Annotated in this window: 79 protein-coding genes, 1 other RNA gene and 1 pseudogene (1 of these 81 only partly in view); 44 read left to right on the plus strand and 37 right to left on the minus strand. The window is 55.6% G+C overall.

The window, feature by feature from the left end:
* A protein-coding gene (carB, locus tag AO242_RS06480) for a carbamoyl-phosphate synthase large subunit (protein ID WP_099268118.1) crosses the window boundary here: on the minus strand, positions 1–1,270 show its beginning. 1,952 nt of this gene lie to the left of the window's left edge; only the first 1,270 of its 3,222 coding nucleotides appear in the window; the start codon lies at positions 1,268–1,270; its stop codon lies beyond the left edge, outside the window.
* Between carB and AO242_RS29370 the strand changes: the two genes are divergently transcribed.
* Positions 1,251–1,406: a hypothetical protein gene (locus AO242_RS29370; RefSeq protein WP_176560580.1), complete on the plus strand. Its 156-nt coding sequence runs from the start codon at positions 1,251–1,253 to the stop codon at positions 1,404–1,406. The two genes, carB and AO242_RS29370, sit on opposite strands and share 20 nt — an antisense overlap.
* On the opposite strand, the gene carA is transcribed toward AO242_RS29370, so the two are convergent.
* The 5 genes from carA to grpE form a co-directional block, all read right to left on the minus strand.
* Complete coding sequence (carA, locus tag AO242_RS06485) at positions 1,403–2,539, minus strand: glutamine-hydrolyzing carbamoyl-phosphate synthase small subunit (RefSeq protein WP_099268119.1); 1,137 nt, start codon at positions 2,537–2,539, stop codon at positions 1,403–1,405. The genes AO242_RS29370 and carA overlap by 4 nt on opposite strands.
* Before the next feature lie 279 nt (positions 2,540–2,818).
* The gene (dapB, locus tag AO242_RS06490) at positions 2,819–3,622 is read right to left on the minus strand and encodes a 4-hydroxy-tetrahydrodipicolinate reductase (RefSeq protein ID WP_027900312.1); all 804 of its coding nucleotides are present in this window, start codon (positions 3,620–3,622) and stop codon (positions 2,819–2,821) included.
* Between the two features lie 12 nt (positions 3,623–3,634).
* Positions 3,635–4,774 (minus strand): molecular chaperone DnaJ, encoded by a 1,140-nt coding sequence (dnaJ, locus tag AO242_RS06495; RefSeq protein WP_027900311.1) that lies wholly within the window; start codon positions 4,772–4,774, stop codon positions 3,635–3,637.
* A gap of 324 nt (positions 4,775–5,098) precedes the next feature.
* Positions 5,099–7,018: a molecular chaperone DnaK gene (dnaK, locus tag AO242_RS06500; RefSeq protein WP_099268120.1), complete on the minus strand. Its 1,920-nt coding sequence runs from the start codon at positions 7,016–7,018 to the stop codon at positions 5,099–5,101.
* Between the two features lie 103 nt (positions 7,019–7,121).
* A complete protein-coding gene (gene grpE / locus AO242_RS06505) occupies positions 7,122–7,685 on the minus strand; it encodes a nucleotide exchange factor GrpE (protein WP_027900309.1) in 564 nt (187 codons plus the stop codon).
* Between the two features lie 273 nt (positions 7,686–7,958).
* On the opposite strand from grpE, the gene recN reads away from it, so the two are divergent.
* Positions 7,959–9,632: a DNA repair protein RecN gene (gene recN / locus AO242_RS06510; RefSeq protein WP_099268121.1), complete on the plus strand. Its 1,674-nt coding sequence runs from the start codon at positions 7,959–7,961 to the stop codon at positions 9,630–9,632.
* A 197-nt stretch (positions 9,633–9,829) separates the two neighbouring features.
* Here recN and fur read toward each other — a convergent pair whose 3' ends face one another.
* Positions 9,830–10,237, minus strand: a complete 408-nt coding sequence (gene fur, locus AO242_RS06515) for a ferric iron uptake transcriptional regulator (RefSeq protein WP_002555142.1) — start codon at positions 10,235–10,237, stop codon at positions 9,830–9,832.
* Between the two features lie 98 nt (positions 10,238–10,335).
* On the opposite strand from fur, the gene AO242_RS06520 reads away from it, so the two are divergent.
* Positions 10,336–10,845 (plus strand): outer membrane protein assembly factor BamE, encoded by a 510-nt coding sequence (locus AO242_RS06520; protein WP_095098333.1) that lies wholly within the window; start codon positions 10,336–10,338, stop codon positions 10,843–10,845.
* A gap of 73 nt (positions 10,846–10,918) precedes the next feature.
* Here the strand turns inward: AO242_RS06520 and AO242_RS06525 are convergent, their stop codons facing one another.
* Together AO242_RS06525 and AO242_RS06530 are read right to left on the minus strand one after the other, a co-directional pair.
* Complete coding sequence (locus tag AO242_RS06525) at positions 10,919–11,230, minus strand: RnfH family protein (protein WP_099268122.1); 312 nt, start codon at positions 11,228–11,230, stop codon at positions 10,919–10,921.
* Positions 11,223–11,657, minus strand: coding sequence for a type II toxin-antitoxin system RatA family toxin (locus AO242_RS06530; protein ID WP_027901441.1), 435 nt, complete (start codon positions 11,655–11,657; stop codon positions 11,223–11,225). Before AO242_RS06530 ends, AO242_RS06525 begins: the two co-directional genes overlap by 8 nt.
* 328 nt (positions 11,658–11,985) lie before the next feature.
* Between AO242_RS06530 and smpB the strand changes: the two genes are divergently transcribed.
* Positions 11,986–12,468 carry an SsrA-binding protein SmpB gene (smpB, locus tag AO242_RS06535; RefSeq protein WP_027901440.1) on the plus strand — a complete coding sequence of 161 codons (483 nt, stop codon included), beginning with the start codon at positions 11,986–11,988 and terminating at the stop codon, positions 12,466–12,468.
* Positions 12,469–12,604: 136 nt separating this feature from the next.
* Here smpB and AO242_RS06540 read toward each other — a convergent pair whose 3' ends face one another.
* A complete protein-coding gene (locus AO242_RS06540; protein ID WP_027901439.1) occupies positions 12,605–13,372 on the minus strand; it encodes a GntR family transcriptional regulator in 768 nt (255 codons plus the stop codon).
* A gap of 407 nt (positions 13,373–13,779) precedes the next feature.
* Here AO242_RS06540 and AO242_RS06545 point away from each other — a divergent pair, with 407 nt between their 5' ends.
* The 6 genes from AO242_RS06545 to AO242_RS06570 all read left to right on the plus strand — a co-directional run bounded on the left by AO242_RS06545 (position 13,780) and on the right by AO242_RS06570 (position 22,020).
* Positions 13,780–15,471: a lactate permease LctP family transporter gene (locus AO242_RS06545; protein ID WP_099268123.1), complete on the plus strand. Its 1,692-nt coding sequence runs from the start codon at positions 13,780–13,782 to the stop codon at positions 15,469–15,471.
* A 63-nt stretch (positions 15,472–15,534) separates the two neighbouring features.
* On the plus strand, positions 15,535–16,680 hold the full coding sequence (lldD, locus tag AO242_RS06550; protein ID WP_027901437.1) for an FMN-dependent L-lactate dehydrogenase LldD: 1,146 nt from the start codon (positions 15,535–15,537) through the stop codon (positions 16,678–16,680).
* 90 nt (positions 16,681–16,770) lie between these two features.
* A complete protein-coding gene (locus AO242_RS06555) occupies positions 16,771–19,581 on the plus strand; it encodes an FAD-binding and (Fe-S)-binding domain-containing protein (RefSeq protein ID WP_099268124.1) in 2,811 nt (936 codons plus the stop codon).
* Positions 19,582–19,795: 214 nt separating this feature from the next.
* Positions 19,796–20,080, plus strand: coding sequence for a hypothetical protein (locus tag AO242_RS06560; RefSeq protein ID WP_099268125.1), 285 nt, complete (start codon positions 19,796–19,798; stop codon positions 20,078–20,080).
* Between the two features lie 109 nt (positions 20,081–20,189).
* Positions 20,190–20,578: a transfer-messenger RNA gene (ssrA, locus tag AO242_RS06565) on the plus strand.
* Positions 20,579–20,763: 185 nt separating this feature from the next.
* Positions 20,764–22,020, plus strand: a complete 1,257-nt coding sequence (locus AO242_RS06570) for an integrase domain-containing protein (protein ID WP_099268126.1) — start codon at positions 20,764–20,766, stop codon at positions 22,018–22,020.
* 166 nt (positions 22,021–22,186) lie between these two features.
* Here the strand turns inward: AO242_RS06570 and AO242_RS29630 are convergent, their stop codons facing one another.
* Genes AO242_RS29630 through AO242_RS06590 form a run of 4 tightly spaced genes read right to left on the minus strand, consistent with a single transcriptional unit; the run spans position 22,187 to position 25,163 of the window.
* The gene (locus AO242_RS29630) at positions 22,187–22,456 is read right to left on the minus strand and encodes a hypothetical protein (RefSeq protein ID WP_099268127.1); all 270 of its coding nucleotides are present in this window, start codon (positions 22,454–22,456) and stop codon (positions 22,187–22,189) included.
* On the minus strand, positions 22,453–23,433 hold the full coding sequence (locus AO242_RS06580) for an integrase domain-containing protein (protein ID WP_099268128.1): 981 nt from the start codon (positions 23,431–23,433) through the stop codon (positions 22,453–22,455). Before AO242_RS06580 ends, AO242_RS29630 begins: the two co-directional genes overlap by 4 nt.
* Positions 23,417–23,770 (minus strand): hypothetical protein, encoded by a 354-nt coding sequence (locus tag AO242_RS06585; RefSeq protein WP_099268129.1) that lies wholly within the window; start codon positions 23,768–23,770, stop codon positions 23,417–23,419. Before AO242_RS06585 ends, AO242_RS06580 begins: the two co-directional genes overlap by 17 nt.
* Positions 23,763–25,163: a YfjI family protein gene (locus AO242_RS06590; RefSeq protein WP_099268130.1), complete on the minus strand. Its 1,401-nt coding sequence runs from the start codon at positions 25,161–25,163 to the stop codon at positions 23,763–23,765. The genes AO242_RS06585 and AO242_RS06590 overlap by 8 nt, the downstream gene beginning before the upstream one ends.
* Before the next feature lie 1,184 nt (positions 25,164–26,347).
* Here AO242_RS06590 and AO242_RS06595 point away from each other — a divergent pair.
* The 3 genes from AO242_RS06595 to AO242_RS06605 all read left to right on the plus strand — a co-directional run bounded on the left by AO242_RS06595 (position 26,348) and on the right by AO242_RS06605 (position 31,067).
* The gene (locus AO242_RS06595; RefSeq protein ID WP_099268131.1) at positions 26,348–27,202 is read left to right on the plus strand and encodes a deaminase; all 855 of its coding nucleotides are present in this window, start codon (positions 26,348–26,350) and stop codon (positions 27,200–27,202) included.
* A 512-nt stretch (positions 27,203–27,714) separates the two neighbouring features.
* Positions 27,715–28,908 (plus strand): hypothetical protein, encoded by a 1,194-nt coding sequence (locus tag AO242_RS06600; protein WP_099268132.1) that lies wholly within the window; start codon positions 27,715–27,717, stop codon positions 28,906–28,908.
* The gene (locus tag AO242_RS06605) at positions 28,905–31,067 is read left to right on the plus strand and encodes a hypothetical protein (RefSeq protein ID WP_099268133.1); all 2,163 of its coding nucleotides are present in this window, start codon (positions 28,905–28,907) and stop codon (positions 31,065–31,067) included. Before AO242_RS06600 ends, AO242_RS06605 begins: the two co-directional genes overlap by 4 nt.
* Positions 31,068–31,327: 260 nt before the next feature.
* On the opposite strand, the gene AO242_RS06610 is transcribed toward AO242_RS06605, so the two are convergent.
* The 5 genes from AO242_RS06610 to tnpB form a co-directional block, all read right to left on the minus strand.
* Entirely contained in the window at positions 31,328–31,999 is a 672-nt protein-coding gene (locus AO242_RS06610) for a uracil-DNA glycosylase (protein ID WP_034154402.1), read from the minus strand.
* A 509-nt stretch (positions 32,000–32,508) separates the two neighbouring features.
* A complete protein-coding gene (locus AO242_RS06620) occupies positions 32,509–33,120 on the minus strand; it encodes a hypothetical protein (RefSeq protein WP_099268135.1) in 612 nt (203 codons plus the stop codon).
* Positions 33,117–33,566, minus strand: coding sequence for a hypothetical protein (locus AO242_RS06625; protein ID WP_141562190.1), 450 nt, complete (start codon positions 33,564–33,566; stop codon positions 33,117–33,119). The genes AO242_RS06620 and AO242_RS06625 overlap by 4 nt, the downstream gene beginning before the upstream one ends.
* Positions 33,567–33,716: 150 nt before the next feature.
* The gene (locus AO242_RS06630; protein ID WP_099268137.1) at positions 33,717–34,973 is read right to left on the minus strand and encodes a nucleoside triphosphate pyrophosphohydrolase family protein; all 1,257 of its coding nucleotides are present in this window, start codon (positions 34,971–34,973) and stop codon (positions 33,717–33,719) included.
* Between the two features lie 439 nt (positions 34,974–35,412).
* Entirely contained in the window at positions 35,413–35,577 is a 165-nt protein-coding gene (tnpB, locus tag AO242_RS06635) for an IS66 family insertion sequence element accessory protein TnpB (protein ID WP_257153388.1), read from the minus strand.
* A 311-nt stretch (positions 35,578–35,888) separates the two neighbouring features.
* Here tnpB and AO242_RS06640 point away from each other — a divergent pair, with 311 nt between their 5' ends.
* Together AO242_RS06640 and AO242_RS06645 are read left to right on the plus strand one after the other, a co-directional pair.
* On the plus strand, positions 35,889–37,628 hold the full coding sequence (locus AO242_RS06640; protein ID WP_176560581.1) for a dsDNA nuclease domain-containing protein: 1,740 nt from the start codon (positions 35,889–35,891) through the stop codon (positions 37,626–37,628).
* Positions 37,629–38,733: 1,105 nt separating this feature from the next.
* A complete protein-coding gene (locus AO242_RS06645) occupies positions 38,734–39,060 on the plus strand; it encodes a hypothetical protein (RefSeq protein WP_099268139.1) in 327 nt (108 codons plus the stop codon).
* 283 nt (positions 39,061–39,343) lie between these two features.
* Here the strand turns inward: AO242_RS06645 and AO242_RS06650 are convergent, their stop codons facing one another.
* Both AO242_RS06650 and AO242_RS06655 read right to left on the minus strand, forming a co-directional pair.
* Complete coding sequence (locus AO242_RS06650; protein ID WP_099268140.1) at positions 39,344–40,420, minus strand: SEL1-like repeat protein; 1,077 nt, start codon at positions 40,418–40,420, stop codon at positions 39,344–39,346.
* 52 nt (positions 40,421–40,472) lie between these two features.
* Positions 40,473–41,453 (minus strand): AraC family transcriptional regulator, encoded by a 981-nt coding sequence (locus tag AO242_RS06655; protein ID WP_099268141.1) that lies wholly within the window; start codon positions 41,451–41,453, stop codon positions 40,473–40,475.
* Between the two features lie 188 nt (positions 41,454–41,641).
* On the opposite strand from AO242_RS06655, the gene AO242_RS06660 reads away from it, so the two are divergent.
* Positions 41,642–42,826, plus strand: coding sequence for an aldo/keto reductase (locus AO242_RS06660; RefSeq protein ID WP_099268142.1), 1,185 nt, complete (start codon positions 41,642–41,644; stop codon positions 42,824–42,826).
* Positions 42,827–43,020: 194 nt separating this feature from the next.
* Here AO242_RS06660 and AO242_RS06665 read toward each other — a convergent pair.
* Positions 43,021–43,596, minus strand: a pseudogene (locus tag AO242_RS06665) (helix-turn-helix domain-containing protein); the annotation flags it as partial.
* On the opposite strand from AO242_RS06665, the gene AO242_RS06670 reads away from it, so the two are divergent.
* A complete protein-coding gene (locus AO242_RS06670) occupies positions 43,488–44,276 on the plus strand; it encodes an SDR family NAD(P)-dependent oxidoreductase (RefSeq protein ID WP_373562198.1) in 789 nt (262 codons plus the stop codon). The pseudogene AO242_RS06665 and the gene AO242_RS06670 overlap by 109 nt on opposite strands.
* 36 nt (positions 44,277–44,312) lie before the next feature.
* On the opposite strand, the gene AO242_RS06675 is transcribed toward AO242_RS06670, so the two are convergent.
* Positions 44,313–44,873 carry a bleomycin resistance protein gene (locus AO242_RS06675; RefSeq protein ID WP_218927827.1) on the minus strand — a complete coding sequence of 187 codons (561 nt, stop codon included), beginning with the start codon at positions 44,871–44,873 and terminating at the stop codon, positions 44,313–44,315.
* A 279-nt stretch (positions 44,874–45,152) separates the two neighbouring features.
* Here AO242_RS06675 and AO242_RS06680 point away from each other — a divergent pair, with 279 nt between their 5' ends.
* The 4 genes from AO242_RS06680 (at position 45,153) to AO242_RS06695 (ending at position 47,107) form a co-directional block, all read left to right on the plus strand.
* A complete protein-coding gene (locus tag AO242_RS06680) occupies positions 45,153–45,449 on the plus strand; it encodes a hypothetical protein (RefSeq protein WP_099268143.1) in 297 nt (98 codons plus the stop codon).
* A gap of 116 nt (positions 45,450–45,565) precedes the next feature.
* Positions 45,566–46,066: a nuclear transport factor 2 family protein gene (locus AO242_RS06685; protein ID WP_099268144.1), complete on the plus strand. Its 501-nt coding sequence runs from the start codon at positions 45,566–45,568 to the stop codon at positions 46,064–46,066.
* Between the two features lie 268 nt (positions 46,067–46,334).
* Positions 46,335–46,706, plus strand: coding sequence for a helix-turn-helix domain-containing protein (locus AO242_RS06690; protein ID WP_027901419.1), 372 nt, complete (start codon positions 46,335–46,337; stop codon positions 46,704–46,706).
* 152 nt (positions 46,707–46,858) lie between these two features.
* A complete protein-coding gene (locus AO242_RS06695) occupies positions 46,859–47,107 on the plus strand; it encodes a hypothetical protein (RefSeq protein ID WP_027901418.1) in 249 nt (82 codons plus the stop codon).
* Positions 47,108–47,449: 342 nt separating this feature from the next.
* On the opposite strand, the gene AO242_RS06700 is transcribed toward AO242_RS06695, so the two are convergent.
* The 3 genes from AO242_RS06700 to AO242_RS06710 all read right to left on the minus strand — a co-directional run bounded on the left by AO242_RS06700 (position 47,450) and on the right by AO242_RS06710 (position 48,626).
* Positions 47,450–47,998 carry a hypothetical protein gene (locus tag AO242_RS06700; RefSeq protein ID WP_099268145.1) on the minus strand — a complete coding sequence of 183 codons (549 nt, stop codon included), beginning with the start codon at positions 47,996–47,998 and terminating at the stop codon, positions 47,450–47,452.
* Between the two features lie 82 nt (positions 47,999–48,080).
* Complete coding sequence (locus AO242_RS06705) at positions 48,081–48,263, minus strand: DUF1289 domain-containing protein (RefSeq protein WP_099268146.1); 183 nt, start codon at positions 48,261–48,263, stop codon at positions 48,081–48,083.
* Positions 48,264–48,266: 3 nt separating this feature from the next.
* The gene (locus tag AO242_RS06710) at positions 48,267–48,626 is read right to left on the minus strand and encodes a hypothetical protein (RefSeq protein WP_027901416.1); all 360 of its coding nucleotides are present in this window, start codon (positions 48,624–48,626) and stop codon (positions 48,267–48,269) included.
* A 373-nt stretch (positions 48,627–48,999) separates the two neighbouring features.
* Between AO242_RS06710 and AO242_RS06715 the strand changes: the two genes are divergently transcribed.
* The 8 genes from AO242_RS06715 to hglS all read left to right on the plus strand — a co-directional run bounded on the left by AO242_RS06715 (position 49,000) and on the right by hglS (position 57,523).
* Positions 49,000–49,251 carry a DUF6124 family protein gene (locus tag AO242_RS06715; RefSeq protein ID WP_099268147.1) on the plus strand — a complete coding sequence of 84 codons (252 nt, stop codon included), beginning with the start codon at positions 49,000–49,002 and terminating at the stop codon, positions 49,249–49,251.
* Positions 49,252–49,414: 163 nt separating this feature from the next.
* Positions 49,415–50,167: an outer membrane beta-barrel protein gene (locus AO242_RS06720; RefSeq protein ID WP_027901415.1), complete on the plus strand. Its 753-nt coding sequence runs from the start codon at positions 49,415–49,417 to the stop codon at positions 50,165–50,167.
* Between the two features lie 256 nt (positions 50,168–50,423).
* On the plus strand, positions 50,424–50,987 hold the full coding sequence (locus AO242_RS06725) for a hypothetical protein (protein WP_141562191.1): 564 nt from the start codon (positions 50,424–50,426) through the stop codon (positions 50,985–50,987).
* A gap of 492 nt (positions 50,988–51,479) precedes the next feature.
* Positions 51,480–53,102 (plus strand): methyl-accepting chemotaxis protein, encoded by a 1,623-nt coding sequence (locus AO242_RS06730; protein ID WP_099268149.1) that lies wholly within the window; start codon positions 51,480–51,482, stop codon positions 53,100–53,102.
* 71 nt (positions 53,103–53,173) lie between these two features.
* Positions 53,174–53,983 (plus strand): AraC family transcriptional regulator, encoded by an 810-nt coding sequence (locus tag AO242_RS06735; RefSeq protein ID WP_099268150.1) that lies wholly within the window; start codon positions 53,174–53,176, stop codon positions 53,981–53,983.
* Between the two features lie 90 nt (positions 53,984–54,073).
* A complete protein-coding gene (locus AO242_RS06740) occupies positions 54,074–54,460 on the plus strand; it encodes a cupin domain-containing protein (protein ID WP_027901412.1) in 387 nt (128 codons plus the stop codon).
* 232 nt (positions 54,461–54,692) lie between these two features.
* Positions 54,693–55,943, plus strand: coding sequence for a 2-aminoadipate transaminase (locus tag AO242_RS06745; RefSeq protein ID WP_099268151.1), 1,251 nt, complete (start codon positions 54,693–54,695; stop codon positions 55,941–55,943).
* Positions 55,944–56,122: 179 nt separating this feature from the next.
* Positions 56,123–57,523, plus strand: a complete 1,401-nt coding sequence (gene hglS / locus AO242_RS06750; RefSeq protein ID WP_099268152.1) for a 2-oxoadipate dioxygenase/decarboxylase HglS — start codon at positions 56,123–56,125, stop codon at positions 57,521–57,523.
* 274 nt (positions 57,524–57,797) lie between these two features.
* Here the strand turns inward: hglS and AO242_RS06755 are convergent, their stop codons facing one another.
* Together AO242_RS06755 and amaA are read right to left on the minus strand one after the other, a co-directional pair.
* Positions 57,798–58,004 carry a DUF6434 domain-containing protein gene (locus tag AO242_RS06755; RefSeq protein WP_099268153.1) on the minus strand — a complete coding sequence of 69 codons (207 nt, stop codon included), beginning with the start codon at positions 58,002–58,004 and terminating at the stop codon, positions 57,798–57,800.
* Positions 58,005–58,138: 134 nt separating this feature from the next.
* Positions 58,139–59,425 carry an L-pipecolate oxidase gene (gene amaA, locus AO242_RS06760; RefSeq protein ID WP_099268173.1) on the minus strand — a complete coding sequence of 429 codons (1,287 nt, stop codon included), beginning with the start codon at positions 59,423–59,425 and terminating at the stop codon, positions 58,139–58,141.
* A gap of 426 nt (positions 59,426–59,851) precedes the next feature.
* Between amaA and AO242_RS06765 the strand changes: the two genes are divergently transcribed.
* Positions 59,852–60,049, plus strand: coding sequence for a hypothetical protein (locus tag AO242_RS06765; RefSeq protein WP_027898088.1), 198 nt, complete (start codon positions 59,852–59,854; stop codon positions 60,047–60,049).
* A gap of 279 nt (positions 60,050–60,328) precedes the next feature.
* Here the strand turns inward: AO242_RS06765 and AO242_RS06770 are convergent, their stop codons facing one another.
* Complete coding sequence (locus AO242_RS06770) at positions 60,329–60,523, minus strand: hypothetical protein (RefSeq protein ID WP_099268154.1); 195 nt, start codon at positions 60,521–60,523, stop codon at positions 60,329–60,331.
* Between the two features lie 157 nt (positions 60,524–60,680).
* Between AO242_RS06770 and AO242_RS06775 the strand changes: the two genes are divergently transcribed.
* The 3 genes from AO242_RS06775 to AO242_RS06785 all read left to right on the plus strand — a co-directional run bounded on the left by AO242_RS06775 (position 60,681) and on the right by AO242_RS06785 (position 63,057).
* Complete coding sequence (locus AO242_RS06775; protein WP_027901121.1) at positions 60,681–61,061, plus strand: low affinity iron permease family protein; 381 nt, start codon at positions 60,681–60,683, stop codon at positions 61,059–61,061.
* A 117-nt stretch (positions 61,062–61,178) separates the two neighbouring features.
* Entirely contained in the window at positions 61,179–62,303 is a 1,125-nt protein-coding gene (locus tag AO242_RS06780; RefSeq protein ID WP_099268155.1) for a DUF3182 family protein, read from the plus strand.
* Positions 62,287–63,057, plus strand: a complete 771-nt coding sequence (locus AO242_RS06785) for an alpha/beta hydrolase family protein (RefSeq protein ID WP_099268156.1) — start codon at positions 62,287–62,289, stop codon at positions 63,055–63,057. Before AO242_RS06780 ends, AO242_RS06785 begins: the two co-directional genes overlap by 17 nt.
* A gap of 96 nt (positions 63,058–63,153) precedes the next feature.
* On the opposite strand, the gene AO242_RS06790 is transcribed toward AO242_RS06785, so the two are convergent.
* The 8 genes from AO242_RS06790 to AO242_RS06825 all read right to left on the minus strand — a co-directional run bounded on the left by AO242_RS06790 (position 63,154) and on the right by AO242_RS06825 (position 73,863).
* Positions 63,154–64,344 (minus strand): zinc-dependent alcohol dehydrogenase, encoded by a 1,191-nt coding sequence (locus AO242_RS06790; protein ID WP_099268157.1) that lies wholly within the window; start codon positions 64,342–64,344, stop codon positions 63,154–63,156.
* Positions 64,345–64,936: 592 nt separating this feature from the next.
* On the minus strand, positions 64,937–66,490 hold the full coding sequence (gene garD, locus AO242_RS06795; RefSeq protein ID WP_027901124.1) for a galactarate dehydratase: 1,554 nt from the start codon (positions 66,488–66,490) through the stop codon (positions 64,937–64,939).
* A 10-nt stretch (positions 66,491–66,500) separates the two neighbouring features.
* On the minus strand, positions 66,501–67,874 hold the full coding sequence (locus tag AO242_RS06800) for an MFS transporter (protein ID WP_099268158.1): 1,374 nt from the start codon (positions 67,872–67,874) through the stop codon (positions 66,501–66,503).
* A gap of 229 nt (positions 67,875–68,103) precedes the next feature.
* On the minus strand, positions 68,104–69,015 hold the full coding sequence (kdgD, locus tag AO242_RS06805) for a 5-dehydro-4-deoxyglucarate dehydratase (protein WP_027901126.1): 912 nt from the start codon (positions 69,013–69,015) through the stop codon (positions 68,104–68,106).
* A gap of 363 nt (positions 69,016–69,378) precedes the next feature.
* Positions 69,379–70,128, minus strand: coding sequence for a FadR/GntR family transcriptional regulator (locus AO242_RS06810; RefSeq protein WP_027901127.1), 750 nt, complete (start codon positions 70,126–70,128; stop codon positions 69,379–69,381).
* Between the two features lie 94 nt (positions 70,129–70,222).
* Entirely contained in the window at positions 70,223–71,959 is a 1,737-nt protein-coding gene (locus AO242_RS06815) for an ABC transporter ATP-binding protein/permease (RefSeq protein ID WP_099268159.1), read from the minus strand.
* Between the two features lie 87 nt (positions 71,960–72,046).
* Positions 72,047–72,607 carry a response regulator transcription factor gene (locus AO242_RS06820; protein ID WP_027901129.1) on the minus strand — a complete coding sequence of 187 codons (561 nt, stop codon included), beginning with the start codon at positions 72,605–72,607 and terminating at the stop codon, positions 72,047–72,049.
* Positions 72,604–73,863 carry an ATP-binding protein gene (locus AO242_RS06825; RefSeq protein WP_099268160.1) on the minus strand — a complete coding sequence of 420 codons (1,260 nt, stop codon included), beginning with the start codon at positions 73,861–73,863 and terminating at the stop codon, positions 72,604–72,606. Before AO242_RS06825 ends, AO242_RS06820 begins: the two co-directional genes overlap by 4 nt.
* A 251-nt stretch (positions 73,864–74,114) precedes the next feature.
* On the opposite strand from AO242_RS06825, the gene AO242_RS06830 reads away from it, so the two are divergent.
* From AO242_RS06830 to AO242_RS06880, 11 genes are all read left to right on the plus strand, one after another.
* On the plus strand, positions 74,115–74,828 hold the full coding sequence (locus tag AO242_RS06830; protein WP_099268161.1) for an SIMPL domain-containing protein: 714 nt from the start codon (positions 74,115–74,117) through the stop codon (positions 74,826–74,828).
* 216 nt (positions 74,829–75,044) lie between these two features.
* Positions 75,045–77,258, plus strand: coding sequence for an HET-C-related protein (locus tag AO242_RS06835; protein WP_099268162.1), 2,214 nt, complete (start codon positions 75,045–75,047; stop codon positions 77,256–77,258).
* Positions 77,259–77,390: 132 nt separating this feature from the next.
* Complete coding sequence (locus AO242_RS06840; protein WP_099268163.1) at positions 77,391–78,992, plus strand: ABC transporter substrate-binding protein; 1,602 nt, start codon at positions 77,391–77,393, stop codon at positions 78,990–78,992.
* Between the two features lie 282 nt (positions 78,993–79,274).
* Complete coding sequence (locus AO242_RS06845) at positions 79,275–80,903, plus strand: ABC transporter substrate-binding protein (RefSeq protein ID WP_099268164.1); 1,629 nt, start codon at positions 79,275–79,277, stop codon at positions 80,901–80,903.
* A gap of 387 nt (positions 80,904–81,290) precedes the next feature.
* The gene (locus tag AO242_RS06850) at positions 81,291–82,889 is read left to right on the plus strand and encodes an ABC transporter substrate-binding protein (protein WP_099268165.1); all 1,599 of its coding nucleotides are present in this window, start codon (positions 81,291–81,293) and stop codon (positions 82,887–82,889) included.
* A gap of 174 nt (positions 82,890–83,063) precedes the next feature.
* Positions 83,064–84,443 (plus strand): OprD family porin, encoded by a 1,380-nt coding sequence (locus AO242_RS06855; protein WP_099268166.1) that lies wholly within the window; start codon positions 83,064–83,066, stop codon positions 84,441–84,443.
* Positions 84,444–84,525: 82 nt separating this feature from the next.
* Complete coding sequence (locus AO242_RS06860) at positions 84,526–86,121, plus strand: ABC transporter substrate-binding protein (protein WP_099268167.1); 1,596 nt, start codon at positions 84,526–84,528, stop codon at positions 86,119–86,121.
* 72 nt (positions 86,122–86,193) lie between these two features.
* Positions 86,194–87,204 carry an ABC transporter permease subunit gene (locus AO242_RS06865; protein ID WP_099268168.1) on the plus strand — a complete coding sequence of 337 codons (1,011 nt, stop codon included), beginning with the start codon at positions 86,194–86,196 and terminating at the stop codon, positions 87,202–87,204.
* 11 nt (positions 87,205–87,215) lie between these two features.
* Positions 87,216–88,127 (plus strand): ABC transporter permease subunit, encoded by a 912-nt coding sequence (locus AO242_RS06870; protein ID WP_099268169.1) that lies wholly within the window; start codon positions 87,216–87,218, stop codon positions 88,125–88,127.
* Positions 88,128–88,137: 10 nt separating this feature from the next.
* Positions 88,138–89,106: an ABC transporter ATP-binding protein gene (locus tag AO242_RS06875; protein WP_099268170.1), complete on the plus strand. Its 969-nt coding sequence runs from the start codon at positions 88,138–88,140 to the stop codon at positions 89,104–89,106.
* Entirely contained in the window at positions 89,106–90,080 is a 975-nt protein-coding gene (locus AO242_RS06880; RefSeq protein ID WP_027901140.1) for a peptide ABC transporter ATP-binding protein, read from the plus strand. Before AO242_RS06875 ends, AO242_RS06880 begins: the two co-directional genes overlap by 1 nt.
* Positions 90,081–90,401: the final 321 nt, after the last annotated feature.

Here is a 90,401-nt window from a genome sequence, read left to right on the forward strand (position 1 = left end):
GGGTGCTCATGCTTTCCGGGTTGCTCAGGTCCAGCTTTGGATCTAGACCGCACACACCCACTTCCAGACCGCGCAATGCTTTCTGGAGGGATTCCTGGAAGGTCCGGCCGATTGCCATGACTTCACCGACCGACTTCATCTGCGTGGTCAGGCGGGCGTCAGCCTTGGAGAACTTCTCGAAGGCGAAGCGTGGCAGCTTGGTCACAACGTAGTCGATCGAAGGCTCGAAAGACGCCGGAGTCTTGCCGCCGGTGATTTCGTTTTGCAGTTCGTCGAGGGTGTAACCGATAGCCAGTTTGGCGGCGACGCGAGCGATCGGGAAACCGGTCGCTTTCGAAGCCAGTGCCGAGGAACGCGATACACGCGGGTTCATCTCGATCACAACCATGCGGCCAGTGTCCGGGCAGATGCCGAACTGAACGTTGGAACCACCGGTCTCCACACCAATTTCACGCAGAACCGCCAAGGAGGCGTTACGCATGATCTGGTATTCCTTGTCAGTCAGCGTCTGCGCTGGCGCAACAGTGATCGAGTCGCCGGTGTGAACGCCCATCGGGTCAAAGTTTTCGATGGAGCAGACGATGATGCAGTTGTCCTTTTTGTCGCGGACAACTTCCATTTCATATTCTTTCCAGCCGATCAGCGATTCGTCGATCAGCAGTTCCTTGGTTGGCGACAGGTCCAGACCACGGGTGCAGATCTCTTCGAACTCTTCGCGGTTGTACGCGATACCGCCACCGGTACCGCCCATGGTGAACGAAGGACGGATGATGCACGGGAAGCCCAGCTTCTCGAGCACGGCATTGGCTTCTTCCATGGTGTGGGCAATACCCGAACGCGGGCAGTCCAGACCGATGGATTTCATGGCCTTGTCGAAACGCGAACGGTCTTCAGCCTTGTCGATGGTGTCGGCGTTTGCACCGATCATCTCGACGCCGAACTTCGCCAGAACGCCTTCGCGCTCCAGGTCCAGTGCGCAGTTCAGAGCGGTTTGACCACCCATGGTTGGCAGCACGGCGTCTGGACGTTCTTTTTCGATGATCTTGGCAACGGTCTGCCATTTGATCGGCTCGATGTAAGTCGCGTCGGCCATCGCCGGGTCGGTCATGATGGTCGCTGGGTTGGAGTTCACCAGGATGACGCGGTAACCCTCTTCGCGCAGAGCCTTACAGGCCTGGGCGCCGGAGTAGTCGAATTCACAGGCCTGACCGATCACGATAGGACCGGCGCCGAGAATCAGGATGCTTTTAATGTCTGTACGTTTTGGCATGGGTTTGTCACTCAAATCCGTAGGTCAGTCGGCAAGCCGTCTTGAACTTCTTTGCAACCACCGGGCGGTCTTCGCCGGACGTTTCATCCAGGTCCAGCCCGGCGCTGCGCGTCACATTCTCAAGGCAACCGTTTAGCGTCGCTTGGCCATGGTTTCGATGAAGCGATCAAACAGCGGAGCAACGTCCGCCGGGCCCGGGCTTGCTTCAGGGTGACCCTGGAAGCTGAACGCGTCTTTGTCGGTACGCTCGATGCCTTGCAGGCTGCCGTCGAACAGCGACTTGTGGATCGCACGAACGTTGGCAGGCAGTGTTGCTTCATCCACCGCAAAACCGTGGTTCTGGCTGGTGATCATCACAACGCCGGTGTCCAGATCCTGTACCGGGTGGTTGGCACCGTGGTGGCCGTGACCCATCTTCACCGTCTTGGCACCGGACGCCAGCGCCAGCAGTTGGTGGCCCAGGCAGATACCGAATACCGGAATGTCGGTTTCCAGCACTTCCTTGATCGCCTGGATGGCGTAGTCGCACGGCTCAGGATCGCCAGGGCCGTTGGACAGGAAGACACCATCAGGCTTGTAGGCAAGCACTTCACTGGCAGGCGTTTGAGCCGGAACGACGGTTACGCGGCAGCCGCGCTCGACCAGCATACGCAGGATGTTGACCTTGACGCCGTAGTCATAGGCCACGACGTGGTATGGCAATTCAGATGCGGCAATTTCAGGGCAGCTGTCGGTCTTCAAGGACCAGACGCTGGAGCGCCACTCGTAAGATTCCTTGACGCTGACAACTTTCGCCAGGTCCATGCCTTTCAGGCCCGGGAAGCCGCGCGCTGCAGCGATGGCCGCTTCTTCGGAAATGTTGTCACCGGCCATGATGCAGCCGTTCTGTGCACCTTTCTCACGCAGAATGCGGGTCAGGCGACGGGTGTCGATCCCTGCGATTGCCACAACGTTGTTGGCTTTCAGGTAATCATCCAGTGACATCTTGTTGCGCCAGTTGCTGGCAACCAGTGGCAGATCACGAATCACCAGACCAGCAGACCAGACGCGATCCGACTCGGCGTCTTCAGGGGTGGTGCCGGTGTTACCGATATGCGGGTAAGTCAGAGTAACGATTTGCTGGGCATAGGAAGGATCGGTAAGGATTTCCTGATAGCCTGTCATGGCAGTGTTAAACACTACCTCGCCAACGGTTTGACCGTCGGCTCCAATGGCTTCGCCGCGAAAAATGCTGCCATCAGCAAGGGCGAGTATGGCTGGCTTAGTCAAGAAGACCTCCCGTAAGTAAAGCCTGAAAGGGCATTCGCAGGTTGCAAAAAAGCGGAATGACGTAGTTACGTCACCCCGCTTTCTTATAGAATCATCTGCGCGCTTTTAGTGGACACACTAAAGCTGTAGCTTACAGAAAAAGGCTTTTTTGGTCTACCGCCAATGAGGCGAAAAGACGGGGGAATGCGACAGAAGTTCCCGAGGAAGGATAAAACAGAGGCGCAAACCCTGAATCTCAGGGCTGCGCCTCTGCTGTAGCGATCAATCAGTAACGATCAATCAATGCAGATCGAGCACGTCCTGCATGTCGTATAGACCCGCCTCACGCCCCTCAAGCCACATGGCAGCCCTGACTGCGCCCTTGGCGAACGTCATGCGACTGGAAGCCTTGTGCGTGATCTCGACCCGCTCGCCTTCAGAGGCAAACAGGACGGTGTGATCACCCACGACGTCACCCGCGCGAATCGTCGCGAAACCAATGGTCTGGCGATCACGGGCACCGGTCTGACCTTCACGGCCGTAGACAGCAACCTTTTCCAGATCACGACCCAGCGCATTGGCAACCACTTCACCCAGGCGCAACGCAGTACCGGACGGCGCATCGACCTTGTGGCGGTGATGCGCCTCGATGATTTCGATGTCGACATCATCACCCAATACGCGAGCAGCGGTGTCGAGCAGCTTCAGGCACAGATTCAGGCCAACGCTAAAATTGGCGGCGAAAACGATCGGAATCTCTTTACCCGCCTCGGCGATGCGCTGCTTTTCTTCAGCCGTGAAGCCCGTGGTACCGATGATCATGGCCTTGCCGGCCTTGCGGCAGAACGCCAGATTCTTCAGGGTCACCGAAGGGTGCGTGAAGTCGATCAGCACGTCGAACTCATCAGCCACTTTGGCCAGATCACCCGATAGAGGAACACCAATACGACCCAGAGCAGCCAGTTCGCCGGCGTCAGCACCCACCAGCGTGCTATCAGGACGATCAATCGCCGCCGTCAAGCCAGCGCCCGGCGCTTGCTGAACAGCTTCGATCAGAATTTTACCCATGCGCCCGGCGGCGCCCATCACAGCAATACGTCGCATGTCCTGCTCCCGTTACAAGTCGCCGAAGAAACGCTTCACGCCGTCAAACCAGCCAGTGGCTTTCGGGGAGTGAGAGCTATCGCCTTCAAGCGTTGAGCGGAACTCTTCGAGCAGTTCACGCTGACGACGGCCCAGGTTGACCGGAGTCTCGACAGCTACACGGCACATCAAGTCACCCGCACCGCCGCCACGCACCGGAGCCACACCTTTACCACGCAAGCGGAACTGCTTGCCGGTCTGGGTACCCTCAGGAATCTTCAGTTTGACGCGGCCATCCAGCGTTGGCACCTCCAGCTCACCGCCCAGTGCGGCATCGGTGAAGCTGATTGGCACTTCGCAGAACAGATGCTTGCCGTCACGCTGGAAGATCGCGTGCTCGCGCACATTGATCACCACGTACAGGTCGCCCGTAGGCCCACCTTGCGTACCTGCTTCACCTTCGCCGGAAAGACGAATGCGATCACCGGTATCAACCCCAGGCGGTACTTTCACAGCGAGGGTCTTGTACTCTTCGACACGGCCTTCGCCATGGCAGGAGTCGCACGGATCGGAAATGATCTTGCCGTTGCCGTGGCAACGCGGGCAGGTCTGCTGCACCGAGAAGAAACCTTGCTGCATGCGAACCTGGCCGATACCGCCACAGGTTGGGCAGGTAACAGGCGAGGAACCTTTCTTGGCACCCGAACCATCACACGGTTTGCAGTTGACCAGCGTCGGAACCCGGATATTCACCGAGGTACCGCGCACAGCTTCCTCAAGGTTCAGCTCGAGGGTGTAACGCAGATCGCTACCGCGCTGAGCGCCGCCACGACCACCGCCACCGCCGCGGCCACCACCGAAGAAGTCGCTGAATACATCGCCGAAAATGTCGGAGAAGTTCGCACCGCCAGCCCCGCCACCGCCGAAACCGCCGCCACCCATGCTTGGGTCGACGCCAGCATGACCGTACTGGTCGTAAGCCGCGCGCTTGCTGGCGTCAGACAGGACTTCATAGGCCTCGTTGGCCTCTTTGAAGAGTTCTTCCGACGCTTTATCGTCAGGATTGCGATCAGGGTGATGCTTCATCGCCAGACGACGATAAGCTTTCTTCAGATCAGCCTCGCTGGAGCCTCGCTCCACCCCCAATACTTCGTAATAGTCACGCTTAGCCATAAATTCTTCCGCACTCTTGAGGACGTCCGGCAAAACCCTCCTGAGTTTTGCCAAACTCGTTGAGCCCCATACAGGCCCGGACCCAACTCACGTCAATTCAACGATCCTGGTCTTCATTTCACCGGTCAGGCTGACCGGGAAAGCGGCAGAACAAGCCGCATGCAGGAGCATGACGACCTTGCCACACCGGCTTGCGGTAAATACCGCAGGCCGAAAAAATTTCGTCTGTTCCAGACACGCCAACGCGGGAGCAAGCTCCCGCGCGGCGACATCCTACCAGCGACCGCCCGAAAACGGTCAACTGGCTTACAAGTGAGCCTGCGCTTACTTGTTGTCTTTAACTTCTTCAAACTCTGCATCAACAACGTCGTCAGCAGGCTTGGCGTCTTCCTTCGCAGCCTGAGCACCGGCTTCCGGTTGCTCTGCCTGCTCGGCGTACATTTTCTGAGCCACTGGAGCGGAAACCTTCGACAGTTCTTCGACTTTGGCGTCGATGGCAGCCTTGTCATCGCCTTTGATAGCGGTTTCCAGAGCAACCAGCGCAGCTTCGATCGCTGTTTTTTCTTCAGCGGTCACTTTGTCGCCAGCATCGGAGATCATTTTGCGAGTCGAGTGAACCAATGCATCGCCCTGGTTACGCGCGGTCGCCAGCTCTTCGAACTTGCGGTCTTCTTCAGTGTTGGCTTCAGCATCACGGATCATTTGCTGAATTTCTTCGTCCGACAGACCGGAGTTAGCCTTGATCACGATCGATTGCTGCTTGCCGGTCGCCTTGTCTTTGGCGCCTACGTGCAGGATGCCGTTGGCGTCGATGTCGAAGGTCACTTCGATCTGTGGAACGCCACGTGGTGCTGGTGGAATCTCAGCGAGGTCGAACTTGCCCAGAGACTTGTTCTGACCAGCCTGCTTACGCTCACCTTGCAGCACGTGAATGGTCACGGCGTTCTGGTTGTCGTCGGCAGTGGAGAACACTTGCGATTTCTTGGTAGGAATCGTGGTGTTCTTGTCGATCAGCGCGGTCATTACGCCGCCCATGGTTTCGATACCCAAGGTCAGCGGGCTAACGTCCAGCAGCAGAACGTCTTTAACATCACCGGCCAATACTGCGCCCTGGATAGCGGCACCCATGGCAACTGCTTCGTCCGGGTTAACATCTTTACGAGCTTCTTTGCCGAAGAACTCGGTAACTTTCTGCTGCACCAACGGCATACGAGTCTGGCCACCGACCAGAATCACGTCGTTGATTGCGCTGATGTCGATACCGGAGTCTTTCAACGCGATACGGCAAGGCTCGATGGTGCGCTGAACCAGGTCTTCAACCAGCGATTCCAGCTTGGCGCGCGAGATTTTCACGTTCAAGTGCTTTGGACCGGTCGCGTCTGCAGTGATGTACGGCAGGTTAACGTCGGTCGAATTGCTCGAAGACAGCTCGATCTTGGCTTTCTCAGCGGCTTCTTTCAGACGCTGCATGGCCAGCGGATCACCTTTGAGGTTCATGCCGCTTTCTTTCTTGAATTCGTCAACGAGGTAGTCGATCAGACGAATGTCGAAGTCTTCACCACCCAGGAACGTGTCACCGTTGGTTGCCAGCACTTCGAACTGGTGCTCGCCATCAACTTCAGCAATTTCGATAACCGAAACGTCGAAAGTACCGCCACCCAGGTCATAAACGATGACAGTGTGGTCGCCCTTCGCTTTGTCCATGCCGTAAGCCAGAGCGGCTGCGGTCGGTTCGTTGATGATACGTTTTACGTCCAGACCGGCAATACGACCGGCGTCTTTGGTCGCCTGACGCTGACTGTCGTTGAAGTAAGCGGGAACGGTGATCACCGCCTCGGTCACTGCTTCGCCCAGATAGTCTTCAGCGGTTTTCTTCATCTTCTTCAGGATTTCAGCAGAAATCTGAGGAGGCGACATTTTCTTGCCGTTGACTTCAACCCACGCATCGCCATTGTCAGCTTTGGCGATTTTGTAAGGGACCATCTGAATGTCTTTCTGAACGACTTCTTCTTCGAACTTACGACCGATCAGACGCTTTACCGCGTACAGCGTGTTGTGCGGATTGGTCACAGCCTGACGCTTGGCCGACTGACCGACGAGGATTTCGCCGTCGTTGGCATAAGCAATGATCGAAGGCGTGGTACGAGCGCCTTCGGCGTTCTCCAGAACCTTGACGCTGCCGTTTTCCAGAATGGAGACGCAAGAGTTGGTGGTCCCCAGGTCAATACCGATAATTCTGCCCATCTGTGAATCTCCCGAAATTTTGAATTTGGTTGCCGCAACTGCGTTTACAAATTGCGGTAGCTCTTAAACGCTTGGCCTATAAATGGGGGCCAGACAGCTGATTTCAAGCCTGCTCATCAATTGATGGCTGAACAGGCGATGGTGCCTTGCTGACCACGACCATAGCCGGGCGCAGCAGACGACCATTGAGCTGGTAGCCCTTCTGGAACACTTTCAAAACACTGTTTGGTTCAACATCGGCGCTTTCCTGCATGGCCATTGCCTGATGATGCTCGGCATTGAATGGCTGGCCATGGGGATCGATCGCTTCGAGGTGGTAACGCTTGAGCGTGTCGCTAAACATTTTCAGCGTCAGCTCGATACCTTCGCGCATTGGACGAATGCTTTCATCGTCCGGATTGGACAAGTCCAGACCACGCTCAAGGCTGTCCACGATCGGCAACAAGTCACTCGCAAACTTCTCAAGCGCAAACTTGTGAGCTTTTTCTACATCCTGTTCTGCACGGCGGCGGACATTCTGCAAATCCGCAGCCACACGCAGGGACTGGTCCTGCGCCGCGGCCAGTTGCTCTTCGAGCACTTGCACGCGGGTTACCAATTCTTCACCGGAGACTGCTTCGGCAGCCTGGTCCTGGGTCTGCGCATCCAGATTCTGTTCGTCAGCCATAGATTTCTCCTTTCAAGTACGTCCGCGAGCTCAAATCGCGCTTCTGCCCACCTATATGGGAGCGGAATTTTCAGCTTCAAGAGCAGATTTCAGCGAATCGACAAAAGTCCTCACAAACCTTCCGGCCAAAGCCAAGTCCTTATCGCACTTGAACAAATCGCCAAATGGACTAAAAAAAGCGTATCGCCGAACGAATCGAGCTAAATCCGGGCATTGTCATCGACAAATAAAACACTGTATAAATAACCAGACTTATCGCCTGGGAGCCACTCCATGCTGGTGCACCTTTCCGTACATAACTACGCCATCGTTGAACACCTCGATCTCGAGCTGGACCGTGGCATGAGCGTAATCACCGGTGAGACCGGGGCAGGCAAATCGATCATGCTCGATGCCCTTGGCCTGACTCTGGGCGACAGAGCCGACAGCGGCGTGGTTCGCCCCGGCGCAGATAAGGCAGACATTCTCGCGACGTTCGACCTGATCGACATCCCTGAAGCACAGGCCTGGCTCAAGGAGCGCGACCTGGACAATGACGGTCCGTGCATCCTGCGCCGGGTCATTACGGCCGAGGGACGCTCGCGCTCCTACATCAATGGCACGCCCTGCCCCCAGGGTGACTTGAAGGCACTGGGCGAGCTGCTTATCGACATTCACAGCCAGCACGAGCATCAGTCACTGCTCAAGACCGATACCCATCGACGTCTGCTGGACGAATACGCGGGCGCGACTGATCTGGCTCGCCAGGTACAACTGGCTGCCCAACGCTGGCGCCAGACCCGGCAGGAACTGGACAGGCTCTCTAACTCCGGCGACGAGCAACGTGCACGCCACCAGCTTCTGAGCTATCAGCTTGAAGAGCTGGAAAGCCTCAGCCTGGGCGAAAACGAGCTGGAGCAACTTGAGCAAGAACAGAAAACCCTGACCAATGCAGAAAGTCTGCTGAGCATCTGCCGTCAGGTTGTCGAGCAGTGCAGCGAAAACGATTCTGGCAATGTGTTGAATGCATTGACTGCCAGCCTGCACCGCCTGGGCAGCGTCAATGACTCGCCGACCGCCCTGAGCGAAGCGACCAATCTGCTGTCCAGTGCACAGATTCAGGTAGAAGAAGCCGTTGGTGAGCTCAATCGCTTTCTGGATCATTTCGACGCTGATCCTGCGCGCCTGCAGCACCTCGAAGAACGTCTCGACGCGATCTACACACTGGCACGCAAGCATCGCATCCAGCCGACTGAAGTCGCGACACTTCAACAGAAGCTGCTGGACGAAATCGAAACATTGAATGCCAACGACGAAGCGATCGAGCGACTGGAAAATGAATTGTCGTCGTTCGCCCGTCACTATAAAGAGAAGGCCCGGGAATTGAGCGATCTGCGCCATCGCGCAGCGCCGGAACTGGCAGCCGCCGTAGAGCATGAAATCCAGCGTCTAGGCATGCCGGGCGGGCGATTCAGCATCGAGCTAAAGGCCAATCCTGAGAAAGAATTGTTGCCCAACGGCCTTGAGCAGGTTGAGCTGCTGGTCAGCGCTAACCCTGGCCAGCCGTTGAAAGCATTGGCAAAAGTGGCTTCGGGCGGCGAGCTATCCCGGATCAGTCTGGCCATTCAGGTGATCACCGCGCAGACATCTCGAGTCCCGACGCTGGTATTCGACGAAGTGGATGTCGGGATCGGCGGCCCAACGGCCGAGATCGTTGGTCAGCTATTGCGTCGCCTGGGTGATCGCGGTCAGGTCATGACCGTGACGCACTTGCCACAAGTCGCCGCGCAGGGGCATCAGCATCTGTTTGTTCACAAGGTCCGCGACAGCGAAGCCACGCGCACTGCTGTTTCAAAACTGAGCAAGAACGAACGTATAGAAGAAGTCGCGAGGATGCTGGGCGGGATCGACCTGACGAAAGAGTCTCTGGCCCATGCGAAGAAAATGGTGGTGACCGCGAAGAGCTGATGGATAGCACTGACACACCGACATCCCGTAGGACCGGCTTTAGCCGGGAGAGAGTCAGTGCGCTATCTACATATCCATCGTCAGGAACAATGTCCTCCAGGCTAAAGCCAGTCCTACGGGTTCATCTTTCCCACCTTGCCCTGCAAAACGCACAAAGGCGACCCTAGGGTCGCCTTTGCTGTTGCGTCAAAAAAGATTTAAGCCTTTTTATTGCGCACGTACAGCACCAAATTGTGATCCACCAAATCGAAACCGTGCCGCTCGACAATCGCCTTCTGAAGCTTTTCGATTTCTTCGTCGAAGAATTCGATCACTTCTCCGGATTCCACGTTGACCATATGGTCGTGGTGGCCGCCGTCAGCCAGTTCGAACACCGCATGTCCACCGTCGAAATTGTGGCGAACCACTAATCCGGCAGCTTCGAATTGGGTCAGGACACGGTAAACCGTGGCCAGTCCGACGTCCTCGCTAGCTTCCATCAGTGCCTTGTAAACATCCTCGGCACTCATGTGGCGCTGCTCGGCGGAATCGAGCATCTGTAGTATTTTGACCCGTGGCAGGGTCACTTTAAGTCCGGCTTTTCGTAGTTCGCTATTTTCAACCATGGTCAGCTTTCTCGCAGACGCTGCTTCGCAGCTTCTCTTAATGCAGGTATGATCGGGGTTTACGTTGTCCCAGCCAAGATAGTGGAAGTCGCCCACCGATGCAAAACACCAAGCTCCTGCTAACCAGTTTCACCCTTGTGGGACTGCTCGCACTCGCCGGTTGTTCATTCCCCGGGGTTTACAAAATCGACATCCAGCAAGGCAATGTCGTCACGCAGGACATGATAGACCAGTTAAGGCCGGGAATGACCCGACGGCAAGTACGGTTTATCATGGGCAACCCTCTGCTGACCGACACTTTCCATGCCGATCGCTGGGATTACCTGTACAGCTTGCAGCCTGGTGGCGGTGAACGTCAGCAAGAGCGTGTGTCGCTGATCTTCAACGGCAACGACCAATTGGTCAGTCTGTCGGGTGACTTCATGCCTGGCGTGAGCCGCGACGAAGCCATTCTCGGCAATGACGGTAATTCCACAGCCACGCCAGAGCAGCCGAAAGAAGAACCGGCCAAGCCAGGTTCGCTGCTTGATCAGATCCAGAAGGACGTCGACAAAGTCGAGACAGTCCCTGTTCCGACTCAGGAACCACTGGATGTGTCGCCGCAGTAAGCAATTACCGCAGGCACAAAAAAGCCCGGCATGCCGGGCTTTTTGCTGTCTGTGATTCGCTGAAACAATGGGCCTAACGCTCACTCTCCTTCCGAGCCTTGGCTGCTTTGGCAGCTCGCAAGCGCCGAACTTCTTTCGGATCAGCCAGCAGCGGACGATAGATCTCAATTCGGTCGCCCTGCTCAAGAGCACGCTCGCGGCTTACAACCTTACCGAAGATCCCCACCGGGCAACTCGCCAGATCCAGTTCGGGAAACTCGTTACCGATACCTGACAGCAGCAACGCCTGTTGAACAGTTGAACCTGCCGGGACCTCGACAGCCTGCAAAAACTGTCGATCTACACCGGCGTGCATCACCTCAATCGTGATGATTGCCTCAGACATGCAACTCTTTCGCTCGCTGGCAGAACGCGTCCACCAACGTATTAGCCGCCTGATTGAACAAAGGTCCAAGCGTGGCACGTACGATCGGGCCCGCGTAATCGAAGGAAAGATCGAGGCTGATCTTGCAGGCTTTCTCGCCCAGCGCCTTGAACGTCCAGACGCCATGCAACTGCTCGAAAGGCCCTTCGACCAGATCCATCACGATGGACTGACCCGGCACCAGCGTGTTTTTCGTAACAAAATGCTGGCTCAGGCCGCCTTTAGCGATCTCCAGGCTGGCACGCATGTGCTCCTCGCTCGCCTCAAGCACCTTGGAGGCAGAGCACCAGGGCAAGAATTCCGAATAGCGCTCCACATCATTGACCAGGTCATAGAGATCCTTGGCCGGATAGGGCAAAAGAGCGGAACGTTGAATATGCGTAGTCATGTCAGCGTCAATTCCAAAGCTGCGCGGCAGATACTACAAGAATGCCGAACGGCGCCACATAGCGCATCAAAAAAACGTCAAAGCAAGGAGCGCCAAGGCTCGTCACCCAACCTGCGGATACTGCAAACACACGTCACCGTGGTGAACAGCGTGATGAACAAATCGACCTGGCGAGCCAGCATCGGTTCGAATGAAATATTAGTCACCTTTGCTTCAGGGCCAGAAATACTGGGTAGAAGCAGGCGCATTGTCCGGGATTAAATCATCGTGCTCAAGCGTGCAGCTTCCCATAGCCGACTTTGAAGCGAGTCCCTATAATGCGTCGCCTATGGCTAAGCTCAAGAAACACCCTACAGGGACCATCGCGCAAAATAAAAAGGCGCGTCACGATTACTTCATCGAACACAAGTTCGAGGCCGGTCTGGTCCTGGCTGGTTGGGAAGTAAAAAGTCTGCGTGCCAACAAGGTACAGCTGGTCGACAGTTACGTGCTGCTCAAAGACGGTGAAGCCTGGCTGATGGGTAGCCACATTTCGCCGTTGACGACAGCCAGCACGCACGTCATCGCTGACCCGACACGCACCCGTAAACTGCTGCTGAACCAGCGCGAGCTTGAAAAGCTGACGTCGTCTGTACAGCAGAAAGGCTATGCCTGCGTGGCTCTTTCCCTTTACTGGAAGCAGCACTTGATCAAGTGCGAAATTGCTCTGGGCAAAGGTAAAAAGGAATACGACAAGCGCCATACCGAGCGTGAACGTGATTCCGATCGCGAGCTGCAACGTGCCGTGCGGACCAAGGGTAAGGATGATTAATTAAGCGTAAATCCCCGTGGGAGCGAATTCATTCGCGAAGAGGTCGGTACAGTCGATAAACCTTCATCGGCTGTACCCACGCTTTCGCGAATGAATTCGCTCCCACCGGTTTAGCGCCGTACTGGTCTAGCCAAAATCACATCCCATTACGCCGCTCAGCCCGAGCCGTGCGCTGCGCCTGCTGCCGCACTTCTTCCAGGACTTCCTGCACGTACAGCAAATGACGACTGGAAATATCGCGGGCATCGTCCGCGCGGCCTTCGATAATCGCTGTGTATAACTCCCGGTGCTGACTGATCAGCATGTCGCGGGTTTCGCTGCGCTGTTTGTACATTCCGCCGATATTGGTCACCACGTTGCGCTTCAGCAGATCGAATAGACCGCGAATGGTGTGCAGCAAAATCGCGTTATGACTGGCTTCAGCAATGGCCATGTGAAAACTGGCATCCGCCGCGCCCTCCTCCGCTCGACTGACCTCCCCCTCGCGCCCATAACAATCCTGCAACGTGTCGAACGCTAACCGCAAACGCTCGCGATCCACATCCGTCGCACGCATGGCCGCGTAATAAGCGCAGGACGCCTCAAGCGTGTGACGAAACTCCAGCAAGTCGCGCTGCGCATCCGGGCTGCTTTCCAGCAGATGCAGCAGCGGATCGCTAAAGGTCGAACCAATGTTTTCCACCACATAATTACCGCCGCCCTGACGGCTCATCAACAAGCCCTTGGCGGTCAGTTTCTGAATCGCTTCGCGCAGGGAGGGTCGGGAAACACCAAATTGCTCGGCAAGCAAACGCTCGGCAGGCAGACGACCGCCGGATTTCAACGTGCCCTCAAGAATCATTCGTTCAAGCTGCTCGACAATATCGTCGGACAAACGGCGCTGACGCACCTGATCAAAGCCCATCACTTTCACTCCACTCCCCGATCGTATTGTCGGGCCCGCGTATTCTGGCTCATTGCCGCCCTTCAAGCACCCGCCAGATACCGGCTGAAAAGCCGGATCAGCAGCGCATTTCACAGGGTCTCCTACGAAAGTCGCACCACCGCAAATTGACACATCAATAGCAACGCTTCTACGCTAGCGACCAGACATTGTAAATTGGTATTACCAATTATCCAATGCCAGCGTCAGCAGCTACTCTCTACTGCGCTGCAAGAACCTTTCGGGATGACGAAAGGCTTGAACTGGTGAGCTGTGCGATTCGTTCGTCAGCATCGGCAAGACGTCCGCCACCCTGGGCGTAAGACCGAAGCCTCGCACGTAAGACACGGAATACCGGGCCTATCCAAAAACAATTAGGGGCCTCCCATATGCAAACCTGGCAACAGCTCTACACACCCTTGGGCAGTCTTGGCCTTTCGGCCGCCGCTGCACTCATACCCATCGTGTTTTTCTTTCTGGCATTGGCCGTCTTCAGGCTCAAAGGGCACATCGCTGGCAGTATTACGCTGGCGTTATCGGTGCTGGTCGCAATCTTTGCGTTCCAGATGCCGGCCGGCATGGCGCTCGCGGCCGCTGGATATGGGTTTGCGTACGGGCTGTGGCCCATCGCATGGATCATCGTAGCTGCGGTATTCCTCTACAAACTGACCGTCAAAAGCGGACAGTTCGAGATCATCCGCAGCTCGGTCATGTCCATTACCGATGACCAGCGCCTGCAAGTGCTGTTGATCGCGTTTTGTTTTGGGGCTTTTCTGGAAGGTGCGGCAGGCTTCGGCGCACCGGTAGCAATCACCGCCGCCTTGCTGGTCGGCCTCGGTCTGAACCCGCTTTACGCGGCAGGCTTGTGTCTGATCGCCAACACCGCGCCGGTCGCGTTCGGAGCCTTGGGGATTCCGGTAATCGTGGCGGGTCAGGTTTCAGGCCTCGACCCGTTCAAGATTGGCGCCATGGCGGGTCGGCAATTACCGTTCCTGTCGGTGTTCGTGCCGTTCTGGCTGATGTTCATGATGGACGGCGTCAAAGGCGTCAAAGAAACCTGGCCCGCCGCACTGGTCGCAGGCCTGAGCTTCGGGATTACCCAATACCTGACCTCCAACTACATTGGCCCGGAACTGCCGGACATCACCTCGGCACTGGTGAGCATGGTCGCACTGACCTTTTTCCTCAAAGTCTGGCAGCCCAAAAAAGCGGGTGAGACCGTCGTCAGCAGCTCCGGCGGCGCAGCAGTCATGGGCAACCCTGGCAGTTTCAATCAGCCGCGCTCCTCGGTTAAATCGCCCTACACCATGGGCCAAATCTTCAAGGCCTGGTCGCCGTTTCTGATCCTCACCGTGATGGTCACCATCTGGACGCTGAAGCCCTTCAAGGCGATGTTTCTGGCCGGTGGCGCCATGCAGGCGTGGACGATGAACATCCCTATTCCGTACCTCGACCAACTGGTGATGAAAACCGCACCCATCGTTGCGACCGCGACAGCCATGCCTGCCGTGTACAAGTTCGACCTCATCGCAGCGTCGGGTACGGCGATTCTGTTCTCCGCCATCCTCGCAATGATCGTGTTGCGGATCACGCCGAGCACCGGTCTGACTACGTTCAAAGAAACCCTGAAAGAACTGCGCTGGGCCATCGTGTCCATCGGCATGGTGCTGGCCTTTGCCTTCGTCATGAACTACTCGGGCATGTCCTCGACCCTGGCGCTGGTACTGGCGGGCACCGGCGCAGCCTTCCCGTTCTTCTCGCCGTTCCTGGGTTGGCTGGGCGTGTTTCTGACCGGTTCGGACACCTCGTCCAACGCACTGTTCGGCTCACTGCAAGCCACCACCGCGCATCAAGTGGGTGTCAGTGATGTGCTGATGGTCGCGGCCAACTCCACGGGCGGCGTGACGGGCAAGATGATTTCCCCGCAATCCATCGCCGTTGCCTGCGCAGCGACCGGCCTGGTGGGCAAGGAGTCCGACTTGTTCCGTTTCACCCTCAAGCACAGCATTTTCTTCGCCACCATCATCGGCTGCATGACCTACGCCCAGGCGTACTGGTTCACCGGCATGCTGGTGCACTGATGAAACAAGCGCCGGGCGCACTCAGCGCGCCCGGCTGCCCACTTACTCAAGTTGTGAGAGCCCATGATTATTTCCGCCTCCACTGACTATCGCGCAGCAGCGCAACGCAAGCTGCCGCCGTTCCTGTTTCACTACGCTGACGGCGGCGCTTACGCTGAGCACACGTTGCGCCACAATGTCTCGGACCTTGCCAGCATTGCCCTGCGCCAGCGCGTGCTGAAAAACATGTCCGAACTGAATCTGGAAACCTCGCTGTTCGGCGAAACCATGAGCATGCCCATGGCCTTGGCGCCCATCGGGTTGTGCGGCATGTACGCCCGGCGAGGCGAAGTACAGGCAGCACGCGCAGCCGCCAGCAAAGGTATCCCGTTCACCTTGTCCACCGTGTCGGTCTGCCCCATTGAAGAAGTCGCTCCGGCCATCGACCGCCCCATCTGGTTTCAGCTCTACGTGCTCAAGGACCGCGGCTTCATGCGCAACGCCCTGGAGCGCGCCAAAGCCGCCGGGGTCAAAACGCTGGTGTTCACCGTGGACATGCCGGTACCAGGCGCACGCTACCGTGACGCCCATCACGGCATGAGCGGCGCAAACGGCCCGATGCGCCGCGTGCTGCAAGCCATGACCCATCCTCAATGGGCGTGGGACGTCGGCGTCAACGGCCGCCCCCACGACCTGGGCAACATCTCGACCTATCGTGGTAACCCGACGGGCCTTGCCGACTATATTGGCTGGCTGGGCAACAACTTCGATCCGTCCATTTCCTGGAAGGACCTGGAGTGGATCCGCGACACCTGGGACGGCCCCATGCTGATCAAGGGCATTCTCGACCCGGAAGACGCCCGCGACGCGGTGAAATTCGGCGCTGACGGCATCATTGTTTCCAATCACGGCGGCCGCCAGCTCGACGGCGTACTGTCCAGCGCTCGCGCCCTGCCCGCCATCGCCGACGCCGTAAAAGGCGATCTCAAGATCCTCGCTGATTCCGGCATCCGCAGCGGGCTGGACGTGGTGCGAATGATCGCTCTGGGCGCCGACGCCGTGCTCATCGGCCGCGCGTTCATTTACGCCCTGGCCACCCACGGCGAGGCTGGCGTGAAGAACCTGCTCGACCTGTTCGAAAAAGAGATGCGCGTAGCCATGGTGCTGACCGGGGCCAAATCCATCAGCGAGATTTCCCGGGATTCCCTTGTCCGTGAATTGGGCGTCTGAGTTCACGCATCAAAACGTACGCGGCACGCCAGATGCCGCGACGTCGCTAATCCTGAAAACCTGAGCCCCTGACTGCCTGAGGAAGACCGCATGAGCCTCCCTGCCTCCTTCCTGACCGAAGCCAACCGCTTGATCCCTGAGAATCGCCGTTTCGAAGATCAGCTTTCAACATTGGCCTTCGGCACCGACGCGAGCTTTTACCGGCTGATTCCCAAACTGGTGATCCGCGTTGAATCCGAAGACGAAGTCATCGCCTTGCTCAAACTGGCCCAGCGCGAAAAAGTCCCGGTGACCTTTCGCGCCGCAGGCACCAGCCTCTCCGGCCAGGCCATCAGCGACTCGGTGCTATTGGTATTGGGCGATAACTGGAACGGCCGCGAAGTGCGTGAGCACGGCACGCAAATCCGCCTGCAACCGGGCGTTATCGGTGCGCAAGCCAACGCCTGGCTCGCACCCTATGGCCGCAAGATCGGCCCGGACCCGGCCTCAATCAACGCCTGCAAAATCGGCGGCATCGTCGCCAACAACGCCAGCGGCATGTGCTGCGGCACGGCGCAAAATACTTACCACACCCTCGCAGGGATCCGCGTGGTATTGGCCGACGGCACACTGATCGACACAGAAGACCCGAACAGCGTTGCGGCCTTTCGTGTCAGCCATGCCGACTTGCTGGAAGAGCTTGCCAGACTGGGCCGTAAAACCCGCGCCAACACCGAACTAGCCACAAAGATTCGCCACAAATACCGCCTGAAAAATACTACTGGCCTGTCACTCAACGCTCTGGTGGATTTCGATGAGCCACTGGATATCCTCAGCCACCTGTTGGTCGGGTCCGAGGGCACGCTGGGTTTTATCAGTGCGGTGACCTACGACACCGTCATCGACCATCCTAATAAAGCCTCTGCACTGATCGTCTTCCCGGACGTAGAAACCTGCTGCAACGCCGTCACCGTCCTGAAAAGCCAGCCCGTGGCCGCCGTGGAGTTGCTCGACCGACGCAGCATGCGCTCGGTGCAGGACAAACCCGGTATGCCCGCTTTCGTACGTGAACTGTCGGCAAATGCCTGCGCGCTGCTGATCGAAGCCCGCGCCGCCTCGCGCCCTTTACTGCATGAACAACTGGCGCAGATCATGGCCTCGCTGACATCTTTTCCAGTGGAGAAACAAGTCGACTTCACCGAAGACCCGCTGGAAAACGCTCGCCTTTGGGCCATTCGCAAAGACACCTTTCCTGCCGTCGGCGCAGTCCGCCAGACCGGCACTACAGTGATCATCGAAGACGTCACCTTCCCCGTCGAACAACTAGCCATCGGCGTGCGGCGCCTCATCGCGCTGTTCGACAAACACCACTACGACGAAGCCATCCTGTTCGGCCATGCGCTGGAAGGTAATCTGCATTTCGTCTTCACCCAGGGCTTCAACAACCCTGAAGAAGTCGCCCGCTATCAGGCGTTCATGGAAGACGTCGCGCAACTCGTGGCCGTCGAATTCGGCGGCTCGCTCAAGGCCGAACACGGCACCGGCCGCAACATGGCGCCCTTCGTCGAATTGGAATGGGGCCACGACGCCTATCAACTGATGTGGCAACTCAAACGGCTGCTCGACTCCAATGGCATTCTCAACCCCGACGTGGTGTTGAGCACTGATCCACAGATCCACCTCAAGCACCTGAAACCACTGCCCGCCGCCGATGAAATCATCGATAAATGCATCGAGTGTGGTTTCTGCGAACCGGTGTGCCCTTCCAAAGGCCTGACCCTCAGCCCACGCCAACGCATCGTCATCTGGCGCGACATTCAGGCGCGTAAACGTGCAGGCATCAACACCGATGAACTGGAAAAGGCCTACCACTATCAAGGCATCGAAACCTGCGCCGCCACCGGCCTGTGCGCGCAACGCTGCCCCGTCGGCATCAATACCGGCGAGCTGATCAAAAAGCTGCGCAGCCAGGAAGCCAGTCACACACAAGCCGCAGGCTGGATGGCCAATCACTTCAAAACCATGCTGCAAGGCGCGCGCTTCACCCTGCACGCCGCCAATGGCGCGCGCATGCTGTTGGGCGCGCCACGCCTGGCAAAAATATCCGCTGCGTTGAGCAAAGCCTCCGCCGGGCGCGTACCCCAGTGGTCCCCCGCCATGCCGCAGCCCGAACAAGCGATTCGCTTCAGCCCGCCCGTCGAGGACCAACGCCCCCGCGTGGTCTATCTCGCCGCCTGCGTGTCGCGGGTCATGGGCCCTGCTGCCGGGGACAAAGAGCAAATGTCACTGATGGATAAAACCCGTGCCCTTCTCGAAAAAGCCGGCTACCAAGTGGTATTCCCCGACGATCAGGACAACTTGTGCTGCGGCCAGCCTTTTGCCTCAAAAGGTTACAGCGAACAGGCCGACGACAAGCGCCAGCAACTCCTCGCAGCACTGAGCAAAGCCAGTCGGGGCGGGCTCGATCCGATCTACTGCGACACCAGCCCGTGCACCTTGCGCCTGATGGAAAACCTCAAAGACACACGCCTGGACCTATACGATCCCGTACGTTTTATCCGCACGCATCTGCTCGACAAACTGACCTTCACACCCCAGCAAGAACCCATCGCCGTACACGTCACCTGCAGCACCCAGCATCTGGGCGAAAGCCAGGCACTGATTGAGCTGGCGCGCCTGTGCAGCATGAACGTGGTCATCCCGGAAGGCATTCATTGCTGCGGCTTTGCCGGGGATAAAGGCTTTACCACCCCGGAGCTGAACGCCCACTCACTGCGCACTCTTAAAGACGCCGTCCAGCACTGCAACGAAGGCATCTCCACCAGCCGCACCTGCGAGATTGGCCTGTCGCAACATGGCGGTATCGACTACCACGGGCTGGTCTATCTGGTAGATCGCGTCACACAGGCGAAAATCGGCTGATCACTACACAGCAGCGGCAATCGCCCCACTTTGGTGCCTACATCGCGAAATATGGCTTTTTCACATGAGGCTGAAAAATAAATAGAACCCCTGCGTTTGCGCACAGTCAGTCTTAGTAAGCCCGCCAATCTGAGCAGGGCTTACTCAAAGACCTCGGCGACGGGCCTCATCGACCGGCCATACCGAGTCCACAGGCGATAAAAGGAGATACACAATGAAGCGCACAGCACTCACTGGATTGTTCCTCACCGCTGCCCTGTTGGGTTCCCCGGCGTTCGCCGCCGATGACCTTTGTGGTGCCAACCTGCAGGCTCTGAAGGATGCCCATACTTCAGCCAATGCCAATATGTCGGCCGACACCAAAGCTGAAATCGAGAAAACCCAAGCGGACGCGCTAAAGGCTCAAAAAGCTGGCGACGAAAAAAAGTGTGTTGAACTGACCACCAATACCATCACCAAGCTGAAAAACACTGGCTCGGCCAGCGAAGGCGCCAAGTAATCCGCATTTCGGCCAGCCCCGTGGCTGGCCGAAAACGGATGCGTCAGAAGGTCGACGCGAGGAGCTCATTGGAGTACACTCCGCGGCCTGACTGCGAAAGCAGTCACCTGGGGCCGATTAGGATTCGACGCCGGTGATGAAACTTTAGGTGCATGCCGACTTGGTAACAGAAGTCGTAAATCCACTGTTGCAACTTTCTATAGTTGCCAATGACGATAACTACGGTGCTCAACTAGCTGCGTAAGCAGCCTAGCCCGCACTTCTGGTAGCTTCGGCTCCAGCAATCATTAGGGGATGTCTGTAAACCCGAAGTGATTGTCATATAGAACAGAATCGCCGTGCAGTACGCTGTGGACGAATCGGCTAAAACTTACACAGCTCGCCCAAAGCACCCTGCCCGTCGGGTCGCTGAGGGTTAACTTAATAGACACGGCTAAGCATGTAGGACCGACAGCGGAGTACTGGCGGACGGGGGTTCAAATCCCCCCGGCTCCACCACTTCAACATCTAAAGACGTCCACGGACGTCTTTTTTTGTGCCTGAAATCCAGTAAATACAGGGGCTTCAGCGCTTATGGGAGCTTTGGAGAATTTCGGAGTTCCAGCCGCTTTGGTATCCCAGGTGGTATCCCGGACCGCCAAATGCTATTTTCAGGATACCAAAACGGTGCTGGAGGTAGCCCCATGCCTACTAACGCAACCCGCCTCTCCGATCGCCAGCTCAAGGCGGTCAAGGCAACTGGTAAAGACTTCGTCCTCAGCGACGGCGATGGCTTGCAGCTTCGAGTACGCGCCAGCGGCTCGATGATGTGGAATTTCAATTACCGCGAGCCGCTGACCAGAAGCCGTATCAACATGGCGCTTGGTCCATACCCTGACCTCTCGCTAGCCAACGCCCGGAAGAAAGCCGCAGAGGCACGTGAGCTGCTCGCTTTGGGCACTGATCCCAAAACCCAGCGTGATGAGGTAAGGCAAGCCAAACTTGCTGAGACTGAACACACTTTCGAGAAGGTGGCCACGGCCTGGTTCGAGCTGAAGAAAGACTCCGTAACCAAAGCCTACGCCGAAGACATTTGGAGATCGCTGACGCTTCATGTTTTCCCAAGTATGAAAACAACGCCGCTCTCTCAAATCACTGCTCCGATGGTTATCAAGATCCTTCGTACGATCGAGGCCAAGGGGAGCCTCGAAACCGTGAAACGATTGAGCCAACGACTCAACGAAATTATGACCTACGGGGTCAACTCCGGGCTGATATTCGCGAACCCCCTCAATGGAATTCGGGCGGTGTTCAAGAAACCCAAGAAAGAGAACATGGCTGCGCTACCACCTGAGGAGCTTCCCGAGCTCATGATGGAAATCGCGAACGCCAGCATCAAGCGCACGACCCGCTGCCTGATCGAATGGCAACTGCACACGATGACCCGCCCTGCCGAAGCAGCTACCACACGATGGGCAGATATCGACTTCGACAAGCGCATTTGGACCATTCCGCCAGAGCGCATGAAAAAGCGTCGCCCGCACACAATCCCCCTTACCGATCAGGCACTGTCGTTACTGGAGACGCTCAAGCAACTCAGTGGTAACAGAGAGTACGTGTTCCCCTCAGATAGAAATCCCCGCACCCATGCCAATAGCCAGACCGCCAACATGGCGTTGAAGCGCATGGGCTTTCAGGACCGTCTAGTCAGCCACGGCTTGCGCTCGATGGCGAGCACCATCCTGAATGAGCATGGCTGGGATCCGGAACTGATCGAGGTCGCGCTGGCGCATGTCGACAAGGACGAAGTTCGTAGCGCCTACAACAGGACGGACTACATCGAACGCCGGCGTCCGATGATGGCTTGGTGGAGTGAACATATCCAGAAGGCGGCCACCGGCAGCCTGTCGGCATCGGCCATCAATCAAACCAGAGATCGCAACGTCGTACCGATTCGCTGAACATCCAAAAGGTACGCGCCACCGGCTACGATCCGTGTCGTGTAGTAGGACGAAAGGAGTGACGACAGTGGCCAGATCTCTGGTATGCCTGCGCCTCTTCAGCCAAGCCCCTGAGTATGGGAAGGCTCCGCATTCCCATACTCAGGGGCTCACGCTTAAAGGTCTATCAGGCAACCACGACTTTTGCCTTTCTACGGCGGATCAACCCTGCTGTTAACTCGTAGTAGTAGATGGTAGCTGGAGCTGAGCATCGCAAATAGTGCTCCAGAAACCATCTCACGTGCTTTTCTCTCCAGGACCAGGGAGTCGCGCAACCCCAGCGTTCACGAATCACCTCGTGCATCCTTTCTGCTTGCCTGATGTGCCGCTGCTGCGTGGCATGTGCACCTTTGAGCACGGGGCGCAGGAACAACGCTATGTCGAACTCGGCCGTCATCGCTGACCTCCGATGTAGGCACTCACCACATCGATGCGGTTATGTCCCAACTCGTGGCTGATCTGCTTACGGGCTCGCTGATCGAGTGCTCGATCCTCTTGATGAACACGACCACCATTAACGGGTGCAGGAAAGCCGACTAGTTGCTCATAGCGCTCACAGGCGTAAGCCGCCCGCAGCTCATGAAAACCTTTCAATCCATGCTCATGCAGGATGTCCCGTGCCGGTCGCACAACTGCCTGCATAAAGTCTTTGTAGCTTTCGTCGGGCGCCAACAAATTCCGGCTGCCATTGGGTGAGTTCGCGCTGGCCCAATCCAGGGCATCGCGAACTTGATCCGTTACCGTAATCCAGCGCGGTGCCGAGGCCCCTGATCGACCACCTTTGGTGCCATCCTGGATGTTGATCTTGCCCAGTTGCCGAACCTCACGTTGCAGTCGGGGCAGATCGGCCAGGATCGCTTCGCGCAGCCGCATACCAGTCTCACGGGCGAGGAGCACAATGGCACTCACCCTCGATTGCTGACGATCTGACAGCGCCCGTGCGATCAACTCGACCTGCGCACGGTCTTGGCCTTGCGAAGCCTCACTACGCACGCTTGAGCGCTGCACGCCCAGCGCCTTACTCGGACTCGGGATTTTGACGTACTGATCACCGCGCAGCGCGGCCATCGTTCGGTTCACGCTGGACAGTCGGTTCTGCGCGGTGGCAATGCCGACGTTGCCCTGATCAACCTGCTCCCGCACGTGGACGGCGTACCGCATGAGGATCTCGCGGTCTATCTGGCGCGCGTCATTGACCCTCGGTCCTTCATCGGATCGACACCAATGCACGAACGCCTGCCAGCGATCACTATGGGCTTTGACGGTAGCAAAATGGCCGTCGCCAAACAGGTCTTTCAGTGCTTGCGGTCCAGCATAGCTAAGCTGGCGACCGAAGCCGAAATTGCGCCCGGCTCGCTTACCGACCCGAGCCATTTTTCTGTTCCTGATCGACTGCCGCGAGATCATGCAAAAGGGCTCGCCAGTGCGCACTTACAATCGCGAACTGAGCCCAATCAGTCGGGCGAAAACACAGCGTGTTGTCGGTGACGTAAAGATGCGCACCCTCCTCTTTCAACCATTGAATAATGGCTGTCGTAGAGGCGATAGCTTTATGGGTGGTGGCGACACTGGCGACAGCGGCGACAACCCTCGTCCTGCTTGGTTTTGAGCGTGGCGACAAAGTGGCGACAGTAGCGGCGACAAATCGCGCTTTGGGCTCCTTTTGACGCTGTGCCAGATGGTTGCGCAGCGCTTCATCAAGATTAAACATGGCGCACCTCGAAGGTGTGGCCATCGGTGATCAACCACTGATGATCAATCAACTCGACCAGCAGCTTGGCGGCATGACGACTGCTCTTGCGGGCAAAGCGGGGACCGTTGCGATTCAATTCACGAATACTGAAACGCTTCCAATCTTTGACCTGTAGCCATCGCAGCAGCCGGTCTGCCTCCTCTTTTACTCGACACACTGGCTCCTGCTCAGTCAGGCGCTGGATCTCGGTGAGGTAGTAGCCGACTAAAGCGGAGGCCCGTTGGATATGGTCGACCTCCACGACGCTGCTCTCCTCCACAGCTGCAAGAATGCCGGCGACGCGCAGCAGGTTATCGGCGGCCTTTGATCCGCTGGGCCGTACGCTGGCCAGCTCGCCAAACTCCCCCAGCTGAGCTTCGATAGCATCATGCAAATCAATCCAGCGACGACGCGCCAGCGGACTGAGGCTCAGCTTTGACAGCTGCAAGGCTCCGTCAGCGGAAAGTGACCAAGGCTGATAAAACAGAGCCGAAAGGCGGTGATGATAGCGCTTGAGGGCGGCGTCTTTGGACAAGTCGACAGCCTGGTAGCTACGTTGCCCGGCTAGACTGGTGGGCCAGGTCATCAAGCAGCGCCCTAGAATGCCTTGCCCCTGCAGCAACGGGTCACTGAGTAACTGCATGGCCAAATACGGTTGCAGCATCAGGTGCAGGCTCAGGCGTCGGTCATAGGCTCGTAGGCTTTCGCCTGCCATAGAGCGAGCACGATCAATCGGGCTACCGTCCCAGAGTGACGACAAGGTCGTGACCGCTTTCAAACGGTTGTCCCGACTCATGGTGCTGCTGCCAAGGAATTGTCCGCCCTCGTCACAGAACAGCCCCATGCTCGGCAAGTCATGGCAGAGCCCCTTGATCAGGGCCTCGATCGTCGGGTCTGTGGTGATCAGCCGAGGGGCCGAAGGCTCCGCTTCGAGCGGTACGCTGTTTGTGGGGGCGGGATCGGCAGGATTGATACGCTGCGCTTGTCGCTGTGCGGCACGGTACCGGGAGAGCTGTTCACGATAGTGTTGCCACTGTTCACGCTCCCATTGGCGCGCTGGCAGCAGTGCGGATCGGTCTGCCGCGGTCTTGCGATCACCGGACGCAGCCACCGTGATCAGGTACAACGACAGGGGATAATTTCTCCCGTCGAGTTGTAAGCCCGCATGACCTTGAGTTGCCAGGGCCGAGGCGGCCAACACCGATTGCGCGGCCAGTGCTTGGGGCACGCCGATGACCTCGGCCATGCGCTCAACCGCAGGCCCAAGAATCCCACCCAGTGCCTGCACCGGATAAGGCTGGGGCACGGGGTTCGACTCAATCAACGGTCGGGGTGGTCGTGGTAGTTCAAGCTTCGGATCTAACTGCTGCATGGGCCCTCTCCTCGATCATTGCTGGTTGTCCTCACGTAGTCCCGCCACGGCTGTTGAGTGTTATCAGGGATCAAGGCCCCTGCGGCCTGTGAGGTGTTCACTGACGCGGAACGAACGGCTCCTTACGACCGGGAGCAAGGGCATGAACCCAAGAATCTGGCCTCCTTAGACGCATTCAAAGATGCGGACGGGTGGAGGCTGTGCCGACTGACGAGTTCGGCACCTAGATATCCTGGGTGAGAGAAGGCAAAGACCTAGACATCTAGGGCATGCCTGACTGTCAGTCAGGTGCAGCCTGTCCATAGGCTGCGGCACCGGTGCCTGTGTCGTTGCGGATGGCGACGAATCGGTTTTGTCAGGCCGATTGTCACGGGGAGAGTTGCGGCAGTGCCTTGTTCGACGTGGCTTGCAGCAGTGGTATGAACGCCCGTCTCTTTCCAGGAGAAAGAGACGGGCGCGGTCTGGCGCAGCGAAGTCTGCCGAGAGGTGAGGTTGCTGCAACGCAGCGAGGTAGGTCCATCGTCTGCCGCAGTGAACAGATTGGTTGAGTAGGCATCCATCACTCTAGAGGAGTGACCGTGCGAGCCGCCGGACGCTAATCGCACTTGGGGAAGAACCACCACGCTAGTGGCGTAGCCTTAAAAGTTCTGGCTACCTGGGCAGGTGCTGTCAACGACAGCGATCCGTGCGCCAATTTTTATACCCGCTCGAAAAGACGGTCAAGCGTTACGGCCAAAGCGCGAAAAAAGTGGCGACTGTCGCCACTTCTGTCGCCACGCGCAAGACCCCGTTCTGCATGGGTTGTCGCCGGTGTCGCCGCTGTCGCCACCTCTCTAGCCATAGGCCTACGACAAGCTCCGCTCTGACGCTGAAACTGCATTGCGCTCGATAGAGATCCCGGGCAATTACTCGGGTAAAAGAAGATGTGGCGCTAATCACATTTGAAATGGGAGGGTGGAATGAGTCGGCTTCGAGAAAGAGCGGGTGAACCCTCCGATCGGCGCGATCAAAGATCGCTGGGTCGGAGGGTTTGGCTACGGCCGACTCAGAGGCAAACACACGCCGAATGATTGATGGATAGACAGTCTGCCTGGCCATCACACCCGATTTTGACGCGTAGTATTGGCGGCGGATGCTGATGGATAATCAGCCTCACCTGAACGGAGCTATTAGAGAGCAATAATATGAAGGACGAAATAATCCCCTCATTTCATCGGCAGTCCGAAGATCGTGAATTCATGGAGCAGGCGATTGAAGAAATGCAGCGGTGCGAGGGGACCCCAAAGGTAGGGGCTGTAGTAGTTAAAAACGGGGAAATACTTTCAGTTGGTCATCGCCGCGACCGTGTCCACGCCGAAAGAGTTGCTGTTGAGGCAGCCACGGCCAAAGGCCTATCTCTGGCCGGCGCGACTATCTATACGACTCTGGAGCCATGTGTAGAGGTAAGATCAAAAAAACAGCCGTGTTCTGCCTTGCTGGCAGATTTGAATGTGCACAGCGTCGTCATCGGATCGTACGACCCAAATCCGCAAATAAACCGGAAAGGCTGGTTGGCCCTTATCGAAGCGGGTGTCACCCTACGAGACTTTGATCCAGACCTGAGAAAGATAATCGATGATTTGAACTCCGGGTTCGTTGAAAAATTTAGACGGGGAGTAGGCCCCACTGGACGGCATAGGTTCGACTACACGCTTCAGGATGGCGAATTTGAAATTTTCTTCAGCGCCACTGATCCAAGGAGTATTAGGACCCGATGGACACTCATAGGTATAAAGCAAATAAATGCTTACGCATGGCGCGGATATAAGGTTGCCATTGCTAGGTACGCTAGTAACTTCAGTCAAATTGATGATGCGACTGCTTTAGACTACCAGCAACAAGTGATTGTTCCAGAAGGAGGAATCGTGTCGTTCCTTTCAGATCAAGGTTGTGTTTTGGTGAAAGTCATCGAGGTGCAAAGCGGGGTGAAATATGGATCATCTTGCACCTCTGTGAAATTGGAGTTTCAAGTTAGAGCCGATAATGTAACTCCGGCATAAACGCTGGCGGCGTATGCACAGTTGATGGCGGTAGGGCGTTAAAATCTATCCTTTCGATGGAAGGGGGGGAGTTTACTCCCGCTATCAACGGCGCTTAGCAATGGATTGTTGATGCTGATTTACGGTACCAAGGGAGTGAAGATTTTCTAGGAGCCGGATTCCCAGAAGGTTAATCATCTGATCGATTCCCTCGGCCGAGGTATTACCGGGAAGTTCTTGTGTCCTATCCAGCAAAGGCGGGTCAAGCATTTTCTTCAAGAGGAAGTGATAGCCTTCAAATTACTGGTTTTCGCCTGCGGCATCCGATGCTCCGCAGCACGCCCAATTACCCCCTGATATCGCTGACCCGATTGTTCCTGATGACGGCCCAGATCCCGATGATGAGGGCCCCAAGTCCTAGCTTTCCATCCCGACACCGCCCATGCTGAATAGAGCCGTTACCCTTTCCAGCCACGGACCAAACCTACGGACCCGCTCAATCGAGCTATTTCCCAAATAGATCAGAGGTACAGATGGCGCTGAATTTTTCCACAGACCTGACGATTGATAGCTGCGAGGAGTTCATCGCTAAGCTCGCGGATGCACCCCAAGAAGACCCTCTATACCTCCCGGTCGAAGTCAGTAACTCACATTTCGGCGGTGTCGCTGCCGCTATCCAAGCCATTAATACCTGGGGCCGATCCCGTGAGTACAGAGAAATTATCGTTGGTGGTAACCCGGCAGATGCGGATGATCTGGTTAGAGAAGTGGTAAGCAAACCACACAAATTTTGTGCATCTATGCTGAGTAAAAGAATAACTGACTCTAACGCTTCAACAGACTTACGCCCTATAGTAAACAGGGCCGCCAGCGAGATTATTGAGGGGCAAGGCAAGAGTAAGTTCGGCCAGCAGCGTGGGCCGCTTTGCTGGTTTGCCTTTGTGGATCACAGTACAAAAGGGTTCGACAAGAATTTCTATACACACCCACAGAATGAGAAACCACAACCACGACAACTTGCCCAAATAGAAACAGTAATTCGATCTATGGTCAACAAATCTATAGATATTATGGGCGCAACCAAACAGCTAGCTGAAGAAGACATGAGCCATCTTGGCAGAATCTTTTTCGAACTATTCATGAATAGCCATGAACACGGCACTAAAGACAAAACTCGTAGCGATTGGCTAAAGCCCGGGCAGCGCGTAATTTATAGTAACGGGATAAATCTACCCAAGGCAGCGATAGATAAAAGAGCCCAGACAGAGAAAGGACTATCGCTTTACCTGCAATCTCAAAACAATCAAACCAATAGAAGACGATTTATTGAGATTAGCATTATTGACTCAGGGCTCGGCTACTATAAGCGCTGGTGCGCTGATCAGTCCGACCAGTCCGATCAAGAAACAAACGACAACATCAATCATGAGTACTCTATCTTGAAGAGGTGTTTTACTTCACGACAAACATCCTCAGCCAATGTAAACAAAGGGCATGGACTTCCTGTAGTTATGGATCGGCTAACCAAGCTAAATGGATTCATGCGAGTTAGAAGCGGACGACTTTCACTTTACCGTGATTTTGTCACTCAGCCTTATGTGCCCGACGACCCTTGTGAATTCTTTGACTGGACAACAGAACAGCCTGCACAGGCTGAACTCACACCAATGCTACCAGTGGTCGGCGTATCGGTGACATTTCTGATACCGCTGGAGGAAAAGCAATGAGCCAGTGCTTCGCATTTCGCTTTGAACACAGAGAATCCAGACCGGCGCTATTAATCTCCTGCACGACAACTGTAGTTCCAGATCAAATCATTAAAACAATTAAAGCAGATGTAGAAAACAATCTGCTTCCGAGTGCTGTATACGTGCTTAGTACAGACTCGCAGCGGAACACATTGCTCAACTTGCTTAACGATACGTCACTTATGAGTGAGTTCGACTCGTTTGTAGGCGACCCAGCGCAAAAATTTATACCCATATTTTTTAATCCCTCGGGCGAGTTTTTTTTCTGCAGGGATGAAAGCCCCGTCTCCCTTACCTTGAAGAACAACATTCTTCAGGCAGGAATGCTAAGAATTTTCAAGACAAGGCAAGGCCTTATTTCATCCTCACCAAACTTTCATTTTTTAAAGCCCTCTAACGACCACTGCAATGCATTCATTCGCGCATCAAATTTACTCGTAGCTGGTGAAGAAGTCGCCTTTTTAGCTATATCTTTACTCCCATTACTTGAACCACAACCAAATAGAATATACGTTGACACGTCCTCCATTTCTTATTTAGTTTGCAAAGCCGTTCTTATGTCAGGCCGATACGGTGGGCGCGTGCCTCTGATCGAGAGTTATGAGTCATACACTGCCGTAAATCAAAGCTTCGATTTCGTAGAGGCTCCTGAAAGTCTGGTTTTGATTTCCGCAACTACCAGCGGTGGCTTAGCTTCAAAAATATTGAACGGAACAACGTTTCCGAACAGTCAAGTAGTAACCCTTTTCTACAGCAAGCTTATCGGAGATCAGATCGGCATATACGATGTTAAAGATGCCATTCCCGCTGAGGTATCATCAGCCAAACCTGAAGATTGCGCTGATTGCGCTCGCGGTTCTAGGCTCATAAAAATCGTAGGCGATCAGTTTCTTCCTGAGACTCCCACAAATGCTCAGCTGATAATAAAGAAAACCGATTTCACAGGCAAACGGGCTAAATTTTTCGAGGACTTTGCGGCGAAAGGGTTGCTCCAGTGGAGGAAAGCTTCAGATATTAGAGCCGACTCCAAGGAACACTTTTATGTAGATGTTGGCTTGTATCTTCAAGCCCCAACAGAAGAATTCAGCGGCGAATTTGAAAAAGCCATAAAAAAATACTTTTCCCGTGACGTTGGAAAAGTCATTGCTTTAGATGATCCTGGCTCGACCGCACTTATGGAGTCACTAAAATCAATCGTAAGTAACAACGAAAATATTACCTGGAGTAGGATGGCAGACTTAGTTGGGGACTCCTTAAACGATGCCGCATCTGTGGTGGTCGTAGCTGGAGCGATCACTTCTGGCCGCAAGCTCTTGGACGCGTCTCGCAGGCTTCGTTGTATTGCCAAATCCTCGTCGATCCTTTACCTAGTGGGCTTTTCCAAAGTACCAAGCATGGACATATTGGATCAATTGCGAAAAGACCTACAGCTTGGCGGGCATACCCTAATTATCCTACGCGAATGCCCACTACCGCGCATTGTCGCCCAAATCAAAACAGCTTGGGATGCCGAGGAGTTTCACCTTAGTAAATTTGCAGGTGATCAGCTTTCGGGGGAAACCGTAGAGTTACCAGCAGCTCTGACAGAAAGGGTCGTCGCCTTAACGGGAGAGGCAGAAGGCTCAAATGACTTGTTCTTGAAAACCACTTCTGGTGACACACTTAAACTCAGAAATACGTTCGCATTTTGGTCGGGCCTGAATATTGACAATCAACAAGCAACACAAGCTGACGTTTACTGGACAATTCAATCTATTCTGCATGATCTAAGAGCTAAACCAGACGAGAATGGATTGGCAAGCATCTATCATTCTACCGTTATTAGTCCAGCCTGCTTTGACAGATATAACGATGGTGTGATTCAAGCCTGCCTGCTCCGCGCTGCCACACCTACAGAGCTAAACTATTCAATAGATAACGATTTCAGCCAAAAGATGACTGACGTACTCATTTCCGTAATAGAGAATCACGAAAACGATCAAGGTGAAGCCGCTCTAGAGTTTCTTATGGCACTATGGATCGACAGGTTACAAATAACGAAAGACCACTTGCGTAACGTTACTTGCAAATTCAAATCGTCTCAAATGCCGGAGGATATTCGCTTCCTTCTCGATCAAATCGAGCTAAAACTACAGTAGATCGTTAGTTCGCCCCTCCCTAGTGCACTTAATAAAAGTGCGCTAGGGCCAACTTAAATGTCTTTACTTACAAAAACTTCGTCCACATTCATACAAGCAGCGCCAGTTCCGGCCACAGTTCTAACCCACCGATTTGTGGGAGTCGAGTCAGGCTTTGATTGCAGGATGCTGACGTGTACTGCCCCCCATCCTCCCCGGATGTGAATAGCCTGATAGCACTCGTTCTACTAAAAAATACTCAAGATGCATGCTGACCAGCTTCAGAAAAGTGAAGCCTGTCGCTTGGGATTGAGCACCTCGACCGGTATATCGTAGAGTGCACTCATTCCATTGCGAAAGTCCTTGATGCCGCCGTAGCTGGGATGACGAATCGCAACCACCTCAACACCGAACCGGCTGGCGTAATTGAATGCATCCTGCCCAATCGCAACCACGCGGCGAACCTTCAGCCACTTGATCAGCATTTCATTCAGTACGTCAACCTGCTGGAGTTCACGGGCCGTGAACTTGCGGTTGGTGAACGGATTTCCTGGCTCATGGGGATGAAAAGGGAAGACGTTCCACAACAGGGGCGGGAGATCAACCGCTCGCAATACTGACCAGATTTCAGAGGCCGTACGTTCTGCGAGCGCCGGACCAACGGTCGCTTGCTTAAAATTTGAGCCCGGATATCTCTGTGTCATCTCGGAGAGATGGTATTCATCCGTAAGTGCAAGTCCTGTCCGTCGCCCGCCACGGTAGCCGAGGTCGCGCCCCATCCAAATCGTGTCCACGCCAATCTCTACGGCGGCGTTCAAATAGCCACGAAGATTGCAACGACGCGCCGATACGGCGTCAGAGCGGTCGTGGACCGGACACTTGTCAGCGTATGGGTTGAATACGTTGTCCAGCTTCAATTTAGACAGGGCATTCACGAAGGCTGTAGGGGTCATTGCTGCTCGTTCTTTACAGGAGGTTCAAAACGCATGATGTGCGGAATCACGCCGACGATCACAATGCCGCCGCAGTGTGTTTATACGTTTCGGGAGATCTAAAAGCTCGTCAGTATGGCTTTTTCCCACAGCCAGAGCTCGAATTTCTCAATCTCATAGCAGTCCGCCGTGCTCTTGATCAGCTTGAGGATGCCGTAACCACGAGTGCCTTATCTGATTCGGATATAGATGATGTGAGCCTTAACGTGGTAAAAAGCCAGGTTGCAAAACCTTCCTCAATGATCATCGAGCGAGCTCCGTCCTCATTACTCACGAGATGAGACATCACTCACGACCACACCAGCGAATTTCCTTCGCACCGACGACGGTGTGCAAGCAGCGCTAGAGCTTGCGCGTGCTGATTCGACGTTACAGTTACGGTGAAGTACACCTCAGTTTCAGCCTGCAACGCATATGAGTGTCAGCGAAGGGCGGCGGGATCGAGCTCGATTTAGCGTTCCCCCCGAGCGTTATCGCCATGAGGCTGGCCGGCTTCGAAAGCCTCGGGTAGGAAGCGATTTAAACCAGGTGTCCACCTCAACCCTAAACGCTTCCGAAAACGTGCATCGGTAGTTCCGTGCTGGAGGGTACAGATCTTCGCCCTGGAAGTTACGCAGGTAAGCGGGTATCTCCACCGCATTGGCTCCCCAATAAACGAACTCTTCTCCGATAAGCACATTGTCGGAGCCAAGATCCCTTACCAGGTTTGCTTGGTTGATAAGTCCGCCGTCAAAGCTGTGATGGGAGTCTTCCTGGACCCATGAATCGTTCACGACGTGATAAATGTTGTCCCCATACGCCATGCTCTTGCTTGAGTACAAATCGGGCCGTTTTATTCTGAACCTCTCGTCCTCCCAGTATTCCTGAAACGAAAGCTTCTGAGAGACCCTCATTACAAAAATGAGTTTTTCCGGCAGGTTCAGTCCTACGCTGCCACAGCCAACCACAATATCGCCTACTCGGGCAGCCTTCCTGATTTGAGGTTTGCATGTTCCCAGCGTGCAGATGCCATGAAATGGGTTTGGTGCGAAGCCATAATCCCTCACCAGCTTGTACGAGAAGACCTTTGGGACTGGGCTCATTGACACTTGACCCGGTCAATATCTCGTTTAGGGCTCGGGGCGCCATCAGCCTGCTCCCAGACCTGCTTGCCCTGGATCACATCTTTCAATTGCGGACTGTCGATGGTGAGCACAGAGCTGGCGATGTCATCGAATATTTGCGGTAGGGATTCAACATTTTCGGCAACAGCAACAATTTTTTTACCTGACGCCCCTGCGTGGCCCGCTGCGGCTGTCAGGCAGTCATAGCCTTCTTCCGGGATCAGAAAAATGCAGATGGCTGCATTGTCGATGCAGCTTTTGATTTCTTCGGGTATAGCCCCGGCCGCCTGCGCTGCTTCCACGACTTCCTGCTCAGCCTCCGCTATGCAAACGTCAAAGCCTTCCTCGGCAAGCTGCTGAGATACTGACTGCGCTTCCGCGTCCATTCCTGTCGTGAATACGACGCACGCTTTTTGACTGCTCATGATTGGCCCCCCTAACTACTGCCTGGTATCGGTTGTTTTTGTTTCTGATCAACAGTGATCGGTGGTCGTGGCCAGAGTCTGTAGTTCGTACCGACGACTAAGGACCGGCATGTCGTAATGCCGCTCAATACTCAGCCCACCTGACGACTTTCACTCTTCGTCGTCTCCCTCGCGAAAGCTGATCGTGTGATTGTCGAAGTCAGCGGTGATGTACCCTTTCCTGGAGGTAGAGAGCTTCCGGAAAATATCAAACCCTTCCAAGATCGCTTTCTCCCATTGCCACAAGGCGCATCGCTCGACTTCGTAACCTCTTACGAACTCTTGAATCGATTTCAACAGGTCGTAGTCGATGTGATCGACATCCTCAAACAGATCACACTCAAGACCGCGGCCAAAAATGAACGTGGCCACACCTTCTTCTATGAGGATGGCCCTAGCGCCGTCTTGGTTTTCGTCGAGGTCAGGAACACTTTTGCGCTTGAGGTGAAGAAGAGCTCTTAGGACAGGCGACCAGCCTAGATGCACCGCGAATGCGATGTGGAAAACATCGTGAAAACGATAGTCGTCGCGCTCCATTTTGTTGTCGGTCAGGCGATCGCCAATGATGATCTTGTTGCACTTTTGAATGACGTACTGCTTACCGCCAATGTTCTCTTCGGCGATGAAAAACTCTAAATGCGAGGGCAGCCTTTCATTTTTTGGCATGTCCTCATCAATTCGGGGGGGATAAGTAATCTCCCCAGGCCAGCGGCTGAACGTTTTCTTGAGGTTCCCAAGGGCAGCCGCATCCATATCCACCCCGGCGGAGTCTGCAGCAGCAACCAGTGCTCGGAAAATATCCACCAGATGCGCCGAAAGCTTGTCCCGGTTTCTGGTGAACATGTCGTTCTTGAAATCGTTTAGCAGGTCGCCTACGCAACCCGCGAGCGTCAGAACTTGGGCGCTAAAGGCCTCTTCCGAGACAGGCTTCTCAACCCGACTCTGCATGTCACCAAATACAAGGTTTGGCTCCGAAGGTTCAACGATGTCCCAGTCTTCGATTTCTCGGAAGACCCGTTGAGAAAGCGTGGATAAATCGAGTTGGGCACGAGATGCGAGGTTTGAAAAGTACCAAAGCACATCGCCAAGCTCCTCGAGAATGATGGCGTTGTACCTTTTGAACGCCGCCCGATCACGCTGTCGTTTCTTAAGTGCGCTCAGCAGACTACCTACCTCGCCGAACAAGCCTAGGATCGTAAGCTCCAAGCCCGTATCCGGGAGTTTATCCGTCGTCTTAGCGATTTTTTGATAGGTGCTTATGCTCATGGTCCAGTCGTCGCTCACTTCAGGAGGAAGGACTACGAACTGTTCAGGCACTTGAAGGGGGTCGTGGCAATTGCCCAATTGAGGAGTAGTGTTCGCGTCCATGCGGCCCTCCGGCCAGAAGTCTCAGTACAAAACCGTGAGAAAATTTAAAGCTGTCTCTTTGCTACCATCATCATGGGGTATCGAAACTGATTTGCACAACCCCCAAGAACGGGCCCAGTGGGTTGGGCCATAACATCTGCTCAATCATTCGCGTTTGAGGAATTATTACGAAACCTGGTCAGTCGATTATGACAACGATGTATCTGAAGAAAACTACTGCGGCCCCCGCATGCTCGGTGACCTCTTCGACTCGTTGCTCCCGGCCTCTGGAGCGCGCCGGCCCATGCGGATCATGGATGCCTGCTGCGGGGATTTTCGCGTGTCGATGGTTGTGATTTATCGCCGGCCATGACTAACTTGGCGCGCGAAACCCAGGCCTCCAAGCTGTAAAGTTGAGCGCTCGCCTTCGCGCCTGTGGGCGTATCCCAGTACAAAATTTTCACGCGGTTGCGGGCTTGACGAGGAAGACAAATAGCACCGGATCGGACACGGCGACCTTGATGTCCAGCTCGACCAGCGCAGCCAGGCCATCAACGGATTTTCGGAAGTCGACGGGCCTAGGGGTAAAGATAGACTTTTTCGACTTCGCGTCGCGTCGCGTCATGGCGGATTGGCTCTAGAAAGAAATCGGGAACAGAACCCGGGATCACTTGGCGGCGTTCATGTTTAGTTCATGGGGCAGTTACGTTTTATTCACCCATAGAAGCCCTCACAGGTCCCGCTTTTCAACGGAGTCTCTCGTCGTTGCAGAACGCCTTGACTCATCTATTGAGATGCCTGCAATTACTGCTTTGACCTTCAAAAATCACCTTTAGAGGCCCAAAAACTGGGTCAGTTTTTTACAGCTCTGAGCAGAAGCTTCTTGAAATCAACTCGTAGCACCTTCAGACTTTGATCATTATGGGAGAGCACGCATTGAAGTCACATGATGATTTGGAAGAAAGTGTTGTAGCACTTGGTTTGGATCCAACGCTTTCGATGGATATCGCACCCGAAGTACGCAGAGCCTATGCATATCAAAGTGCGGCAGGAGTTACTCTAATTTGCGAAGCAATAAAAAGAAACACCTATAAAGAATTTTGGTTTGAGCACCATGACGACATACTTGGCGTAAAACACAACGGAAAGTTTGATGTCTTTCAAGTAAAAACTAGGGAATCTACTAAAAAATGGATATTGAGAGACAAGGAGATCATCAAAGCAATCACAAAATTTGGACGTCTTGAGGGCAGCCTGGGGCTCAAAATAGATAATTATTTCATATATTCAAATGCACTCCCCTACCTCCCTTCCGAGTCAACTCCAAATAGCCCCAGGCAGAAAACTAGCTTGTTGTCATTGAAAGAAGCCATTGCAAACTCTGCCGATACCCCTTTAGAGCCTGCATACCTTGAAGAGCTGGACAAACTATCAGCATCCATAGGTCAATCAACAAAAACCACAATTAGCATAATCTGTAAATTGGAATTCATCAAAGGTAGAAGCTTAGAAGACTTTCGCGAAGGGTTAGCATCAGATTTATTTTCGCTTCCTCACCTACAGAAGCTCTCATTATCCAAACTGCACAATTTAAGCAGGTTGATTTTTCAAAGGGTGGAAAAGGCCAGCACTCTAGATTTACCTGGTCTAGATGTTCTTACATCCGTTATTTCGAAAGCCGGCGTACCTACCCGGATGATTGAAAACAAGTGCGTGACTGTTTCAACTGCTAAAGCAATGCTTGATACAGAGCTAGGGTTGGACCGAAAAAAATATCGTCTTAAATTTTTTGGAATTGTAGCAGCAATAATAGGATGCACCGCTCTGAGCGGTTTGTATTTTTACAAGCCAGAAGCAGAGGCATTGCTGGAAAAGTCTGTTAGGGTAGTTTACTCCGCAAGAAATGCACCGCTCCCTCCAACTTTTCCCGAGTCTATCTCTGCGATCCGCGCGGCAAAACTGCCTCTCGACAGCTTGGATCTAGAAGGTGCAACCGTGCGATGCCAAGATTTATCAAAGTTGAACCTAAGCCGAATGAACGGCCAGTGGATCAGAGGCACTGGCGCTAAATTCATTGAATCACAGTTATATATGGCCAACTTCACGCAAAGCGAACTCAATGCTTCCTCATACGCGAGAGCCACAGCCGATAGTTCAATATTTGATCGATCCAATATGCTGTATACGGATTTCTCCGACTCAATTGTTAGATGGTCAAGCTTTAAGAGTGCCACACTCAATGGATCTGACTTCTCTAGATCAGACTTTTCACAGTCCGACCTTTCAGATGCAGACCTAACGTTTGCAGAGCTTAAAAATGCTAATTTCTCCGATTCAAAACTTTACAACACTAAACTGGAAAAAGCCAACATCTCTGGTACAAATTTCAAAGGTGCGCAGGGACTAACTCAAAACATGATCAACTCGACATGTAGCAACCCGCACACCCCACCATCTTTAGATATAGGTCTAAAGCCTCCGACCGCTGATTGCTTCACTGACGAAATATCGAAAGAGGAGCGCTTAGTTACACAGCAAGTTTATGCACTCATAGGGCAGATGGCGGCACTTGGCGGCTATTGCAATGACGGAGAATTTATACCTCGCGCTCCTGATGGACATGGCCATGCCGAAAAAGAAATGCCTTTCTTTATACCACTAAAACCAAAGGAGTGACGCTGCGCAGTAGATAAGCCGAAACATTAAAAATGTTCGGCCTTACCTAGATCCTGTACGAAAAATAGTGCCGCAAACAACGCATGACACAAACTAGTGTGCGACCTCCGAAATAAACTCTCCTCGAAACTGGCTATACTTTCCCTGTTAAGAGCATTTTGGAGGCAAGCAGATGAACTCGCAGAATATTGCCCTCACGCCAGGAGAGCACCGCGAACTCAGCTGCTGCACCAGTCCAGTCTGCCACTATCAGTCAGCGTTGTGGGCTTCGTTCTCGGGTGATTTTTCTGGTGGTTCAAGGATATGACATAGCTGATTGACTTTTCTCTGTGCTCAGTTACTCGTTGGTGCCAGTGTTTTCAAAAGTTCCGATTAGAGAGACTGATTGATAAGCCCGGGCGCGCGCGTTCTTCGTACCCTACGGTTCCGCCCGAGCTGGCCGCCTTGCTTACTAGCTAAATGCGCAACGGCTTATGGCAGATTGTTGCCTTTTGTTTGTTGCCCCGGCAGCTCATCATGAAAGCGAAGTACTTTAGCTAGCGCGGATATTGACGGCTGTCGGATCAAATATAAGTGGGCGGCCAGGTCGAATACAAATTCTCAAGGTATTCCAGTTGGTATTCCAATCAAAAAATAAAAAAAATATTAACTTTATAAATCAATAAGATAAAAGTCAGATTCAGATTACCCCGGCACCAAAATCCCCATTACAAAAAAGCACCTCGCGGCCAACGATGATCCCCACAACCGCAACTGGTGCTTCTAAAGGTCGACGGTCAGGCGCTCATGCCCAGTAATACATCCAGACTTCAACCTCAAGACGAAATATATATAAATACCCCCTTCGCCTCCTGCTGGAACCCTAACCTGCGCGCCGTCGTTGCCAAATCAACGACCGGATTTGACGATCCGACTTCGATCTATGCGCAGTTGTGTACCTCCCGCAGGCTTGGTTTGCCTACGGGAGGGCCATGGTGGCTGTGCGTGGGAGACCTTCGGGTCTGCCGGCTGAGATCGACCGGTTCGTCAACCCGCGTACAGCTGCCACCCTTTCAATTTGAAGAAAATGTTGTGGCGGCTCCATTTCGAACAGGATTTCCTGCATATGAGCCACAGCCCACCACTCCCCCGCTACATCCCTCTCACCCAACCAAGCCTGGATAACCCCGTTTTTCTGCTGGACTCCGAAGCGCCATTGAAAGACCTGCAAGCCTGCGCGGAGCTGCGGGTGAGTCTTGTCACGCGCTTCCTCGATACGCTGGTCAACATGAAGCCCACCAACGCGGATGAAACCGATCTGGTGACCATCGCCAGTACCGCACATCTGCTGATGCTGGAAGCATGCGATGTGCACCGGGTGATCGAGAAGCGTCTTTGGAGCTCTGGCGAGACGGTGTTCAACGGTTGTGAGCCTGAACGGCAGTCAGCATGACGATGCATTTTCAGTGGTGCATTTGATTGAGATGGCGCGATGCAAGATGGAGGACCCAGTGAAGTTCAGCCACAGTGCCCCCCTAAAAACAAAATCGAAGTTAACGAAGTAAATCAATAAGTTACCGAGCCAATTCAACTTACCCGGGCCACCCAATTAGCTCTATAAACAAGGCACTTAGCGGATATCGCAAGTGCCTTATTCGTGCCTGAGTGGGTAGTTGCTCGGGGCTTTGAGGAGCAATGGACCCAAGGCAATTTACCACCCACAACCTACGCCACTTTCACGGCGCTGCATCCTTCGGTAATCCCGTCTGCGGATCCAACCCCTTGGCTTGTGCCATCTTGCCCACTAACGTCTCCGACGGCGCCTCGTGCGGTGCGAGTTGCTCTTTCTTCCACTGAAAAGTCCCGTCCCATTCGGGCAAAGCTGCAGGAGGCAGCGGCACAATTTGATTCAGGTCGGGCACTCGCGGGTCGAAGTTTTGCTCATCGATCAAGAAAATACGGATCTTCTCGTATCGTTCATAACGCGCGGCGTCACTCTTCATTCCTAGTGTTTCAGGCCCGCTCGCTTTCTCGTTAAAAGCATCCACAAGTCTGGCTGCAGCAGCAGTTTCACCCATCATTATTGCTTGCTGGAATCCCGCCATCGCTTCGGCGTAGTGCCGGTCTCTGGCTTGTTTGATGGCAAGCTCGTACATCGCACCACCGTGTCCTTGCTGGGCGGCACAGCGGTAGAGCGGCAACGCGAATGCGATGTCCTTGGCCTTCGCACCGAATGCCTTGGACATTGCGATCGAGTTGACGTCGAGATACTCGGCCAGTCGGTGCTGCGCCTGGGCATTACCCAGGTCCGCTGCCTTGCGATACAGGGTTAATGCCTCGGTAAGATTCCATGCCTGGGCATACATAGCGGCCTCGAGCAGGTAGCCTCGCGACGGATACTGCTGTGTGAGCAACGTCGCCAGGCGCTCGGTCTCTTTCTGGCGATTGCGGCGAAGCTCAGTGACAACACCATCGTAGCTGTCATCGATCAACTTCCACTGTAGGGACCTCAATGCCTCGGTCGCATCGGCGTTTCCATACGCGGACGCGATACGGTAATAGCGACTGATGCGATTGAATTCATCGAGACTCCCACTGTTGTAATCCCCCTCTCGCATGTATTCAAGATGGCGTGCATAGAGGAATAATCGTTGTGCATCTGAATCCTGAGGCACGACCGAGGGGCCCGTATCCTGCGTGCACACGAAGTCTCTGCGTATACCGCTGGCCTCGATCGGCGATTCCTTTCCAACGGTCACGTTAGACCAAATCGCTAGCAACGATGCAAACAGCCCAGCTTGTATCACCTTCATAGGAGCATTCCTTTCCATCCTTTGGTTTTTTTGGTCGATCTGAATGGGGCCGCTATTCCAGCCTCCCACCGTGCGCCCTTGCATGCTTGATGTCTCTCGACGGCGGGGCTCCGAAACGTCGGGTGTATTCGCGGCTGAATTGGGCGACGCTTTCATATCCGACCCGCAACGCGGCGGTGTTCACGTCTACCCTGTCGGTCAACATCAGGCTGCGCGCGGCTTGCAGCCGTAACGACTTTTGATATTGAACAGGGCTGGTGCCGGTCAGTTTGCGAAAGTTGTGATGCAGAGTGGAACTGGCCATGCCTGATCGTTCGGCGAGCTCGGCCACGTGAAGCGGCTTTTCGTAGTGGAGTTTCAACCACTCAATGGCTCTGACGATGCCTTTGTCTCGATGACCGTCGCGGGTGACACTGCGCAACCACTGGCCCGCACTGCTCAGCAGCAGTCGGACGCATATCTCCCGCTTGATCAGGTCCGACATCAGGCCAGCCTCAAGTGGCTGCTCGATCAGTGTGGCGAGCCGGGTGAATGCGTCGAGCATCTCGCTTGATGCCATTCCAGATGCGAAGCCCCGCGCTTGAGAAGGCACGTCCTGTTTGGAAGGTGTCTGCATCTGGATGACTTCGTTAAGCAAGGCCAGGTCGAGCTTCAGCACGATGGATAAATAAGGCGTCTGCTCGCTTGCCGCTGTCACGCGAGCCAGTGTCGGAATGTCGACCGATGTGACAAAGAACATTCCCTGCCCAAAATCACAGGCCTCTTCACCGAACGTGATTTCCTTCGACCCCTGCAGAATGATTGCCACGCAGGGCTCATAAATGCAGTAAGTGGGCGTGCCCAATTCAGCCATTCGGTAGAAGGTCAGGTCTGGAATCGACGTCTTGCAGATCTCGTTCAGACCGATCTGCCGGGAGACTTTTTCGATAAGCCGGCCGAGTGCCTGGAGACGCTCGTTGGGCTCAACAGATTCGCGCGGGCTAAGGGAATGCGCATGCTCGAAACCGAATTGCGAGATAGAACCGCTCGTCATCACAGGCGCCCCAGTTAACGGAAGGTTCGAGTCTGCTGAGAGTGCGTGCTCAGCACAAGCGTATCGGCAGGATTATGCATAAACCACGGCGATTTAGGGTCACTCGCCTATCCCTGGTTGTTCTAATTTCTATCGCGAATATCGGCTTCAATGAGCCCGTAGAACTTCAGCCGCGAACGGAGAGCTTTATGGACAGACGAGATTTTCTTACCTTTTCGGCAGCGGGCGCAGTAGCAGCCGCTTTGTTACCGGCATCGAGTATCGCCAGTTCGCGGGCAGCAGCGCCCGCGCCCTCCCCGTTGACGGAGCGCGGAAGCGTAATGCGCACAGAAGGGCGGATTGTGCGCGCAGACCTGCCCCTCAATTCGCCCTCGCACAAAATGCGTTACATGACCCCGCAACGCTTCGGTATGGGCGGGACGCAGATCGGCAATATCTTTGCGCCCATCAGTGACGAGCAGGCGGATTCGGTTTTGCAGGCGGCCTGGAATGCCGGCGTAAGGCTGTATGACACCTCGCCGTTCTACGGGTTTGGCCTGAGTGAATATCGTCTGGGCCGTTTTCTGCGCGGCAAAAATCCAGCCGATTATGTGATCTCCACCAAAGTCGGCCGAGTGTTGACGGCGGCGGGTGGCGTGCGCGCGGATCATGCCATCTGGAAGTCACCCGCGCCCTTCAACTATCGGTATGACTACACCGCAGCGGGTACGCGTCGCTCTGTGGAAGACAGCCTGCAGCGATTGGGTCTGCCGCGTATCGATATCGTCTTTATCCATGACCTCTCGCCAGACAACACTGAACTGGAAGGCGGATGGGAGGCGGCGTATCAAGTGGCGCGCACAGGGGCAATGGTTGAGCTTGAAAAGATGCGGGCCGAGGGCTTAATCAAGGCATGGGGCTTTGGTGTCAATACGCCGAATGCTGTGGTTCAGGCGATGACCCGCGATGATCCGACGCCGGATATCGTGCTGCTCGCCTGCCAGTACTCTCTTCTCGACCATCGCGATGCGTTGAGTAACACCTTTCCGGCCTTGAAGAGGAAAGGCACCAGTGTCGTGGTTGGAACGCCCCTGAATGATGGGTTCCTGGGAGGGCGCAGCCGATACAACTTCAGCCCGGATATACCCGCTGGTGCGATCGAAAAGCGTGCGCGAATAATGGCGGTTGCCAGTCAACATGGTATCGACATTCACACGGCCGCCTTGCAGTTCGCCGCAGCGCATCCGCAAGTGTCCGCAATCATTCCAGGGGCGCGCTCGCCGGGGCAGATCATTGCCAATGTGCAAGCGATGAAGGTGGGCATTCCCGCAGCCTTCTGGGAAGACCTGAAGAGCCAAAGCCTGATTGATGCTCAAGCGCCGGTTCCGTCCTGAGGCAGGTAACCGCACTCTCCACTTAAGATTCGCTCCAGCATCGCGCCATACCGCCCCCGAACGCTCACCCAGCACGTTGACGGCTGTCGAAATAACCAGCGGCACTGCGTCGCCATCAGAGACTCGGGGTGGATGGCGGCTTTGTCCTCTTCAACTCAGGGTGTTTCTGCGCTCAGCGCAGGGAGTGCTTCACGTCAGGACCTTATCGCAGTTCCAATCGCCTGCCGTATCTCCCGCACATTGCGCGCAGGCGACGCACCGAACTGCCGTGAATACTCCCGACTAAACTGCGATGCGCTTTCATAACCAACCGCAAATGCCACGTCAGATGCGCGATGCTCACCCGCCAGCAGAAGCTGGCGGGCTTCCTGCAATCTGAGTTGTTTCTGATATCGCAGGGGGCTGAGGCCTGTCATCGACAGGAAGTGGCGATGCAGGCTTGCGCGGCTCATGCCGCTGGCATTGCACAATGCGTCGATGCGAAGCTGGACGTTGTAGTTATCGCGTATCCAGGCAACGGCTCGGCGAATACCGCCCAGTGCGCCATCGGGTTGGGCGATCTGGCGTAGCAGTCGTCCTTGAGGTCCCAGCAGGAGACGATAGAGCAATTCCCGTTCGACCATGGGGCCGAGCACCGGGATATCGGCGGGCGTGTCGAGCAATGACAATAAGCGCAGCAACGTGTCTCGCAGTGGGGCGCTCATCGGGTTTATGGCGATGCCAATGCCTTTTTGTTCAGTCTCGCGAACCGCAGGCATGGTCGCTGCCAGGCGTTCACATCATCGGCACCTATCGCAGCGGCGTCGCAGAAGCCGAATCGCTGAAGCAGGAAATCCAGGCAATAGGCGGCAAAGTAGCGATGCTGCCGCTCGACATCACCAACACCGCCAGCTACCCGGCTTTTGCAAGCGCTGTAACGGAGACGTTAAAGACCGGGTTCGGCCGCGAGCGCTTCGACTTCCTGGTCAACAATGCGGGCAATGGTCTCTTCGCGAACTTCACTGACGCAACCGAAGACCAGTTTGCCTCACTGGTCGCTACCCACCTTCGCGGTCCTGTTTTTCTGACGCAGAAGCTGCTGCCACTGGTGGAAGATGCTGGTCGCATCCTGAACGTTTCGTCCGGCTTCGTGCTCTTTACGTTGCCGGGTTACAGCCTCTATGCGGCGGTAAAGGCCGCTGTCGAGGCGCTGACCCGTTACATGGCAGTAGAACTGGGTTCGCGCCAGATTCGGGTGAATGCGATTGCTCCGGGCGCCATTGCCACTGATTTTGGCGGCGGTGTAGTGCGCGACAATAAAGACGTGAACGCCTATGTAGCACAGGGCATCGCGCTGGGCCGTGTCGGTCTGCCGGATGATATCGGCGGTGCAGTCGCAGCGATCCTGTCTGACGACATGGCGTGGGCTAACGGGACGACGTTTGATATTTCGGGTGGGCAGTTGCTTTAGTCGCAGCGGCATTACCCCCTGCCCTCTCGCCGCCTTTTACTTGAAGCGAGCCTCCATCTCCTCGAGGCTCAGGGCATTCTGCTCGTCAAAGGCGGCCCGGCGCTCAATGGCTACACGCTCGATGCGATGGTCTTCAAGTTCGTCGCTGGGAAATGCTGAAACCGCCATAGCCTCATCCTGAACACTCCGACTCCCCAACCGCTCATAAAACCGCAACAAATACCCATCCGGATCAGCTACCACGAACTGCCGATTCCCGTTCTCCTCTGCGCCCACCCGATACCAGCGATCCTCCACCGGCAGGAACAATTTGATGTGGTGTTCGGCGAGCGAGCGAAGCAATGGCTCAACAGATGGCACTCGAATCTGGACATTAAGGCCCCTGCCGAATGGATAATGATCCGGCTGATAGCCTTGCTCGAATGTTCTGCCTTCGCCAATCTGGTCGATCATCAATTCTGCGTCGCCTAATGCCAGGTAGCAGAAGCCCTCCTCGGGGCGCTCGTATTGGCAGGTGAAGCCGAGGATTTCGCAGTAGAAGCGCTTTGAAGCGCGCCAGTCAGAAACTGAAAACTCCGGAACGAGGGCATTGCCCATGGTGAACCTCTCTCACTAATCGCTTCAATCAAGCATCTTAGAGGCCCCCCTAAAAAAAATAAAACAATATGACTTTAATAGACCAACAAAATAACAATATTTAATAATAAACCATACCAACAAACCCGCTCACTCTCCTTTTTCGACCGACAAACCGTGCCAGGCAGGGCGTGGCAGTGGGGCTATCGTAATCGGCGGTCGGTAATTCTTAACCCCGCCCCGTCATCCATGCTTTAAGAACCTCTGTTAGGCTTTGCCCTACCTTTCAAGGAATCGCCAATGAAATCCAGCTTTAAAACTTTGGCTATTTTGCTGTCACTCGTGCTCTCAGGATGCGATGAGTCAACCGAGATGTCTTGCCCCGATAACGGTGAGCAGTTCTGGCTGCAATCACTGGATGCTTATTTTTTACGGCACCCTGAGCACGTGAAAACAACACCCTACGAACTAAAGCCGGGGGCATCGTATGACTCCAGAACGAACTGGTGGACAGTGCCGTTCGACATCGGGCAGAAAAGGCTTAAGGCGTTGATGAACTGTGATGGCCACATTGAGATCAGCGGGCGCAAATCCTGAAGGCAAAAAACGCAGCATCAGGCAAAGCCCTCGCAGTATCGAGCTACGCCGTCAGCTCAGATGCGGGTTAGGTTCTTCCCCACAAGAATCCTGATAACCGCAACGGAGTGAACGACATGCGCACATGGCTAAAAACGTTTTTTCGACTTCAAGCTGCTGCCCTGCTATCGGTCTTTTTAACAGGCACGGTATGGGCGACTGACAATGCAGCGCAGCCTTCAAATGCAGAGTTGGTCCGCCAATCGTTTGTGAATTGGCAGCAAGGCAAAGGCACCACCTTCGACCTGTTGGCGCCTGACGCTGAGTGGACCGTCGCGGGGTCCAGCCCTGTTTCTGGCCTTTACAAAGGCAAACAGGACTTCCTGGAGCGAGCTGTAAAACCGATCAGCGCGCGGCTGGCCAGCCCGGTCAAACCTGTTGTCCTGAGCATTGTTGCTGAAGGCGATGTAGTGGTTGTGCTGTGGAACGGTGAAGCGACGGCACTGGATCAGCAGCCGTACAGAAACAGTTACCTGTGGCACCTGACGTTCAAGGATGGGCAGATCACGCAGGCGAAGGCATTTCTGGATACGTATGTGTTGAATGATTTGATAGAGCGGGTGAAGCCGGAGGCGTGAAAGCTTCAGCATTTGCCAGACAGGCTCCCGACCAGAAGGCATATAGGCAACTCTAGATACATCTTTTTCTTTGCTGGGAAAAAGACTCCAGAGCGATCATCCCCTGAAGAGCCAGTGGGAGACGAAAATGCAGTATCCAATATGGATGAAATGGGGCGAGAGCTCCTGGTCAACGAGACCGGCTAAACCATTTAGAACAAACGATTCCGCGGATACGGTGTGGAGCATTCTGGTGATCGGGATGGTATGGGCAAAAGATGGAGTGATCATGAATATCCGTCCGATTCGAACAGATGAAGAATACCGGGAAGCTCTCAAAGAAATCTCCCCTCTGTTCGAGCGCGAGCCTGAGCCTGGAACCGCCGAAGGTGATGCATTCGAGGTCATGATTACCTTGATCGAAGCCTATGAATCGAAGACGTTCCCGATTGATTTACCGGACGCAATTGAGGCGATCAAATTTCGTATGGAACAATCCGGGCTTACAGCAGCAGATCTGGTGCCTGCCATCGGCAGAACCAATCGTGTTTATGAAGTGCTGAACCGGAAGCGATCACTGACTCTGCCAATGATCTGGAAGCTCCACGACATGTTTGGCATTCCGGCAGAGAGCCTGATACGCCCTACAAGCGCAGCTTGACCGTCGCTGTCGTTTAGCTGCTGGAATGGAATGCCGGACTGCTGGCACTCCAAACATTACGTCGCTTTTTCTATCCCCTTCCCGCCCGTTTTGGCCCACTATGGTCGGCTTACTAACCGCCCTCGACCCGGTCGATGGTTTTGGAGCGCGTAATGACACAAGAAAGGCTGGACCTGTTACGGCTGCCAAAGCCTATTCGTGGGCCTATTGATAAGCTGCTTCGCTCTCTGGATGCCGCCAGCACTCGCGAAGATGTCGAGAGCGAGGGTGAGTTGCAGATTGCTTTTATCCTTGGGCTGGAAACCGCCAAGCGTTTGCGGCCGAGTGATGTTGAAGCGCTGTATATGATTTTTGATGATGCGGTGCAGGCAAGACTGGAAGCGTTTGGGCCGCAGAAGTAGGCGATTGCCGCAACACGGTCGCCAACACCACCTATCTCTGAATTGAAATGCTTTTTCCCCCTGTAGGAGCGCGCTCCGTGCCCCGACACAGGGCTGTCGCGAAGCAAACATTGGACCTGTAGGAGCTGCCGAAGGCTGCGATTGCGGTGTGTCAGAACAAATGTCTCGCAGCCTTCGGCAGCTCCTACAGAAAATGCATTTCAAGCCATTAGTTTGCATTTTGTCTGACGAGCGCGCTTGCCCGCGATTCGGTATGTCAGTCGATAAACATATCGCCTGTGCCGTCGCAATCGCGGGCAAGCGCGCTCCTACAGGTCCCCCCGCTGCGCGAAAGCTGGGCTGTTACTTAACCAACTCAATCTTCTTCACAAACACCAACATCTCGTCCTCTGCGGGCCCGGCGATGCGGTCTTTGTTGGGCTCACTCGCCACGGTGACTTTGACGTTCCTGCCTGCTATGTTGGGCAGCAAGGTAGCCTCCCCTTCGTCTTCAGCGATAAACCAAGAGCCGCATTTGCCATCGCAATAAGCCGTGAAGCGACGGCCGTCGTTGAGCAGTACGGTGACGGTGTGATCATCGATACCGCTGCCGGAAATCAGCGCACCCTGAAAGGTTTCAGGTTTTGTGAGGGCGAACGTGCAGAAGTCAGGCGCGGTCCCGTCATCGGCCAACATCCCGCAGCCGCGCTCGACTTCGCTGTTGATCATTTCGCAGCTATTGGCCGCGTTGCACGGTGGTCGGGTTGCGGGCGATACGCTGATGCATTGCTTCACGAGTAACGCCGAGCGCTTATCACCGATGGCTTCAGCGCAGGATTTGTCTGCTGCATTTGCCTGGAAGACGCCGAGCACGCTGAACAGAAACAAGAACATCAGGCTTTTTGTTTTCATGGTTTTTCCTGGCGACAGGTCGGGTATCGATGCTCGGAGTATTGCAGAGGGCGGCCGCTTTCACACAGCTGACTAAGAGCCCTCAGCCTTTCTTCTTGTTCAGGCTTTTCAAACGCTGACTGGCGCGCTGCACGGTGGCCATTTTCTCGGGGCGATTCATGCGACGCCATTTGCGGATATCTTCCTTGTTTCGGCCGCAACTCACGCAAAGATCACCGCTGAGCTGGCAAACCGAGGTGCAGGGATTTTCAATGTCCTTTGCCACGCTTCAACCCCGCGCCAGACGTTGCTGCCAGTTGCCGCCATTGGCACGCTGACATTGTTCTTCGCTGTCGAACTGCACCCGCTTGCTGACATCGGCAATGACGATATCGGCGTCTTCGAGCGCCTGGGCAGTCAGCTCAACCATGCGTTCACGTTGGCCACTGGCGAGGGCCTGGTCTTTCTGGATGTCTGTATCGAAGATCCACACCACGCGCAGGCTGGCAGGAAAAGCTGCGTAATCCACCTCGTGGGTCAGCCACGAAAAGCCGACGATCTCTGCTTTTGCGGTTTCGCACGCCTCGGTCAGGGTAGACGCCAGGCGACGCTCGATACGTGCCTGATCGCGTTTGCTTAACGGCGGCATGGCGGGGTCCTTGGATGAATTCGATAAGACGGCAATCATACGTTACCTGGCAGCGTCATCCATAAGCACTGAGCGTTGTAGGATCGGTCTCGATTTCCGCCAACGCCGCCCGCTGGGTTGTTTACGGGAAATCGCTTCTCTAATCTCCCGCCCGTCGCTGCACATCAGCGACCGGGTTTAGTCGCCTGACTCACAGAAAATCTTAAACATCCCGCTATAGGCATCTACTAGCCTTTGTTATGGCGGCTGTATGCGGGGCACTTTCGAGTGCGCCGATTTTCTGTGATCGGTCGACTAACCCTCATACAGCTGCCACCCCTTCACGATTCCTGAAGGTTGCAGCTACCCGGTTACGCATAAGGAGATCAACACGGTGAAGAACAACCCAACCGAACTTTGCACCCTTAACCGCTTCTTTTCCGTACGCACGGACATCAGCCAGGAAGACGTCCTCTCACACACCGCCGACCTGCTGCGCTGCGCAACCAGCGCCGCTTACGAAGCCGCCGACAACCTGCACGGCGCGCAACGCGACCACGCCATGTCCGTGATGCATCTGGTGGAAATGGCTCAGGCCATGGTGGATGGGTTGCTGGATCGTAAGCAGGCTGAATGTGTGAGTTGAAGGTTCGTAAGGTGCGAACAGAATGACTGATACGTGGACTCGGTAGCCTACTGACCTCTCACATTTAACGGCTATTTTCCTACGCCAGCCCCCGAACTTTTCCCACTCGAAACCCTCGAACCTGACGCTTTGTTTTCACATTTTTTTCACAAGGAGTTGAAAAGTGTCTATTCGTTTTGCATCCCGCCTGTTGAAACTCTCCGCCCTCACCACTCTGCTGGCCGCGCCTTATGCGATGGCAGCGACGGCTACCGACCCGATCTTCACCGCTGGTTTGCTGGGCAGCTACGGTGATTTCAAGCTGGAAGGCGGCAGCGAGTCGGATAAAGAACACATGCCGCAGGGCGGTCTGTTTTTCAACTTCGGCAACAAGCTGACAGCCGAGTCGGGCTTTATTTATCAAGCAGGTGTTGAGGCCAGGTACGGAAAGAAGAGCGACAACAAGCTCAAGGAAGGCCAGGGTGATGTAGACCTGGGCTGGCGTGCGGCGCTGGATGCGCGCAATTTCGTTGATGTGATCGTCGGTGGTGGCTATGGCTGGACGCGTTACGAGCCGGACTCTGATGAGTTCGACATCGAAATGACCGCCCGCTCGCCGTTTGCCAAGGCCGCGCTGGGTTACAACCACAAGTTCGACCAAGGCACGATGCGTGTCGAGCTGGGCGCGCGTCGCACGATCAACTCCGACACCTACATCAAGGTCAATGATCTGGGCAGCGACACGGTCGACCTCAAGGACCGTACCAACCCTTATGCCGAAGTCAGCTTCCTGATGAACCAGAACGGTTCGCTGCCGCTGACGGCGGGTGTTTATTACACCCGCACCGAGTACAAGCTCGATCAGGACTCGGATGTGGCCGACAACACCAAACTCAAGCGCGATGAGTATGGCGTGAAGGTTGGTTTGGCGTTCTGATGTAAAGGCTTCATGCTTTCCTGCGGGTTCAACTGAACCCGCGCAGACTGTGTGAAAACGTAGCGAGCGACGGCAAGACAAGGCAAAAAAAGGCGAAAAAGCGGAGTCTAGGTGTTCTAAATGAGCATTTTTCGCCTGTTTTTAACGCAGTATTGCCGAGCGCAGTAGTTTTCACACAGTCTGCGCAGGACCGGGTTTAGCCGGTCCTACAACGCCGACAAATGCGCGGTGTCATCTCCACAAGGTCTGGCGATCAATGGAACCAAGACAAAAGAACTGCGAGCACTGTGGTGCTGTAAACCAGTGGGTAAATCCAGGCCTGTCGCGCGAGTGTGTGAGTTGTCATAAGGGCATGGACTGGACACTGGATATAACGTGTCGAAACTGCAGCAAGCACAACAAGGTGCGGCCCAACGGGGTAAAGGAAGCGAAGTGTTTGCGTTGCCACAAGCCGCTGATCTGGACGTTGCACCCCGAGCTATATACCAAGAAACGACTGCCATTGGCCGCGCGCGTGCTGCTGGGGGCGCTTTCCTTGTTTCTTATAACGATCGTGATAAAAGCGCTGATTTATCAGGAAATAGAGATCTTTTATCCGGGCAGGCACGGCAATTCCTCATGGTTTTACTTTGCAGGTCGGGACATGATCTGGCCGGTGGCTTCACTTCTCTCTTGGGCCGTTAGCGCGTTAGCCCCAATCGTCAATCATTACGACAAGAGGTTTAACGAGCGCAGCTATCGGAACCTGATCATCTTCAGCCTCGTCACAGGGTTTGTCCTGCATCTACTGTCTATCCCGTTCGGAATGAAGGTGGCGTAGAGTGCTTTTGGCCGAGGTGAAGCGCGGCCTTCCATGCCAACCAGGGGCTCACGGCTTGCTGAATCGGGGATTTCCAGCACGGCAGCCACCCTAGGTCGAAGAGTGCTCCCCTTCACAACTAACCTTCCTTGTGATTAAAATCGGCTTGCACTTCCTGAACCCAAGCTGAACAACCACTTCATTAATCACCTCGCAAAACAAGCGCCCTGCTTAATACTTTGGCAATAGCATCTTTATCAACAATAAACATTCGCATTACAGGTCGGCGAAAACACTAACAAAATCAACCGTGAAAAAAACTTAAAACTGACGTCAAAAAAATGTTTATTTTAAGTAAATACACTTAACTATCTTTGCGATTGAATTTTACAATCGCCGCTCCTCTGAAACTCCTTGCACACAGTGAAATTTTTTAACATCTTAGGCGCAAGAGTGATGGCACATGGACATTAAGTCATTCAGCCGTTTCTGAACTTACTTATAGGTGAACTCATGTTCATGAGAAATTTCAAACTAACGCCCAGGGCAATGCTCAGTTTTGGCGCTATTTGCTTGCTGATGCTGAGCCTGAGTACCCTCTCGCTCTACAAGATCAGCGAGGTTCACAAATCCACCGTAGAGCTGGAAACCGATTGGCTGCCCAGCATACGCCAAGCGGGGAAGATAGATTCCACGCTGCTGCGCCTGCGGCTTGAAGCGCTGCATTACACCGCTGATGGAGACGACAAAAAAGCTGCGTCGATCATCAAGATGGGGCAGTTGAAAAAAGAGCTGGACGAACAGGTTGGGGCTTACGCCGGGCTGGTGTCCGATCCAGAAGAACAGCGTCTTTACAACGATATAATGCAAGGCCTTAAACGTTATGAAGAAACACTGGATATATTAATCGCTCAAAGCGAAACCCGTTCAACACAAGAATCCACTGTCTATATCAACACTGTCACCGTGCCGCTGGCTAATGCCTTGCAAACCTCTATCGATAATCTGATCAGTGTGAATGATAGCGGCGCCACTCAATCAGGCCTTGCCGCGCAAACGCAATACGATCAGGGCTTTATGTTTACCATTGCGATCATGATTGGCACGATTATTCTGTCGATGTTTATTGCCTTTCTCTTTACCCGCAGCATCAGCGCACCGGTGAAAAAACTGGTGCAGTCCATCAAGCAGATATCAGAAGGTGACCTGAGATCTACCGTCGAAGTGTCTGGCAAAGATGAACTAACCGAGTTGCAACTCTCGACCGATGCCATGCTTCAGAGCCTGAAGAGCACGATTCAGCATATCTCGGACTCTTCCGGTCAGTTGGCAGCGGCGGCGGAAGAAATGAGCTCCATCACCGAAGAATCGCTGTCGGGTATTCAGAAACAGAACATGCAAACCGAACAGGCCGCGACGGCCGTGAACCAGATGACAGCGGCCGTTGAAGAAGTCGCACGTAACGCAGTGGCCGCTTCGCAATACACACAGGATTCGGAGAAATCCGCCGCAATCGGTAAAGATAAAGTCGCGGAAACCATCAAATCGATCAAACAACTCAGCCAGACCGTGCAGCAAACCACCGTTGAAATCGAAGGCCTGGCGACGCAAACCCAGGACATCGCCAAGGTGCTCGACGTTATTCGCTCGATTGCCGAACAGACCAACTTGTTGGCCTTGAACGCCGCCATTGAAGCCGCGCGCGCAGGTGAACAGGGCCGAGGCTTTGCCGTGGTCGCTGACGAAGTTCGTGCACTCGCACATCGCACCCAGACCTCGACCCTTGAGATCGAGCAAATGGTCAAAGGCATTCAGACAGGTTCAGGCAAAGCGGTGCAGGCCATGGTGCAGAGCAACAGTGAGGCCGTCTTGACGCTAACCATCGCGCAGGAAGCCAATATCGCCATCGGCGACATCGCGTCGGCAGTATCTGACATCAACGAACGCAACCTGCTGATTGCCACGGCATCCGAAGAACAAGCGCATGTGTCCCGGTCGGTGGATCAGAATCTGGTCAGTATTCGCGACCTGTCCATCCAGAGCTCGTCGGCCGCCAGCCAGACCTCCATTGCCAGCACCGAGCTGTCGAAGCTGGCCGTCGGTTTGAACAGGCTCGTCTCTCGATTTGCCCTGTGAGCTGAGCGCCCTGCCATTCGTTGCGATTGCCGTATATGGTAGGGCGACTCAGGGCGCAGGTTAAAATTTCCATGGCCACCGAAACCAAACGCGACTGGCTGGTGCGTGCGCCGCAGTCGCGCAAGATGGAACGAATCGAAGCTTACTTCAGCGGGCACGGCTACACACCGCATCGTCACGACACTTACGCTATCGGGCGCACCCTGGCCGGGGTGCAGAGTTTTCATTACCGCAACGATTACCGTCACAGCCTTGCAGGCGGCACCATGGTTTTGCACCCGGACGAAGTCCATGACGGGCAAGCAGGGACCGATGCGGGCTTTCATTACCGGATGTTCTACATCGAGCCTTCGCTGATTCAGCAGGTGCTGGGCGGTAAGTCGTTGCCTTTTGTGGCGGGTGGTCTCTCCAGTGATCCGCGCCTGTTTGCCGCGACCAGTGCGTTGCTGCAAAACATGGAAAATGCCCTCGACCCGCTTGAAGAAGAGGACGCCATTTACGATCTGGCCCAGGCGCTGGACGCTGCTGCCGGGAATAAACGCGGGCGGCGAGCGCTGGATTACACGGCAGCCGAACGGGCGCGAATGTACATTCATGACGCGCTGGATCAGGTGATCACTCTGGACGATCTTGTGGAGGCCAGCGGTCGTGACCGCTGGAGTTTGTCCCGGGATTTTCGCGCGCTGTATGGCACCAGTCCCTATCGCTACATCACTCAGCGTCGTCTGGCAGAAGTGCGTCGTTTGCTGCTCGCGGGCCAGCCGCTCAGCGAGGCCGCGCTGGCGTGTGGGTTCTTCGATCAAAGCCACATGACGCGCCAGTACAGTCAGGCATTTGGCATCTCCCCCGCACGCTGGCTGAAGATGCTCGGCCGACACTGACAAGGCCATCCAAAGCTGCACGATCATGCAATACGGTTTATTTGTAGCTCGCTAAGGTTGGTGCATCTGAATCAACCGAGAGCACTGACCATGACCAGCACCTGTTCTGCCCCGCCCTACTCCGCAGTTAACTTCGCCGCCAAATATGCGCTGTTCACTGAACAATGGACGCCGAAAGTTGTGGCGGAAATGAACGACTATCAGTTCAAAGTGGTGAAGATTCAGGGCGACTTCATCTGGCACTCTCACGCGGATACCGACGAGACTTTCATCATTCTGGAAGGCGAATTGCGCATTGATTTTCGCGATGGTTTTGTCACGGTTGCTGCCGGCGAAATGTATGTCGTCGGCAAGGGCATCGAGCATAAACCCTACGCCGAGCGGGAAGTGAAACTGCTGCTGATCGAGCCGCGCGGAGTGCTGAATACCGGACATGAGGAGAGCGGCCGGACGGCGGTTAATGATGTGTGGATTTGATTTAAGTCGCTGACGAAACGTCTTAACGCAGAAATGCAAAACCTGTAGGAGCGCGCTTGCATCACGACGGCGTGGTGTCAGGGACACCGGGGCAGCGCATACAAAAATGCGCTGCATGCCGGTGCTTTCAACGTCCCGAATTATTGGAATGACGCCGCGAGTTTATTTCGCTTGTGGGTGATTGGCCTTACTCGCTTATATAGGGGCAATCTCTCTCGGCAGAAAACTGGTCATGAGTCGCGAAAACATCAGCCAATCCATTTCTCATGTTCATCCGCTGACGCTGTCCCACGGCAGAAACGCCGAAGTGTGGGATACCGACAACAAGCGCTACATCGACTTTGTTGGCGGCATTGGCGTGCTTAATCTGGGGCATACCAATCCGCACGTTGTAGCGGCCATTCAGGATCAGGCCACGAAACTCACGCATTACTGCTTCAACGCGGTGCCTCACGAACCCTATGTCAGGTTCATGGACAAACTGGAGCAGTTCGTCCCGGTGTCTTATCCACTCAGCGGCATGCTCACCAATAGCGGCGCAGAAGCGGCAGAAAATGCGCTGAAAATCGTGCGCGGGGCCACGGGCAAAACCGCGGTCATTGCGTTTGACGGCGGTTTCCATGGCCGCACCCTGGCGACGTTGAACCTCAATGGCAAGGTCGCTCCGTACAAGCAAAAAGTCGGCGTGTTGCCGGGCCCGGTGTTTCACATTCCGTACCCGAGCAAAGACAACGGCGTGACCACCGAGCAAGCGCTAAAAGCCATGGACCGCTTGTTCAGCGTCGAGATCGATGTGAACGACGTCGCCTGTTTTATCTTTGAAGCGGTTCAGGGTGAAGGCGGTTTTCTGGCCATGGAGCCTGACTTCGCCCAGGCACTGCGCAGGTTCTGCGATGAAAAAGGCATTCTGCTGATTGCCGATGAAATCCAGTCAGGCTTCGGGCGTACCGGGCAGCGTTTTGCCTTCACCCGGCTTGACATCGAACCCGATCTGATTTTGCTGGGCAAGAGCATCGCAGGCGGCATCCCGATGGGCGCAGTGGTGGGTCGCAGAGCATTGATGGGCTCGCTGCCCAAAGGCGGCCTTGGCGGTACGTACTCCGGCAACCCGATTGCGTGTGCAGCGGGGATCGCCAGCCTCGAGCAGTTAAACGACGCGAATCTTTCGGCTTGGGGCGAGATGCAGGAAAGCATGATCGTCAGCCATTACGAATCCTGGCAGGCCAACAAACTGTCGCCTTATCTGGGACGTTTGACGGGCGTGGGGGCCATGCGCGGTATTGAGCTGATCACCGCCGATGGGGCACCCGGTACCCAGCAACTGGCGCAACTGCTGGAAACGGCTCGTAAAGAAGGTTTGTTGCTGATGCCGAGTGGCAAGTCGAGACACATCATCCGCTTGCTGGCGCCATTGACGATCGAGCCAGAGGTGTTGCGCGAGGGGCTGGATATTTTTGAGCGGTGTCTGGTTGGGTTGAAGTAACCATCAATTTCTACAGACTGCATGAGTACCTGTGGGAGCGAGGCTTGCCCGCGATTCAGGCAACCCGGTGCATCAGGTAAACCGAGGTGTCTGAATCGCGAGCAAGCTCAGCTCCCACATAGGATGACGTTGATAAACGCGAGCGACGCCCTAGTGCGAATAACAGGAGATTCCCCGCAATGACAGCTTCAAGCTTCGCAAACCGTGACGAGATCCGTGCCAGTTTTTCTCGAGCCATGTCGGACATGTACAAGACCGAGGTGCCACTCTACGGCACGCTGATGGAACTGGTCGCGGAAACCAATGACGGCGTTCTGGCGAGCAATTCGCAAGTTGCGCAAAGCTTGAAGCTGACCGGTGAAATCCAGCGGCTGGACATGGAGCGCCATGGCGCGATCCGTGTCGGTACCGCCACTGAGCTGGCGACCCTGAGCCGTCTGTTCGCGGTCATGGGCATGGAGCCGGTGGGCTATTACGACCTGACACCTGCGGGCGTGCCGGTGCACTCAACCGCCTTTCGTGCCGTACATGAACACGCTCTGCAAGTCAGTCCGTTTCGGGTGTTCACATCGTTGCTGCGTCTGGAGCTGATCGCCAATCCCGAGCTGCGCGACTTCGCCAGCCAGGTGCTAAGCAAACGCCAGATCTTCACCCCGCGTGCGCTGGAGTTGATTGAAAAGTCTGAACTGGACGGCGGCCTGACTGAAGCCGATGCACAAGACTTCGTCGAGCAAGCACTGGAAACTTTTCGCTGGCACAGCACCGCCACGGTGAGCCTGGATCAGTACAAACAACTGAACGCCCAACACCGTCTGATCGCGGACGTGGTGGCGTTTCATGGCCCGCACATCAATCACCTGACCCCGCGTACGCTGGACATCGACACGGTGCAGGACGGCATGCCCAAAAAAGGCATCACGCCTAAAGCCGTGGTCGAAGGACCGCCGCGCCGCAACTGCCCGATCCTGTTGCGCCAGACCAGTTTCAAAGCGCTGGAAGAGCCCATCACGTTTATCGGCCAGTCCGCGAATGAAGCAGGCAGCCACTCGGCGCGCTTCGGTGAAATCGAACAACGTGGCGCAGCCCTGACGCCCAAAGGTCGCGAGCTTTACGACCAGTTGCTGAATGAAGCCCGAGACGCGCTGGGTGAATTCCCCAACGAGGGCAATGCCGTGCGTTACGCCGAACTGCTGGGAACCGCGTTCAAGGCGTTCCCGGACAGCCACGAAGAAATGCGTGATCAGGACCTGGCGTACTTCCGCTACTTCGCCACTGAACAAGGCATCGCAGCGGGTGCAAGTATTCAGCAAGGATCAAGCCTTGAGCAGTTGATCAGCGCGGGCTACGTGCACTTCGAACCACTGGTTTACGAAGACTTTTTGCCGGTCAGTGCGGCGGGGATTTTCCAGTCCAACCTGGGCGATGACGCGCAGTCTCATTACGGCACCAGCTCCAATCAGCAGGATTTCGAGCAGGCACTGGGCCGTAGCACCATCAACGAGCTCAAGCTCTATGCCGATACACAGCGCCGATCGCTACAGGAGTGCTCGCAAGCGCTGGGCATCGCACCGTTTGCCTGATCCGGGAGTCACGCAGCAAACATGAACCCTGTAGGAGTGAGCTTGCTCGCGATTCAATTTTTGTTTCGATAAATTGTTGCCTGACGTCACGCAATCGCGAGCAATGTGGATCGCCACCCCGGTCACTCCTACAGTAAAAAGTATTCCAGATCAGTTGTTTGATGAGAACTCACCGAGGTTACGAGGCCAGCGATGGCGGAGTGTCAGACAAACCGCCATCGCAGCCTCGCGGTGCTCGTCAGCTCCTACGGAAATCTTATATAGCCTGGACTGATCAACCCCGCCGACGCTGCCACTCATCAGCGACATCGCCCATGGTCTTGGGAATGTCGTTGCGTATCCAGGCCATGAAATCCCGATCGAATTTGAATTTTTCACCGCACTGCTCAAGCATAAAACGCCGAACGTTCTGGGTGTTTTTGTAGGTCTTGTCCACAGGGGTAGCGCGGGTGATGGCGTTGCTGTGCCAGTCGGTGGGCATGGGAAAAATCCTTGAATTGGAACGTCGACTTGTAGGAGCTGCCGAAGGCTGCGAATTGCGGGGTATCAGACACACTGCCTTCGCAGCCTTCGGCAGCTCCTACAAAATGTGGCAGCTTAGACCACTCTAGAGCCTTACAGAATCACCCGCAAACACTGCCCCGCGTGATACAGGTTGAAGCCCGCCTCATAAGCCAATGCCCGCACGCCTGCGCTTTTCAGCTCTGGAGCTGGGGCAAACGGGATCGGCAACAGGTCCGGATCGTCCTTGATCAAAAAGTCCGCGAATGCCTTGCCCATGACGGTGCCCGTGGTGTTGCCTCGTCCGTTGTAACCATTGGCGGCCACCAGTCCCGGTGCAGGTTCGAACAGTTTGACCATGTGATCCGGGGTGAAGTCGATGCAGCCCGTCCAGTGCATTTCCCATCGGACTTTGCCCAGTTGCGGGAAGTAATGGCTCTGAATGCGATCAGCCCAACTGCTGATGAACCAGTCGGGCTTGTTGTTCATCTTGCCCATGCTGCCGAGGATCAAGCGACCTTCGTTGTCGCGACGAATACTGCTCAACACCAGGCGCGTATCCCACGAGCCCTGCCCGTGCTTGAGCACTTCATCCGCAGCACTTGAGGTCAGTGGTTCGGAGGCGACGTTGTAGTAGTAACCCTTGAAGAAATTCTGCTTGATGCCCGCCCACTCGCCTTCGGTGTAAGCGCCGGTTGAGACCACGACTTTGTCAGCCGAAACCGTACCGCCCGCCGTATTGACCAGCCAGCCAGAACCTTCGCGAGTGACAGCCTGCACGGGCGAGTTCTGGAAAATCTGGCCGCCGAGCTTGAGCACCGTTTCTGCTAACCCAACGGTGTAGCCCATCGGATTGATGGTGCCTGCGCGGCGGTCCAACAAGGCGGTGGGGATTTTGTCAGTGCCGCAGTATTCACGGCACTTGGCACCGGTCAGCAGTTCGACGTCAGCACCGCGACGCTTCCACTGATCGTGACGGGCCTGGATGTCTTTGGCGCCATTGGCGTTGTGAGCCATGTGCAAGGTGCCGTCGTGACGGGCCTGACAGTCGATGGCGTATTTTTCGATCAGGTCGAAGACCAGTGCAGGCGCGAGGCCCATGACCGTGTTGAATTTCTCCCCCACGCCGGGGCCGAGCACCGCAGCAGCATCATCGGGCGCAATCCAGCTACCGGCATTGACCAGCCCGACATTACGCCCCGAGCCACCCGTGCCGATGCGTGAAGCTTCCAGCAACGCGACGGACTTGCCGCTTTCCAGTAAATGCAGTGCGGCTGACAAACCCGTGATACCGCCACCAATCACGCAGACATCGACCTTGAGTGCACCGCTCAGGGGTACCGATTGAATCTGACGAGTCGTGACTTGCTCCCACAAACACTTTTCACGCAACTGATCCATCTCGAACTGATCCCCGCCAGAACTGCACACGAAAATAATCTGCTTCATTCTTGATCCGATGCAAGGGCAATACCAAACGACCTTTTATCCGGATATCAGTCGGTTTCGGCATGATCCCGATCCTCTCACCGTAGGACCGGCTTTAGCCGGGAGAGCAGTATTCATAACGAATAATATGTGGCGCATGTACCGACGTCCTCCCGGCTAAAGCCGGTCCTACGGCTGAGGTGAGTCAGTGGGAGCACAGCGGCGTTTTTCTCGTATTGAAAACAGGTCGTTTCGGCCAATGAATACGGGAACATTACGTTCATCGGATAGGTAATTTTTATGTAGCTCATTTGCCATTTTCGGTGCAGGATTTTTCCGACGTTTTCAGCCGCCGTTGACTCGGCGTTTCGTTCACCCCACTGATGGAGATGCTTACCAATGCTAATCCAAATAGAAGAAGGGACTCACGGCGCCAATTGGGTCGTGAAGCTGGACAACTACCCCGTCAAATGTCGCAGCAGGGATGAAGCCCGCGAATTTGCTGAAAAAATGAAGTCACGAATCAATGCCCCGCACTCGTTGCCCGGCAGGTTCAGCTCTACATCGGTCAACCAGACGGCGGCGCATGTCGGTTGAGATCAGGTTTGAAGAACAGGAATAAAAAAGCCCGGCTTACTCGCCGGGCTTTCCATTTCTACGACATCCTTTTCACATGATTTTCACGGCGGCGCTTTTAACCTAGCGTCACTCCTGTTGAATCTCCTGGCCCGCCTCGTAGCGGGTCTTTTTTTGTCTGGCGTTTGAGCAATGGACCTGTAAGAGCTGCCGAAGGCTGCGATAGCGGCGTGTCAGGATAAGCGCTTCGCAGCCTTCGGCAGCTCCTACAGAAAATCCATTTCATCCGGCTCTGACAGCCTACTGCGCAGTGCTCACAGCCTCATTGCTGGCGACGGTTTTGCTGTTGACCAACGCCGCCTCGCCCAGCACTGCAAGCCGGTCCGATCGACTGCCATCCATGACTTCGCTGCTCCAATGCCCCGTCATCGCTGCCATCCAGGCGAACAAGAACAGCGCCACACCCTGCAGGGCCCATCTCGCGATCATCGGCATAGCACTTCTCCCTTTCCAGAATTCAATGCGCTGATGTAAACAGCTAAGCATTGCAAAAGGGTTTCACTGCTGACGAAGATGAAAGTATTTGTAAGAAGAAATTTCAAGAATCGGCTGTGGTCAGTAGTTCACAGATTCTACGAAAGGCCGCACCGTTATGAAGTTTTCCCAATTTGCCCAAGGGCTGTCCAAGTGGGCAGGCAGCGCACGAACGTTCATGGCTGCGATTGCCCTGATTTGCCTGTGGGCAATCACCGGTCCCTGGTTTCACTACAACGATACCTGGCAGCTGATCATCAATACGTCCACGACCATCATCACCTTTCTGATGGTGTTCCTGATTCAGAACACTCAGAACCGCGACAACGATGTACTGCATATCAAGATCGACGAGCTGCTGCGCGTCACCAAGGACGCGCAAAACGCCTTGCTGAGCCTGGACAAGCTGGATCACAAAGAACTTCGTGCACTGCGCAAGGAATACAAAGCGATTGGTGATATCGAGGCTCTCGGCTCCCCGGCCAAAAGCGAGCCTTGATGCAACGGCCCGGCGGTCAGCGCCGGGGAACTCTACAACCGCCCCTCCGTTCATAAAACAGGTAGTCGACGTATAAAAACCTAGTAGCGAGCCATTGGCCTACACAGGGAGTCGTCCATGAGCGGACCCGGATCTAGCACTGAAAAAGCTGCCGTAGTTCTTCTGCCTACCCACAAAAAACTGGCCACACACGAAGTCGTAGTGCATCAGAAACTGGCCGAGAAAATCGCGACTTTGTTGGGTTGTGAATTTCTCGGGCTTTACGACAACGCCATCCACAAGGGCATGAATCTTTACTTCATCCCGTCTGACACCTTGATTGGCAAACAACAGAACAGCGACCTGAACATTCAGTCTTTCGACGACCTGTTCGGTGGTTTGATCGCCGAGCCCTTTATGGCCACCAAGGCCATCTCCCATCCCCTGCTGGATGATGCAACGGCGCAGCCTCCCGGCTGGTCACGGGAAATCCACGAGGATGCGGCTGATTCCGTGCTCGCAGGTTTTACCGTTTTCAACGAAGCCGACGCATTGCGTGCCGGTGAGCGAGTATTGGCCAACGGACCGGCGCGGATCAAACCCGTGCTGGCGACGGCTGGACGGGGGCAGATCGTGGTCACTGATCAGGGCCAACTCCAGGGCGCGATTGCCGAGCAAGCCATGGAAGAAGTCTCGACCTGGGGTCTGGTGATCGAAGAAGACCTCACTGACGTTATCACCCTGAGTGTTGGCCTGGTGCAGGTTGCCGGGATCACCGCCAGTTATCACGGCACCCAATGCCTCACTGAGGACAACAAGGGTGAAACGGTTTATGGCGGCTCCACGCTGTGGATTGTGCGCGGCGGTTATGAAGCGCTGCTTGCGCTTGAGCTGGATGAGCCCGTTCGGCGCGCCGTGACTCAGGCCATGCACTACGAGAACGCCGCGCTCAAACATTTCCCCGACTTCATCGCCTCAAGGCGCAACTACGACATTGCTCAAGGCACCAACGCCAAAGGCGAACGCTGCTCCGGCGTACTGGAACAATCCTGGCGCATCGGTGGTGCAAGCCCTGCTGAGGTCGAAGCTTTACTGGCTTTTGCGGCCGATCCAGCCCTGCAACGTATCTGTGCCTCGACTCACGAAATATACGGCGAAACCACAATCCCGGCCGACGCCAGCGTTCTTTACGAAGGCGATGATCCTGAAGTTGGTTTCATCAGCAAATTCACAAAGGTCAGACCTTATGAGTGTAAGCAGTGAAAGCATTGAGATTGCAGTAGATGGCCAATCCATTTCCGGAACGATCCTGACCCCTGGCGCGAAGATCCCCGGCATTTTGTTCGTCCACGGCTGGGGCGGTAGTCAGCAAAGGGACTTGGCGCGAGCCAAAAACATCACAGGTCTGGGATGTGTGTGCCTGACGTTCGACCTGCGCGGGCACGAGGGCACTCACGAAATGCGTAGCAAGGTATCCCGGGAACAAAGCCTGGCGGATTTGCTCGCTGCCTACGACCGACTGGTCAGCCACCCTGCGGTCGACAGCGATGCCATCGCCGTCATTGGCAGCAGCTATGGCGGTTACCTGGCAACCATCCTCAGCTCCATGCGCCCGGTCAAATGGCTGGCGTTGCGTGTACCCGCGCTGTATTGGGATGCCGACTGGGAAATGCCCAAGCAGGAACTGGATCGCGACAAGCTGGCCCATTACCGCCGCTCTGCGGTGACTGCCGCTGACAACCGTGCGCTTGCAGCCTGCAAAGAATTTCACGGGGACGTGCTGCTGATTGAGTCCGAACAGGACGACTATGTGCCCCACGCGACGTTGATGAGCTATCGCAGTGCGTTCGAACAGGCCCACTCGCTGACCTATCGCCTGGTGGACGGCGCCGACCACGCGTTGAGCAGCGATCTGAGCCAGAGTATGTACAGCTCGATTTTGACCAACTGGATAAGTGAGATGGTCATCGGCGCTCGTCTTGTGGATTACCCGCACCATTCGGCGAAGTATTCCTGACAGCCATAAACCTATGTAGGAGCTGCCGCAGGCTGCGATAGCGATTATTCAGCTACACCCGCTATCGCAGCCTTCGGCAGCTCCTACATTTGGCTTTTAGACCGCTGTAGCGCTACTCATCCCCGGCACCAGAATCACCTTGCGGCAATCCTCCTGCTTCTTGTCGAAGATCTTGTAGCCCTCGGCGGCATCTTCCAGCGACATGCGATGGGTGATGATCGCCTCTGGCGCAAGCGCCCCGCTTTCGATATGTTCGAGCAATTCAGGCAGATAACGCTGCACATGGGTCTGGCCCATTTTGAACGTCAGGCCTTTGTCGAAAGCATCGCCAAACAGGAAGCCATGGATGAAACCGGCGTAGACACCCGGCACGCTCACCACACCACCGCGTCGCACAGCAGCGATGCATTGGCGCAAAGCCTTGCCACTGCTGCCTTCAAGCTTCAGGGTCGCAAGAATGGTTTCAGTCGTGCTGCCCTTGGCTTCGAACCCGACAGCATCGATCACGCCATCCACGCCGCGCATGCCACGGGTCTGCTTGATGATGGTGTCAGCTGGATCATCGTCTTCATCGAAGTTGATCGGGATCACGCCGTAAGTGCTTTGCGCATAGGCCAGGCGATACGCGTGGTGATCAACCATGAAGATTTTCTCTACGCCCAGCATTCTTGCGCAAGCAGCGCTGAGCAACCCCACTGGCCCGGCGCCGTAGATCGCCAGACTCGAACCCTGGCCTACGCCGCTGTTGAGCACCGCTTGCCAAGCAGTTGGCAGGATATCGGAAAGGAACAACACCTTGTCGTCGGACAGCGTGCCCGGCACTTTGAAAGGGCCGGTGTTGCCTTTAGGCACGCGCACGTACTCAGCTTGCCCACCTGGAATACCGCCATACAAATGGCTGAAACCAAATAACGCAGCCCCTGGCGGAATGGACTTCTTGTTCAGAATCGCACCGCGTCCGGTGTTGGTGGTTTCGCATGCTGCGAACTGGTCCAGCTGGCAGAAAAAGCAACTGCCGCAGGCGATGACAAAGGGGATAACAACCCTGTCGCCAGGCTTGACCGTGGTGACCTGTGAACCCACCTCTTCAACGATACCCATGAACTCATGGCCAAAAATATCGCCCGATTCAGTGGCTGGAATCTTGCCGCGATACAGATGCAGGTCAGAGCCGCAAATTGCTGTGGCGGTGACCTTCAACAGAATGTCATCGACTTCTTGAATAACCGGATCAGGAACGGTATCGACCCGAACATCATTGGACCCGTGATAAGTCAGTGCGCGCATTTTTCTCTCCTTGCAGGCGATAAGGCCAGTCGGGCAAAAGCACCCGGAACTAACAAGGGAGAACCGAAAGAATATGTAAGTTCAGCACGGATTAAAGCAAAGAAGACCAGTGGTTAATCTTGGTACCGTCGGGCCGATAACGTGAACCCGCAGGAGCGAACTTGTTCGCGAGGGCGGCGTACCTGACACACCACCGCATCAGGCCCCCTCGCCAACAAGTTGCCTCCTACCTGGAAAGCGCCATGCCTGGAACGCCGCGCCACACGGTAGGAGCGAACTTGTTCGCGAGACAGCGTACCTGACACACCACCGCATCAGGCCCCCTCGCTAACAAGTTGCCTCCTACCTGGAAAGCGCGATGCCTGGAACACCGCGCCACTCGGTAGGAGCGAACTTGTTCGCGAGACAGCGTACCTGACACACCACCGCATCAGGCCCCCTCGCCAACAAGTTGCCTCCTACCTGGAAAGCGCCATGCCTGGAACACCGCGCCACTCGGTAGGAGCGAACTTGTTCGCGAGACAGCGTACCTGACACACCACCGCATCAGGCCCCCTCGCCAACAAGTTGCCTCCTACCGGTATGTGCGGAGTTATGTAATCGGCGCAGGGTTGAACAGGGTGATGTCGTTGTGCAAACGGTAATGCTCGGTCCAGGTCTTTTTCTTGCCGCTGGCCACGTCCAGATAGAAATGGAACAGTTCCCAGCCAAGGTCTTCAATCGTTGCACGACCGGTTGCAATACGGCCGGCATCAATGTCGATCAGATCAGGCCAACGCGTCGCCAGCTCTGTACGGGTCGATACCTTGACCACCGGAGACATCGCCAGACCATACGGCGTACCGCGCCCGGTGGTGAACACGTGCAGGTTCATCCCGGCCGCCAGTTGCAGGGTGCCGCAGACAAAGTCACTGGCCGGTGTGGCACAGAAAATCAGGCCTTTGCGCTTGAAGCGTTCGCCAGGGCCCAGCACGCCGTTAATGGCGCTGCTGCCCGACTTGACGATCGATCCCAAGGACTTCTCGACAATATTCGACAACCCGCCCTTCTTGTTACCCGGCGTGGTGTTGGCGCTACGGTCCGCCTCGCCTTTCGCCAGATAGCGGTCGTACCAGTCCATTTCCCGAACCAGCTCTTCGGCCACTTCCTGAGTCTCGGCGCGGGACGTCAGCAAGTAGATGGCATCGCGTACTTCGGTCACTTCCGAAAACATCACGGTAGCGCCTGCGCGCAGCAGCAAGTCCGAGGCGTAACCCAATGCCGGGTTGGCGGTGATGCCAGAAAACGCATCGCTGCCGCCGCATTGCATGCCCAGAATCAACTCTGAGGCGGGCACGGTTTCACGACGTCGCAGATCAAGCTTCTTCAAGCGCACTTCAGCCAACTCCATGATCTGCTCGATCATTTCGTTGAAGCCATGGCTGGAGTCCTGCAGGCGATACATCCATTGATCGCTGAGGTCGACAGACAGATCGTCTTCGTGCATGACCTGCCCGGCCTGCAATTTCTCGCAGCCCAGCCCGATCACCAAGGCTTCGCCACCCAGGTTCGGGTTGCGCGCCAGGTTACGCACTGTGCGGATCGGGATGTAAGCGTCGGTCGCGGTGATTGCTACACCACAACCGTAAGTATGAGTAAGCGCCACCACGTCATCAACGTGGGGGTACTTGGGCAACAGCTCTTCGCGGATGCGCTTGACCGCATGATCAAGCACCCCGGTCACGCACTGTACAGTGGTGGTAATGCCCAGAATGTTACGCGTGCCGACAGTACCGTCGGCGTTGCGATAGCCTTCAAAGGTAAAACCTTCCAGCGGTGCGCCTCTTTCCGGCACCGCGTCTGACATCGGCAGGCTGTCCAGCGCCGGTGCCGATGGCATACGCAGCTGATCTTCCCTGACCCAACTGCCCCGAGGAATCGGCTGCAGGGCATAACCGATGGTGTGTCCGTAACGGATGATCGGCTCGCCTTCAGCGATATCGACGGTGTTGACCTTGTGGCTCTGCGGAACGTTATCGACGGTCACCAGACCATTATCAAATTCGGTACCGGCAGGCACACCCTGGTCGTTGACTACTACCACCACGTTATCCAGCTCATGGAGCCGGATGTAGCGCGGGGAGTCGGCATGTTGAATCAGGTTCATCACGGTTTCCTCAGGATTTAGCTTGAGAAAGGTCGCTGGCGTCATCGCCAGTCAGTGGCCCCTTGGTTGGAGGCTCTTTCAGTTCTACGCGTTTGATCTCGCCAACAATGAAGATATAGCTGAACACCGCAACCACTGCGTTGGCACCCACAAACACCAGGGCCCATTTGAACGAGCCAGTGGAGCTGATGATGTAGCCAATCACGATAGGCGTGGTGATCGAAGCAATGTTACCGAAGGTATTGAACAGGCCACCGCTCAAACCGGCGATCTGCTTCGGCGAAGCATCGGACATCACCGCCCAGCCCAGCGCGCCCACACCTTTACCGAAGAATGCCAGGGCCATAAAGCCAACGACCATCCATTCGATATCAACGTAGTTACAGGCAACGATGGTGGTCGACAGAAGCAGGCCGCCGATGATCGGTGCTTTGCGAGCGAAGGTCAGCGAGTGGCCTTTGCGCAGCAGGTAGTCGGAAATCACGCCGCCCAATACACCACCGATGAAACCGCAGATGGCTGGCAACGAGGCGATCATGCCCGCCTTGAGGATGGTCATGCCACGTTCCTGAACCAGGTAAACCGGGAACCAGGTCAGGAAGAAATAGGTGATGCCGTTGATGCAGTACTGGCTCAGGTAGATGCCGAGCATCATGCGGTTGGTCAGCAGTTGACGGATGTAGTCCCATTTCGGGCCGCCGCTTTTGCCTTTACCTTTGTCCTGATCCATATCGACCATGCCGCCGTTGTCGGCGATGTGATCGAACTCTTCCTTGTTGATGCGTGGATGTTCGCGCGGGCTGTAGATAACTTTCATCCAGACCGCCGAGAACACGATACCGATGGCACCCATCACGACGAACACATGCTGCCAGCCGAATTTGTAAACGATCCAGCCCATGAGCGGAGCGAACAGCACGGTGGCGAAGTATTGTGCGGAGTTGAAGATCGCAGAGGCAGTACCGCGCTCGGCAGTCGGGAACCAGGCCGCAACGATGCGCGCGTTACCAGGGAAGGAAGGCGCTTCGGCCAGACCCACCATGAAACGCAGCATGAACAGCACGATGACCGCGGAGCCAATGCTGAACTCGCCAACATAGCCTTGCAGCAAGGTGAACAGCGACCAGGTAAAAATGCTTAGTGCGTAGATTTTCTTGGAACCGAAACGGTCGAGCAGCCAGCCACCCGGAATCTGACCAGCCACATAGGCCCAGCCGAAAGCAGAGAAGATGTACCCGAGAGTGATGGCGTCGATACCAAGGTCTTTTTGCAGGCTGGAGCCCGCGATAGCGATGGTGGCGCGGTCGGCGTAGTTGATCGTGGTCACCAGAAAAAGCATGAGCAGGATCAAATAGCGGACGTGAGTCGGCTTGGACTGTTGCATGTGTGTGTGAACTCCCACTAATTATTTTTTTTACGCGGGTATATCTGTTTTTTTGTGTCGCTCGCGCCTGTCGGCCCCTTGGAAAAAGTCGTGATTAACGACACTTCCCACCTACAGTTGATGCGCGTCCCTACGAACCGATGCAGACCTCATCAGCCCTTGTGCCGCTGACAAACCGTCCATGGCACAAAGCCGCTGAATCGCTCAGCGGCTTTGGTTCGGGGGTGTGTTACTGCTTGCCTTGCTTGTCCATCAGCGCGGCGAGCATTTCGTACTCTTCGGCAGTCAGGTCGGTCAGTGGTGTGCGCACTGGACCGGCGTCGTAACCGGCGATTTTTGCGCCAGCCTTGACGATGCTGACGGCGTAACCGGATTTGCGGTTACGAATGTCCAGGTATGGCAGGAAGAAGTCGTCGATGTATTTGCCAACGGCAACGTGATCGTCCTTGGCGATAGCGTGGTAGAAGTCCATCGCCAGCTTGGGTACGAAGTTGAAAACGGCCGACGAGTAGACCGGAACGCCCAGCGCCTTGTAGGCAGCTGCGTAAACTTCAGCGGTCGGCAAACCGCCCAGGTACGAGAAGCGATCGCCCAGACGACGGCGGATCGAGACCATCAGTTCAATGTCACCCAGACCGTCTTTGTAACCGATCAGGTTAGGGCAGCGTTCGGCCAGTTGTTCCAGCAGCGGAGCAGTCAGTCGGCAGACGTTACGGTTGTAAACGACAACGCCGATTTTCACTGACTTGCAGACCGCTTCAACGTGAGCGGCTACGCCGTCCTGGCTGGCTTCAGTCAGGTAATGCGGCAGCAGCAACAGGCCTTTGGCGCCCAGACGTTCTGCTTCTTGAGCGTATTCGATAGCTTGACGAGTCGAACCGCCAACGCCTGCCAGAATCGGCACGCTGGTCGCGCAGGTATCAACCGCGGTTTTGATCACTTCGGAGTATTCGCTGGCTGCCAGGGAGAAGAACTCACCTGTACCGCCGGCAGCGAACAGAGCGCTTGCGCCGTACGGGGCCAGCCACTCGAGACGTTTAACGTAGCCAGCGCGATGGAAGTCGCCCTGCGCATTGAAGTCGGTAACAGGGAAAGACAGCAGACCGTGGGAAAGGATGGACTTCAGTTCTTGTGGATTCATTATTCGAACACCCTGGGAGCATTTATTGTGAATGGATCACCGGTCGTCTGCCGATGTCGTAAGTCATCGTACAACTGATAATAAAATCACTCAACAGGGATTTTCGGTTTTTTCCGTAAGCTGTAGCAGATAGTAGCGCAGGCCCCGGAGGAATGGGCCTTGGCGGGAATCTGGATAGACTAAGGTCGTATGATCACTCAGCGAATGAGTCCGGAAGCATGTTCGCCCCGCTCCACAGGATATACACCATCCGTAGGACCGGCTTTAGCCGGGAGGACGTCAGAACATTCACCGAACCTTCTTCGCCAGAAATACCGCTCTCCCGGCTAAAGCCGGTCCTACGGGAGCAGCGGAGTCAGGCAATCAAGCCCGCTGCGATTCAGCCTCTTCATGGGCATGACGCAACCGTTCGCGGCTGTTGGTCAGGTGCAGGCGCATGGCAGCGCGAGCGGCGTCGGAGTCCTGGCGGGCGATGGCGTCGTAGATTTCTTCGTGCTCACGGCTCAGGCGTGTCATGTAGTGCTGCTGGTCATCATGAGCCAGGCGCGCCGAGTTCAGGCGGGTACGCGGAATGATGCTGGTGCCCAGGTGGGTCATGATATCGGTGAAATAGCGGTTGCCCGTCGACAGCGCAATCTGCAGGTGGAACTGGAAGTCCGACCCTACCGCATCTGCAGCATGAGCAGCACTTTCATTCAGTGCATCCAGCGCCTGACGCATTGCCAGCAATTGCTCATCGGTACGACGCTGCGCCGCTAATCCGGCCGACTCGACCTCAAGGCTGATACGCAACTCGAGAATCGCCAGCACATCACGCAACGTGACAATGGTGGCCGGATCGATACGGAAGCCACTCGGGCTTGGCGTATCCAGCACGAAGGTGCCGATACCGTGACGGGTTTCTACCAGACCGGACGCCTGCAGACGCGAGATAGCCTCGCGCACCACTGTGCGGCTGACGCCTTGCTCTTCCATGATGGCCGATTCGGTGGGCAGTTTGTCGCCACGCTTGAGCAGCCCGCTACGAATACGCTCGGACAGTTCAGTGACCAGCTCTTGCGCAAGGCTGCGGTGCTTGCGGCGTGCGCGAGGCAGTGCGCTTTGATTTTCCATATCCAACGTCGATCTCGAGCAATGAAAGAAGTGATGATAGCTCACCGGGTTATGCGATCACATTCATAAAAAACGAATGAATAGTACGCCCCGATCATACAACAAGCAGCGAATGCGGCTGTTCGCGCAAATCTCCGCCCTCGATACGCAGCAGCCGTCTGTGAAAACGCTTCAGGCTGCTGCGATGGCCAATGCTGACAAGGGTTACATCCGGTAACTCATCAATCAGCGCCTGATACAGCAACGCCTCGTCTTCCTCGTCCATGGCAGAGGTGGCTTCATCCAGATAGAGCCAGCGTGGCTGGAACAGCAGCGCCCGGGCAAACGCGACGCGTTGCTGCTCACCGGGTGACAACATGCGTTGCCAGTGATCGCTCTCGTCCAGACGCGGTATCAGGTGCCCCAGTCGACAGGTTTCCAGCACTTGTGCGAAGCGTTCCGCCGGATACGTTTCCACAGTCTGTGGATAACTCATGGCCTCACGCAATGTGCCAATCGGCAGATAAGGCCTCTGCGGCAGGAACAGATAGGGCTCGGCAGGCAGTTGAATGTGGCCTTTACCGTTTTGCCACAACCCGCCCAGCGCACGTAGCAAGGTACTTTTGCCGCTGCCGGATCGACCACCCACCATGACCCGCTCACCCGCTGCGATGTCCAGGTTCGTGTCTTTGAGTAACTGTCGGCTCGCGCCCAATTGCAGCGCCAGCCCCGCCAGGCTCAGTGACTCGCCTGTATGGCTGATTTCGATGGCTGAAACATGGGCTTCGTTCTGATCCAGAGCCTGCCGGAAACTCAGCAGACGGTCACAAGTGGCCCGCCACGACGCCAGCGTGGCATAGGCGTCGATAAACCAGCTGAAGTTTTCCTGAACATTGCCAAAAGCAGAGTTGATCTGCATGAGCTCGCCCAGTTCGATCTTGCCCGCAAAGTAACGCGGCGCGGCCACCACGAAGGCGAAGATGATCGCGATCTGTGAATAACCGGCCGTGAAGAACGTCAGGCGTTTCTGCACCCGCATCATCGACCAGAAGTTGCTCCAGACCATGCCGAAGCGTGAACTCAAACGCTCGTTCTCGTTGGGCTCGCCGTCCGAAAGCGCAATACTTTCGGCGTTCTCACGCACGCGAACCAGCGAGAAACGCAAGTCAGCTTCGTAACGCTCTTGCTGGTTACTCAGGGGAATCAGGCGCCGACCGATCAAATGCGTCAGCCAACTGCCCACCACCGCATATAGAAAAGCGGCCCAGAACATGTAACCCGGGATCTCAATCCCGAACAACTCGATGCTGCCGGATACGCCCCACAGGATGATCGAAAAGGACACCAGACTGACGATGGTCTTGATCAGCCCAAGGCCCAGCGTCAGGGTATCGCTGGTGAATTTGTTGAGGTCTTCGGACAAGCGCTGGTCAGGGTTATCGGTGTAACCGCCCTGCTCCAGCTGGTAGTAGCTTTTGTGACTGAGCCATTTGGCAAAATGCTGCTCGGTGAGCCAGCGCCGCCAGCGAATGGTCAGCATCTGCGTGAGGTAGGACCGGTAAACCGCGCCCAGAATAGCCACGGTAGCGATGCCACAGAAATACAGAATCGACTGGGTAAAGGCCTCAAGATCCTTCTTTTCCAGCGAGTTGTAGAAGTCTCGGTACCAGCTGTTGAGCACCACCGAAATGGCCACGCTGAACAGCGAAAGCGCAATCACGGCGATCAAGAGGAGCCAGGCCAGGCCCTTCTCTTCGCTGCGCCAGTAAGGAGTAATCAGCTTCCAGACGCGGGAGAAGAATTTCTCCCGCACACTGTCATTTACAGTTGTGTACTCGGCATTGCGATTCATGGTGATGACTCGACTTCACAGTGAAGTTCAGCGTCCGGGCGTGAGCGGCGGACGCACTACGCGATCATCCATGACAAACAGCAGCCGTTAGCGGCGTACGGGGCGTTTCTGCAATTTGCGCTGCAAGGTACGGCGGTGCATGCCCAACGCCCTGGCGGTAGCGGAAATATTGCCCTCGTGCTCGGTCAGCACGCGCTGAATATGCTCCCATTGCAGGCGGTCCACCGACATCGGGTTATCCGGCACCAGGGTGTCCAGATCCGAGTGCTGCGACAACAGCGCAGCCAGCACATCGTCGGCATCGGCGGGTTTGCACAGGTAGTTGCAGGCGCCGCGCTTGATAGCTTCAACGGCCGTGGCAATGCTGGAGTAACCGGTGAGGATCACCACGCGCATGTCCGGGTCCAGCTCCAGCAGCTTGGGCAGTAGCACCAGGCCGGAATCGCCGTCCATTTTCAGGTCCAGCGCCGCGAACTCCGGGATGTCCGATTGAGCCAGGATCAATCCTTCTTCGGCGGAACCGGCCGTGCTGACACGGAAACCGCGTCGGGACATCGCCCGCGCCATCACACGGGTGAACGTGGCGTCATCGTCAACCAGCAACAGATGCGGCAGCTCTTCGCCATCAACCTGGGTTTCGTCACTCATGCATCATCTCCTCGGGCGTCACGGGGCAGGCGCAGCTCGGTGAGCGTGCCGCCATCCTCATGACTGTAGAGTTTCACCGAGCCGCCCGCGCGGGTCACGCTGGCCTTGCTCAAGAAAAGGCCCAGGCCGAAGCCTTTGCCCTTGGTCGTAAAGAAAGGTTTACCGATTTGTTCGGCAATTGCCAGTGGCACGCCGGGGCCGTGGTCGCGAATGCTGATACAGATTTCCGTACTGTCCCAGTTCAGACTCACTTCCAGTCCCTCTGGACATGCATCGGCTGCGTTATTAAGCAGGTTGAGCAGCGCTTGAGTCAGGTCAGGCGGCGGCGCAATCATGGGCGCTGTGTCCTTGCCGAGCAACTGAAAGCGGTAGCTGGCTTCAGGACGCATCAAATGCCAGCGATCCAGTGATTCGTTGAGCCAGTGGCTGACAGTCTGCATTTCCACGGCCAGACGGCGATTGGCCTCTGCAGCGCGCACTAACTGTTGCAGGGTCTGCTTGCACTGTTTGACCTGCTCCTGAAGAACTTCCAGATCATCCTGCAACGCCGGATCCTTGTGGTCCTGACGCATTTCCTTGAGCAGCACACTCATGGTCGCCAGCGGCGTGCCCAGTTCATGGGCCGCACCGGCAGCCTGCGTCGCAACCGCCAGCAGTTGCTGATCGCGTAGCCCCTCTTCACGACGCTCGGCACGCAATTGTTCCTGACGCCGCAGCTCCTCTGCCATCTTCGCCGCAAAGAAGGTAATGACCGCGGCGGCCAGAGCGAAGCTCAGCCACATGCCGTAGACCTGCAGGTTTTCCCGCGAGATCGGATAAGTGTCCAGAGGATAAGAATGCCCCATCAGCCAGCTATACAGCGCCAGCGCGATGCCCGACAGGATCAGCGAATAGCGCCATGGCAACGTGACCGCCGCAATGGTCAGCGGCACCAGATAATAAGAAACGAACGGGTTGGTCGAACCGCCCGAGTAATAAAGCAGCGCACTGTGGATAAACAGGTCGAACGCCAGTTGCACGGAGTACTCTTGTTCAGTCACTGGCAACGACGTGCGCAACCGAACTGCCGTCACCGCGCACCAGATCGTCGAGAATCCGAGGGTAATTGCCAGTTGCATCCAGGGCAGCGGCAACAAATGAAACAGGTACGCAATACCCACCGAACCGGCCTGAGCGGCCAGTACCAGCGTACGGATAAAGGTCAGACGCCAGAGATTCTGACGCGTAGCGGACAGCAATTGGACGGGGGCGAGCATGAGCTCTCCTGATGAGTGCTCCAGGTGAATCGATGCGAGTATAACCAAGCAACAACAAAAACTGCGCAAACTGCGGCAAACCACCACAGGTTTCATGAATAATTTACCTTTCGTTTCGGCGATCGATAGCCCGGCAACCCTGAAGCTGCCGGAACCACACCCCTCCACTCACAGTCTTATGGCTTTGCGCCCTGCCGACGTCTGTCGCAGGCCTGTCTGCTATACGCATGCTTCATAACAAGGAGTTTCCAATGTTCAGCCTTCGCCCTACCGCCGCCCTGCTCGCCCTCGGCGCTGCTGCGCTGACCAGCGTTCCAGCGCTGGCAGACACCGTTAACTACAATCAGGTCTCCGTACGTGCCGAGGTCAATCAGGAAGTCTCCCGCGACCTGATGAACGTCACCTTGTACAGCGAAGCGCAGAACACTGACCCTGCCAAACTGGCTGCTGAAGTCACCGAGACCTTGAATAAAGCCCTTGGTCAGGCGCGTCAAATCAAAGGTGTCACGATTCGCCAGGGCAACCGCAACAGCTACCCGATCTACGATGACAAAGGCCAGAAGATCACCGGCTGGCGCGAACGTGCAGAACTTCGCCTGGAAAGCGCCGACTTCGCGGCCTTGTCCAAATTGACTGGTGAACTGCTGGGCGACATGAAAATGGGCGGCATGGACTTCTCGATTTCCAAACCGACCCGCAAGGCCAGTGAAGACACGTTGCTGAAAGAAGCCGTGACTGCGTTCCGCGCCCGCGCCCAACTGGTCACCGAAGCTCTGGGTGGTACCGGCTACAAAGTGGTCAATCTGAACTTCAACACGTCTGGTTACCCGCAGCCGTACCTGCGCGCGCCGGCCATGATGATGAAATCCTCCATGGCGGACAGCGCACCGACACCGGATGTTGAAGCCGGGACCAGCGACGTGACCGTTACCGCCGATGGCGTGATCGAAGTCGCTATCCCTTGATGGCTGTTTATTGATATGCAGGCGGCAACCTCAGGTTGCCGCTACCTCGCAGGATCATCGCTCTAACTCGTACCCCGCTTGAATCCCCCGCCTACAGCAATTGAAGGCGTCTCCTGCTTTTTCGGTCAGGACTCGTCTGTAAACTTGGCCCCGACTCACTCAGATCATTTCAATGCAACGTGGGCCTCTGCGTTTGCACACTTCAAGGACTCACGGATGAATCCTCAAACTGCCTCACCGAAAAAAAATAACCGCTATATCAACCATCTGATGCATGGCAGTAAAACCGGCAACACGCTCGCATTTTCGCACCGTACGGAACCAGGGCGACTGGACAGTACATTTGCTCTGGACCTCCTGACCCGTTTAGCCCGTAACCGAGCCGCGCCGCAATTCATCATGGAAATGGCAACGATCTTCGGTCTGGACATTCCTCCCAAGGTGTATCTGGAACTACAAAAGGCCTTGTTAGCAGAGGCCATTTCCCTGCCCCGTTACAGGATTGTTTCGTCAGGGACCTATCCCGCCGACTACAACAACCGCGACCGGACTGTCCGGCTTCATGCTCAGGCGATGGAGCACATCGTCAAACACCCCGAAGCGGCATGGGAACTCCTGGCGGTGCTGCTCCATGAGTTCGGCCACCATCTGGACAATGTCATCCGCCGGGACATTGCCCCCCATTACGCAAAAGACACTCTGGACCTGAATTCGGATTCCGTCGCAGAGGAAGGCGCCCGTTATGCCATACACATGGCGAGCACCGAGATTAAAGAAGATGGGGAGCTGGTCCTGGGCACCTACGTCGACGGTAATAACGTGGAGCACGTCATCAAAATTGATTACGCCCAGGGCATGCTGGCGGTGAGGGAAAGGCAAAGCGATATTGTTCGAATGGATAAAGACATGCTGGACCCCGACCGCGAAGCTTTCGAAGCAGATGGCAGCGACGACGGTCTTTTCAGCCATGAACGAATTGAAGCGGGTTTGCAGGCCGTAGGCTTTGCCAAAGAAGATCTACAGGCCATGTATTTCGGCAACTGGCTCAGGGATCATGCGCAATTACTGGACCCGAAGGTCGTACGGGGTAAAGATCAAAAAAAAGATTTCCCCACGGTCATGTCCCGTAAAGCGCTGACAGCAGTCGTCGACGTGATGGCCGCCAGAAAATTTCACGAGTTAAGGGCAAAAGACAGTTCCAGCTACAAAGTGACCGAGCAAAAGCTGGGGGTCTACCGCCCGAGCCATCACATCGACAACCCGAAAGTCGAAAATCCCTACCCGGCGGATCCCACTGAACGCGATCCGGAGTTTGAAGCCTGGGTGCTGGAAGATGATCCACTACTGGAAGTCGACTACGACACATCGATGAAGTCCTACATACATCGCTCGGCTGCAAAGATGTACAGAGAACTGTTCGCCGCCATGAAAGAGGGTTACACGCCGGAAGGATTGCGCAAGCTGGGCGGGGCCCTGCATATTCTCGAAGACTTTTTTGCCCACTCCAACTTTGTCGAGCTGAACCTGATCAGCCTGAATCATAAAAGCGTTCTGCCCTGGACAGGCCCGGCTGACTGCAAACACAAACTGCCGGTAGTGACCGGCACATTTGGAGGCAGTGACGTTATCGCCAGCCTGGCAGGGCCAATCGCCAAGGTCCTGTCCCCTGGTGAAATCTGGAATTTCACCCCGACTCAGCCCGGCGATCGCTCCGAGTCGGAACGGATGCTGCTGGTCCTGCTCAGCGAACATGAAGACGCATGGTTATTGGAGGCGTTTCAGGACTTTCTCGCTTCCCGTGACAAAGCCAGTGCAATTCCCGGGTTCAACTTGCTGGAGCTCTATTACTGGGTTATCTCCAGCCCCTTGCGCTTGGCGGGCAGCGCATACAGCACGATCTTCCAGGGTATCCTGCAAATCATCGGCAACAGTGTTGATGACTTGCAGACCCATAACGGATCCGATCCTCATAAAACCGGCTCCACAGACCCGTCGCACTCCCAGCTATCCAAAGATCACGCTGACCATCCACTGCACAAGCTGGCAGCAAGCTGCGCATCGAGTGCGATCAAGGAGGTGGCGGGGGCCATGCTCAACTACTGGCGATTTGGCTCGGAGATGAAACCAACAGAGATCGCTCTCAGCTATTTTGTGCACCCGGAAGACACCTATTTACTGGACGATATCTTTCTCGAGTGGGCGAGCAAAAATCCCGAGAAAATCAAACGCGCAAGCTCATTAACTGATCTCGAACACCTTCAGCAGGAACTACGGGAAGTAGCGCACAAACGATTTCAGGCATTCGCGAAAGAAAGCATGAGCACGTGGGACTATCTCAAGAAACTCGATAGCAGCATTGGGCTCAAAGATGTCGCTGAGATAAAACAGCGTCAAAATATCAAGGCAACGGGCAGCAGCAGAACAATTTGAGCAAAGCGGTGTTCGGGTGCAGTTTTGAATCGCGAGATGCAACACTTGTGAGCGACCCGACAGTGCGACATCCTGCGCTGTCCAACTGCCTGATGAAAGCCAGGCAGCCACTGCCGCAGTCGCGAGGGTTCCATGGGAAAAAACGTATTCAAACCACTGCTCCTGACCACCGCCCTTCTGGCCTGCATGCCAATGGCTCAGGCAGCCAGCACGCTGGTGTACTGCTCCGAAGCCAGCCCGGCAGGGTTTGATCCAAGCCAGTACACCAGCGGCACTGATTTTGATGCCTCGGCTGAAACGGTATTTAACCGCCTGACGCAGTTCAAGCGCGGCGGTACCGAAGTCGAGCCTGGGCTGGCTACAAAATGGGATGTTTCAAGCGACGGCCTGACGTACACCTTCCACCTGCGCCCCGGCGTGAGGTTTCATACCACCGATTACTTCACGCCGACCCGGGATTTCAACGCAGACGATGTGCTGTTCACCTTCCAGCGACTGCTGGACGCCAATCACCCGTTTCGCAAGGCATACCCTTCGGAGTCGCCATACTTCACCGATATGGGCATGAACACCACGATCAAGAGTGTCGAAAAAGTCGACGACCTGACCGTGAAATTCAATCTGAACAATGTTGATGCGGCGTTCGTGCAGAACCTGGCCATGAGCTTTGCCTCTATCCAGTCTGACGAATACGCCAATCAGTTGCTCAAGCAGGGTAAAGCCGAAGAGCTCAATCAGAAGCCGATCGGCACCGGACCTTTCGTGTTCAAGCGCTACCAGAAAGACGCGCAGATTCGTTACGACGCGAACACGGCGTACTGGAAACCCGAGGATGTGAAGCTCGATCACCTGATCTTTTCCATCAACAGCGATGCGGCTGTGAGAATGCAGAAGCTCAAGGCCGGTGAGTGTCAGGTCAGCGGCTATCCGCGGCCGCAAGACATCGAACTGATGCAGAAAGACCCGAATATCAAAGTGATCAGCCAGCCCGGATTCAACCTCGGCTTCCTGGCCTACAACGTAACGCATCCACCACTGGATCAGCTCAAGGTACGCCAGGCTCTGGACATGGCCATCGATAAACCGGCGATCATCAAAGCGGTTTACCAAAGTGCCGGGCAACTGGCCCAGAACGCAATACCTCCAGGCCAGTGGAGCTACGACCCGAGCATCAAGGACGCACCGCACGACCCGGTTAAGGCCAAACAGTTGCTCAAGGAAGCAGGTGTGGCACCGGGTACCCAGATCAACCTGTGGGCCATGACCGTGCAACGCGCTTCCAATCCGAACGCCCGCATGTCAGCGCAGATGATTCAGGCCGACTGGGCCAAGGTTGGCATCAAGGCCAACATCGTCAGTTACGAATGGGGCGAGTACATCAAGCGCGCCAAGGCCGGTGAGCACGACGCGATGATCTACGGCTGGACCGGCGACAATGGCGACCCCGACAACTGGCTTGGCGTGCTGTACAGCTGCGCGGCGGTAAAAGGCAGCAACTACGCGAAATGGTGTGATCCTGCCTACGACAAGCTTGTCCAGAAAGCCAAGCTGACCACGGATCGCGACGAGCGCATCAAGCTTTATCAGCAGGCACAGCAGATCCTCAAGGCGCAGGTGCCGATCACTCCGATTGCCAACTCCAGGGTCTTCCAGCCCGTGCGCAAGGAAGTCCAGGACTTCAAACTAAGCCCCTTCGGCCTCACGCCTTTTTACGGTGTAAGCCTGACCAAATAAACGAACCATTAGAAAAATTGGTAACACTGCCGCGCCAATCGAGTGCATTCAACACAAATGACTGCTCGCGATTGGTGCGCAAAACCTTTCCAGATACGACGCGCAAACGATCAAATGCGTCAAAAATTACACTGATGCGACATTCCTGTACGCTCGTGCCACTCTTTGATACTTCTCTGACGCCAACGTCTTGCTTTGGGTATGGCCCCTGCATAAGTATCGGCAAGATCGGCTCACAAGGTCAGATCCTCAAAATTAAAAATGACAACAACTGAGGCCATCATGCTCAAACACGCGGTCATTCCGTTTCTACTCAGTGCAGGCTTGATCACTGCAGCTCCTTTCGCTCAAGCGGCATCGAACCTCGTGTTCTGCTCCGAAGGCAGCCCGGCCGGTTTCGACCCAGGCCAATACACCACCGGCACCGATTTCGATGCATCGGCAGAGACCGTATTCAACCGTCTGAGCCAGTTCGAACGTGGCGGCACCGCTGTAGTACCAGGGCTGGCGACCAGCTGGGACGTTTCCCCGGATGGCCTGACTTACACTTTCCACCTGCGTGAAGGCGTCAAGTTCCACACCACTCCGTACTTCAAGCCGACCCGTGAATTCAATGCCGATGACGTGCTATTCACGCTCAATCGCATGATCAACAAGGACGACCCGTTCCGTAAGGCGTACCCGACCGAGTTCCCGTACTTCACCGACATGGCGATGGACACCAACATCAAGAAAGTCGAAAAAGTCGACGAGCACACGGTCAAGCTCACCCTCGGTACTGTTGACGCTGCGTTCATTCAGAACCTGGCGATGAGCTTCGCGTCCATTCAGTCTGCTGAATACGCAGCCAAGTTGCTCAAGGAAGGCAAGCCTGAGCTGATCAACCAGCAACCGATCGGCACTGGCCCGTTTGTATTCAAGAGCTACCAGAAAGACTCCAACATCCGCTTCACCGGGAACAAGGATTACTGGAAGCCTGAAGACGTCAAACTCGACAACCTGATCTTCGCCATTACCACTGATGCTTCGGTTCGTGCGCAGAAGCTGAAAAAGGGCGAATGCCAGATCACCGCCTACCCACGCCCTGCCGACCTTGCTCCACTCAAGGCTGACAAGGACCTGAAGATGCCGGATCAGGCAGGCTTCAACCTGGGTTACATCGCCTACAACACGATGGACAAGATCAAGGGTAGCGATCAGCCAAACCCTCTGGCCATCAAGGAAGTTCGTCAGGCGCTGGACATGGCCGTGAACAAGCAAGGCATCATTGATGCGGTGTATCAGGGCGCAGGCCAACTGGCCGTTAACGCCATGCCGCCAACCCAGTGGTCCTACGACACCACCATCAAAGACGCACCGTTCGACGTTGAAAAAGCCAAGGCTCTGCTCAAGCAGGCCGGCATCAAGGAAGGCACCGAAATCACCCTGTGGGCGATGCCGGTTCAGCGTCCTTACAACCCGAACGCCAAGTTGATGGCCGAGATGCTTCAGTCTGACTGGAAGAAAATCGGCATCAACGTCAAGATCGTCAGCTACGAATGGGGCGAGTACATCAAGCGCGCCAAAGCGGGCGAAAACGGCGCGATGCTGATTGGCTGGAGCGGTGACAACGGTGACCCGGACAACTGGCTCGGCACCCTGTTTGGCTGTGATGCCCTCGAAGGTAACAACTTTGCCAAATGGTGCGACAAGCCGTTCGATACCTTGATCCACCAGGCCAAGGAAACAACGGATCAGGCCAAGCGCACTGAGCTGTATAAGCAGGCACAACACCTCCTCAAAGACGCCGTTCCGATGACGCCTATCGCGCACTCAACGGTTTACCAACCGATGCGCACTAGCGTTCAGGACTTCAAGATCAGCCCGTTTGGTCTGAACTCGTTCTACGGAGTTAGCGTTACCGGCAAGTAAGGATCAAATAACTGCGCTGTAATACAGCGCAGTTATTTCCTTTTGTCGGATATATAAGTTTCCGTAGCGCACATTGCCCCGTAGGACTGGCTTTAGCCGGGAGAGCAATCTTCTGATCAAGGAGATGCTTCGCCTGTAACGGCCCTCTCCCGGCTAAAGCCAGTCCTACGGGGACACCAGTAAACGCTAGTTAACGACAGAAGTTTCCTACGCACTTTTAGGCATCCGGTACTACATACAGTCTTGCCCGGCGGACATACCTTCGTGTGCGTGGACCAAGCTATTTCATTTTGTTACTGATCGGTCACTAAGGCTTCCTGCTTGCAGGCAATGCTTTGCCTGGCACTTGTTGGGCACTTACTACTCATTTTAAGGATAAGGATCATCATGCGTAAAACCATTGCCATGTCGTCGTTGTTCAGCCTTGGCTTGCTGGCACTGACGCCTGCCGCACAGGCCGCCAGCAATCTGGTGTTTTGCTCGGAAGGAAGCCCGGCCGGTTTCGATATTGCCCAATACACAGCAGGCACCGACAACGATGCCGCTGAACCGATCTACAACCGCCTCACCGAATTCGAACAAGGCAGCACCGCCGTCATTCCGGCACTTGCAACCAAGTGGGATGTTTCCGAAGACGGCCTGATCTACACGTTCCATCTGCGCGAAGGCGTTAAATTCCACACCACGCCTTACTTCAAGCCAACGCGTGAATTCAACGCCGATGACGTGCTGTTCACGTTCAACCGCATGCTCAAGCAGGACCACCCGTTTCGTGTCGCTTACCCGACCGAATTTCCGTACTTCAACGGCATGGGCCTGAATAAGAACATCAAGTCAGTGGAGAAAACCGGTCCGTTGACCGTGGTATTTACCCTGAACAAAGTCGATGCCGCATTCATTCAAAACGTTGCGATGAACTTCGCTTCGATTCTGTCCGCTGAGTACGCAGACCAGTTGATGAAATCCGGCAACCTGCACGACATCAACCAGAAGCCAATCGGCACTGGCGCCTTTGTTTTCCAGCGTTATCAGAAAGACTCGCAGATTCGCTACAAGGGCAACAAAGACTTCTGGGACCCGAGCCGCGTCAAAATCGATAACCTGATTTTCGCCATCAATACCGATGCTTCGGTACGGATGCAGAAACTCAAGGCCAACGAGTGTCAGGTCTCGCTCAACCCACGCCCTGCCGACCTTCAGAAACTCAAGGAAGACAAAGACCTCAAGGTGATTGAACAGGCTGGCTTCAACCTGGGCTATATCTCTTACAACGTACGCCATGAGCCGTTGGGCAAACTGGAAGTCCGTCAGGCGCTGGACATGGCCGTCAACAAGCAAGCCATCATCAACGCCGTGTATCAGGGCGCCGGTCAGCTGGCCGTCAACGCCATGCCGCCGACCCAATGGTCTTACGACGACACCATCAAGGACACGCCGTACAACCCGGAAAAAGCCAAAGAGATGCTGCGCGCAGCGGGCATCAAAGAAGGCACCGAACTGACCCTGTGGGCGATGCCGGTTCAACGTCCTTACAACCCCAACGCCAAGCTGATGGCTGAAATGCTGCAGTCCGACTGGGCCAAGGTAGGCATCAAGGTCAAGATCGTCAGCTATGAATGGGGTGAATACCTCAAGCGCACCAAGAACGGCGAGCACGATATCTCGCTGATCGGCTGGACAGGCGACAATGGTGACCCGGACAACTGGTTGGGCACGCTTTACAGCTGTGCGGCTATTGGCGGTAACAACTACTCGATGTGGTGCGACGAGAAATACGACGCACTGGTCAAGGCCGCAGTTGCCACTTCCGACCGCGCCCAGCGTACTGAACTCTACAAACAGGCCCAGCAGTACCTGAAACAGCAAGTACCTATCACTCCAATCGCACACTCCACGGTTAACCAGCCGCTGCGTAAAGAAGTGCAGGGTTTCAAAGTCAGCCCGTTCGGGCGTAATACCTTCACCAACGTAAGCGTCGCCGACTAAGCCAGATAAAACAGGTAACTCGCTGCCCTTGACCAAGGGCGGCGAGTATCACCGTTCCAGAAATTCGTTTTGTTAGCAGATGTATCAAAAAAGAACGGGGCAAAAAAAGCCTCACACCACCAGAGCCAGACCAAAAAAACTGGCAACTATAAAGTAGTAAAGGGAGCTTCAATCGTGAGAAAAGTCAGTACCGCAGCAGTCGCTTTTTCCATTGCATCTCTGAGCGCAATGGCACAGGCAGAACCGGTCAGCCAGGCATTCGTGCCAACCCAGCTGAGTTCCAAAAGCGCGCAGGGCGAGGCCGGGGGCTTCATTGAAGATTCACACCTGACCGGTACGACTCGTAACTGGTATGCCAACGAACTGCAACGCAGGGATGGCGAATACACTTACCAGAAGGACGGCGTTACCAAAACGACCCCACGTCGTATCAACTGGCAACAAGGCACCATCGTCAACTACACCTCGGGCTTCACTCAGGGCGTTGTAGGCTTCTCCACCGAGCTGGCACTTTACAACGCCATTGCGCTGGACCGTGATCAGGACCACTTCATTCGTAGCTCCAACCGTACTCTGGCTGACAGCGACGGTGACGCAGTGGGTCAATGGAGCAAGATGGGTCTTGCCAACATCACAGCGCGTGTTTCCAACACCACGCTGACCGCAGGCCGCCAGTCCGTTAACACGCCCGTGATTGCCTTCATCGGTAACCGGGCACTGCCATCCAGCTTCAACGGTGTCACCCTGAAAAGCGACGAGTTCAACAACTTGTCCTTCCAGGCCGGTAGCTACGACCGCGTCTCGCCCCGCATGCAACAGAGCATGACCAAGTTCACCTCTTCGTACGCTGGCAATGGTGCGACGGCTGATCGTGTCGACATGGCAGGCGTGGACTACAAACCGTTCGAAAGCCTGACCACCAGCCTGTATGCCTCCAACGTTGAGGACTTCTGGCACCAGTACTACTTCGCGTTCACCCATGAACTGGGCGATACCGACGTACTGGGCCTGAGCTCAAACCTGAACTACTACAAAACCAAGGATTCGGGCAGCCGCAAACTGGGCCCGATCGACAACGACACTTACAGCCTGTCGTTCACCGCGACCCACAAGGCGCATAGCGTGAGCCTCGCTTATCAGGACGTGAACGGCGACGAGTACTTTGACTACCTCGGCGAATCCAACGCCATCTTCCTGGCCAACTCCCTGCTGTCGGACTTCAACGGCCCGAACGAGAAATCCCTGCAGCTCAGCTATGTGTTGAACATGGCTGAATACGGCGTGCCAGGCCTGAAATTCAACATCTACCAGGCGCGCGGCTGGGACATCGACGGCACCAAATACAAAGGCACTGCTTACAGCGACGTGCTGGCAATGGACGGCGAAACCCACTACGAGTACGGCATCGGCACTTCGTACGCTGTACAGTCCGGCCCACTCAAGGCCACCGCGATCCGCGCGACCTACACCACGCACCGCGCCAGCGAAAATCAGGCTGATGGCAACATCAACGAATTCCGCCTGGTAACCACCATTCCATTCAACATCCTGTAACTCGCACCACGACTGATCCGGCGCGGGGGCCAACACCGCGCCGGATCAGTCGCACAGGCGTTACATCAACGGAGGGTTCACATTGAAACTGTTATCGCTACGCAACTCGATCGCCCTGGCTCTGTTCAGCGCGGCGCTGAGCGTCTCCGCCAAGCCCCTGGTGGTTTGCACCGAAGCCAGCCCGGAAGGCTTCGATATCGTTCAATACACCACCGCGGTCACGGCTGATGCCACGGCCGAAACCTTCCTCGACAAACTGGTCGGATTCAAACCGGGCACTACCGAAACTGAACCCAACCTGGCCGAAAGCTGGGACGTCAGCGAAGACGGTCTGACGTACACGTTCCACCTGCGTAAAGGCGTCAAGTTCCAGACCACCGATTACTTCAAACCTAGCCGCGAGATGAACGCCGACGACGTTCTTTGGAGCTTTCAGCGTCAGCTGGACCCGAAGCACCCGTGGCACGACAAATCTCTGACCGGCTATCCGTATTTCGAAAGCATGGGCTTCAATGACCTGCTTAAAAGCATCGAAAAAGTCGACGACCATACCGTCAAGTTCACCTTGACGCGTCCCGAGTCGCCGTTCCTGCGTGACCTGGCCATGCCGTTCACGTCGATCTACTCCGCCGAGTATGCCGATCAACTGCTCAAGGCCGGTAAAACCGCTGAACTGAACAGTAAACCCATCGGCACAGGCCCGTTCATCCTGACTCGCTATGCCAAGGACGCCCAAGTTCGCTATAAAGCCAACCCGGATTACTGGAAGGGTGCAGTGCCCAGCGAAACATTGATTTTTGCGATCACGCTGGACAGCAATGTGCGCCTGCAAAAGCTCAAGGCCAACGAGTGTCAGGTCGCGCTTTATCCAAAACCGGACGACATCGCAACCATCAAGGCAGACCCCAAGCTCAAGATTGAAGAGATGGAAGCCATGATGACCAGCTACATCGCTATCAACACTTCGCACAAGTACTTGAGCGATGTGCGTGTGCGTGAAGCGATCAACCTGGCGTTCGACAAAAAGGCTTACATAAAGGCGCTGTTTGGCGAAGGCAAAGCAACTGAAGGGGTAAACCCTTATCCGCCAACGCTGCTCGGCTATGCTCACGACATCAAGAACCCTGCACATGATCAGGAAAAAGCCCGGGCACTGCTTAAAGAAGCAGGCGTTCCGGAAGGTCAGGAGTTCAGCCTGTTCCTGCGTAACGGCGGTGCAGTAACTAACCCGAACCCGGCGCTGGGTGCGCAAATGCTGCAAGCGGACCTGGCCAAAATCGGTTTGAAGTTGAACCTGCGCGTCATGGAATGGGGCGAGATGCTTAAACGGGCCAAGGCCGGTGAGCACGACATGGTGTTTGCAGGCTGGGCTGGCGACAATGGCGACCCGGATAACTTCCTGACACCTAACCTGAGTTGCGAAGCCGCGAAGAATGGTGAAAATTACGCCCGCTGGTGTAACAAGGCGTTTGAAGAAGCAATCTCCAAGGCCCGGGAAAAGACCGATCCGGCTGAACGGGCTGCGCTTTATGAACAAGCTCAGCAAATATTTGCCAAAGACGTGCCTTGGCTGAGTCTTGCTTATCCAAAACTGTTTACTGCAATGCGTAGCAACGTCGAAGGCTATCAAATTAGCCCGCTGACTAATAACAACTTCGCCACTACCAGGGTGAAGTAGAAAAATAATCCGGCGGGCTCTAACCAGGGCCCCGTCGGAATATGCCTAACCGGCTGATGAGGAAATACCGAGATGTTTAGTTTTATCGCCCGCCGAGTGGGGTTGTTAATACCCACGTTTTTTGGCATCACTTTACTGACCTTTGCCCTGATCCGCCTGATTCCGGGCGACCCGGTCGAAGTCATGATGGGTGAACGCCGGGTCGATCCGGAAATGCACGCTCAGGCCATGGAACGTCTGGGTCTGAATAAACCCCTGTATGCGCAATACATCGATTACGTTGGCAAGCTCGCCCAGGGCGACCTTGGCGAATCGTTGCGCACGCGGACCAGTGTGTGGACCGAGTTCACCGCACTGTTCCCTGCAACTCTGGAGCTGTCGATTGCGGCGCTGATCTTTGCGGGCATTCTCGGACTGCTGGCCGGTGTCATCGCGGCGCTCAAACGGGGCTCGTTATTCGATCACGGGGTGATGGGCATTTCCCTGGCGGGCTATTCGATGCCGATCTTCTGGTGGGGCCTGATCCTCATCATGTTCTTCTCGGTGACACTGGGCTGGACGCCGGTCTCCGGCCGTATCGACCTGCTGTATGACATCCCGCCAAAAACCGGCTTCATGCTGATCGACACGTTGCTCAGCGATGAAGAAGGCGCTTTCCTCGATGCCCTGCATCACCTGATTCTGCCTGCCATCGTGCTCGGTACTATTCCGCTTGCAGTGATCGCGCGGATGACCCGCTCGTCGATGCTGGAAGTACTGCGTGAAGACTACGTACGGACCGCTCGTGCCAAGGGCCTGTCGCCTGCTCGCGTGGTGTTCGTGCATGGCCTGCGTAACGCGCTGATCCCGGTATTGACCGTGTTCGGCCTGCAAGTCGGCGCCCTGCTCGCCGGTGCGGTTCTGACCGAAACGATCTTCTCCTGGCCGGGTATCGGCAAGTGGCTGATCGAAGCGATCGGTGCCCGTGACTACCCAGTGGTGCAAAACGGCATTCTGCTGATCGCCTGCCTGGTGATCCTGGTCAACTTCGTGGTGGATATCCTCTACGGCTTTGCCAACCCACGCATCCGTCACCAGCGCTGAGATCATTACCTATGAGCACACCTACTCCTTCGGTAGCAGTCGATCAAAGCCTGCTTTACCCCTCGCCGTACAAAGAATTCTGGCAAGCCTTTGCGAAAAACAAAGGCGCGGTTGCCGGCCTGATGTTCATGACCCTGATCGTGTTCTGCGCGCTGTTTGCCCCTTGGGTCGCGCCGCATGACCCGAGCGAGCAATACCGTGACTTCCTGTTGACCCCTCCGGTCTGGCTTGAAGGCGGCCAATGGCAGTTTCTGCTGGGCACCGACGAACTGGGCCGTGACCTGCTCTCGCGCCTGATCGAAGGTTCGCGCCTGTCGCTGCTGATCGGTTTGTCGTCGGTAGTCATGTCGTTGATTCCGGGCATTCTGATGGGCCTGCTGGCCGGGTTCTTCCCGCGCATTCTCGGCCCGACAATCATGCGCCTGATGGACATCATGCTTGCCCTGCCTTCGCTGCTGCTGGCAGTGGCGATTGTCGCCATCCTCGGCCCTGGCCTGATCAACACTGTGATCGCGATCGCCATCGTTTCGCTGCCTTCGTATGTCCGTCTGACCCGCGCTGCAGTCATGGGAGAACTGAACCGTGATTACGTGACGGCTGCACGTCTGGCGGGCGCTACCCTGCCGCGCCTGATGTTCATCACCGTGCTGCCTAACTGCATGGCGCCGCTGATCGTTCAGGCCACCCTGAGTTTCTCCTCGGCAATCCTCGATGCCGCGGCGCTGGGCTTCCTCGGTCTGGGCGTGCAACCGCCAACGCCTGAGTGGGGCACCATGCTCGCTTCGGCACGGGACTACATCGAACGCGCCTGGTGGGTAGTGAGCCTGCCTGGTTTGACCATTTTGCTCAGCGTGCTGGCAATCAACCTGATGGGCGACGGGCTGCGCGATGCGCTGGACCCGAAACTCAAAAATGCCGCCTGAGGAGATTCGCATGTCACTTTTGGAAATCAAGAATCTCAGCGTCCGCTTCGGCGATACCAGCGCTGTGCCGGTTGTCGATGGCCTGTCGTTGAACGTCGAAAAAGGCGAAGTCATGGCAATCGTTGGCGAATCAGGTTCGGGTAAATCCGTGACCATGATGGCGCTGATGGGCCTGATCGATCACCCAGGCGTGATCACCGCCGACTCGCTGAACTTTGACGGTAACGATTTGCTCAAGCTCAGCTCGCGTCAACGTCGCAAAATCATCGGTAAAGACATGGCGATGGTCTTCCAGGACCCGATGACCGCGCTGAACCCGAGTTACACCGTTGGCTTTCAAATCGAAGAGGTTCTGCGTCAGCACTTGAACCTGTCCGGCAAAGCAGCGCGTCAACGTGCCCTTGAATTGCTGCAGAAAGTTGAAATCCCGGGTGCGGCCTCGCGTCTGAATGCCTATCCGCATCAATTGTCGGGCGGCATGAGCCAGCGCGTGGCGATTGCCATGGCGATTGCTGGCGAACCGAAGCTGCTGATCGCGGACGAACCGACCACTGCACTGGACGTGACGATTCAGGCGCAGATCATGGACCTGCTGCTAAGCCTGCAAAAAGAGCAGGACATGGCACTGGTGCTGATTACTCACGACCTGGCGGTTGTGGCTGAAACTGCCCAGCGCGTCTGTGTGATGTACGCAGGCCAGGCCGTTGAAGTGGGTCAGGTACCCGGCTTGTTCGACGTGCCAGGACACCCGTACAGCGAAGCACTGCTGGCGGCGATTCCGGAGCACAGCATGGGCGCCGAACGCCTGGCGACCCTGCCAGGCATGGTTCCGGGCCGTTATGACCGCCCTCAAGGCTGCCTGCTTTCACCGCGCTGCCCTTACGTGCAGGAAAACTGCCGCACCCAGCGCCCGGGCCTTGATCCGAAAGCCCACAGCCTGGCCCGTTGCTTCTATCCCTTGAATCAGGAGGTGGCGTAATGAGCGTCGTTCTTACCGCCCGCGACCTTACCCGTCACTACGAAGTCTCCCGTGGCCTGTTCAAGGGCCACGCGTTGGTGCGCGCCCTGAACGGCGTATCTTTCGAACTTGAAGCAGGTAAAACCCTGGCTGTGGTCGGCGAATCCGGCTGTGGCAAGTCGACCCTGGCCCGCGCCTTGACCCTGATTGAAGAGCCCTCTTCCGGTTCGCTGAAAATCGCCGGTCAGGAAGTCACCGGTGCCAGCAAGGAACAACGTAAACAACTGCGCAAAGACGTGCAGATGGTTTTCCAGAGCCCGTACGCGTCGCTCAACCCTCGGCAGAAAATTGGTGATCAGCTCGGCGAGCCGTTGTTGATCAATACCAGTCTGTCCGCCAAGGAACGTCGCGAGAAAGTGCAGGCGATGATGGCTCAGGTGGGTTTACGCCCTGAGCATTATCAGCGTTATCCGCACATGTTCTCCGGTGGTCAGCGTCAGCGTATCGCCCTGGCACGCGCCATGATGCTGCAACCGAAAGTGCTGGTGGCGGACGAACCGACTTCCGCGCTGGACGTATCGATTCAGGCACAGGTGCTGAACCTGTTCATGGACCTGCAGCAGGAATTCAACACGGCTTACGTGTTCATCTCCCACAACCTGTCGGTGGTGCGTCATGTCGCTGACACGGTGTTGGTGATGTATCTGGGTCGTCCGGCGGAAATGGGTCCCAAGGAGGAGATCTACAACCGTCCGCTGCACCCGTACACCCAGGCTTTGCTGTCGGCGACTCCGACGATTCATCCGGACCCGCTGAAGCCGAAGATCAAGATCGTCGGCGAGCTGCCTAACCCGCTAGACCCGCCAAGCGGCTGCGCCTTCCACAAGCGTTGCCCGTATGCGACCGAGCGCTGCTCTACCGAAGAACCGGCCCTGCGTCTGGTCGACAACCGCCAGGTTGCCTGCCATTACGCTGAGCAGTTTGTGGCGGCGTAAGCCGGGCGCTCCTGCAGCCCCTGTAGGAGCTCACCGAGGTTACGAGGCCAGCGATAGCGGTGCGTCAGATAGACCGCTATCGCGCCCTTCATAACCTCCGGATGTACCTGGTTTTGAACTGCTGCAACCGGGATCCCGGTAGGAGCCAACTTGTTGGCGAGAGGGCTGACGCGGTGATTCTGGCACTCCGCCTCGCGAACAAGTTCGCTCCTACCGAGGAGTGCCGGGTCAGGCTGTTCAGGTAGGAGGCAACTTGTTGACGAGAGGGCTGACGCGGTGATTCTGGCACTCCGCCTCGCGAACAAGTTCGCTCCTACCGGG

Origin of the sequence: Pseudomonas sp. ICMP 561, from assembly GCF_002699985.1 — a bacterium.
Classification (GTDB): domain Bacteria; phylum Pseudomonadota; class Gammaproteobacteria; order Pseudomonadales; family Pseudomonadaceae; genus Aquipseudomonas; species Aquipseudomonas quasicaspiana.

Bases quoted from the DNA above. Each gene is read 5' to 3' on its own strand.
- AO242_RS29370 (WP_176560580.1), top strand. From the start codon at position 1,251: ATGTCTGTACGTTTTGGCATGGGTTTGTCACTCAAATCCGTAGGTCAG.
- dapB (WP_027900312.1), bottom strand. From the start codon at position 3,622: ATGCGACGTATTGCTGTGATGGGCGCCGCCGGGCGCATGGGTAAAATT.
- dnaJ (WP_027900311.1), bottom strand. From the start codon at position 4,774: ATGGCTAAGCGTGACTATTACGAAGTATTGGGGGTGGAGCGAGGCTCC.
- dnaK (WP_099268120.1), bottom strand. From the start codon at position 7,018: ATGGGCAGAATTATCGGTATTGACCTGGGGACCACCAACTCTTGCGTC.
- grpE (WP_027900309.1), bottom strand. From the start codon at position 7,685: ATGGCTGACGAACAGAATCTGGATGCGCAGACCCAGGACCAGGCTGCC.
- recN (WP_099268121.1), top strand. From the start codon at position 7,959: ATGCTGGTGCACCTTTCCGTACATAACTACGCCATCGTTGAACACCTC.
- fur (WP_002555142.1), bottom strand. From the start codon at position 10,237: ATGGTTGAAAATAGCGAACTACGAAAAGCCGGACTTAAAGTGACCCTG.
- AO242_RS06520 (WP_095098333.1), top strand. From the start codon at position 10,336: ATGCAAAACACCAAGCTCCTGCTAACCAGTTTCACCCTTGTGGGACTG.
- AO242_RS06525 (WP_099268122.1), bottom strand. From the start codon at position 11,230: ATGTCTGAGGCAATCATCACGATTGAGGTGATGCACGCCGGTGTAGAT.
- AO242_RS06530 (WP_027901441.1), bottom strand. From the start codon at position 11,657: ATGACTACGCATATTCAACGTTCCGCTCTTTTGCCCTATCCGGCCAAG.
- smpB (WP_027901440.1), top strand. From the start codon at position 11,986: ATGGCTAAGCTCAAGAAACACCCTACAGGGACCATCGCGCAAAATAAA.
- AO242_RS06540 (WP_027901439.1), bottom strand. From the start codon at position 13,372: ATGGGCTTTGATCAGGTGCGTCAGCGCCGTTTGTCCGACGATATTGTC.
- AO242_RS06545 (WP_099268123.1), top strand. From the start codon at position 13,780: ATGCAAACCTGGCAACAGCTCTACACACCCTTGGGCAGTCTTGGCCTT.
- lldD (WP_027901437.1), top strand. From the start codon at position 15,535: ATGATTATTTCCGCCTCCACTGACTATCGCGCAGCAGCGCAACGCAAG.
- AO242_RS06555 (WP_099268124.1), top strand. From the start codon at position 16,771: ATGAGCCTCCCTGCCTCCTTCCTGACCGAAGCCAACCGCTTGATCCCT.
- AO242_RS06560 (WP_099268125.1), top strand. From the start codon at position 19,796: ATGAAGCGCACAGCACTCACTGGATTGTTCCTCACCGCTGCCCTGTTG.
- AO242_RS06570 (WP_099268126.1), top strand. From the start codon at position 20,764: ATGCCTACTAACGCAACCCGCCTCTCCGATCGCCAGCTCAAGGCGGTC.
- AO242_RS29630 (WP_099268127.1), bottom strand. From the start codon at position 22,456: ATGACGGCCGAGTTCGACATAGCGTTGTTCCTGCGCCCCGTGCTCAAA.
- AO242_RS06580 (WP_099268128.1), bottom strand. From the start codon at position 23,433: ATGGCTCGGGTCGGTAAGCGAGCCGGGCGCAATTTCGGCTTCGGTCGC.
- AO242_RS06585 (WP_099268129.1), bottom strand. From the start codon at position 23,770: ATGTTTAATCTTGATGAAGCGCTGCGCAACCATCTGGCACAGCGTCAA.
- AO242_RS06590 (WP_099268130.1), bottom strand. From the start codon at position 25,163: ATGCAGCAGTTAGATCCGAAGCTTGAACTACCACGACCACCCCGACCG.
- AO242_RS06595 (WP_099268131.1), top strand. From the start codon at position 26,348: ATGAAGGACGAAATAATCCCCTCATTTCATCGGCAGTCCGAAGATCGT.
- AO242_RS06600 (WP_099268132.1), top strand. From the start codon at position 27,715: ATGGCGCTGAATTTTTCCACAGACCTGACGATTGATAGCTGCGAGGAG.
- AO242_RS06605 (WP_099268133.1), top strand. From the start codon at position 28,905: ATGAGCCAGTGCTTCGCATTTCGCTTTGAACACAGAGAATCCAGACCG.
- AO242_RS06610 (WP_034154402.1), bottom strand. From the start codon at position 31,999: ATGACCCCTACAGCCTTCGTGAATGCCCTGTCTAAATTGAAGCTGGAC.
- AO242_RS06620 (WP_099268135.1), bottom strand. From the start codon at position 33,120: ATGAGCCCAGTCCCAAAGGTCTTCTCGTACAAGCTGGTGAGGGATTAT.
- AO242_RS06625 (WP_141562190.1), bottom strand. From the start codon at position 33,566: ATGAGCAGTCAAAAAGCGTGCGTCGTATTCACGACAGGAATGGACGCG.
- AO242_RS06630 (WP_099268137.1), bottom strand. From the start codon at position 34,973: ATGGACGCGAACACTACTCCTCAATTGGGCAATTGCCACGACCCCCTT.
- tnpB (WP_257153388.1), bottom strand. From the start codon at position 35,577: ATGACGCGACGCGACGCGAAGTCGAAAAAGTCTATCTTTACCCCTAGG.
- AO242_RS06645 (WP_099268139.1), top strand. From the start codon at position 38,734: ATGAGCCACAGCCCACCACTCCCCCGCTACATCCCTCTCACCCAACCA.
- AO242_RS06650 (WP_099268140.1), bottom strand. From the start codon at position 40,420: ATGAAGGTGATACAAGCTGGGCTGTTTGCATCGTTGCTAGCGATTTGG.
- AO242_RS06655 (WP_099268141.1), bottom strand. From the start codon at position 41,453: ATGACGAGCGGTTCTATCTCGCAATTCGGTTTCGAGCATGCGCATTCC.
- AO242_RS06660 (WP_099268142.1), top strand. From the start codon at position 41,642: ATGGACAGACGAGATTTTCTTACCTTTTCGGCAGCGGGCGCAGTAGCA.
- AO242_RS06670 (WP_373562198.1), top strand. From the start codon at position 43,488: ATGACAATAAGCGCAGCAACGTGTCTCGCAGTGGGGCGCTCATCGGGT.
- AO242_RS06675 (WP_218927827.1), bottom strand. From the start codon at position 44,873: ATGGGCAATGCCCTCGTTCCGGAGTTTTCAGTTTCTGACTGGCGCGCT.
- AO242_RS06680 (WP_099268143.1), top strand. From the start codon at position 45,153: ATGAAATCCAGCTTTAAAACTTTGGCTATTTTGCTGTCACTCGTGCTC.
- AO242_RS06685 (WP_099268144.1), top strand. From the start codon at position 45,566: ATGCGCACATGGCTAAAAACGTTTTTTCGACTTCAAGCTGCTGCCCTG.
- AO242_RS06690 (WP_027901419.1), top strand. From the start codon at position 46,335: ATGAATATCCGTCCGATTCGAACAGATGAAGAATACCGGGAAGCTCTC.
- AO242_RS06695 (WP_027901418.1), top strand. From the start codon at position 46,859: ATGACACAAGAAAGGCTGGACCTGTTACGGCTGCCAAAGCCTATTCGT.
- AO242_RS06700 (WP_099268145.1), bottom strand. From the start codon at position 47,998: ATGAAAACAAAAAGCCTGATGTTCTTGTTTCTGTTCAGCGTGCTCGGC.
- AO242_RS06710 (WP_027901416.1), bottom strand. From the start codon at position 48,626: ATGCCGCCGTTAAGCAAACGCGATCAGGCACGTATCGAGCGTCGCCTG.
- AO242_RS06725 (WP_141562191.1), top strand. From the start codon at position 50,424: ATGGAACCAAGACAAAAGAACTGCGAGCACTGTGGTGCTGTAAACCAG.
- AO242_RS06730 (WP_099268149.1), top strand. From the start codon at position 51,480: ATGTTCATGAGAAATTTCAAACTAACGCCCAGGGCAATGCTCAGTTTT.
- AO242_RS06735 (WP_099268150.1), top strand. From the start codon at position 53,174: ATGGCCACCGAAACCAAACGCGACTGGCTGGTGCGTGCGCCGCAGTCG.
- AO242_RS06740 (WP_027901412.1), top strand. From the start codon at position 54,074: ATGACCAGCACCTGTTCTGCCCCGCCCTACTCCGCAGTTAACTTCGCC.
- AO242_RS06745 (WP_099268151.1), top strand. From the start codon at position 54,693: ATGAGTCGCGAAAACATCAGCCAATCCATTTCTCATGTTCATCCGCTG.
- hglS (WP_099268152.1), top strand. From the start codon at position 56,123: ATGACAGCTTCAAGCTTCGCAAACCGTGACGAGATCCGTGCCAGTTTT.
- AO242_RS06755 (WP_099268153.1), bottom strand. From the start codon at position 58,004: ATGCCCACCGACTGGCACAGCAACGCCATCACCCGCGCTACCCCTGTG.
- amaA (WP_099268173.1), bottom strand. From the start codon at position 59,425: ATGGATCAGTTGCGTGAAAAGTGTTTGTGGGAGCAAGTCACGACTCGT.
- AO242_RS06765 (WP_027898088.1), top strand. From the start codon at position 59,852: ATGCTAATCCAAATAGAAGAAGGGACTCACGGCGCCAATTGGGTCGTG.
- AO242_RS06770 (WP_099268154.1), bottom strand. From the start codon at position 60,523: ATGCCGATGATCGCGAGATGGGCCCTGCAGGGTGTGGCGCTGTTCTTG.
- AO242_RS06775 (WP_027901121.1), top strand. From the start codon at position 60,681: ATGAAGTTTTCCCAATTTGCCCAAGGGCTGTCCAAGTGGGCAGGCAGC.
- AO242_RS06780 (WP_099268155.1), top strand. From the start codon at position 61,179: ATGAGCGGACCCGGATCTAGCACTGAAAAAGCTGCCGTAGTTCTTCTG.
- AO242_RS06785 (WP_099268156.1), top strand. From the start codon at position 62,287: ATGAGTGTAAGCAGTGAAAGCATTGAGATTGCAGTAGATGGCCAATCC.
- AO242_RS06790 (WP_099268157.1), bottom strand. From the start codon at position 64,344: ATGCGCGCACTGACTTATCACGGGTCCAATGATGTTCGGGTCGATACC.
- garD (WP_027901124.1), bottom strand. From the start codon at position 66,490: ATGAACCTGATTCAACATGCCGACTCCCCGCGCTACATCCGGCTCCAT.
- AO242_RS06800 (WP_099268158.1), bottom strand. From the start codon at position 67,874: ATGCAACAGTCCAAGCCGACTCACGTCCGCTATTTGATCCTGCTCATG.
- kdgD (WP_027901126.1), bottom strand. From the start codon at position 69,015: ATGAATCCACAAGAACTGAAGTCCATCCTTTCCCACGGTCTGCTGTCT.
- AO242_RS06810 (WP_027901127.1), bottom strand. From the start codon at position 70,128: ATGGAAAATCAAAGCGCACTGCCTCGCGCACGCCGCAAGCACCGCAGC.
- AO242_RS06815 (WP_099268159.1), bottom strand. From the start codon at position 71,959: ATGAATCGCAATGCCGAGTACACAACTGTAAATGACAGTGTGCGGGAG.
- AO242_RS06820 (WP_027901129.1), bottom strand. From the start codon at position 72,607: ATGAGTGACGAAACCCAGGTTGATGGCGAAGAGCTGCCGCATCTGTTG.
- AO242_RS06825 (WP_099268160.1), bottom strand. From the start codon at position 73,863: ATGCTCGCCCCCGTCCAATTGCTGTCCGCTACGCGTCAGAATCTCTGG.
- AO242_RS06830 (WP_099268161.1), top strand. From the start codon at position 74,115: ATGTTCAGCCTTCGCCCTACCGCCGCCCTGCTCGCCCTCGGCGCTGCT.
- AO242_RS06835 (WP_099268162.1), top strand. From the start codon at position 75,045: ATGAATCCTCAAACTGCCTCACCGAAAAAAAATAACCGCTATATCAAC.
- AO242_RS06840 (WP_099268163.1), top strand. From the start codon at position 77,391: ATGGGAAAAAACGTATTCAAACCACTGCTCCTGACCACCGCCCTTCTG.
- AO242_RS06845 (WP_099268164.1), top strand. From the start codon at position 79,275: ATGCTCAAACACGCGGTCATTCCGTTTCTACTCAGTGCAGGCTTGATC.
- AO242_RS06850 (WP_099268165.1), top strand. From the start codon at position 81,291: ATGCGTAAAACCATTGCCATGTCGTCGTTGTTCAGCCTTGGCTTGCTG.
- AO242_RS06865 (WP_099268168.1), top strand. From the start codon at position 86,194: ATGTTTAGTTTTATCGCCCGCCGAGTGGGGTTGTTAATACCCACGTTT.
- AO242_RS06870 (WP_099268169.1), top strand. From the start codon at position 87,216: ATGAGCACACCTACTCCTTCGGTAGCAGTCGATCAAAGCCTGCTTTAC.
- AO242_RS06875 (WP_099268170.1), top strand. From the start codon at position 88,138: ATGTCACTTTTGGAAATCAAGAATCTCAGCGTCCGCTTCGGCGATACC.
- AO242_RS06880 (WP_027901140.1), top strand. From the start codon at position 89,106: ATGAGCGTCGTTCTTACCGCCCGCGACCTTACCCGTCACTACGAAGTC.